We start from the raw sequence: 115,343 nt of genomic DNA, 5'->3' as shown, positions 1-115,343 counted from the left end.
GTTTACTAAAATAAGAAACCTACCATGGCATTATTTATTCTAGTTTCGAAGAACTAGAACAAGCAATTGAGGAATGGATTGATTATTATAATCATCAACGAATAAAGACAAAACTAGGGTGCAGTCCCGTTCAATTACGTGAACGGTTCGTCGCATAAAAATACCGACCAGATTTCTCCAGTCGGTATTCGATCTAACTTTCGGGTCTCACTACATTAGTAATAATTGCAACTACATTATTCATTTGATTTAAAACTGGCAAGATATTGATTTTGTATTTTCGCATTTAAAAAATGTCATCCTCAAGTAAACACGTTTCTTTAATCATAACGTCTTCAACTACTGTTTTATTTAGTAAATAATTCGCTTCATAAACACTTAAGCTAGTTGCTTTTGAAGGCATTGCTTCTTGAATCGTTCCCTCAGTGATTAAACCAACTAATCTCTTATCCTCCTAAGTACGCTTTTTGAATATCTGGACTATTTAATAATTCAGGTCCACTACCTTCAAGAACAATTTTCCCTGTTTCTAAAACATATCCTCGATCAGAAATCTCTAAAGCCATTTTGGCATTTTGTTCAATTAGTAAAATCGTTGTCCCTTGGTTCTTAATTTCTTCAATAATAGAAAAAATCTCTTTTATAAAAATTGGTGCAAGCCCCATAGACGGCTCATCTAATAAAAGTAATTTAGGGCGACTCATTAAAGCTCTTCCCATAGCAAGCATTTGTTGCTCACCACCAGAAAGTGTTGCTGCATCTTGATTTTTTCTTTCTTTTAAAATCGGAAATCTATCAAACACCGTTGTTAAAATCTCTTGACTCTCTTTTTTATCTTTATAAAGAAAAGCACCTAATTCTAAATTTTCCATAACAGTCATTCCTGTAAATACATGACGACCTTCTGGCACTTGAACTAATCTTGAAGCCACAATTTTGGGTGATGTTTCCTTTTCGATATTTTTACCTTCAAAAAGAATAGTTCCTTTACTCGGTCTAACCAGTCCAGAAATTGTTCTTAGAATAGTTGTTTTCCCAGCCCCATTGGCACCAATTAAAGAAACGATTTCTCCTTCTTTTACTTCAAAAGAAATCCCTTTTACCGCCTGAATCATTCCATAATGAACAAATATATTCTTAACTTTCAACATTACATTTCACCACCTAAATACGCTTCGATTACTCGTTTATTGGTCTTAATTTCCTCAGGTACTCCTTCAGCAATTAACTGACCATACTCTAACACATAAATCCTTTCGCAAACATCCATTACTAACGACATATCATGCTCAATTAAGAGAATAGTTAAATCAAATTCTTTTTGAATTATTTTAATTAATTCTGTTAACTCAGCAGTTTCTTGTGGGTTCATTCCAGCTGCTGGTTCATCTAAAAATAAAATTTTAGGATCAGTTGCTAAAGAACGAACGATTTCAAGACGTCTTTGTTCTCCGTAAGATAAATTTTTTGCTTTTGAAGTTTCTTTATCTAATAAATCAAAAATTGAAAGCAGTTCCCGTGCTCTTTCTTCCATTTCATTTTCAACTTTAAAATACTTAGGTAATCTTAAAATCCCTGTTAAAACACCTACTTTTTTTCGGCCTGTCATAGCAATCAAAACATTATCTAAAACTGTTAACTCTTTAAATAAACGAATATTTTGGAATGTTCGACTCAATCCTAGATTAGCAATTTTAAAAGGTTTAATGCCGTTTAATCTTTTAGTACTTTCTCCATCACCAAATAAAACATCTCCTTCACTCGGCTCATAAACACCTGTTAAAAGGTTAAATAAAGTTGTTTTTCCAGCACCATTTGGTCCAATTAAGCCAACTAATTCATTTTTATCTAAGTATAGATTCACATTAGAAACAGCTGCTAAACCTCCGAAGTTTTTAGTTAAATTATTTACTTTTAGAAGTGACATTACCTTGTCCTCCTTTATTAAATATTTTTTTAAAGGACAACTCAGTAGTACCAAGTAAGCCAGTTGGTTTGAAAATCATAATCACAACAAGAGCTAACGCATAAATAATCATTCGAATAGCACCAGCATCTTGTAAAAACATATTTAAAAACCCAAGAGCAAGAGCTGCAATAAATGTACCTGTAATACTACCAACTCCACCAAATACAACAATAATTAAAATATCAATTGATTTCATAAAATCAAAGTTTCCAGGAACTATAGTCTGAATGTAGCTAGCATAAAGACCACCTGCAATCGCAGCTGTCATAGCTCCAATTACAAAAGCTACTACTTTATATTTCGTTGTATTAACTCCCATAGACTCAGCAGCAATTTCGTTTTCTCTAACTGAAAGTGTGGCTCTACCTGCTGGACTATTAATAAAATTAGTAGTAATTAGTGTTGTAACACAGACAATCACGTAAACCATTGACCAAGTAACAAATGGTGTAATCCCAAACAGACCTGCTGGACCATTTGTAATATGATCTAAATTCATAATTAATGTTCTAATAATTTCTGCAACACCTAATGTCGCAATTGCTAAATAATCTCCTGATAAACGCAGTGTTGGTATCCCAACAATTAAAGCTACCAATCCTGATAATAAAGCTCCTACTAAAAGACCTGTTAAAAATCCAGTTAGTGTTGGTGTCTTCATGGAAAGAATGGCAGTAGCATAAGCACCAATTGCCATAAATCCAGCATGTCCTAAAGAAAACTGACCAGAAACACCAATAACTAAGTTTAAGCCAACTGCTAATATAATATTTATTCCAATCATCACTAAAGCATTTTCCATAACAGGTGACATCAAACCTGTAGAATAAGTTACTGCTAATATAATAAATCCAGTTGCCATTAGTCCTAGCCACGAAAGATTTGCTTTCATATTTTTCTTCATTTTAATCACCTACACTTTTTCTTTGAAATTTTTACCTAATAAGCCTGCTGGTCTAACTAATAAGACAATAATCAAAATAGCATACACCACAGCGTCTCGGTAAGCTGTAAAACCAAGAGCACTTACAAAGGTTTCAATAATTCCAATTGAAAAGCCACCTAACGTAGCTCCTGGAATAATTCCGATTCCTCCAAATACTGCAGCAATGAAAGCTTTAAGACCTGGAGAAACTCCCATCATTGGGTCAATACTATTATAGTAAAGAGCAATTAACACACCACCAGCTGCTGCTAATGATGAACCTATAGCAAATGTGAAAGAGATAGTGTGATTAACGTTAATTCCCGTTAACTGAGCCGCATCAGCATCCACACTAACTGCACGCATTGCTTTTCCCATTTTAGTGTACTTAACAATAACTTGAAGTAAAAACATTAAAACTAATGACGTTGTTAAAATCATTAATTGAATTTTACTAATTGTAAATAAACCAACATCATAATTTTTATTTTCAATAATTTGTGGAAATGGTCTTGTATCTGCTCCAATAAAATAAATCATTAATGATTGAATTAAAAATGAAACACCAATAGCCGTAATAAGTGCTGCTATTCTAGTTGATTTTCTAAGTGGTCTGTAGGCAAGAAATTCAATTAAAACGCCTAGAACAGAACAAATTGCCATTGATATTAATAAGGTTGGAATTAAACTAAGTTTCCATTGATTTGTCACATAATAGCCTACAAATGCTCCTACCATATAAATCTCACCATGCGCAAAGTTAATTAATTTAATAATGCCATAAACCATCGTATAGCCTAATGCTAATAAAGCATAGATACTTCCGAGAGATAGACCATTTATTAATTGTTGAAAAAAGTCCATTTGAGTTTACCTCCTCTTTAATAAAAAAGTAAGGAAGCTTTTAAATTGCCCCCTTACTTCTTAATCCTTTATGGATTTACAACATCAGCTGATGCTTCTTTACCTTCATTTAAACCGATAACGACAGCTGCTTTTTCAGGGTTATGATTTTTATCCATTGTCATTTTACCTGTCACACCATCAAAATCTTTTAAGCTTGCAAGTTGTTCTGTAATTTTTTCACTATCAGCTTCACCAGCTTTATCAATTGCTTCTGCTAACATATAAACTGAATCATAAGCTAAAGCGTTAAATGAGCTTGGAGCTTTATTATATTTAGTTTTAAAAGCGTCAATGAATTCTGTTACTTTTTTAGAACCAGGAGCTTGATCTGAGAAGTGTGCTGTGTAGTAAATATCATTCATATTATTTTTTCCAGCAATGTCACCTAATTTTTCATCAGAGAAACCATCAGCTCCTAAGATTGGTTGCTCAATTCCCATTTCACGAGCTTGTTTAATAATTAAACCTGCTTCTTCGTAGTAACCTGGTAGATAGATGAAATCAAAATCTTTATCTTTGATTTTAGTTAAAATAGCTTTGAAATCTTTGTCTTTTTGATTAAATTTCTCATCAGCTACAATCTCACCTGTAAATGTATCTTTAAATGATTTCGATAAACCTTTTGCATAATCACTTGAAACATCTCCAATCACAACTGCTTTTTTAGTATCTAAATTATTCATGGCATAATTAGCTAAAATAACTCCTTGGAAAGAATCTTGGAAACATGCTCTAAAAATAAATTCTTGAACAGCATCATTAACAACTGTAATCGCATCGTCTGTTCCAGAAGGTGTAATGACTGGCACCTTAGCTTTTGTTACATTAGGGATTTGAGCTTTAGAAGCTCCAGATGTTGCTGGTCCAATAATAGCTACTACATTTTCTTTTGTTGTAAGGTTAGCAGCTACAGATGCGGCCTCAGCAGTATCTGATTTATTATCTTTAATGATAAATTCGATTTTTTTACCATTGATGCCACCCTTAGCATTAATTTTCTCAGCAGCTAATTCAGCGCCTTCTTTTTCTTGGCTGCCATAAGCTGCAACTGCTCCGGACAACTCTAAGTTCAGCCCAATTTTTATCGTATCAGAATCTGATTTTTTCACTTCTTTTTCATTTGCTGCCCCGCCTCCTCCAGGCACTCCACATGCTGAAAGCAAAACAGCACTAGCAAATAGTGTTCCCATAAGTTTTTTCATAATAGCTCCTCCCTATTAATTAGATAAATTAAATATTTTTAATTTAGGTGTTTATAATCATAACCAAACTCTAATAAAATGTCAACAGAATATTCAGACTTTTTTGTATAAATACATAGAAAAAATCAGCTTAATTACTACCCCTAAAGGGACTACTAACATAACAAAAATCAAAAATACTACCCTATTACTACTCTAGTGCCTTAACACGACGTAATAAAAAGAAAACTTAAATAATCGTATGTATCTACGTTTTAACCGAAAACCACTTTTGATTAGAAACATTAAATTCAAATTATAATTACCCGATGTGCTAGTTAAATTTAGAATTGCCCCAAAGAATATCTTAGTGAGTTGGCTTCGAATCTCTGAACAAGTTCCAGCATAAAACTGTATGTTAATAACACAACCTCTAGTTTCGATTCAAAACCTGCAAGAGAACGATTTTTGACTTTTCCAAGCAAGGTATAAAAGCTCGAAAACATGGTTTCTATCCGTTTTCTAAGTCTTTTTAGAAGGTACTCGTTTACAACCTTTGGTTGTTTTGAATTGCTTTTTCTAGGTGTCCAAAAGTCAATGCCACGCTCAGAAAAATAGCGCTTTAACTCTTGACTCACGTAGCCTTTGTCAGATAAAACTTGTGGCGTAGGTGCTTGATCAACCAATTCCGGAGCCACATGAATATCGTGAATGGATGCAGATGAAACAACGTATCCAATCGGGAACCCTTTATGATTAACGGATACACTAAGCTTTAAACCGTAGTAAAACAGCTGTTTCGTAGCATTAAATCCAATATCTGCTGTCCCAGTAAATAATTTTGCACGTCGGTTTCTAATTGTTGCACATATAGGAATCGGCATACTATCAATCACGGGAAACGGACAGTTTTGGTGCAGTTCTTGGATATAACCACAACGAATCATTTTAATTACGTCTTTCAGATTTGCACAGATACGTGAGTATCTGGATCGTTCGGGGAATTGATCCTGAAAAAGAAAAAGTTTGATCGCTTTATATTGATTCGTTTGATCCGTAAAACCTAACATGCAAGCCCAGATAATCGCTGATATAATCACACAATCCGGTTGGATTTGCCGATCGATATTCCGTCTGTTTTTGACTGAATTAGGGACATATTGTTCATACAAAGATTGTGCTTTTTCAAGAACATTGGAAAAAGTATGTTGATATTCGAGTGGATTATTAGTATTCTGTAATTGGCTTTGCATGGAATTAACACTCATTTCTTTATTGGTTTTGAGTTAATTTTATGCAAAGTTTTATGTGTTTTCTAGATTTTTTCATTTTTAAATTTAACTAGCACATCGGGTAGAATATACTATCGAATATCCCAATACTACTCAGCTGTTTCTAAATTCCACTCTACAATACCGGTATATTTACCTTGTGGAACTTTTGAAAGATCCGGCACTGTCAATTGCGCATTGCCTAAGTCATAATCGTATACTCCGTCACGATCACCTTCTTGTTTTGTTTGCATTACTATGTCTTTTGATGTAGTAATTTTTACTGATTGAGTCCCAGCTACTTCTCCTGAAGTAGCCTTTAAATCTGTCGCAGTATTATACGTTCCATCGCTTTCATTTAATTTTACAGTTCCAGCAGTATTTACTGATTGAATGTATCCTCCTGGAACTTCTTGTCCTACCCATGTCAATTGAGCTGAAACAGTCCACGGAGTATTTCTTCCATTAGTATCTCTTACACCTAAATTAAAACTATCTTTTTTAGCAACTGGAATAGCTACCTCTCCTTGCGCGCCTAACGTTGTATAAGGAAGAGAAAAGTCTTTTGGAACATAAGCAATTTCTAAACTTGCTTGATGTGGTTCTTTTTTATTGTCTGTGGATGTTGAGACGTCTTTCTCAGCCCATTGGGCTGTATAAGTTACACGATTACTTATCAAATCAAACAGACTATTTACTGTACTTCCTTCCAGTAATGATCGTACCCACCCAGTGAAGTTGTGAGCCCCTCTTGTTGGCGTATTAGCTGAAAGAAACTTCTCAACTTGTTGAATATCCAATTGTTCAGGAGTTACACTAATTTTCTCAAAGTAACTCTTTTGTCTTGAGTTATCGTTAAATTTCCCACCATTTGAGATTAGTTTAGGAAATTCTACAAACTTACGCCCAGATTCTTTCACCAAATCACGGGTTAAAAAGGCATTATTTCCTGGTACATTTTGAACAATTAACATAAGTGGATTTGCGGCTTGACCTGTTCCTAGTATGTTTGTGGTTATCTGACTATCTAAGTTGGTGAAACCACGCATATCTGCCTGCCCCAATTTTGGCATATTGTTAAACATATAAGACATATTGATTCCTGTTTGTGTTGGGTGCCATGTACTTAGATCAATTTTTTCAATTGCACTACCTTCAAACATATTTGTTGCAGATGCTAAATTATCAATTCTCCATAAATTTATATCAACATATTTTAGATTGAGTGTGCCCCAAAACATACTATTCATATTAGCGACTTGCCAAGGTATACTTCCAGCTTGCCCAAAACGTACTTCACTTACTTTTGAACGACTAAACATTGACTGCATAGTGGTAATCTGATTAATATACCAAGGCCTTAAATCAGCTTGAGTGATGCCAGAACTCCAGAACATATAACTTGTATCTGTAACTTTTCCTACCGTCCATGTTTCTACTGGTACGCTTGGTAATAGTGAGGTACCTTGAAACATAGCTTTCATAGTAGTAACATTAGAAAAATCAGCATTTTCTAAACAGTTTGTAAGGAACTACATCCATTAAACATGTATGATGTATCAACGATATTGGAATAGTCATTTCTTTTACCTAGGTTAACTGTATTTAATTTGGAGTCATTTTGAAACATGACACTTGCATCATTTACCCAGTTCCAGTTTAAACCGTTGAGATTAACTCTTTCTAAATTATGAAAATCGGCAAATGCCCCTGTCATATCCCACCGGTTATCATTCCCTGCTTTAATTTTATAACCTTCGTTCGCTGAAAAATTAACACCTGTAACTTTATCTTTTAGTGTTTGACTTTTACCTCTTAAATAGCTCCAAAAATCATCAGATATTTGAACGTTAATAATATCTGATGGTTTTTCTTTATGATACCAATAAACTTTTGAAGGTACATCAATATACCCTGCAGACAATACAGAATCTTTAATCCCATATACTAAATATACAGTTCCCCAAGAACCGTCTCCAAGCTCGCAATTAAAATTATTTTCTAGCCAGAAATGGTCATGTGTAACGTCAGGATGATTATCAGTAACAGCTAATACTGATCTTACTGGTCCAAAGAGACCACTAACCACTAACAATCCAATAATTACTATCACTATTTTCATCTAAATAACTCCTCCAATTCTAATATACATATGTATTAAGTATATATAGAACAGCTCGAATATTTCTTATATATCTGGTTACTTAGTTTAAACAAAAAATAGAATTTAAACCGAAATCCCTTTGTATAGAGAGAAATGATTAATTTAATGACAATATACAATGATTGTATAGATTTAAAATAACCCTTTAATTCATTAAAACGGCTGGCTAAACTACTCCATTTTTTTAATGTATTTCTATTAAAAATAGTTTTATTTAACTTTGAAGGTAAGCGTCGAAAAAACAAGTCTGATTTTGAAAGTAATCATCAAAATCGGACTTGTTTTCTTTTGGAAAAATGACTATTGTCCCACTATCTCCCATTTCTTATTAAATATTATAAGAAATATTCTTGAAGCCATTTATTCAATACAATGTGTTTTAGCAATCTGCTTATACCAATGAGCACTCTTCTTAGGATAACGTTCTTGTGTTTCAAAATCCACATAGAAAAGACCATAGCGTTTTTCATAACCATTAGACCATGAAAATACGTCCATTAATGACCAAACAAAGTAACCTTTCACGTTAGCACCATCAGTTATGGCATCTGAAATAACTTCAAGATGTTTCTTAATATAATCAATGCGGGCATCATCATCGACTGTTCCATCTATAAATTCATCCTTATACCCTAAACCATTTTCAGTAATATAAATTTTCTTATAGTTTGGATAGTCCTTTTTCACTCGCATAATCTGATCGTAAAGTCCTTTGGGATAAATCATCCAATCCCAGTCTGTCCGAGGTACATCAACATCAAATTCACGGCGTCCAACACCTTTTATTTGGTATTTAGAACCTCCTTTTTCACCTTTTCCATTATGATCAATTTCGGTTTCACCATTAAAAGAACGTAGCCAGTCGCTCATGTAATAATTAATACCAAGGAAATCATTTAAATCTTTTGTAGCTTCAAGTACTTCAAAATCTTTATCACGCAAATCAAGTTCACCACCATTTATACTAAGAATATGATTTACGCCTTCCATTGTTTCTTTAGAGTATTTTCCAAGATAAGTTGCATCAAGAATAAATTTATTGTGAATAATATCTTCTAATTCTGATGCACGAACATCTTCTAAATTAAATAAATCATATGGATACTTGGTTTGTAAAGCATGAACTACACCAATCTCTCCTCTGTACCCACCATCTTTAAAAATTTTTACAGTACGAGCGTGTGAAACCATCATGTTATGATGAGATTGAAAAACTTTAACAAGATCATATTTAATACCGGGAGGAAATTTTCCAATAAGATATTGTCCATCACCAATGGGTCCTATTTCATTAAAGGTTGTCCAGTAGTTAACCTCTGAAAACTCTTTAAAACAAAATTCCGCATAGTTTACAAAATGATCAATATTATCACGATTAAGGAAGTCTCCATTTGAATGAAGTGCTTCTGGTGTATCAAAGTGATGCAAAGTTACAAAAGGTTCTACATGATGCCTCTCACATTCTTTAAAAAGATTATGATAAAATTCTACCCCTTTTGAATTGACTTCCCCATGTCCTGTTGGAAAAATACGAGACCAAGCAATTGAAATACGAATCCCATTTATTCCATATTTTTCTGCTAATTGTAAATCATTTGGATAACGATTGTAAAAATCACTTGCTGGTTCCGCAGTATACCAGTAATTATCTTCAAGATATTTGTCCCAAGCCACAGGCCCTTTACCGTCTGTATTCGTAGCTCCTTCTGCTTGGTAAGCTGCTGTTGCTCCACCAAAAATAAAATCTTTAGGTAATATTTTTGTCATAAGAAAACCTCTTTTAAATTATTTTATCGTAAATATAAAAACCAATTTCCACTATATTTTTCTTGTCAAACATCTTAATCTTCCAATTGTTGTTTCACAAAGTCCAAAGCTGCTTGCCCATCACGAGTTAATTTAATATACTGGGTACCTTCTGTTCTAGCAAGCTTAATACCAAGTTTATCTGTCTCTTCTTTCATATCTTCATAGTTTGAGGCCACTTGAGGAGCAAGAATAACCAACTGATATTGAGGCAAGATTTCACGATGAGAACCATAACTTCCTGCAACTGCAGTAATTGAATCACCATATTCTTTCGCAGCTTTTATCAAAGAATTAGCCAACAGGCCACTAGTCCCGCCACCTGCACAAAGAACTAAAATGTTCGTTTGTTTAGTTCTTTTAGATTCAATCGTACTAGTTTTTTCAAGTATCGCATCTGCTTTAGCTGTATTAAAGTTTGCTGTAACTTTATCTTTTAACTCATCAGAATAATTTCCTGAAAGTTCTTCTTCAAGAATTTGCTCATCATATACTTTCAAAAAAGGATAGTAAATCAAAATATCTACAACAATCAATACCAAAGCAAGAACAAATGCCCAAATCCCAAATCCAGTACCCATTACAATTCCAAGTGGACCCGGAGTTGTCCAAGGCAAGTTAACGCTAAAGCTATTCATACCTAGAACATCGACAAAAAATTTAAAAATCCAAATATTAGCAATTGGAGCAAAAATAAAGGGTATAAAGAATACTGGATTTAAAACAAGTGGTGCTCCAAATAAGATAGGCTCATTAACACCAAAAAAAGTTGGTATGACAGACGCACGTCCAATAGCTTTATTTCGTTTAGATTTCGTCATCCACATAAACATAAATGGAACAACTAGTGTGGCTCCTGTACCACCCATTGTAACAATAAACATTTGTGCCCCAGAGGTTAAAATTTTATCTGCGTGTTCACCAGCTTGAAGCAACTGAAAATTTGTTTCAACATTGGCATAAGTAATAGCTGCAATTGCCGGTTCTACTATAGATGGGCCATGAATTCCAACAAACCAAAATAAAGCAAACGCCCCAAATATAATAGTAATACCAAGATAACCATCTGCTGCTGTAAATAATGGAGCAAGAAGAGTTCCAATCACTTCAGAAAATCCTATTCCCATAGTATTTCGGGCAATAATATCAAGAATATAAAGAATTATAATAGTAAGTGTAAATGGAATAACATCTTTAAATACTTGAGAAATATTAGGTGGAACTTCTTCTGGCATACGGATAGTTACGTTATTTTTTACGCACAATTTATAAATATTAACCGTAATAAAAGCTGCAATGAATGCTGTCAAAAGTCCCTTCGTACCAAGGAAACCGCTTGCAAAACCTCCTTCAATATTATCAGAAGCTAGAAGAAGGAAGCCTGTGATAGAAGCCAACATGGTTGAAATAAAATTTATTTGGTTTGTACTTTCCAACTTACGATTGACAGAATCTGTCAAGGACTTCGCCGTAGTTCCTGCCACCAATAGAGCTATCACTCCCATAGTATAGTTATAAGGCTTCATCAGTAATGCAACAACACTTTCATTCCAAGTGAATCCAAAAATATTTGGTACATAAGCAATCAAAAGGAAGATACTTGAGAACAAAATAACGGGCATACTAGCAATAAAACCATCACGAATAGCTCGAAGATAAATGTTTCGAGAAATTTTTTCAAAGAAAGGTTTTCCTTTCTCAATTTGAGTAATTAGTCCATTCATTACTTAGCCCCTCTCTTATAAAGCTCAATCATATGTTTCATTAAATCTTGAAGTAAAACAGTCGTCATTAAATGATCTTGCCCGTGCATAAGTGTTACACTAAAAGCCAGGTCTTCACCAGCAGCCTCTTTTTGTAAAAGACTTGTTTGAGCTTTATGCGCATCATTTAAGTATCCGCTACCAGCTACAATTAATTCTTCTGCTTCATCATACTCTCCTTTTTGCGCTGCTTTTAGCGCTTCTAAAAACTTAGACCGAGCACTGCCAGCATAGGCTACAATTTCAAAACCTAAAAGGGTCGTTTCTTCTCTATTCATAATTCTTTCCTCCTTAAATTGTTATTTATAGTCGCCAACCAAAGGACTAGCCGTTTTTTCTAGAACTTTATTCAATTCATTAATATTACTAAACCCAGATGTACGTAGCCATTTACGAGCCTCTTCTTCTCCTTGTTCAATGAAAATCGGAACAACTCCAGCCCACGTTGCACGTCCACAAAGGACACCATTAAATTTTGAGCCTGATTCTGCTGCAAATATCAATGTATCTTGGAAAAGTTCCGTAGAGACGCCTGCACTCAAATAGATATATGGGATATTAGTTGCTTTCTCTTGATTATAAAAATGCTCAGCTGCCTCTTCCTTCGTATAAACAATTTCACCTGTGCTAAACCCTTCTACGAAGTTCATATTTACTGGTACTTCCACTTTAAGAACATCAATACCAAAACGTTCATCAGAGAAAACTTTCATCGCTTCATTTACTTTATAAGGTTTTACTTGGGCAAATTCCATACTAGAATTATCTGTAATTTTTTCATCATAAGATAATATTTCGAGAAAAAAAGGAATGTCTTCAGCTTTACATTCATTTCCAATACGTTCAATATAAACTTTTTTTTGAAGATTTATCTCCTCATCACTATCAACATCATAATAAAGTAAAAACTTAATAGCATCTGCCCCTTGCTCTTTAAGTCGTTTAACTGACCAATCGCTCAAACAATCTGGTAATCTACTTGTTGAGTTAACATCGTATCCTGTTTTTTCATATGCAAACAATAAACCAGCTTGTTTATCACGAGCTTTAGAAGCTGTAAGACCATATTCTGGGTCAAGAAGAATTGATGACGAATATTTAGTTAATTCTTCAGAAACAATTGTTTTCAGCTGTTCTATTTGTTCAATGGTAGGTTCTTCAACTTGATGTTGACTTATCATTTTCTTCAATGCTCCACGTTGATCAAAAGCTAAAGCTGAGATAATATCATTTGTATCACTTATTTTTTCCATATATAACTGTTTTTGTTTTGTTAATACCATTTTCACACCTCTATTACTTCAATTTTATTAAATAAGTCATCGTAATTTTCAAGATTAACATAACCAGTAAGTTTTTCTTGAGCATTTAACATCCCTAAGACACTTGCTTTCTTCAAAAGATCTTGATCGCTAACTTTTTGAACTATAGCGGATGTAATCCCTGCAACTGTTGAGTCACCTGAACCGACTGGATTGATAACTGTAATTTCTGGAATTAAAACTTTATAAAAAGTATTATAATGCTTAGCAAAAGCCCCTTTTGAACTAAGTGACACAATAACCCACTCAACACCTTCAAATAATTAGTTTTGAAGCATTTTTTTCATGTCATTAACATTATCTGTTACTTTAACTCCTAACAGTTGATATAACTCTTCAGCATTCGGTTTGATAGCTATTGGTTTTGCATTTCCTTTTAATACTTCAAACAGAGCTTTACTAGAACAATTCACAACAACTGAAACATTATGTTTTATGCAAATATCTAGTATATAAGAATAATAATTAGTATCAAGTCCTTTAGGAAGACTACCTGAGATAACAACCATTTCTAATTCTGGAACGATGGATTCAAAATAGGCTAAAAATCCTTCTGCCTCTTCCACTTTAATCATAGGACCTTGTTCTAAAATTTCTGTTTGTTTTTCATCATGCAAGATAGCTAGACAATTTCTGGTATCATCAGCAATTTTATAAAACCAATGTTTAATATTTTTTACTCAATTCGTTTTCGATATACTCACCCATTTTCCCACCTAAGATACCGCTTGCAACTATCTCATCACCCAGCTGAGATAAGACTCGAGTAACATTCACTCCTTTTCCACCTGGTGTTTTACTTATGCTACTTACACGATTAACAGCATCTAATGTAAATTGTTCTAATGAATAAGAAATATCTACTGATGGATTCATAGTTATAGTTAAAATCATAAATTCACCTCTTAATCATTATATTCACCACAATCCCATTTCTTTAAATATTCATCAAAGAAATGCGGGCTATTTTGCTCTTGGTTGATTGTCTCAACATGAGTAATTTTTTTGATTAATTCCTTATTTTCATCAGTTGGTTTATATTCTGCTTTTATAAATGCTTCTATGATATCATTCATAAGAAGTCCACCGGTGATTTTTCCGCCAAACCCTATAACATTAGCATTCAATTCTTCTTTAGCATAAAGAGCGGATGTCATATCACGTACAAGGGCTGATCGAATACCTGGAACCTTATTTACAGCATTGTTGATACCAACACCTGTTCCACAGATACAAATACCTAAATCGGCTTCTCCATTAATTACAGTTTCTCCGACTTTTTTACCAAAGATTGGGTAATGGGTACGAACATTATCATATGTTCCACAGTCAAGTACTTTATATCCCTGTAATTTAAGATAATCTACAACAGCATTTTTTTCGTTTGTTACAATATGATCACAACCTATAGCAATTTTCATTCTTATCACTCCTCATCATTAACACATTTTATTAAGCATATCAACACGAATTTGATGGCGACCACCATCATAGTTACTTTCTATAAAGCTTTTTACAATATTTTTAGCTATTCCTGGACCACTAATTTCTGATCCAATAGTAATCATTCTAGAATTATTGTGCTCTCGGGTCATATATGCAGAGCGTTCATCTGAGACTTCTGCAGCAATCATTCCCTTAATCTTTGTAGCAACCATAAAAGGCCCCACACCATAAGCATCAATAACAATACCTAGATTTTCCTCCTCTTTAGCAACTTCTGCAGCAACATTAAGTGTTACTTCAACAAAGTCATATTCTCCATTTTCACTAACATCAATAACATCGTAGCTATTAAGATAACTTTTAATAACATCTTTCATTTTTTCACCTGTTTTATCGGCACCAATAATAATTTTCATATTAATTTCCTCTCTTAATTTAATGAATCTTTACCATATTTAAATAGATAAAATATATTAATTTTTCTGAATCATTTAAAATAACGCTTTCATTTTTCTATCCTTAGAATATCACAAAAAAAACAAAAGTCAACACAAGATTGTTTTTATTTTTAAAAAACAAACCAAGAATGTTTGTTATAGTTGTTTTATAATCATTTTCAAACAATAAATATTAATATACTTTACATAAACACTCATAAAAGATTTAAGAATGACTGTATAATTTTCTATATTTCTCTATTTTAATAATAAATTATGAATTAGTATTCTAGCAAATATTATAGTGTTTTTTATTGTTTTTTGTTCGTTTATTGATTGTATACAAACATTTCTATATAATAAAGTATAAATAAAAATTCGTTTTAAAATTAAAGAGAGGAATTTGGCTATGATAAAAAAAGAGAGACATGAAAAAATTCTAGATATGCTTAAAGTTGATGGAATTATAACTATCAAAGATATTATGAAAGAGATGAATATATCTGATATGACTGCCCGACGCGATCTTAATACCTTATCTGAAGAAGGACTTCTTGTACGAGTACACGGTGGTGCTCAACGAATTTATAATGAGAAAGAACCTCATGAAAAAACTCATATTGAAAAAAAGGGACTTCAAACAAGAGAAAAAAAATATATAGCAAAAAAAGCAAATAGTCTTATTAAAGATGGAGAGACAATATTTATTGGGCCCGGTACAACATTAGAGCATTTTGCTATAGAAATTAAGTCACGAAATATTCGAGTTATTACAAACAGTCTTCCTGTTTTTCTTATCTTAGCTAAAAGTCGATCAATTGATCTTTTGCTTATAGGAGGAGAATATCGTAAAGTCACCGGTACTTTTTATGGCTCAATGGCGATAACTAATCTGAAAAATTTACGTTTTTCTAAAGCTTTTGTAAGTGCAAATGCCGTATCAAGTAATACGATTGCAACATATAGCGATGTTGAAGGTGAGATTCAAAAATTAGCATTAGATCACGCTGTTGAAAAAATTTTACTTGTTGATAGTTCGAAATTTAATCGCTATGATTTTTTTAATTTTTATGCTCTTGATCAGATTGATACCGTTATTACTGATAAACAAATTAATCCTCAACAACTGCAGGAGTTTAAACAATTTACTACTATTATTCAAGCAGATTAAAAATTTTACAAATATCATTTTTATTATTTTAAATTAAATTTTATTTATTATTTAAAATGAAAATTCATCCCTGCTTAATTTTGTATTAAGGAATAAAACTTTTAATATGGCCATTCAATTAATCAACCAGACTTATTATTACCTTCTCTAATTAGTCTCTATGTCAAGAACTCTAGAACAATTTTCTTCATAAAAAAATACTATTTTTAGCAAACAATTTCAATTTTTATTTCATTAATAAAAATCGCTTCATTATCAATAATCTGATTGGTAATGAGCTGTCGACGAAACAAAATAAATGCTTCGACTAAAATATGAGCCGCTGTATCATGGATTCTAAAGTCATTAATCGTTCAACAACCAACGCATACGATAACTATCATCTAACTGAAACTTAATTTTTCTACCTGAAAAGATACGTTGGGTATAATCATAGAGAATAATTTTTAATAGCATCTTCGGATGATAGACCGGTTGACCTAATTGTTTTTTCAATTCGTTAGAGAGTGTTTACGGCATCGCTTCAACTAACGACGCATTGCCCGCAAAAGCGCCATCTGTTTCTGGAATATATTGTTCCATATCTAATGGTAAAGTTGTTTGGTTGATGGTATATTTTTTAAACATAAAGCACTCATTTCCTTTCTGATTGGGTTTCGTCACTTCGATCTTACATGGATGAATGCTTTTTGTGTACCATAAAATCAAAAAAGTGGAGCAATTATCATTTTTTTCTGAATATTGTTCCACTCTTTTTGTATTAGCCTTTAAGGAATCGCTACCTGTTGCTCGCTTAAAAGGAGCTTTTTTTAAGAGACCGCTAACCGCTATCTTTCTATTCTTACCTAGTTTTTAATTACTAAATGGCTTACTAAATGGATCTTGATATTCTCTTTTGTTTATACTATCCCTTACTCGATCTTCTATTTCTTTTTCTCGTATATACTTAGCTACCATCTTTTAGTTTAGTCCTACTGTACTCATGTAATATCCTTTTACCCAAATGATCAATTTCCATAATTATATTTTAAATTTCCGTGACATTCATGAATGATTAACGCACTTCTTCTTTCAAGAAACCCATAAAACCTGATACACTCAACTTCGGTGGGATTTTTACCAATATATTGCCTAAACTGACCATAAATTACTTTTCTTCTATATTTTTAAGTAAACACAAAGTGGTACTTACAACTCCAACGATTATGTGTACTAAACCTTTATCATCGTTCGACATACAAAAACTCCTTTCGATATAATAGATAAAGGTTGTAGCCGTTATCTATTATATCGAAAGGAGTTTTTATCGCTAAAGCTAGCTCTTCCAAGCGCAGTACTCGTGTTTTTTTGTTGAAATCTCTTTAAAGATCTCAACTGACTAATCATATTTTACCGCGGTGAAGACCTTTTTTTAGAACCATTTATTCCCCACCCACATATCAGGGGGCTTTCTGTTTCAATCGCTTTGCGAGCTCAACTTAATCTAAATATAATAATAAATTAAAATGCATCGTTAGTGTTTATTTTGAGCGAATACGGTTAAAATTTTTTAGGATGGTATTTTTCTCTTCAATATTGGGCTTTGGTATACCCAAACCGATTAATTGATGATTTTCGGTGAAAGCATCGTTCGCCATATGCTATATGGAATGCAGATTTGTGAAGTGTTCAGTGATTACATGAAAGTTGGGTATGTTCCAAATTAGTTTGAACAAGCTGCTAGTATTTCTCAGATTTATCATGAATTTAGTATCAATTAATCAAAAAATATATTGCTGCAGTCAAGGAACGTCATCCCGAGTTAGAAGAAGTTGCTGGTGAACTGATTAACGGAACGCTGATACATTCACTAGAATTAAAAATAAATTTGTAAATAGAAGATTGTTTGGTCTGAAAATATTTTTCAAACATTGAAATTATCAGACACTTTGTCAATACATATTCTAATTCTTAATTAAATTGTTTGTGTAATAAAGTAAAATATATACTGTATTAATCAACACAATAAAAAATATTCGCATTGACCGAAATATTATATATAATTAAATTTAAATAAAAAATTATTATTTTTAGATCAAATTATATCCTTTTGTTAACACAGACAAACCGGCTTTATATATTTTAATACATAAAAATTATGATACCCACGTAGCGTAGACCTTTTTTAAAAGTTTTAAGAAACAATCTGGAGAACAAAAGGTTCTTAGTGATCGACAAAGCCATTTCTATTAATAGTGCTTTCGATAAATTTTATCAAAGTCTTCTAACGGCTTAAGCTACGGTTAAAGGGATGAAAGCCATTCGAGAAATCTATAAAAAAGCCGAAAAGAAGGAAATCTCTTCGGCTTTTAAGTCTGTACTGAAATCAAAATATTATTGGGAATTTCAGCTTAAAAAGACGATTAAATTTGAAAGAATTTGTTTATAACAGAAATTCACAGCATAACCATTGAAACTTTTTTCAAATAGATTTTGTAATTCTCTGTCATTCATATATTATCTACTTCCTCTTTCTTTAAAATTTTTAACTAAACTTTTTTCATGATAAATCAACCATTTTTTCCTTTCTATTCCACCACCATATCCGCCTAAACCACCATTCTTATTTATAATACGATGACAAGGTATCAATATAGAAATTTGATTTTTACCATTTGCACTAGCAACAGCTCTAGATGCTAATGGATTCCCTACTTTACTGGCTAATTCTTTATAAGATAGAGTCTTACCAGTTGGAGTTTTTATCAATTCGTTCCATACTTTTTTTTGAAAATCAGAACCTATCATATAAATAGGTGTATCAAATTGTGCTCTTTCACCTACAAAGTATTCATCTAATTCTTCCTTTAACTGTTTGATTATGTTAGTTTCAGATGGCACTATAGAGGCATTCATTTTTATTCGTAAATTCTTAATTTCATTCTCCAATCCGCGTCTATCAACAAACTCTAGTAAGTACAAATAATTAGAATCACTAATTGCTATCATAGAGCCTAACCTAGTCTCTAACCATGAGGAGTATAAAATATTAATTTTTCGGTTGTTAGAAGGAATATCGCCCATAATATTAGAAAAAGCATCCCTAAAACCATTTCCTGAACCAAACCCAATTTCTAATTGAGTGTCTATTATCGAATTTCCTTCTCGAATCCTTTTAAAGGCCAATCCTAGCCTTCTTGCTCTTGAATATTCGATAAAAGTCATGCCAAATTGTTTTTTAAATTGTCTTCTAGCTGTGTTAGGATGAATTGATAACTGTTCAAAGTCTTTATCTGTCCATTTTTTTTGTGGATTATTTTCTATTTCATAAACAAGTTTTTTTACATCATCTGATAAACTAGACGGAGAAATTAATGGTTTACATCTTTTACATGGTCTATAAGAAGCTAATAATGCTTCTTGTGCATTATTGAAAAATTCACAATTTTTTAATAATGGTTTTTTCGCTGGACAAGTAGGTCTACAAAATACCCCTGTTGTTTTTATACCTACAAAGAAAATACCTTCATAACTCGGATCTTTTTCAATTAACATGTCATAATAGTGATTTATTATTTCTGTACCATTAATCATATTTATCTCCTATCTTTAATTTAATTTGAAAATAATTTTAAGCATTAATAAAAAGGTTGCACTCGTTTTTATTACAATATTTTACTATTGATTTAATTTTCTAACTTTGCTTTTTAGTAGAAACAAATTCTAATCTCAATATTTATACCAAATACTTCTAACAATGCTAAGTTCCATATATTTTTTAAGTAGTTACCACCATGAAATTTTTCTATGTCAACTAATATAGGAATATTTGTCTTAGCAACTATATTTTTACTAATAATAGAAGAAGATCCAAAGGTAGCTGTTCTCCTGCCTTGTATACAAGTTAGTCTGCCATAGCATGATTAGAGGTTTCAATTACTTCATGATTAGTCGATTCGAGCAATTTTGTGGGTGAAACATCTCAGCAATTATATAAAATAAGATGATTCCATTTTCAATGCATATTTACGAATTTTTGATAGTGATTATTTAACATAAAAATCATCCTTTCTTGTATAATGTTTTTATTTTATATTATTATTATGACTATCATACCATTAAAATTAACACTAATCTTATAAACTTATTTTTAATAACAAACTTTCTTATTTAGAATAACTATCTACCATTTGTTAGTTAAAAAACACTATATAAGGAGTATATGGAACATAGAAACAAAAATGTGCACTAGGAATCCGAACAAAATTTACAAAAAGTAAAATGGCAAGAAAAAAGGCAGCCAAAATTTTGGCATGCCTCTACTTGATTATTGGGTTAGTTATCATACTCATCTTTGATAAAATTTTTCTTTCTTATATTTTTATCATCAATCATATATGATGGTGCTTCTTTTAATTCTACTAATTCCCTATCATTCACAATTGAACTAGAATAGGAAAATCAGTAATTTTTAAATTAACAATTATTAGATCAATTCAATTTCAATTGTTTATGATCTAGTAAATATACTTCATCGGCTAGTTTCTCAACAAAATATGAATCGTGAGAAGTAAATAAAATAGTTCCTGTATATGCCTCAATTAATTCTTCCAGTGCCTCAATCGTTGTCAAATCTATAAAATTGGTTGGTTCATCCAAAACTATGATATTAGAAGGTTTGATAAAGGCTAAGGCTAAAGAAAGCCTTGTTGATTCACCTCCGCTTAGAACGTTCACTGATTTGCCGATTTCTTCTTGAGTAAATCCCAAATTACTTAAAATACTTCGAACAACTGATTCTGAGTAAGAAGTTTTTTCTTTTAAGTAATTAATAACGTTTTCTGACTCATTATACTTATAATCCATCTGACGATACACTGAAAAGACGACTTTAGGTGAAAGAATAATTCCTTTACCATTTGATATTATATGATTTAAAAGCGTTGTTTTTCCAACACCATTATTTCCAATGATAGCAATCTTCTTATTCAACGAAAATTGAAAGTCACAATTTTCAAGTAAACATTTTTCACCTTTTTTTAAAGAAATCCCCTCTCCACGTATAGGAAACTTATTATGAATCTCCACTGATTTAACTTTCGGAAATAGAATTTGTTTTTTATTTTTACGTTGAATAGGTTCAGCTAACTTAGCTAAACGAGACTCCATTGCTTTTGCTGATTTATTAAGACTTTTTTGTACTGTGTCCTTTTGTTTCGAGGAAGACAAACGGTCAGGACGAACATTCTGTTTTTTCTTCTTGGATGATACTTTTTCAGATTTAGCTGCCTGCTCCTTTTTTTTGAAATAGCAACTTCTAACTTGTTTCTTTCCTTTATATATTTTTCATTTAATCGATCTTGCTCTAATTCTTCAATTTCTTTTTGCTGTTTGTACGCATCATAATTTCCAATGTACTCAGTAATTTGACCATCTTTCACCTCCCAAATTTTTGTTGCTAATTTATTGAGGAAGTAACGATCATGGCTAACAAAAATAAGTGTACCATAATAATATCTCAATTCTTCTATTAAATAATCAACTCCATTGCGGTCTAAATGAGTTGTTGGCTCATCCAGAAGCAAACCCATTTTGTATGTGAAGAGAACTTGGGCTAAACGAAACTTGGTTTCTTCCCCCCCACTCAATGTACTCGTTTCATTATTCGGTACGTTAAAACGACTGGCTAATTCCCAATCCACACTCTCTAAATCACTGGTATTGATTACACTTGAAATTTGTGAAAAGTAACTGAAGGATATTTCTCGTTGAATATCCCCTGTTTCCGGTGCTATTTCTCCTTGTATTATCTTTAATAAGGTCGACTTTCCTGTTCCATTATCTCCAATAATACCAATACGATTGTTTTCGTAAGCTGTTAATTCTTGTACATTTATTACTTCTTTTACATCGAAGTTTTTTCGAACATTTATAAGTTTAATTGATAAATTTTCCATGGTTCCCCTTCTCTCTTCCCAATAAAAGAGCATATAAAAAGGATAGTCTAGGACTATCCTCTGATTTCTAAACTCAGGAAAAATACACATCAATCCATTGAAATCGCTCTTTTCTAGACTTTTGATTTTATTTAATTAACTACTCAAAAGCACATCACGTAATTTCATAGATTTATTCTCCTTTTTGTTCACTCGGTTGTTCTACCACAAACTCTTATTTGACATTACATAGCTAGTTATTACATCTATATTCACATCATAATTGAAATTTTAGTAACTATATAAGTTGGCGGAAATATGAACAATATAGTTATTTATAGACCTCCATTGCATCGCTGACTGTGAGCGCCAGACAACGCTCCTTCAACTAATTGTGCAGAAAATCCTAACTTATTCAACCCTTCGCTATCTTTTGCTAACATCACAGTTCTTTCTTTGCCTTGTACATTGTATTTGTCCAAAACGCTTTCAGGACTATCCATAAAATCACCAACAATATCCATGTTTCCCTGTAAATCTGCAACCAATTTCATCAATTCTTTAGACATAACACTGCACCTCCATTATTTTTATAATTATATGTTAATATTTTCATTTAATTATTTCAATAGTCTGATTATTTTTTCATTTCTGATTTTTTCTTTTTTAAAGTTCACTTCATAATGAGAAAAATCCTCTAAAACACTTAATTGCATCTTCTCGTACTTTTTTATAAAATATTTCACTTGTAAAATTGGACATGTTGTATCTTTATCTCCATTAAGAAATCTTATTGGAATCAATTCCTTTGCTTTTAGACTTATTTCTGGAGAAAACTTCTTGTAATCAGAGAAATATTGTTCAATAAGTTTCCTCGAATCTGAAAACAAATACATATAAAATAAATTTGTAAACCCACTAACAGATACTATTCTTGTTATATTAAAATGAATATACTGAGAGAGACAGATTGCAATGTACTCTCCATAGCTTTCGCCGTATATTTTTATTTTAAATCCATGAGAGTCATAATAACTAATAACTGATTTTACAGCTTCAATATCAACAACCCCTCCTTGACCTATTAATTCATTCTCATATTTTTGATTATACCCCGTACTTCCAGGAAAGTTCACCAAACATATGTTACTGAAATTACTATAGAAATCAAAAAGTATATCCAAATATTCATGATTATAATGATATTTTGGTCCTCCATGCAAACATATAAGAATCGTGTTGTTTTCTCTATTAGTATGAGTTAAACAAGGAACTTTTTTTTCACCAATAATTTGATGTTTAAATAAAGGAAGAGGGAAAACGAACTGATTGTTTATCTTTGAATAATTTAATTCTCTTTCAGTAATACTGTAAAAAAGAAACATTGAACTGTTCAATGTTGTACTACATAAAATAATCAATGTTTTTTGATCAAGAAAATAAGCGTCTTTTATTATAAAATGAACTGGAATATTTAACTTTTCTTGATTGACGAATGCTATATTCCCTCCCTTTTCCTCCGCAACAGACAAAATTGAATCTTTATAGGTATCGTATAGTAAGGTATTGTAGTCAAGTGATTTTACGTTATCTAGAAAACCAATCGCATTGCAATTAGGTACATTAAAATTATTCACTTGATTCTTTTCTTTATAAATAAGCCTTCCTTTCTTTATACCTAATAGAACTAACATAGAAGAGCTTTCATATATTAAAGTTTCCTTTTCAAACGGATACAACGAATAATATAGAGAATACGTTCCTGTCTCACTTAGTGCAGTTATGATTATACAATTTCGATCATTGGTTAAAAAGATTCGTAAGATTCTCAAACAATCACCTTCTATCGTTCTGTTAGAACTAAACTCATCTTAGATACAGCAAATGATGAAATACTTATCATAATCAACGTAGTCAAAAATACCAACATAACACTAAAAAAACTATTCGTAGTTGTAGCAAATATTACAGATCTTATTGCACATAACTGATAAGTTAGCGGATTAAAATAACCAATAACTTTAATAAATGTTGGAACATTTGTGATTAAATAAAACGCAGGAGCTGTGAAACCTAATGGAGTAATAATAAATGAAATAATTGAATCTCTTCGTTGATAATCATTAATTTTCATAGTAATTAATGCTGCAATAGACGTCCAAAAATACAAAATAATTAGGACAACTATTATCCCTTCTAAGTAATTGATTAAACCTATTGCGCTTCCAAATAAAGTAGCAATTATATACAACACAATAGATTGAATACATATTCCAATAGTAGGATACATACTCATTCCTATAATATAATAAAACGGAGAGACACCACTTTGACGTTTCAAAGCCAATAACCCATATCTTTTATCTATAGTAATCCGATAGATTGTTTGCGTCATCTGTGAAATAATCAATATACCCAAAATACCAGTTAAAGCATAATCAGCATAAGAAATTGTCTTTCCCTCATATTCTATTTTAGTCACGAAATTATTGATTCCTAAAACAATAAAAATGTAGTACAAGATTGGTTGAACTAATTGTGAAATGATCAACCCTTTATTTCTTAAGAAAGCATTTAGCTCGTTTCTTATGATAATTTTTAATCCTTTTATCCCTAAATAATTCTGTTTCCTAAATTGATTTGGCATCAATTTTAAAGACCCCCTTCTCTATAATGAATGTACAAATCTCTTAATGACATTGTCTCTTTAACAATTTCTTCTATTCTAAAATATTCTTTTGTATCCATAAACAATTGTGTTAAATCACTGTTCTGATTTAAAATAAATCTATATTGATAGTCTTCTAATCCAGCTATAGAAATGCCTTTTCCTTTCAACTGATCAATAACCTCCTTATTAAGTAATCTATCAATAGTAATCTTGTAACTCTTTTTAGGAGCATTTTCGATTAAGAATTTTTTTAAATCTCCTTCATACAAAACTTTTCCTTTGTCAATTAATACTAGTTTATTACAAAATTCTTCTAATAAGTGTAAGTCATGCGAAGATATAAAAACTGATTTACCCTTAGCTGCTTCTCTCTTTAAAAATAACAATAAGCGATTTGAAGTTTCTGCATCTAATCCTGTTGTGGGTTCATCTAACAAATAGAAATCAGGTTGGTGGACAATGGCACGTGCGATTTGTACACGCTGTTGTTGTCCACCAGACAACGCATCTACAGGTTTGTCTTTTAACTCCAAGATATTTAATAAATCTAGTGCTTCTTCAGTCAATCTCTTCCCTGCTTTAGTGTCTATTCCAGCCAGTTGACTACCTAAATAAACATTATCCCAAACATTTGTATACCAATCCATTACTTGAGACTGTGGTGAAAAACCTATAGTTGCAAACAATCGTTTTTCTATAAAATCTTGATTAAAACTAACAGAACCATTCGTTGGATCCTGAATCCCCGCAATAATATTGAACAAGCTTGATTTACCTGCTCCATTATGTCCAACTAACGCTACTATTTCTTCTGTAGAAATAGAAAGATTGATATCTTTTATCGCGAATGCTTCTCCATACTTAAGGCTTACATCTTTTATTTCTAATATATTTTTTTTCATTACTAAACCTCTATTCTAATGTATAATTAAATAAATCTTACTTAAAGGAGAAAAACACAAAATGACTGAAAGAAACATTGACAAGAAAATTCAGAATATTTTAAAAAGTTTTATTGAGTCCTATAAGGATAGTCGCAATCTCACACCAAAAACCTCCCAATTATTTTATGATTTTATAATTTTATCATACCATAGTAAAAGAGAAAAACGTTATAGTATCTCCATGTTATCAGAATTATTATTACAGGAAGGGATTGAAGTGAAATTATTAATAAATGTATATGCTCATTCACTCTATGTATTGGCATTAAACGATAATAAGAAAATATATGGCAAAGGATTTCTAATATGAATTATTTAAATCGAGTAAAAAAGCAACATGAAACCTATTTGAATTTATTACGTAAATATGGATTACAGTCATCTGGTACAGATCATTGGATCTATAAATACTGCCCAAAAAAAAACATAAAAAAGCAAGGTTTCAAGATTCATTTAAGTGCAAATACTAATAATGCCGTAAATATAGCTGAAAAATTCTTTAAATATAATGAGATTAAAAAAATTGATTTCAAAATCGTTTCTACTTTAGCCAAGTTCGACATCCAAAATACTGGTGCATTGGGATATTCTCAAGTTGGAAAACTTATTACTATCTATCCAAACAACAATACTGAATTTCTTTGTATACTTAATGAGTTAGAATTAATTTTTAAATCAGACTTATCTCCTGAGATACCTTCAGATTTTAGATATATGTTAAGTTCTGTAGTTAATTACAGGTATGGAGAAATAGTTACAGATTCTAATTATATTGATCCTAGAGATAAAACTATTCCAAATGATATAAATGTACCTGTAGAGGATTACTATATCCCTAGGTTAAAAGAACTTCCTAAACACTTACTACTATTAAAAGTTATAAAAAAAACAGGTAAAGGGGGAATATATCAATGTCTTGACTTAAAAAGAAACGAATTAGTATTATTAAAACAAGGTATGAATCAAGGAGATTTAACGATTTATAATGTAGATACGATAAATCTTTTATCTTTAGAAAAGAGAAGTCTTTTAAAAATCAGTTCAGAAAACCATTTCCCAAAGTTTGTCGACGATTTTTATTTAGATAATTCTTATTTTTTGGTGATAAAATATTTAAACAAGATATCTCTATTCCAGTATATGAACAAAGAAATATTATCCTCTAAAGAAATAATGGTTGTTATTTTGAAGTTAATTGAAATAATAAAAATACTCCATGAAAAATATGATATTATTCATAGAGATATATCATTCGATAATGTTTTAATTGATGATAGAATGGAAATTTCTTTGATTGATTTTGAATTTTCCTACGATCTGAAGCAGTGGAATCCACCTTCCATTATCATGGGTACCCCTGGATTCTATAATACACAACAATTGGATATAAGTTATTATACAGACGTATATAGCATTATCAATCTTCTATATTTTATGGATAATTTTGATCTGTATTGTAAATATAAAAACAACCATAACCAATTGGTATTGCACAGAAACTCAACAAATAATAATTCTAGTTCTTTTAATTTCATATATGTACAAGCTAAATTATATTCTCATAGATATTCATTAGATATGCTTGAACATGATTTAAGCACTTTAAATATTTAAAGCATTGTGGATAAATAAAACTATTTTGCATAACTTAATTGTCCCCTAATAATTAATCATTCTGTACACATACACAAAAAAAGGAGCTTGGGACATAAGTCCTAACAAAAAATCCAGATACCAATTAATCAGATTGAATGGTATCTGGATCATTTTTTTGCATAAACATAAGAACACCTTTGCCAAAATAAAAGTGACTAAACAAATAAAATAGTGAGGTGTTCTTATGTTTAAAAATTATACCACAAATCAAGTCGTTCTTCCTCTAGATTTTAGTTTTAAGTTAGAAAAAAATGATATCGTGTTCGCCATAGATGCGTTAATTGAAAGTATTACTGAGGAGCAGTTTCTCCCTTTTTACCATCAAACAGGGCCTTCTTCTTATCATCCAAAAATGATGATGAAAATGATTTTGTGCGCCTACACGCAATTCGTGTTTTCTGATCGCAAGATTGAAGCATTGATGAAAGACAGTATTCGAACGATGTGGCTCACACAACAGTATCAACCTAGTTATCGAACCATTAATCGTTTTCGAGTGAACCCTTTAGTGAATGCACTCCTTCGGGAGTGTTTCGTCCATTTCCGTAGCCAATTGGTCAAGGAACAATTAATTGATGAAGAAGCTATTTTTATTGATGGCACAAAGATTGAAGCTAATGTCAATAAATTTACCTTCATTTGGAAAAAATCGATTGATAACTTTGATAAGAGTCTTACTGAAAAATCAATGTTTATTTATGATGAATTGGTAAAAAATGAAATTATTCCTGAAATTGAACAGGAGTCCAAAAAAATTATCTGTCTCTGAATTAGGGAAAATTGAAGAACAGCTTGTTCAAATCGTAGATAAATTTACAGAAAAAATTGGGCAGGAAAAAGAGGGACACACTAGAAAAACGTTTCGTACGAAGCGAAAAGTTCCCTAAAAAATTATTAAACTATTTCAGAATTTAAAAGAAAGAAAAGCTACTTATCAAAATCATAGAAAGAATTTAAGTCAACGAAACAGCTACTCTAGAACAGATTTAGATACCACTTTTATGCGTATGAAAGAGGACCATGTGAAAAATGGTCGGTTGAAAGCTGGCTATAATCTTCAAATTGCTACAAATAGTCAATATATTTTAGGTTACGATCTTTTCCCAAATCCAACGGATACACGGGCACTACGCCCTTTTTTAATGACTTTAAAAGAGCGTTTCTTTGAGTTACCAACCTATATTATTGCAGATGCGGGATATGGCAAGGAAGAAAATTATCAGGCTGTTTTAGAAGACCATGAACGGATCCCCCTCATTACGTATGCTATATATCATAGAGAACAAAAGAAAAAAATCAAATAAAACCCAATTCTTTCCAAAAATTGGTTATATCAGGAATTAGAAGATACGTTTCTTTGTCCTGTTGGTCGGAAAATGAACTTTCGAAATTATTCTATTCGTACAGATAAATATGGATTTAAACGATATTTAAAGTGCTATGAATGTGAAGATTACTCAAATTTACCTCTTCGAAACCAGTGTACAAAAGCGAAAAGTGACAAGAATCGTGAGATTCAAAAGAACATGAACTGGGAATATTTTAAAACAACGATTCAACAGTTATTTTCAAAAGAAGAAACGAATAGAATCTACCATCGACGAAAAATTGACGTTGAACCAGCTTTCGGACATCTGAAGGCTTGTTTAGGTTTTACTCGGTTCTCTGTCCGATTAAAACAACAGACACATAATGAAATTGGTTTTGCGTTAATGGCAGTTAACTTAAGGAAATATAGCCTGAACATGCCTATAACTAAGAAAGATTACTCCAATAATAATAAAAACAGAAGACCAAAAATCGTAAAAAAGATTTTTGGTCTTCTGTTTTATGGTTTTTGAAACTTATGTCCCAAGCTCCAGCCTATTCCTTTAGAAAAGGAGTTAAAATGAAAAAGGTTTTACTTTGTTAGGTTGTTTTTATAATAACCCCTTTTACATATTTTGTAAATATTTTCTCAATTTGTTGGACAAATACTTATGGACCCTGATGGATTCGAACTAGCGAGCCGGACGCTCTAACCCACTGAGCTAGGGATCCAATCACACACCACCACTCACTATTCTAGTTGATAGTGAGTGGTGGTGTGTATGCATCATTTTATGAAATAAATATATCATATTATTAACTAAACTCACACCAAAAATAGCCTTGCATGAACAAAGTTATTTTCTCGGGGTGAACACAAAACTATAGGTAATTATTGAGCCACCTTTATTTTAAATCTATGAATAAAATATGTAAAGTTACCTTCCATTCAACGGTTAATTTACCTACAATACATCAACTTATAACAATCAATTTTGGCTAGCGTGAGGCCAGTTCTAAATCAACAATTATTTCGTTTGTTAAGCGTTGAATACCTTTAATCCGCGCACTATCAATATGAACTTCATTTAAAGCTATGTACCAATAAATTCCCTTTTCAATGCGCTTTTTTGCTTCAAGCCGTATTAAACTTAGATAGTATTTTTTATTGTAATAATCCGGTATGTCATCCCTCCTATCTAAAAATTCTGTCCATGGCATATAGACTTTTAAAGACAGCGAATAGTTTATTTGGTATATTTTTATTGGGTAGTAATTCCCTTTATAACTTCAGTTCATATTTCGAAAGTGTATTTAAAACTAAATATTACTACCTAGCCGCTAGTAGAGTAGACAATGCTAGCGGTTTTTTTGTATGAAAACAGACCACTAGAATGAATAACCCTTTCTGGAAAAACTATTTTAAACAATACCTGTTCATTTTAATTAGTATCTGTTATACTCCCTTTAAGGTAGCAACTCCTTTTAATAATATTCAGTTACTTTGACACATAATTTTGCTACCTAACCGCTAGAACCCATATTCTAGCGGTCTTTTTTCATAAAAAAAGACCACTCAACAATTGAGTAATCTAATTTATAAAGCAACTTACACAACAAGCTCTGACTCGCTTCCTAGCTGATCAATTCTAGATGCCTACGTCTCTAAGGATGCTATTATTTTTCCTTACAAAGATTTTTATTCTAAATTTTATAAATACATTACGATATATTCAATTCTTGTATTTTCTATAAAATTAATCTGTAATACTTCAAAATGAACAGTTACTAATAGATACTTTAATTTTAATACCTATTAATATGTCTAACTATTCTATATAATAACTTATGTCGCATCACGGATTTAATATCTAGCTTATTCATTTAAATTTAATCCGATAACATACTTAACTCTACATCAAAGTATAATTTTACCACACGAATCACCATATATAGCTGTATAACTATTTAAGATGACTTCATTAACTTGTTCAGGTTTAGTAAAAACAACTATGACAGATGGATCTTTTCCTGCTTGTCTAATTTGATCAAAATCAACTTCGGCTAATAATGTTTCGGTAGTAACCTTCTCTCCTGTATTAACAAAAATTGAAAAAGGTTTACCCTGCAATTCAACTGTATCTATACCAATATGAATTAAATACTCAATATCTGCATCGCTTTTTATACTAATTGCATGCTTTGTTGGAAAAATAGCTTCAATTCGTCCAGTCAAAGGAGCACATATTTTGTTACCTTCGGGAACAACTGCAAATCCTTCTCCAAGTACTTTTTTTGAAAATATTGGATCATTTACTTCTGAAATAGGGATAATCCTTCCTGAACAAGGAGCAGTAATGGAAATTCCTTCTTGTTTTTTTTTTTTAAATAGATTAAACATAAGATATCTCCTAATTCTCAATTTCTAAAATTTGATTAATTTCTTGACTAAGTAAATCAGCTTTACCGCCAAAAACTGCCTGAATACCACCATTCACTTCAAAAACAGCAGTAGCACCTAGTTGTTTAATAGTTTCTTTGTCAACCATTCGGCCATTTACAACAGCTACACGTAAACGAGTAGCACAAGCTTCAACGGATTCAATATTGGTTTTACTACCAAGAGCTTTAATGATTATTTGAGCTTCATCATTTAATGATGTTTTTTTATTTAATTTATTTTCAGTAGTCGTTGGCAACTCTTCTCCCATTCCAGGAATAGCTACTTTAAATTTCTTAATGAAGAAAGTAAATACGCAGAAATAAACAATTGCCCAAGCAATTCCGAAAGGAATTAATTTCAGCCAATTTGTCTTATCGTTTCCTTGGAGTACACCAAATAATAAGAAATCAATTAATCCACCAGAAAATGAATTTCCTACTCGGATATTTAAAATATCAGCAAAATAAAAAGATAGACCATCTAAGAATGCATGAATTATATATAACCATGGGGCTACAAATAAAAACATATATTCAACTGGTTCAGTAATCCCTGTTAAAAATGAAGTCAAGCCACCACTAAAATAAAGTCCACCATTCTTTTTACGATTTTGTTTAGGTATAGCACGATACATAGCATAACAAGCGGCTGGTAAACCAAACATCATTGTCGCGAATCTACCTGCAAAGAAACGAGTACCATAAGTAAATAGTCCTGTATGGTTTGGATCAGCTAGTTGCGCAAAGAAAATATTTTGTGCACCAGAAACAGTAACTCCAGCTACACTTTCTGTACCTCCTAAAGACGTATACCAAAAAAGTGGATAAATAGTATGATGTAATCCTACTGCGCCAGTCAAACGAAGTAAAAATCCATACAAAAAAGTACCTAGACTTCCCATTTGTGCAATATGTTCTCCAACTACTGCTAATCCATTTTGAATTGGTGGCCAAATTAAATAAAAGAAAGAACCGATAATAATTGCCGCTAAACTAGAAATGATTGGAATAAAACGCGATCCGCCGAAAAAACCCAAAAATTGCGGTAGTTCAATTTTCCGATATCGATTGTGTAGAAATGCAACAGTTCCTCCAATTACAATAGATCCGACAACACCAGTATCAAGAGTTGCATCTTTAGCAGAAAATAACGCAAGAAATCCGCTTATCGTTGCTGTATACACTAAGTAAGATACTCCACCGGCTAGACCTGCTGTTCCTTTATCCCCATTTGCTAACCCTACAGCAATACCTATAGCAAAAATCAATGCTAAATTAGTAAAGACAGCATTTCCTGCATAACTCATAATACTTAATACTGTATGGATCCATGGCTGTTCTAAAATTGGATACGCATTCATTGCACTTTCATTTGTTAAAGCACCACCAAGGCCTAAAAGTAAACCTGCTACTGGTAAGATTGCAATCGGTAACATAAATGCGCGACCTAATTGTGAAAACTTCTTAAACATCTTTTTCCTCCTTATTCAATGCATCGACAAATCTTTTAGCAATTTCTTGTGGTCGTGTAATTGCACCACCAACGACAATTCCTGCAACACCCAGCTTTTTAATTTGTCTTGCTTGTTCAGGTGTATGAATTTTCCCTTCAGCAATAACACAAATATTTTCTTGTACTAATTGTTTAATTAATTTCATATCTGGGCCATTTTGTTTTTTGCTCTCCTTTGTATAGCCACTTAAGGTTGTACCAACAAAATCCACACCAGCTTGATAAGCATTCTTTCCTTCCTCAAAAGTAGAAATATCAGCCATTAATAGTTGTTGAGGATACTTTTTCTTTACTTTTTCTATAAAAGTATTAATAGATAAGCCGTCATGACGTTTACGTAAAGTACAATCCAAAGCAATTACCTCCACACCAATAGCAACTAATTCATCTACTTCTCTCATAGTTGCTGTAATAAATGGCTCTTCAGGAGGATAAGCTCTTTTTATTATGCCAATAATCGGTAAAGAAACTTTCTCTTTGATTTCCTTAATATCTCGAACAGAATTTGCACGTATACCAACAGCTCCAGCATTTTTAGCTGCTAATGCAAAATATGGCATTAAACCTCCTTCCTCTGTATAAAATGGTTCACCAGGTAGCGCCTGACACGAAACAATTAAACCGCCTGAAATTGCTTCTAAGAATTTTGCTTTGTTCAAACTCCACAAACCTCCACTTTTATATTTTTTAGGATTTTTACTCCAAAAAAAGTTTAGCATCCGCTTACATTTTTGTCAAGAAAAATGGAGATTTTTGGAGTTTTTTAATTTTTATAGTGTATAATAAACAAAAATTACATTCTAGAGGAGATTTTATGAATTACATTTATTTAATTAATGAACATTATCCCTTATTAACAAAATCGGAACGAAAAGTTGCTGATTTTATCCTTAGCTCTGGAGAATCTATTATTTACAGCACTATGAATGATATTAAAATAAAAGCGAATGTTGGCGATGCAACAATCATTCGCTTTTGTCAAAAACTTGGATTTTCTGGTTTTTCTGATCTAAAAATTGAAATTGCTAAAGAAGATTTTAGCAAAAAAAAAGAACAACCATCTAGTGGTAAATACCACGATGAAGTTGCTAAAAGTTTGATTGAAGTACTTCAGTCTACTTCTTGTTTAATTAATGAAGACAAATTAACAAAAGCAATTCAACTTATTAATCAAGCAAACAGCCTATATATTTTTGGTGTGGGATCTAGTGGAAATACTAGTCTTGATTTGGAAAGTATGTTTTTGAGGGTCGGAATACAAGCTAAAGCTGTATTAGATCCTCATTTTCAAGCTCAAGTTGCTTCTTTGTTAACAGATAAAGATTTAGTTATTATCTTTTCTTTATCTGGAAAAACAAAAGATACTTATGATTCATTAAAAATTGCAAAAAATAATGGAGCAAAAATACTTGCTATAACAAATTATATTCATTCACCAATAGGAAAATCTGCAGATTTAGTTTTACAAACAGCAATCGAAGAATTTTTAAATGGTGGTTCTTTAGCTGGAAAAATTTCACAACTTTATATTTGTGATTTGTTAGTACATGAGTATGAACAAAATAACAAGATTAATTCATTGGATTTAAGAGAAAAAGTCTTACGTTCTATAATTGATAAAAGGATTGAGTAAATAAAAAGCAATAGTTAGATACAAAAATCAGAGTTGCCTACTGCAGTTATTATCAAATCTTAAATATGTTTTTGTATAGGAGATATTGTTAAACCTAGCTAAGAAAAATGAGTTTTTATAATTCAACATGAAGAAAGTTTCAAATAAATGATTATTTAAATCAATAAAATAAACGTTCTTTTGGAAATAGCCAAAAGAATATGTTTTATATTATAGTAAGTAATTTATTAAAAATAGTGTGTAATTCATACATTTTTATTATATTTTTTATTATAAACTTAAAATATTCATTAAATCGAGCCTCTTCTACTAAAAAATGAGTATCCGACATCACGTATATCCCAAACAATCAAAAAAGTTGGTATTCCCTATATTCTATACTAGATTAAAAAAATTATTAGCCATACTCTTTTTAAACAAATGAACAGCTTACTATACCTTAAAAACACTGACTAAAACAATGTAGCATTACCTCATTACGGAAGCAATGCTTCTACATACCGATTATACATTATTTATAATACCATGATTGAATATAGAATTATTAGGAAAGCAACTATATTGTAGTGCGCCCCCAAAGTTAGACCAAAAAATCTAACTTTGGAGGCGTATTTAAATTGGCAAAATACGATTATGCATTCAAGAAAAAAGTAGTAGAAGCTTACCAAAATGGCGCAGGAGGTTATCGAATACTAGCGAATCAATTTGATATTGCTTCACTTTCGACTGTTCGTAAATGGGTTAAAACAGTCGAGAAATTTGGATTTAACGCACTTCATCGAAGAGTAAATTACCAACATTACTCTTCCAAATTCAAGCGGGATGTCATACACTATTATTTAACGAGTGGTGACTCTTATCTGACTGTCGCATTGAAATATGGTCTGCCAAACGATACCTTAGTCTTGGCTTGGCACCAGAAATTTCTAGAAACAGGCATAGAAGGGCTTTCACCAAAACAGAAAGGAAGACCTTCTATGTCAAAGAAAAAGAAACCCGTTCAGGTGAAAAAAACACGAACACGTGAACAAGAATTAGAACATGAAAATGAACTATTGCGAGCGGAACTAGCCTTCATAAAAAAGCTCCGCGCTTTAGGAATGAATATCCCGGAACGACTCAAGAACGAGATGCCCGAATCATCCACGAACTCCGAAAAAAATTCCGATTAACAATCTTACTGGAAGCAACCAAATTTCCTAAAGCGACGTATATGTATTGGCAAAAGCGATTTGAGCGAAAAAATCCCAATCAAAAATTAGAAGCCCTGATTAAGAAAATTTTTGACGAAAACAAAGGAAACTATGGCTATCGCCGTATTCAATTAGCTTTAAAAGAACAAGGATTGAACGTAAACCATAAAAAAATTCGTCGTCTTATGCGTAAACTTGGCCTAAAAGGGACAAAATTTATTCGTAAATCAAGAAAATATAATTCCTACAAAGGAACCGTTGGCTATGGCGAAAAAAACCGTCTACATCGTCGTTTCTACACTTCAGTACCCCATCAAAAGCTAACAACAGATACCTCTGAATTTAAGTATTATGAACGTGATCAAAGTGGAAAGATTCAAATAAAAAAACTCTATTTAGATCCTTTTCTTGATTTATTTAATGGTGAAATCTTGTCTTACCGTATTTCTAAACAGCCGAATGCCAAAGCAATTCTTGAGGCACAAAAAGAAGCCATTGATAAAACGCAAGATTGTCCATATCGGCGCACTTTTCATTCTGACCAAGGTTGGGGGTACCAAATGAAGCAGTACAAAAAGCAATTAACCAGTCACCAGATCTTTCAAAGTATGTCTCGAAAAGGCAATTGTTTTGATAATTCTCCTATGGAGAATTTCTTTGGTTTACTAAAACAAGAAACCTACCATGGCATTATTTATTCTAGTTTCGAAGAACTAGAACAAGCAATTGAGGAATGGATTGATTATTATAATCATCAACGAATAAAGACAAAACTAGGGTGCAGTCCCGTTCAATTCCGTAAACGGTTCGTCGCATAAAAATACCGACCAGATTTCTCCAGTCGGTATTCGGTCTAACTTTCGGGTCTCACTACATATCTTGATAATTTGAAAAGCTTTTTAATATCTTTTTAGAAGCTATGCTGAACTACTGGATCTATAATTTATGGGACTGAAGAATCAGAATTAATCCTTCAGTCCCCTGTTTGTTTTTGTACAATTCACAGTCCTTATTGACAAAAAGCCGAACTACTAGATTTTCGTTTTCAATGTATACAAAAAACATCAAAGTTAGTTGTACTAGCTTTTACGTCATTTTACTATTTATCTAACAATAGTTAGATCTACTATATTCGTTTATATCCAGAAGCTCTTTGAAAGATATAGAATTCGGTCGTCATTATTAACAATAGAAAAAACTTTCATGCTAATACTTACTTTTAAAATAAAATAACTGATTAATTTTCATTGTTTGTACTACATCTTTATCCAGATGTTTGACTTTCCTAATACTTTTAAAAAGAATATCAGTACCTTAGAAATTTATTGATACTGATTTAATCACTCCCCTATCAACAAGAAATGACAGGTTCTATTTCTTACTCGGTTTTGGTCAAAGTCCACAAAATAAATATATCCCACTGAGCCGATTTCCAACTTTTCTTCATGTAAAATAAAACTCTCGCTCGCACCAAAAAATGAAGAACGGATATGGGCATCTCCATTTAAAATTGTTGCTGGATCTGTAGGATAGTCAGGATCATCTAAACTCATGTTCGCTCCGTTTTCTAGTCGCCTTTCAGGCTCCCTCAAGGGCGACCATAGCGCCCTTGGCCAACACAGCCGTCGACGGAAGATATGTGTACGCCTTGCTGCAGGGGACGCGGCTACAATCTTCGCGCAGCCATGTTGCCACGTTATAAAAACACCAAAAAAAGAGGAATCCGCCTTTTTTTCGACTGACTCCTCTTTATATCTTGAAATTTCCTTCTAATTCTCTTATACTAGCTATGAAACTAAAATTAATTAGTCATTCACTAACTAAAGCCTTAGAAGTGGTTTCATTGATACCGGCAAGTATCAATCGAAATTTCAAAAAAAAGAAGGTCTGTTTCTTTTTTTTGGCTAGGCTTTTTTGTTATGCCTATATTTCAACATGCGCAAATATTTAATTACTGTTATTTTACTTCTTTTTCGTGAAACAAACAAGAAATAATTACATAAACCTTGAGGGCTTTCCACCCTCAAACTCCCTGGAGCCTCCTGCTTACCTAGTTATTCTCTTAATTCCTTATGTAGCGGAGTGCCTCAAGGCATAAATTCCTTCCCGTTGGTCAGTCAGACATTTATACTTGACCCTCTCCGTTTTTGCCCTTTCTCGTCCTGCGCCGATAGCTTGTACTAGATTAACTTCTTAATCTCAATCTATCGCCCTTTCTAGTTTAAGGGCAAAAATACCACTATTCCTAACCACCATAAAGTAAATGAATTCCATTCCAAGCTGATAACCAAACTGAATTACTTAACCACTGAGTATTATATCCCTTTTTAACTGGATATTTCATGTTAAATAAACGCCAATAATATCCTCCTGTACCATAACCACCTGTTCCACTATCGCTATAATATGGAGTAAATCTAAAAGTAAACGAAGACGTTGGCGTAATGCTTAAATACGGAATTCCATTTTCCACCCAATTAAACCCTACTGGAACTAAATAATCACACCTAAGCTCATTCTGAAATCCATTATGTCTCATTTCTTGATAAACATACTCTTTATAAGGCTTTGCAGCGCGTAATTGTGGTCTAATTTCATACAAAATTTCTCCTACAGGAGGTTCTGTTGTTAAATTTTCAACTGGCACAGGACTATTTTCTAAAGCCCCCAAACTTTTCGCGATATCGATTGCCTCAACATTAGCCTCCTTATTAACAATTTTTACTTCTGCTTGGCCATCAAACGCTTCAGCGCTGGCTTCCATAAAATTTATAGCATCAACACTTACCAAAAAAGCAACAAATCCTAAACATAACAGAAAAATCTTTTTCAAAACAACCCCTCCAATAAGTATTATTATGAATTAATAATAGCACATCAATAATAAAATGTGAGCCTTAACAATATTAATTTATCTTCACTGGATACAATTTAAAAGACCTTTTTTCTTTTTCTGGCATATTATCAGAAGGAACAAATAATAAATAATCTTTTTCCCATTTTACATTGTAATTATTTAATACTCTCACCCCATTAATAATTAACTCCTCATTATACTTACCTTCGTCGTCTATTTGATAAGCACCTTCTCCAATATTCTCTTTATTATTTTTATTGCGATAAATATCTAACGAACGTACTCCATCAGTAAATTTAGTGAATACATTACCTACATCGTTAACCCATAAATTACTCTCTAACAACTTTGAATCAATATAGATCGGTTTACTAAGCTTAATTATACTATAGAAATTTTTTTCTTTCTCTTTATATTTCAAAGTTTCCATAACAGCACTAGATAATGTAGCTTCTTTTTTATTTTTATCTACCAATTTCACCACAAAAAATAAACTAACAAACAACACTACTATAAACAAAAACAAAATTATTTTTTTTCTCAAAACCAGAATCTCCTTCTATACAAACCTCAAAAAAATCAACAAATAAGCTTAAACAGTACCATTCTATAAATTTAGGACATCATAAATAAACCTATCATACTTTTCGATTTTTTACATACTCATTTTCTAATTTTCGTAAATAGGCTCGATTTTCTAAAGCATAGAGTTCTGCTTCTAATCTAGGATAAAAAGGATCATTTTTTTTCACTAATAATAAATTTTCCCTACAGATTTCAATACGTACCAATAGAATATTGTTCTTTAACTAAGACAGAAGAATACCGTTTCTCTTCATCTTCTATCTTCACCGATTTCCGCAACGTTAATTGCGTATTTTTAATTCCAAACACTTCTTTAAACTGCCTATACGACATTTCTTGACGCGTTGGTTCCACACAATTAACACAATTAAATAACCGTGTTCCTCTAGGATAAAACCGTAAACGACCTCCTTTAATTACTGCCTTTTTTTGATTTGATTTTGTTACTTGAACACCTTTCGTATATGCTAACGCCTTATCTAAGCGCTCATAAGTCTCTTCTTCAAAATACTCTTCTTCAAATAAGACTTCTCCATTTTCATCAATGTTATACGGAACATCTAAATCTTCTAAAGGCAGATCTGCCATATACGCAGTCAAATATGCTCCTACATTATCTGCATTCTTCAAACGACGAACTGTTACAAATCCTTGACCCCACAAATCAAAGAGAGGCGCATTTACTTTACATTCTTGAATCTGTTCCCACGTCAATTCTCCTTTAGGTATGTCTTTATAATCAGAATAATCAAATTTATTTAAAGTCAGCGTAGGGCTAAACAAATCACTATCTCCGAGGCATTTGAGACAACTCAGAATAACTATAGAATTGAGATTTATCGGAGTAATCCGCTTTGTACAGCCCATTCAATCCAGCTTTTTGTCCAATAACTCCTAGTTCTATCATGAGATGCTCTTCTGTAGACGGGAAATGGATTCTTCCCTTCAAAGCCATACTACGAATATAATTAACTAGCCTATTAACTAGTGCTTCTGGATTTTCTACAGAATCTAATTTTTTATATACTTGTAATAATACATCAGTAATATCCAATAATTCAGATGTGTTATCTTTACGTTTATTTAAAAGATTGTATAGTTTATGAATATACTCTTTTGCTAATTCTCTGTTATCCATGCGATTGCTCTCCTACTTAATTCTTTTTATCTATATCATCTTTGAGCTCTACTCATCAGTCATAGTTTTTACAAGTTTTGATGAATCTTTTGTGGAAAATTGAGTATTAATTACTTGAAAACCAAGTAATACAAAAATAAGAACTGTCCTATAACTCTTTAGGTGGTTGATTTCCTCTATACTATCGGTAAAAAAACTGATAATTATCAATATATATAAAACAAATAATAAAAATTAAAAAGTTCGAATTATTAATATTTTAGCTATTCGTTTCAATATTTTTCTCCTATTCATTAAAATGTCTTTTATTTTACACTTGAACATGCCTATTTAAACTATACTATTATAAGTTAAATCCTCTTTATATACACTAAATTTGAAGAAACTAACTATTAACTCATAACAAATCACCCTTACTATGCCCCTAGTATACCCCAAAATACCCACGGAATAAGAAAGCTAACACCTAAAAAACATTGACGATTATTAACAGTAACCTTAATCCAATACTTTTTATATAGAGACTAGGAATGATTCCAACTAAACTAATTAGTATTACCCTTAAAAGGTCAAAAGATCCATGATATGGATTGTAGAAAAATAGATATTTCAACCAAATACAGATACTAGCTGTTATACAAAGTAAAATCATCAAAACAGACAATCGATTATTTAGTAAGTTGCTCATCTATTCTTCCCCCCTATTAATATGTCCACTGATTGGTTTACACACTTTAATTATAACAAACCATTTCTCAATTGGCATCTAAAATGTCATTAATCTCCTTAGATGATTGCTGTCCTCGTATCTTCCTCATTCAGTTTAACCAGATGAATCATTTCTAACAAAGATGAATGGCTCAAACTGACTTTCACTATACGTAGACGGTCGGAAACTCATTGGGTATCTAACGCTTGAATCAGTGCAGAACCCACACCCCATATAATTGCCTTTTTCCGCTCTTTTCAGTAGCGAAAGCAACTCGTAAAAGTCATCAGGCAGAAAGACGTTTTCTTTATTGATTCGTTTCATTTCGGCTTCTGACAGTGTAGTAGGGGGGTTCTTCTCATGACGTAGATATTTTGGGTACCAACAGAAGAATCACTTCTTTTCTTCTAGTCACTCTGCTTTCGCCATTAGAGAGGAACCCACATTACTCTCTTTTTGTACATCAAACTTTGAACCTCTAATATTTGTCCTTAGATACACACTTGGGGTACGTTTACCTCTTTGAGGGACTTCTTACCAAATCAGCTAGTTTTCTTTCGAAATCTGCTACCCTATTTTTTCACCTTCTGTGAGATGAAGATGAAAATCACTTCTGACACCAATAATTTTTTCATCTCCAGCAACATGATTATTCACCCCCCACCCACATCACTTTTTTCTTTAAATCAGCTTCTTTGCTAGGCAATGAAAAAAATAATTATGTAGCTATGGTTACTTGAGCCATCTGCTCCAACCACCACCAGTGATGCAGTCAGGCAACCTTGAAATGAATTTTAGCAATAACCACAGATACCGATTGGTACTCCCTTTTTTCTAGGCAACCATGCTTCTTGCTTCTCCCCGCTCTTCTTTCAGCTATCAAATACATATAAGTTTCTTCTATTGTAAATACCCTTTCCCACCCACTGATAGCTAAGCCACCTAAATTCAGCCTCTCAACCATCAGCTAAGCTGATTGACTCAAGATAAGCTGAAAGTAGCACAAAGCCAAGCTGATTTTAAGTAAGATACGGAATCTATTCCTTCAATTCTTGCTCAAATGCTTGACATCTTTTCTATTATCCATCTGACTATCAAGCCTGCATATAGATAACTATTCTAGCCAACTAAAGCCAGCAGTATCACAGGAAGAAAAGCATTAAATAAGTAACTTGATACTTCCCTCCTCCTAAAGCCCAACCCTCCAGTAAATATATAGGCAACATGAAATTTTATCTCTAGATTTTAACAGAAGAGACATAGGAGATCTAACCAGTATAACGAAAGGAGTTGACCAAAAAATAAACACCCAAAGGAGTCCAACTGGTAAATAAGGCAAGACCCAAAATCCCTATAACTAGATGAAATTGAGTCAAGCGACTTTAATGGCTCGTATATGACTTCTTAAATAACACCAGTTAGATACGGGTTTCACCACCCAAAACTTTTAAAATTCGTGGTATAGACTGGGTTGCCTAGAAGTAACTATCATTAAATAATATCTGTAGGGTAGCTACCTGACAAACAACAAACTGTTCCACACTTTTGGCGCCAAAAGTCACTAGGACAGAGAAAGAACAAACAAAAATAACTCTAGCCATTGGTACAACCGACTTTCTACCTACCAAGAGAGTCACCCCCTTGGTACACTTGGCTTTCAACTATTTTGAATAGTGATCAGTATGTTACTGGGGTCGTAGTACGAGGCTTGGCAGATTCGTTTCAGCCATTTTGTCGGCATTTCTCCCAATAGAGTAGAGGTACTGTAGAGCCAAAAAGGACGCAAGGCAGATTTTCCTCCGAGGAAAGAGAAAGAGATTCTCTCTTTCTTTAGGACACCAAGAAGCGCTCTAAGGACGTCAAGAGACGTTTCTCCATTGGCGGTGGCTGTCTCAGCCTTTGTCTGTGGGGTACCGAAAACCAAGACTCTAGTACTAGGCTGAACGCTGAACATTTCCTTGTCACTACTACTCCCACAAAAGATTGTGGCAACTATTAAGGAAGAAATCGAGTGGATCAAGGGATTCAGGCTCTTTAGGCATAGAGCTTGCTTGTACCATGAAGCTAGAGAAATAAACTAAGAAAGCAGGTATTAAAACAATGAATAATAAGAATAAATCACAAGCAGAGAGACACAGAAACTGGATATTTATTGTCTATCCAGTTTCAGCGCCCAAGAATTGGAGATATATTGTAACAGATATCGGGACTCCATGGGGTCATAGTCCTTTGCATGATAAAGATGAGAATCCATATGGTGGCGCTAAAAAGCCCCACTACCATTGTCTCATCAAATTCAATATCTTAAAGTCTTACAGACAAATCCTAAAGATAACTGGCAAACTCCATGCACCAAATCCGCAACCCTGTGAGTCTATTGTAGGCACAGTAAGGTATTGGCTCCATCTTGATAACCCTGAAAAGCATCAAGATGAGAAAGAAGATATTAAAGCTTTCAACGGCTTAGATATCAGAGAGATACTAAGACCAAGTTAGACAGAACAAACTGCCATGATGAGAGAAGCAAGAGCATTCATCAGAGAAAACAATATCAAAGAGTTGAAAGACTTTATGGACTATGCAGATAAAGAAAGACCCTAATGGAGCTACGTCATCAATAAATACCACTGCGGTATCAGAGACTATATCAACAGTAGTAGATATAGTTCTAAGTACCAGCAAAATGAAGAATCCTAAGGTCTACGCCTGATTCGTACCTTTATTAAAGAGAGTGGGATCTCAGAGATAAGTACTGTGTACGACTTCTTAGATGAAACTGCACCTCAATGGGGGTACTTAATGGATACGAACTACCTTGAAATTAATAGCTATTTAGAAAGTACGATACGTAGAAATAAGCACAAAATTAGAATGAATTCTTTTGATAGCACTAAACAAGCTAACATCATCCCTTTAGTTCCAAAAGGGATTGATTTGGAACTATGGGCATTAACAATAAAGGAATATCAAGAGTCTTGTCTCTGAGATTTCAGAAAATTATCCATTTTAAGTTTTTATCAGAGCTCTAACTCCTGATAAATATACTAACGATAAAACAAATGGAATTTCAGTAGATTAAGGCTAATTTAATGTAAGGAGGAAATTTACCTATCATGAAAAATAGGTATTTTCTCCTTTTAGCTTTTCAATCCTCTTTGATAAGTTGTTCTACTTCTCCCCACTATTTCATGCCATAGATAGTGGGGGTATTTTTGTAGATACTGAAATAATGAATTCAATCAATAAAACTATTAAACTTTCCAAGTATGGTAAATAAAATCAGATAAATCAAATCACTAGAAAACCAAAGATATTTTCCATAGCTCAAGATTAGATACTGAATCCACCCCACCCAGTGAGTAAGACTTTTAAATTTACCATGCGTAACAGATATACCAAATTTGAAAGGTATAAATCATAGCTGACAATTGTACAAATCTCAAAAGTAGGTTTCTTCATTTGGGTACGGGCAACAAAATAGTTTTCTAAGCTCATTAATCATATAGAGTAATAGCAGATTACTTCTTTTTAAATCCTAAATAATCTTTGAAACCAAGCATATATATGGCTAATACAAAAGAAATATTTTTCTGGTCTGATATTTCTAATAATTCTTCAAACACTAAATCTTTTGGTGCAACAACCTCTGTTGAACTAGACAACACTTTTTCAATTATATCAGGAAGAACCATACACAACTGATAAAATGCATCCTGCTCACCTGTTACCAATGAATAAAAATGATCCATACTTACACGTCTAATCAATTTGTGTTGCACTTTATGCTTATCGACAGTAGCAACCCATTTAATATTTTGAGACTTCTTTGCAATAGCCTCAACAAGATAACAAGCACATTCATCATCTTGTAAAACTTGATTTTGCATTTTAATATACGTCTTTGCAGCCGAGGAAGAATTCATAGTATTATGCTTATTCTTCATTTCAACAAAAACTGTATTAACCTTATTTCCATCTGGAATATCAATTCCATTTTCATTCGTATATATAACATCCCAGCCATTACTAGGAACAACACACCCTTCTATATACTGAAATATATTTTGATGAAAGTAACCAATATCATTATTACTAGATTTATCTCTTTGTCGTAAAATCTCATTCTTAATAATTTCTTCCCAAGACATTTGGTAAACATTTTTATCAAAAATTAGTTTTATAGGGTCAATAATATTGCTGTTAAACTTCTTTAAGTCAAATGGTTTTAACTTTTCACCGTACTTTTTTATAGTCTCTTTAACATGAAATGTTAATTGTTCTTCAGAAATAAATGTAAGATTCCACATAATTAACCTCCAATTAGTTTTCAAATTGATTTAGATAATTAATAACTGATTTACCTATATACGTAGCTAAATTCACTGGTACTGCATTTCCGATTTGCTTATAGATAGCTCCAACTCCACCGCTAAATTCCCAATCATCAGGGAAAGACTGAATTCGAGCATACTCCCTTGTAGTAAATGGACGAGTTTCATCAGGGTGACAGCGTTCTGTCTGCTTTTGACTAGGTGATGTGGTCAAAGTTAAACTAGGTTCTAACCAGCTTAATCTACGAGCCATCCCTCTTTTGCCTCCACCAGAATACCAACTTGCTCCCATGTATTTTTTAGCTATATCTTCAGGTAAATTTATCCATGAACCACCAGGGGGTACTAATTCCATTACGGCTTTTTTACTTTCAGAATATTCCATCCCTAAGCTTCTTGGAACATCACTCAACACATCTTTTAATACTGGCTTATAAGACTGCTTTTCTGGAAAGACATAGGGGTACTTTTCTTTAGAGACTAGGTCATTTCTAATGCCTATAATTACAATTCTTTCTCTCTTTTGAGCTACATCATAATTCCAAGCATTTAAAACATTCCAATATACGGTATATCCTTCTTTTTGAAACACCTTTAGCATAGTATCTAACGTTTTACCTTTATCATGATTAACTAAACCTTTCACATTTTCAGCAATAAAAACTTTAGGTTTTAAATCAGATAAAATTCTACTATAAGGATAAAACAAAGTCCCTCGAGTATCTCCAAATCCTTCTCTTTGACCAGCATAGCTAAAGGATTGACACGGATAACCACCACTCAAAACATCTATTTCATCAGACTGGATATAATTTTTAATGCCAATATTAGATATTTCTTCAATATCACCTTCAAATACTTTCCAAGAAGGCCTATTTCTTCTTAGTGTTTCAGTGGCATGCTTATCAATTTCTATAAGTCCTTTTGATTTAAAACCAGCTTTCTCTAACCCTAGAGCTAGACCACCTGCACCTGCAAAGGTTTCTAAAATACTATAATCTCTGTTTGGTACAACATCTTTCACATCACCGTATTTTTCTAATCGAAAATCATATCTATTAAATTCACTTTCTTCATTTTCTTCAGTAAGTAAATTAGTCACAGATGTATTTAACACTTCTGCTAACTTTGCCACTCTAGTTTTAACAGGATTATAACTAGATGAAAACATGGATGAAAGTTGACTTTTGCTAATTCCAACTTCGTTAGCTAATTCTTCCTGAGTACTTATATTTAAATCTTGCATTTTTAACAAGATTTTATGCTTATCTAATCTCATTTCCAGACCTCCATCAATCGCAGTACAGTTCATTATATATTAAACTCCACTATCTGTAAACAACCAAATCATTATCCTAATATTCAAAATTGAATGTAACCATATCTTAATAAGAAAGTTTATTTATCTCTAATATCTCCGATTCCCCACCTATCAAGGATATGATTATTTGAAAAACTTACTCATTCTTTTCCTGGTCGGGGTATTTTTCTTTGGTGTCATTACAGGTGCACCAGTAGGCAGTGTTTTATTCTATGACATTTTACTATAAGTCATGGTAATCGGCATTAAAAACATGCTCTTTAAGAATATGGTCAAGAAAGATGCACAATACGATCGCAAATACAGCAAGCACTACAGAAAATACAGAAATAGATTCGACAGATAAACATTTAATCGATAGAACAAAAAATATTATAGTACTTTCCTCACACTCAGGAGTCCTTATCTTAAAAGGACGAATAGTGGTGTGAATCCGCATGGTACAGCCTTTCCTTGGCTATTCGACCATCAAAAACAACCCAAATTTTATCCTCAGCGTCCGAAAATACGTTGCCCTACACTTGACCTACCCCACACAGGAAAATCCCGCAAAACGCAATTTTCGTCCTTTTTGTAGTGCCACCTATCAATCCTTAGATAACCAGTAGTACAAAGAGAAACGAATGAAAACTAATACGAAAGCATTAAGAATGGCTATATAGAGCTATTCCTAGTGCTTTTTAATTTGAATGATATCTATATGAACTCCCTGTACTTGTTTCTATCTAACATGGGAGTATCTTGCCTAGTAGAATACTTAGAGAAGTTAAATGTAAATGCCTATTAGCACTTACCGTAATAATTCAACTTTTTTCTGGTACCGTTCTTTTTCTAGCTTCGTTTGCCTCATGAACGGGGGTTCCTTTCTTTTAATTTCTATAAAACTATCATATATGATTTAGTTAAAAAACCGCCAAACAAACAAGCGTTCGTCTGGCGGTTCTTGTTTTCGATTTTTTTGAGCTGGTTTGTTTGAGAAGTCATTCCAATCTTTTTTGTTAATGAGTAGGAATTGCACTACTCATAGAGAAATGCTTTTCTAGAATTCTACTATTGTTCCTTTCGTTTATGATAGAAAACGCTATTCTTTGTTTGCATTTGCTTTTTTCATTTAGTAATTAATCCTGCTAATGTAATGGTTGTTTTAATATTTTTCATTATGGTAAAGCAACAATGATTGTTTATATTGTTTAAACTGTTTTCTCTTCATCGCTAAGGCACCTCCGCAATATCCCACGAAATCGTAGCACTATATTTACCTGGCTTTAGTGGGGCATTCTCTGGGATTGCTATTGCTAATCCATGTCCCAAAAGCTCTTCGTCAAAACTATCAGTATGTCTACCTGTAAATAAATAAGTTGTCAGCGGCTCACCCTCTAAATCAGCATAAATAATAGGAGATATACTATAATCTATCGTATCTATTATTTTAGGGACTTTTTTAACCATAAAATTATATAACTCATCTTCATTGTCAGAATTCACTGCTTCGTTAAAACCAGGTTCCTGCTTTATGACGTCCCTATAATAATATACGTCAGTATAAGAAAGATATGGAGCTAAGTTTTCATTCTTATCAGCGATCTTTGCAGTGATGTTATACGTGGCTTCAACAGGATATCTATGTTCTAGATTCAAATCATTTCCTCTAACATACCTAGTATCGATAATCTTTGCGTTAAAATCTGGCGATTTGATGAGCTTAGCTTTCCCATCAATGGTGATATCATCAAAATGAGCGATATCTGATACCTGTAGTTGAACGGAACCAGGAACTACGTTTACATTCACCGGGTATTCATACGTTAAGTCCTTACCAGTCGACGATTTTTGTGTCACTAGTAGTTTACCTGTTTTAGCACCTTCGGTGCTAGTATCTGGATATTCCGACCATCTGACACTTAAGCCAGGATATCTATCAATATCAATAAACTCTTTCACATGTGTATCTAAATAAGTATGTGAAGCGTTTTTAAAGATAGATTGATTATTTTTCGATGTTAACTGATTTAGAGTTAACAGTTTATAGCCATCTGCCGTCATTTCAAAGAAAGTATTGTTATTTATTAAAGAAGGAGTAACTAGATTTTTAACAGCTACAGATTTATTATTAGTAATTAAATGAAACGTATTAGTCCACGCTATTACCTCAGCATGATAGACCTTAATAATATTAGTATCACTTTTATTAAATGTGTGTACGCCAAGAGCATTAACCGCATAGCCAGCTGTTTTAATTCCATTTATACTTACATATTCAGAAGGATTATTAGTCAATGAAAGATTTCCAGAACCAGAATAATATCCTATAGAATAATATGGAGTTGCATAACTAGGGTGAATTATTGTATTACTATGTGCGCCCGCTAACAATGCTTTTATATAAAATTTATCTGGGTCAGAATTCCAATCAGATACTAAACTAAAATTATGATGATTATAACTAGCTTTAAAATCTAAAGCATTACCCAATTGCACAGTTACTGGCACATCCACATTAGTAACAACCTTAGTATCAATAAACGGGGCTTCGTAAGGTAATACACCATCAACTAAAGGCTTACTACAAGAATAGCGCATGTTTATTCCAACAGATACATTCAATGTTTTAGCACCTACGGTGCTTGTTAAGGCACTATAATCAAATAACTTATTAACTGTTGATGAATATTCAAATAGCTTACTTATCTCTATTGCGGGTGGTTTCTCAACATCTGTTGGATAAGATACACTGCCTCTTCCTACTGGGTGGTTATCCTTATCAACTCTATCAACATAAAAGTTACTTGTATCCCAATCTAACTTGATACTCGTTATTTCTTTATTAAAGCTATTAGGAATACTTTGTCCTAAATTAAAGGTTAACGGTTTTATCTCTATCTTTGGTGTGTTTTGATTAGATTTCAATACAATTGTTACAGTTTGATTATCTTCCCAAGAAGGTAAATATGCAAGGTATCGATAAGCTTTATCTTTATCATCATAGGGCATGTATATAAGCTTTGCTCTGATGGCATTCGGCACTTTGTCTATTAGATTGTCAGTCAGGTCTGCTCCTTCAATAGCATACATATATGGATCTTTAACATCCCCCATGACATTATAAGGTTTACCAAAGGTTGTTTTTAACGTGGTTTCCTTAATAGGCCTCATATCATCAAATTCATTACTAACATAGTTTACATGAACAGTTACTGGTTTTTCTAAAATATCTTTTACTGTAATTGTTGCCGTCTTTGTAATTCCTTCAAAACTATAAGTAATTGGATAGGTTCCTGGACGCTAGCTTAATTTAAAAGAGTCTACTTTTACTTGCGAAAAATTTAAAGGACGACCCGAACTATCATATGCAGATACAAAGCTATCTTTTGGTTCCCAACTGTATAAACTATCACTTGTATTTAGAGAGCTTCCTACTGCAACACCTTTACTATCCGAATACAAAGTTAAATCCTTTGTAAAAATGTTGGCTGTGTTTCCATCTCCAAGCTCCCAAGTACCTATCAACTGTTCAATAAAATTATTATATGCACTTAAAAGTATGTTTGTAGTAATAGGATCCCTGTATTCAGATGTGCTCAACCAAACCTTATTTGGTGGTATATTCAAATCTAGATTTGGACGTAAGCGTGTATTAGGACCAAGCGTTATTTTAGTTAGGGCAGTTTTCCCTCCCACAAAGTCTGTTGCTGTTTTCCTAGTAAAATCAAAAGGTGATAAGTCTAAGCTAGTTATCTTCGTGTTCCAAAACATATAGTCAAAGTTTCTAACCCTTTTTGTATCAAATGAAGAGACGTTTACTTCTTGTAACTCAGTATCACCCGCAAACATGCTATCCATATAGACAACATTAGACGTATTAAAACTAGATAAATTCAGCTTTTTAAAGCCTGAATAAGAAAACATTTCCTGCATGGTTTCAACATAAGAAGTATTTAAATAATTGGTTCCTTCAAATACTTCAGCGTCACTAAATCCTGCAAATATTCTATTTGAATCTACGGGTAAAATCAGTGGCCCTTCAATTTTAATTTTGTTTATCCCTTGTCTATCTCTAAAAGGCCAATCACGCTCCCAAGGAGCATGGGTTCGGGTTGGATCGTTATTAAAATCTCCTGCACCGATGTGAAGAGTTATTATTCTGTCTGGATGAGTTATTGATATCCAAATATGGGACGAACCTATATATGCTTCATATAGCGTTACTTCTTCTGAACCTTCATTAGGTGCCTCAGGGCTATCGCCTGCTTCCAGATTAGAAAGCTGAGGTAATTCTTCATCATCTTCCTCTGATTCGGTTTCTTTAGCAGGTTCTTCCTTTGGTTCAGCTTCAGCTTTCGAATCCACTTTTGGTTCTTCGGCCTTGGGTGCCTCAGTAGGTGATTCAACCTTTGTTGGTTCTTTTACTGGTGGTTCTGCTGGTTTTGGTAGATTGTCTTGCAAACCAGGAAATGAAGTTTCCTTTTCCCCATTTGGTGGTGTAGGTGATTCACCACCAGTTGTTTCCCCAATCTTTGGTTCTATTGGTACTGTTTCTGCATAGGCTCCGACGGAGCTAATAAGATTTCCTCCTAGCAACAGAGTAACCATCAAGCCAGAAAACAGTCTTTTACTATACTTTTTCATCATTCCAATGGTCATAACTCCCTTCCAACAATAAGTTCTACATAGAGAACCTACTTCCTATTCTTAAAACGATTTGTATTCTTAATTAATAACAGAGAAGAGCATCAAATTATTTTAAAATAGTTCCACTGTAAGTAGGCCTCTACATAGTCAAGAACATTATACTAAATACAAATAACAATAAATTCCATATTTCTTCGCCTTGTTCAACTAAATAAAGGACTTTATCTTAATATCAGCTTTTCAATTGATATTAATAAAAGAAAGTAGGTGTCCAAAACAATTTATAATTGTTAATTTGACGAAGCAATCATCTTATGTCTATATGCATAGTTCTACTATCTTGTCTACACAAAAAAGTACTGCTTCGGTTTCGCAGTACTTTTGGCGTATTAATTAAACGATAGGGTTGATTATTTAAAAAATCTCTAAACTGTAGGACTAGTAACCAAATCCCAAGTAATTTGTGCTGTATAAGTTCCTGCTTTAGTATCGGCTGGAATATAAAATTCGAACCCTGGATTAAACCTAGTAATTGGTTCAGCATTAGCAATATAGTCATCAGATATAACAACAACCTTTTTATGCCAATTTATACTTGTGTATGCTGGTAAAACACCTGCAACTGTATTGTTAGATAATAGTTTAGGTGACACAGCAACTTGCATATCAGTTGTGTCTTGAAAATTTGCTACAGCGTTTAATGCCCAACCTTCTGTAGAACTACCACGATAATCTTTTACTTCGATAACTGACGGTGTAACTTCTCCAACTCTACCATTTGATCCATTTATAGTATGCGAACTCATTTCTACATTTTCAGGAACACTAACAGTTAATGTTCCTGCTTTCATATTTACTGTAGCTGTCGTCTCTTGTCCAGTAGCTAAAACTGAAGGACTATAAGAAAACATACCGATGAGTACGATTCCCGTCGCAACAAAAATATTCTTTTTATTCATTTACATTACTCCTTCTATTAACCTCTAGAGAATTTCTAGAGAAATTTTGATACTTATCTTATTCTATAGGGGAGTAAATGAAAACACTATACAAACAATGTTATATATTGTTTATTTGTCAATCTTTCTATTTTCCTTTCGCCTGTTTCCTGTGAGCTTCATTTTTAATAAGATAGTTAGGAATAGTGATAAAACATTAAAATTCTTTGAATAGACATATTTATCTTTTGTCTGTTTTATTATTTCCATCTTAATGAATCAGTGTTTTTAATGCTTATATTTTGTTGTATTCAGACTCTTCTTAGTAGTATTTTAGTAGTATTTTTTGTTTCATTTTCTTAAATACCTTTGCTTATTAAGTTTTTAAGCTAATTAATCTGTTTTTTTATAAAAAAGATCCTACTACGATAATAATAGATTCAGCCACTAAAGTACTTCCAAATACCGTAATAAATGTTTGTTTAAATCCAGTTTTATGATTAAGTCCAGTCAAACTTAAGAAGGTCAACAAAACACCACTTTGAGGAACAATAGTTAAAATATTAGAAGCCACTGCTGCCACTCGATGAATCATTTCTGGATTAAGTCCCGCATCAAGATAATATTGAGCAAAGTTTGGCATCACAATCCCTAAAGCACCTGATGAAGAACCTGTAATGGCCGACATTGCTGACGTTAATACAGTCAAACTAATCAACGGGCTCCCCGGAATATTTAAAATCAAGTCTGAAAAGATACCGAATCCTGGAGCAATCATAACGACTGCACCAAAGGCAACAGCAGATGCAGTAGCAAAAATTGGTCCTATTGAGCCGCTTGCACCAACACTTAATGTAGAGATTTTATTATCTATATACCCATAAAACAAGATAAATGCCGTAACAATTCCTGTCAGTAAAGCGATATAAATAATATTTTTTTTCATAAACTCATTCCCGACCATACTCCCAACAATCGCTACAACAATCAGCAATGCCAGAGGAGCAACACTAGCAATAAACGAAGGCGTTTTCTTGCTGACTACGTCTTCCTCATGTCCATTTGTGTAAGTTGCGTAGGTTTCACCTTTTGCCAAGCTCTTTTTTAAACAATACTTCATGTAAATTAAGCCAAATACAATACAGCCGATACTACCTAAAATACTTGGTATCAGCGCTGCTGTTAATGATGTGTTTAAGTATTGAATGGGAATGACGTTTTGAATTGCTGGCGTTCCAGGTAAGATAGTCATTGTAAAAGTTGCAATTCCTAACCATAATGGAACCTGAATCAAATTCCAAGATAAATCCATTTTTTTAAATAATGATCGAGCTAATGGGAGAACTGCAAACATTACTACAAATAGACTAATCCCGCCATATGTCAAAATTGCACTAATCAAAAATATGGCTACCAATACACGATAAGGATTATCATATCCTACTTTGTTTAAAATAAATTCTGCTATAGAGACAGTTGCACCACTTGTTTCCATTAGTTTGGCTAAAATAGATCCTAGTAGAAAAATAGCAAAGTAATTCATAATATAGGTAGATAGTGCACCCATGTAATTGTTTGCCTCTTTTCCCAATAAGGAATCGACAATAGACATATTATTCAATAACACTACTAAAATCGTTGCCATTGGTGCGGCAACAATAATATTAATTTCTCTTATTGAAAAATAAATGATAGCAGCTACACCTAGTAACACACCAATTGGGGCGATAATTTCCATAAATAGACTCCTTTATTTAGAAGAAGAGACAAGAGCTTAGGCCTCGTCTCATTTCTCCATTTATTCTTACAAGTAAGTTATTGTGCTGTATATCCACCATCTAACAAAACTGGTTGTCCAGTAATTCCTTTGGCTTGTTCACTTGCTAAGAATGAGACATAATCAGCAATCTCCTGCACATCAATTAAACGTTTTTGAGGAACAAGTGGATAAAGAACTTCCTCTAAAACTTTTTCTAACGGAATATTTCTTGTTTTTGACAAATCATCAAACTGTCCACGAACTAATGGTGTGTCAACATAACCTGGACAAATGGCGTTCACTGTCACACCTGTATCCGCTGCTTCTAACGCAGCAACTTTTGTTAAGCCAATCAGTCCGTGTTTTGCAGAATTGTATGCTGATTTACCCGCAAATCCGATCACACCATTGATAGAAGCCATATTGATAATACGACCGAATCCTTGTTTTTTCATTATTGGAAATGCGCGTTTGATAGCAATAAATGGTGCAACCAGCATGATTTTCAACATAAATTCATATTTTTCTGTTGGAAAGTCTTCAATCATCGCCACGTGTTGCAAGCCTGCATTATTTACTAAAATGTCTAAGCGCCCATGTTTTTCAACTGTTGAATCAATTGCTTGATTAATCGCTTCTTCACTTGTTACATCACATACCATGCTATCTGCTGCATAACCTTCTGCTGTGTATTCTTTAACGACTTCGTTCAATTTTTCTTGCTTAATATCTGAAAAGACAACGCTCTTTCCTTCTTTTAAAAAAGTTTCTCCAATTTGTTTTCCAATTCCACTTGCTGCACCTGTTACAAATACAACTTGTTTAGTCATAATATTTTCCTCTTTTCACTTTTTATTTTTTTACTAATTGTACTTCTGTCGCTTCCTGAACTTCTTCAAATGTGTAATCTGGATGGATTTCCTCTACAACAATTCCTTCAGGTGTTACATCAAACACACCCATTTCTGTAACAATTTTATCTACAACCTGTGTAGCAGTCAGCGGCAGAGAGCATTCTTTTAAAATCTTCCACTTACCTTTATTTGTATGTTCCATCGCAACAATTACCTTCTTAGCACCGACAAGTAAATCCATGGCACCTCCCATTCCAGGAACCATTTTCCCAGGAATCAGATAATTAGCTATATTGCCCTTTTCATCTACTTGAAGAGCCCCCAAAACAGTGACATCTACGTGCCCTCCACGAATAATTCCAAATGAGGTAGCACTGTCAAAAAATGCACCTCCCGGAGCGATTCCCACTACCTGACCTCCTGCATTTACAATCGTGGGATCAGGGATTTCTCCCGCCTTATCCAGACCAATAAATCCATTTTCTGATTGCAGTGTAATCGATATCCCTTCAGGCAGGTAATTTACCACTTTTGTAGGTAAGCCAATCCCTAAATTTACTAATGAATCATTGGGTAGCTCTAACGCAACACGTCTAGCAATTCGCTCCTGAATTTCATCTTTAGTTAGTTCCTTCATTTTTCCCACTCCCTCCATCAACAAGATAATCTACAAATATATTCGGTGTTTGGACGGCAATCGGATCAATTTCTCCTATTGGTACAATTTTTCGTGCTTCAACAATAGTTGTTTGTGCATTAGCAGCCATCAATTGATTGAAATTATTTTCTGATCCTCGATAGGTCAAATTACCCAGCTCATCTGCTACATCCGCTAAAATAAGTGCAACATCTGCTTTAAATGGTTTTTCTAATAAATACATCTGACCATCTACCTCAATTTTCTGCTTACCTACCTCAATTAATGTTCCAATACCCGTTGGTGTTAAAAATCCACCCAATCCAAATGCTCCTGCACGAATTTGTTCAGCGAGTGTCCCTTGAGGAACTAAGTCAATGATTGTTTCTTTCGCGTTCATCTGGCGTCCAGCCTCTTTATTTAACCCAATATGAGAGGCAATAATTTTAGAAAACTGGTGTGTTTCAATCATTTTACCTACCCCTTTACTCGGTAAGCCTGCATCATTACAGATAAGAGTTAAATCTTTTATCCCTTTTTTTACCAGGGCATCTATTAATAAGTCAGGCGTGCCATTCGTCATGAAGCCGCCCACCATTACCGTGTCTCCGTCTTTTACTAAATCAACGGCTTGTTGAATTCCAATCACTTTTCCCATAATTTTTCCTACCTATCTTTCTACCAGTACGGAAGTTCCTTGCCCGCCACCAATACAAAGTGTAGCAAGTCCTCGAGTTACTGATCGTTTTTCCATCTCATGTAATAGAGTTACCAAGATTCTTGCGCCACTCGCACCAATTGGATGACCGATGGCAATTGCTCCCCCATTTACATTGACGATTTCTGGATCTAATCCTAATTCTTGAACCACGCTCAATGCTTGTGATGCAAAGGCTTCATTCGCCTCTACTAGCTCTAAATCAGAAATTTTCCAACCAGCTTTTTCTAATGCTTTATTTGTTGCTGGAATGGGGCCTGTCCCCATAATTTCAGGAGCTACTCCTGCACTTGCATATCCTTTGATTGTTGCTAGTATAGGTAACCCTAATTCTTCTGCTTTGCTTCTCGTCATCAAGATAACGGCGGCGGCTCCATCATTTAACCCAGAGGCATTTCCTGCTGTAACCGTTCCTGTTCCATCTCTTAGAAAAGCAGGTCGTAGAGACTTAAGCTTTTCAAAAGTTGTCCCTGGTTTTATATATTCATCCTCTGTAACAAGAATCGGTTCGCCTTTTCTCTGTGGCACTGAAACGGGGACAATTTCTTCTTTAAAACGACCACTTTGACTTGCCTGTGAAGCACGCTTTTGACTAGTTAATGCAAACTGATCTTGCTGTTCACGAGTAATATCATATTTTTTTGAAATATTTTCTGCAGTTATGCCCATATGATAACGATGAAATGCATCTGTTAATCCATCATTTACTAGCGTGTCAATAATTCCTCCATCACCTAATCGACCACCCCAACGATAATCTTTTAAAACATAACCCGCTTGACTCATATTTTCTGTTCCACCTGCAACAATAATTTCTGCATCTTCACAGAGAATACTTTGCACAGCTAATTCAATTGCTTTTAAACCTGATCCACAAACCATATCCACAGTAAAAGATGGTTTCGTATCAGGAATACCGGCGTGTATAGCTACTTGTCTAGCTACATTTTGGCCTAGACCGGCATGAAGAACATTCCCAAAAATAACTTCATCTACTAAAGATGGATCGAATCCATTTTCTTTGATTAGTCCTTTTACTACTGTCTTTCCTAATTCAACAGCTGAAACTGATTTAAATATTCCGTCAAATGATCCAACAGGGGTTCGTAATGCACCAGTAATTACTACTTCTTTGCTCATTTTACAAGACTCCTTCATACTTTTTAAGTAAGCGCTTCCTTCTTGTTCATAGAATAACAACTTATACTTGAAATGAAAAATATATATTTCTTTAGTATGTATAATTTTTTTTTATACCATGAATCCATTGACTTTATCTTAGTAAATGTTTAGTCTTTATTTTAGAAAACTAATTGGGGGTGTTAATTTTGGATATTAAGCATTTACGTTATTTCATTGCAGTTGTTGAAAATGACTTTAACCTCAGTCGTACTGCGGAAAATTTATATATTTCTCAGCCTACATTAAGTATGATGATTAATGATTTTGAATCTAGACAAGGTATAAAACTATTTAATCGAGAACAAAGCAAACTCGTTGGATTGACTCTTACGGGGAATTACTATTATCAAGATGCCTTAGAAGTTATAAAAAAATATAATGATATGCAAGAAAATCTACATCGCCATGAACAAAATATAAAAGGGAACATCACTATTGGAATTCCCCCTTTAGTTTTATCTGTTGTATTTTCAACAATTATGCCAAAATTAATTTTAAATAATCCTGATATTCAATTTACCATCAAGGAATCGGGTGCCTATCAATTACGTCAGGATCTTTTATTAGAAACAGTCGACATTGCTGTCTTACTACACCCAGAAGGTATTTCAAAAAAAATAATTGATTCCTATCAAATACAATCTTCAGAATTAGCTGTCTTTATGTCTACTAACCATCGTTTAGCAAACCATACCTTGCTAGATTGGATGGATTTACATAATGAAAAAATGGCAATTTTTGATGATACCTTTATGATTCATCATTTAGTAAAAGCTAAGTTTGAACAAAATAATATCCACCAAAATATTATCCTTCAATCTGGCTCATGGGATTTTTTACTTAACTCTGCGCGAATTAATCATGAATTGATTTCCATCCTTCCTGTTCCAATTGCTGAACAATATTCATTTGAAGATATTGTAGCCATTCCAATTAAACAAGCCATTCCTTGGAAAGTAATGTTAAGTCGCTTAAAAAAAAGTAATTATAACCGCGTTGAGGAATATATTCTCGATGTACTCTTGGAAGAATTCGATACAAAGTCATAAAAAGCAATGTCCCTTATCAATGTTGGTTTCGGGACATTGCTTTTCTCGTAATATTTACTTTTTGATAACTTACTTTAATCTTCCTGACTATTTATAAAGAGAAAAATTTCTTGTAGTTCAAGTCGAGGAATGTTTTGTATGTGTCTAAGTTTTACCCGAGCAATATTTTCGATCAAAATATTAAATTTAGATTAGAATCACAAACTTCTAGATTTGATTATTTTAAAGTCTTGCCATTCCAGCTTATTCTTAACTAAGTGTCTAGTTTTTCTTGAAAATTCCAAAAAAGTCCACTCTATAAAAAATTTAACATTTTTGAGTCACTAAAAAATTTGATAGTTTCTTTATTTTATTCAAAGATTTATGTCACAGCCTTTTCTGTTTATTTTCTTTGTCCGTATGTTTGGAATTTTTCTAACATAACATCTACTTCGTCATCTGATAATAACATTGGCTCTCCAACACAGCGACATTTATAATAAACTTCGGCCATTCTTTCTGTCTCTTCAGCAATCATAAAAGCTTGAGCAATATTTTGAGATCCTGTTAACAAACCATGATTAGCTAAGAAACAAGCATATCTATTTTCCATTGCTATAAAAGTTTCATCTGCTAATTCTTTCGTTCCAAAAGTGGCATATTTAGCACAACGAATATTATTACCGCCCCCTACTGCGATAAAATAGTTTGATGCTGGTAAATCCCATCCCATTGTAGCCATAATTGTACTATATATAGAATGAGTATGAACGACTGCACTAATATCATCTCTTTTTTGATAATAAATCAAATGCATATCTAATTCACTAGAAGGTTTTCTATCACCATCTGCAATGTTACCTTCCAAATCTACTAAAACAACATCTTCTGGTTTAGTATCAAAGTAATCAATTCCACTAGGACTAATCGCCATTAAACCTTCTTCTTTATTAAAAATACTAATATTTCCACCTGTTCCAGTTGTTAAACCACTTGTTATTAATTTTTTCCCATACTCTACTACTAATTCGCGTTCCTTTAACATTTTCATGATTGTTTCGCTTCTTTCTTTTACTTATTTTTTATCCAAAGAATGTTAAGATGATAAACCCTAAAATCGCAATTACAACAGCTGGCATATCTAAGTGACTTTTCACATTTGTATTAGTTGTTCTAACAAAGAAATCTCCCATAATAACTGCTAAAACACCAAAGAGAGCTGCCATATAAATATTTCCAAAAGTAATTGCTGCATAACCTGCTACCATTGTTACATGGTGACTTACTGGAAAACCTTTTACCGTTGTGAATAAGAATATTAAAGATACAGCACTGATTGCCCAGCCAAAGTTAGCTAGACCTGTTGTAATAACAACAAAACCTACTACTAAACTAAGACCCAATGCCCAAACAGAGTCAAATAATATCGTATCTAGGAAACCATCTGACCATTTTTTTCCATCTTCGTATTTAGCAACAAGTCCATCTCCAGCAATTAAGAAACGAGTAACTAATCCGTATAGAACTACTGTAATCGCGATTGAATCAATTCCTAATCCAAATTGGCTTAAGAAATGATTGGTCACAAAACCTAATACACCAAAAATACCACCAACTAATAAACTTCCTACATCTTTTGTTACAAATAGCGGCGTATTTACATCAAATCCTGCCATTTTATTTTTACGTCCAGCATATGCTGTCGCTGCTACTGCTCCAACAAAGGCAACTTGAGGACCAAAGAAAGATCCAAAAGCAATTTGTGAAAGTACCATTTGATTGTCCACTGTTAAAGCCAAAGCAAATCCTAATAAAGCAACAATCCCTGTAAAAATAAATGAAATAGTACCACTGATTAAAGCACCAAATATTCCGCCACCAAATGCAGCTAAAATTGTAATTAATGTCATTTTATTTTCTCCTTTTGATTAACGGAACTCATAAAGTAATGGTTCACCAGCAGTAAATCTTTCTAATTCTTGAATAATCATTAATGTATGATTTGATAAAACATCATAAGTTGCTCCTGCAATGTGCGGTGTCATCACAATATTATCTAACTCAGTAATATAAGGATGTTCTATCCAAACTGGTTCTTTTTCAAACACATCAACAGCTGCTCCTGCAATTGTTTTATTCCTTAACACTTCAATTAAATCACTTTCATTCATAATTGCTGCACGAGCACAGTTAATAAAGAATGCAGAATCCTTCATTTTTTCAAATGCTTCCTTATCAAACATGCCTCTTGTTTCGTCTGTAACTTTTAAATGAACACTTACAAAATCGGATTCTTTTAATAATGTATCCATATCAACTTTACTTTGACCAACTTCATCAATATCAATATTAGCTACAAATGGATCAAAAATAAGTAATTCCATCCCGAAAGCACGAGCTAGCTTAGCAACTTTTCGGCCAATACTTCCAAATCCAACAATTCCTAGTTTTTTACCTTTTAATTCGAATCCTTTAAAAACTACATATGGACTATTATCATCAAATCCCCAAACAACATCTTCACGTAAACCGTCTTTTGTAGCTTCTTTCCCACTTGTTTCAGAAGTAAATTTACCATCTTTTAACGCTTTATAAGCCATTGGAATTTTTCTAGAAATTGATAACATTAAAGCAATTGTATGTTCAGCTGTTGAATCAGAATTTCTACCTGGTGTATAAATTACTTTGATGCCTTTCTTTTTAGCATATGTCGTATCAATATTAACTGGTGTAGCTCTTGTACAAGCAATTAATTTTAAATTTGGCGCTGCATCAATAACATTTTTTGTGATATCATCATAACTTGTAATAATAATGTCTTTATCTTTTACTAAATCAACTAATTCCTGTTCAGTTAATTTAGCAATACCTTTTGCCCATCCTTGAATATCAATTTCTCCAAATGATTCTAATCTTTCTAAATATGATGGATCATATTCAGCTGTAAATAATATTTTCATTATGTTTACTCTCCTCGATTTAATTTTTCTAAGATTTTAGTTCTCTCAGCCCATAAATCCGTGTAGCCATTACGCAATGTTTTATACAATCCATAAAACTCATTATAAATAACAGCGTTTTCATTAATTGGATGATAAATTTCATTGGCATGTGTCATTGAGCGTGTTGCATCTTCAAAAGTTTCATATAATCCTAGAGTAACTGCCATCCCCATTACAGAACCCTTAGCAGCAAACTCAGTTCCTTCTAAAACAACAATCGTTAATCCTGTAATATCGGCTATGATTTGTTTCCATGCTTTACTTGCAGCACCACCACCTGCTAAATAGATAACACTATTTTCATTTACATTGGCATATTCTAAACAGTCTCTAATTGAAAATCCAATTCCTTCATAAACTGATTTAATCATTGAGAAGCGATCAGTTCTGTTGTTTAAACCAAAGAAACTAGAACGTGCATTTGAATCATAAAAGGGGGATCTTTCTCCTGCAGTACTTAGGTACGGGTGATAGATAACTCCTGTAGGTACTGGTGGTAAAGTAATTAAATTTTCATCAACTTCTTGATAAGATAAATCCTTTGCAACAGTTTGGAATAACCAATCAATATTAGTTGTTCCTGACATAGTTGGTTTCAAATCAACATACATATTATCTAAAATATGTTTTTCAAAACGTGAATTCTCTTTTCCAGCTTCAATGACATCAGTCACGATATTAGTTGCACAAGTTGTTCCTAAAATAGTACAAATATCTCCTGGATGTATTGCCCCAACACCCATTGTTGTTGCAATAACATCTAACGCGCCATATGAAACAGGTGTTTCTTCTGGTAAATTAAGTACATTAGCCACTTCAGGTGTTAAATTTCCAGCAATTTCATATGATTTATTAACTGAACTGATTAGATGTTTATACTCAGACAATCCAACTTTATCAAATAAGCTTTCTTCAAATTTTAAAGTATCAATATTTAATAATGATGTTCCTGCATCCGATGATTCAAGAGCGATTTCACCTGTTAATTTATAACGAATCCAATCTTTAGCAAACATAATCTTATCAGCTTTTTCTAAAATTTCTGGACGATTTTCTTTACTCCACATTAATAATGTTAATGCTGTTCCTGTTAATGGCGGTGTTCCTGTATGAGAATAAATAGTATTATAAAGGTCTTTATTATCTACAATTTTATCTACCAAGCCCTTAGCGCGACCATCACTCCATAATAAGGATTGTGATATAGGTTTTCCTTCTTTATCAACTAACCAACATCCCTCTCCTTGACCAGTTAACCCAATTCCTAAAATTTTGTTAACTTTTGCAAATTCTAACACTTCTTTCAAACAACTTAATACCTTGTCCCATAAAACATTCATATCTTGTTCAACTTTACTATCACCTAGGTGGAGGGGGGCATTTTTTCTCATTGCCACTTTCTTTTCGTGACCTTCTTTATCAAAAAGAACTGCCTTTACATTTGAAGTCCCCACATCAATTCCAATTAAAAATCCCATTGTCCATCCTCCTAATTGTTTTCAATTAATAATTTAGCAGTTCGATGATCAATAAACAGCGAACTGATTAATCCAGAATTAATAGCTGAACGAATACTTACTTCTTTTCTAAAGTCAACCGTTACGCAAATACGATGTTCGATTTTCTTTAGTTTTTCTAAATCAATTCCCATAATTCGCTCATATAGTTTTTTGTTCGGGTGATTTCCTTCTCTGTCATAATATCTGGAACAAATATCACCTACATAGCCTTCACTTCTAAGTTCTGCGAATTCTTCTTTAGTAAAGTAACCAGCCTTAACTCCCATTTCATTTTCTGACATTGTTCCGACACTAAAGAGAGCCACATCAAGCTTTTCATACATTTTAGTTACTTCTCTTACAGATGAATCTTGATATAAAACTGAAGCAATTTCAGGACTATCTACAATTGATGGTACTGGTAAAGTAAACCATTCGGCATTGAGAACATTCCCAAAATTTCTTACAATATCAAAACTTTTTGTATCTGTTTTAATATTTGAAACACCACCATGTAACTGATAAACACTCACATTTTCTAACTCTTTTTTTATTCTTAACCTTTCAGATAGTTGAAACATTGTTTTTCCCCAAGAAACTCCAATATTATGATTGTGTTCTACAATATTTAATAAGTAGTCTCCTAAGCCTAAAACTAAATCATCAAAAACAAGATTTAAATTATTTGAACTTTCAGGTGCAACAAATACATAATCTAAATTATATTTTTTCATTAACTGATTAGACAACTCTTTATCAGATATTGTTGGAAAATCAAATTTAAATTTCACGTACTGTTCTGCTTTTACCTCATCTAAGAGTCGTGACACCATTGATGTAGACATGCTATGTTTTTTGGCAATTTGATTCTGACGTAAATTATTAATGTAGTAGTCTATTGCTACTTCTTTCATAAAATGAATTTTTTCTAGGTCCATTACCTCTCTCCCCCTCTGCAATTAGTTACAAGAAGTAGAAATAAATCATTAATTTTACAACTAAATTATATGAACCTCAACAATTTTTGTAAACGCTTTATTTTTAATCAGCAATTAATTTCACGTTTCTATTGATTATTTTTTCACATATTGTTTAATAATCTATTTATTTTATTTATTTACTTCTATAGAGTAAATATCCACCCGCATAGCGGGTGGCTTTTTAATAGCCCTAGAAGGGCTCGCTACCTGCTGCTCCCTTTAAGGGAGCTTTTTTTAGAGACCGCCAACCGCTACCTTTCTATTCTTATCTAGCTGTTACTTCCTAAATGGATCTTTATACTCTCTTTTGTTTATACTATCCCTTACTCGATCTTCTGCTTCTTGTTCTCGTATATACTTTGCTATCGTTTTTTGGTTCAGTCCTACAGTGCTCACATAATAGCCTTTTGACCAAAAGGATCGATTTCCATAATTGTATTTTAAATTCGCATGACGTTCATGAATGATTACTGCACTTCTTCCTTTTAAGAAACCCATAAAACCTGATACACTCAACTTCGGTGGAATTCTTACCAACATATGGATATGGTCGGGCATTGCATGCGCTTCAATGATTTCGACTTCTTTCATCTCACACAATTTTCTTAGTATTTTCCCTATATCTCGCCTCAATTGACCATAGATTACTTTTCTTCTATATTTTGGTGTAAACACAAGATGATACTTACAATTCCAACGAGTATGTGCTAAACTTTTATCGTCGTTCGACATTCAAAAACTCCTTTCGATTTGATAACGGTTGGTAGCCTTTATCTATTATATCGAAAGGAGTTTTTATCGCTAAAGCTCTGACCTCCACGCGCAGTACGCGTGGTTTTTTTGTCGAAATCTCTTTAGAGATTTCAACTGACTAAAGTCATTAACAAAAAATCTGAGTCAGAATGAGGTTCATTCTGACCCAGATTTGATTTACTTATGGGCCTAGATGCCCAGTTTCGGACGAACTTTGTCCGAAACAAATAAACTACCCGCTATGCGGGTAGAGACAAGTGGTTTTACCAACAAAAATACCATTCCTTTACAACAAGAGTGTTCAGGCTCAAAAAGAAAGGAATGGTATTTTTGGCAAACAAAGCAAATAGCTTAGCGCATACAAAATGGATGTGTAAGTATCACATTGTTTTCACTCCAAAGTTTAGACGAAAAGTTATCTACAATCAAGTGAGAAAAGACTTGATAGAAATCTTTCAGCGGTTGTGTAAATACAAAAAAATAGAAATCATAGAAGGACATATGATGCCCGATCATGTGCATCTGTTGGTAAGCATCCCACCCAAAATCAGCGTATCAAGTTTCATGGGTTATTTGAAAGGAAAAAGTGCCTTGATGATCTTCGAGAAACATGCAAATTTGAGATATAAATATGGAAATCGAAAATTTTGGGCAGAAGGTTATTATGTAAGTACGGTGGGATTGAATGAAAAAACAATCGCAAAGTATATTCGAGAGCAGGAGCAACACGACCAAGCAGTTGATAAATTAAGCGTAAGAGAATATGAAGATCCGTTCTCAGATAGAAAGTATCGAAAAAAATAAACCAGTTTAACTGGTCGTGAAAGTGACAAAGAGCCTGAGTTTTTAGATATTTTATGTACCTCAAAAAATAATTAAAATATAAAAGAAATTCAACTATATTATATAGTTTGAGAGTAATTTTAAACGATTTTCAAAAAAAGTATAATTTCTAAATCAGTAGACATACTTATATAACAGTACTTTACTGTTCAAATTTTATGCCGGGTGGAGGATTCGAACCCCCAAAAGACATTTCATGTCTAACTTAGCTGTAATCTAAGCGCGTATCCCAGTTCCGCCAACCCGGTACATAAATTATACAACACAAATATTTATATTGTCAAACTATAATTCATATTTAACCTTATTATTATTTTCATACATTTCAAAACCATAGTTAATTAAACTTAGTAGTAATTCTTTATAGCTAATACCTATTTCTTTGAACAGTAAGGGAAACATGCTACTGTTCGTAAATCCTGGCACTGTATTAACTTCACTTACCGTAATCATCTCATTTTGATCAACAAAAAAGTCTATCCTTGCCATACCTTGACATTCTAACATACCATAAATATTTTTTGACAAGTCCTGTATCTCTTTTTTTAAGTTTTTAGATATTGAAGCTGGAATATTTAAGATGGCGCCATGTTCATCTACATATTTTTTTGTATAATCATAAAACCCTTCTTCCTCTGTTTCAATACTTCCAACTTCACTTACAATTACTTTTTCATTACCAATTACACCACATTCTATCTCTATACCTTTTATTTCTTCTTCCAGAACAATTTTTTTATCAAAGGTAAATGCTACATCTAGCGCTTCCAAAAATTCTTTCTTTGTGGCTACTCGTGATATTCCTACGGATGACCCTAAGCTTGCAGGCTTCACATAAAAAGGACACCCTAAAATTTCAATAATTTCCTCATAAGTGTAGGACTCTTTTGTTTTCATAACTAACCAATCAGCAACATTTATTCCTTCATAATCTAGAATACGTTTAGTAATATCTTTATCCATGCAAAGTGCCGATGCTAATGTAGAGCAGCCGACAAAAGGTTTATTTAAACTTCTAAACAGGCCTTGTAGTCCGCCATCCTCCCCTAAATTTCCATGTATTAGTGACATGAATATATCCACGTCATATTCAGCAACACAGCTCATTCTGTACATTCCAATATCCTTATAATTCCAATTTGATTTAGTAAAAAAAGTACTGTCTATCATCCATATTTTTCCTTCAAGGTCTAACTCAAACAGCTCAATATCTATCTCTCCAGATAAAACCTTATAAATATTATAACAAGTGTTAAAAGATACTTCTCTCTCTGTTGACTGACCTCCAAAAAAAATTCCCAATTTCATCTCAATAGCCTCCTAAACATAGAACTGTCTTTTAAATAAATATATACCACCATTAACTAAGCATAAAATTGTTGCATAAACAATATCTTTGAGTAAATCACTTTGTTTAAATTTCCGTTTCAGATTCACCTCTATATAAGAATGTGGTTCAATTTCATACCTCTCATTTTCTACTTGTTTCACTGTTTTCATACCTCTAACACAAAGGGAAGCAGTAACGCAAATTTTAAAGTTAGAATTATTAAACATATTAACATCTACTTCAACCATATCATCTATCAGAGAAGATTGAACAACCTTTAGATCAAGCGTTTTATCTGCTTGATCATCTATAATAGAACAAGAGGGACATATTTTAATATATCTACTATATGAATCGAAGTAGTCTATACTTAATATTTCACTAACTTCATAATCATTACAAACTGGACATACATATTTTTTTTGCACTTCACTTCGCTGATTATATCCGAAGTGTAAATCATACAACCTATATTTATCTTTTGCAATATTCTTTTCCCAATAATCCATAATATTATCAGTTAATAATTCATTGCTTTTTTGTATATTACTAATCTTGTTAACAATATCTTTATTATGTGCTGTATTACTTCCTAATAGGTAAAAATTTTTTTCGAGATTATAATATAGCTCTTGATTTTTCACTAGTATTTTTTTGAATTCATTTGTATTCGGTAATAGTTTACTTATGCTTTGATTAGCCTTTATATTTTTTTTGAACCGACTGATATCATAAATTGTTTGATTATAATTGAAATCTATCAATTCTATCTTATCAATCAAATTCCCAGTACTCTTTCTCGTTACAACTATTTCTTCCCCTATGTTAGTATCGAAATAAAAGTATTTAGTTTTACTTGTCATTAGTTTTGATTCTTTTTTTATCTTTTTAACGCAGTAATTATTATCTAATCTCTTTTCTATATGATTAGGATCCCCATAATATGCATAAACTGGTGATAAGTTATGTGAGATACAATATAAATTACTGTATAGAGCTGTCATACCTATAGAAAAACCAGATTCAAAAATAGCTTGAGATATTTCCAATTCTTCCTCATCTGATAATTTAGTAGCAAAAGGAGCAATATATCCAACAATATTGCTTCTTAATATATCTCTTGATAAAATATTTCTTCCTTTTCGTTCAAATTTTTTTGGAGACGTATTACCTAAAACACAACCATTTATCATTAAAAATTCAGTGTTTAAATTATCAGGTTGCAATGTAGACTCATCTTTATTTTCTGCTGTTAGTACTAACCTGCTACCTATAGAAAGCTGGTCTATTCTGCCACCTCCAAAAATTCCTGTAAAAATTTTTTGTTTAGAAAAAAAGTGTTTATTTACTATGGGACTATAAACAGAAGATATAGTTAGATTTCCCATTTGAATATCAGTGTACTTTGGGGTTAAAACCATTCTTTTATTAACAATCTCTAAATTTTTCGAATATTTTATAGATTTATACATCTGATATGCAATATCTTTTTCATTCCCAACTATCAGGCCAACTGAAATGTTTTTTTCACATGACCAACCTACAACTTTAGTCAAATTTTGATAGTCTAAAGAATTAAAAGAATCAACAATAATAATAGATTCATAGTCTATAGTTATTCCATTAAAAAGTTCTTCTAAATCTTTAACAACAACTCTGTCATAATTAAAATATTTACAATAGCTTTTTGTTAAAAGATCAATATCACCATTAAATAATTGTATAATCAGTGTATGATTTACTTCATGTTTCTCTATGCAAAAACCTGATTCCATTTCTAAATAAATATCTTCTATATTGAAATCTTCAAATTTTTTAATATTCATTTTTTCACCTGCTTATACTTCCCAAAATTAATAATAAATATCGATAGTACTAATGCTAATGCCCCTGTTCCTAATATAATCAAACTAAAAGAAGAGCTATAATTCGCTGAGACAGAAGAGCTGATAATCCCACCAAGAGGCGCTAATGTCATTGAAATAACAAAAGCACTAGATAAAATTTTACCGAGATTTTGTTCATCGCTTTGCTGCTGCTGTAAAGTCGTTATAGATACTGAAGCTACTGTAATCATAAAACTCATACATGCATACGAAATTGCAAAAATAATCCAGTTATTAAATATCGCGCTTGTTATTACAAATACTGGAATTATTAACATAGATATGGTTAATGTTTTCATCACTGATTTATCTTTTAAAATTGTAGATAAACATACAGCTCCTAATAGACTACCTAAACCAGAAATAGAATAAACTATGCCTATTAACTGATCATTCAACATCAATTCTGATTTTAAGTAATAAATTATAGACGAATTAAAGCCTATCATACATATATTTATTACAATAGTAAATAGCAACGCAATTCTTAAATAGTAATTTTTAAAGTTGATTATAAATCCATTGAATATTGTACTAAGCTTTTCATTTTCTTCATTTATTTCAATTTCTGGAATTTTTGAAATTATTAAAATGATCAATAATACTAAAAACGTTAAGCCGTTTAACACAAACATAAAGTCAATAGAAATTTTTGTCATTAACATACCTGCTATACCTGGCGATAGCAATTTAGAAAAGGTTCTTACTGTTTGAAATTGAGAATTAAACTTTTGTAAATCATTTTTTGAAAATAAAGTAGGCAAAACCACTGAAAAACTAGTTTGAAAAAATATAGCAAATGCAGGTAATGAAAATGCTATTATATAATATAACAACAAATCACCATCATACTTATGAACAAATGGTATAGATAGGCACAATACCATTTGAATCAAAATTGCTATACACATACTAAGCTTTCGGTTATACCTATCAAGAATATACCCCATTATAAACCCTAAAAAAAGTTGTGGTAACATTTCTATAATGACCATACTGCTCAATGCAGCAGAGGACTGTGTAATATTATATATTAGTATAGGAAATGCTATTTTTTGAAATCTATCACCAATGTTTGAAATAAATTCTCCAAACGTTATTAAATAAAACGTTCTTTTAGAGCTGTCCATAGTTCACCCCACATCTCCTTAATGACTGTTTTATATCGAAACATATTAAATCATACAAATCTAATCCAGCTTCTCGACCAGAGAACGGTATAATACTATACTCTGAAATCCCATACATAACGCCTAATTCAATAACATAAGGAATATTATTCTTCACTCGAAAATCAATGTATCCCATACCACCAATTTCAAAAAAATCAGCAATTTTCTCACTTATTTTTTTTATTTCACTTATTAAAAAGTCATTCTGTTTATTTAATAGAGTGAAAAGAGGGGAGCCGCTGGTGTATCTACAATAAAAATTTTCATCTTTATTGATTTTCGCTTTACCCACAGAAATCAATTCAACTTTTTGATTGTTCCTAATGATTCCGCTAATATAGTCATCTCCATCTACATAGTCCTGTACTAAAAAGTAATCATCAATAAATTTATTCTCTAAAATAGCTTCTTCATAGTCATATTCATTATATATTTTTTTTATTCCAACACTTGAACCTCCATTAAATCTAGGCTTAAGTATCACAGGATACTGCAAACCTGATTCCTTCATTTTTAAAGCAAATTCTTTCCTACATGAATTTGAAGATATGGAAAAAAATTTAGGAATATTAATTCCAAGTAAAGTACATATTTTATTGAAAAAATACTTATCTTTGGACATTGCACTTACTGTACCTATTGATCCAGAATATGGTACTCCTTTTTCTTGAACGATTGCCTGGAATGCCCCATTCTCTCCTATACCGCCATATGAAATAATATAAATAAAATCATACTCAGTAATAATATCCGTATTCTTCAATACATTTGCTATTTCCTCAGTAGAAACCTCCATATTATGTCTTTTTAGCTCGTTTTCAATACGTAGAGCCGCACTGTCAGCTATATCTTTTTCTTGTTCTGATCCGCCTTTAGCAATAAGTATTTTCATAGTTAAACTCCTAAAAATATTTTTAATTCATTATTTAAAATCTTTGATTTATAATCTAACATTTCTATTCTGTATGATTCTTTTGTTGGAATAACTAAAGCTATTTCATCTCCAACATTTTTTTTATCAGTTTTCATTATTTCTAATAAGTTCTCAACTGAATTCTTATTCTTTATAATATTAAATGTCGTGGGTAAATGGTATATCTTTAAAACATCTAATAATGAATTGAGTTGAGAGTATTCTAAGTTATAGATATGATATCCATACATTGCTTCAAAAGACATCCCAATTGCAACTGCTTCCCCATGTAGAAGGGATTTGTGTTGTGTAACTGTCTCGAGGCAATGACCCAATGTATGGCCAAAATTTAAGCTTAATCGCTCTTTTTTCTCATATTCATCATTTACTACAATTTCTTTTTTTAATACTATTGCCTGATAAATAACTCTTTTAAGCAATGAATCATTTGTACGTCTTAATAGATCATCTGAATATAATTGTAAAATTTCAAATAATTTGTGATCATGTAAATAGGCTATTTTTATAATTTCGCTGTATCCGCAGTATAGTTCTCGATCAGGAAGTGTATTAAGAAATTTTGTGTTAACTAGAGTTACTTCAGGTGGGTAAATTGTCCCTATCATATTGGTCAATTCTTCAAAGTGAATAGCGACCTTTCCACCTATAGAACTATCTACTTGACTTAGCAATGTTGTAGGTATTTGGATAAATCTCATTCCTCTATTAAAAGTAGCTGCGATATATCCTGCTAAATCGCCAATAACTCCTCCTCCAAAAGCTAAAGTAATGTCATTTCTTTTAAAATTTTTGTTTATTAGTTTAGAATACGCTTTAGATACATTACTCATACTCTTGCTATTTCCACCAGCTTCAACAATATACACTTCAACACAAAATGTTGAACTTAATTTCTCAATAAAACTTTTATACAGTGAATATACATTGGTATCTGTCACTAAGAATATTTTTGTATCCTCATTAATATTCTTTTTTAAATACTCATTAGGAGTATCACAAAAAATCACTTTATAAGTTTTTAAATTTGATTCTATTTTTATCTCGTCAAGCATACTTGTATCCCCCATTCAAGCTAATATCTTCACCATTGAGATAACTAGATTTTTCAGATACCAAGAAATCTACCATATTACTAACATCCTCAACATTCCCCAATCTACTTTGACAGTTTATATTTTTATACAGTTCATTTTCTGCTTGTTCATAAGTTATGTCTTTTTCCAAAGCAAATTGATTAACTGCAGTTTTTGTCATATCTGTTTCTATAGATCCTGGTGATATGATATTTATTCTAACTCTGTGTTTTAAATAGAGCTGACTCATTATTTTAAGATAGTGAGATACTGCAGCTTTTGTCATAGAATAGAAGGGGAAATTGGGTCTTAATATTTTTCCTGCTATACTAGATATATAAATTAATTGACCCTCAGATAAATTATTAGCATGCATTTTTAAATGTGCTTGAGATAGCACTATTTGAGCTGTTAAATTAATCTTAATAATTTCCTCCAAATAGCTATCTTCTTCTAAAAACTGCTCTGGCCTTCCTATTCCTGCATTTAAAACAAGTACGTCAATATTACCAACTTTATTATATAGTCTCTCATAACTATCAAAAAGTGTTTCGGGTTTAGAAAAATCAGAAATAAAGATTTGACTATCGCTTGGAAGAAAATCCAACGAATTTTTACTTTTAGCATGGTAAATTACTGTATATCCTTTTTTTTCTAAACTTTGAGCAATAGATTTTCCTATTCCTCGAGAACTACCTGTTACAAGTGCTATTTTATTTTTCGTATTTTTCTCCATATTGATCTACCACTCTTTCTATTCTTTCAAGCAAGTCAGTAATAAATTGATCATCTGAAGTTAGTGGTGGCATTAGAACTACTACATTTTGGTATGCTGAACGACTAATAATATGTTCTTTTTCTAGCAACTGATAAAAATAGTCCAATTCACAGCCTTCTTGACTCTGCTCAACTAATTGGATTCCGATCATTAATCCCTTACCACGAATGCTTTTAATACTCCTTGGATACTTCTCTTTTAACATTGATAATTTTTTAAATATTTTGTTTGACTGTATATTGACATTTTCTAAAATATTTTCATTTTCAAAAATATCTAGCACTGCTTGAGCAGCTGCTATACCTACTACAGATCCAGCATTAGTATACCCATGTAAAAATTTTTTATCACCTTTAAATGGCTCTGTAACTTTACTTGTAAAGACTGTAACACCTAACGGTGCATACCCTGCAGTAATTCCCTTAGCCAGAACAAGTATGTCAGGGATTACCCCTAGTTCCTGATATGCAAACAAAGATCCCGTTCTGCCGAATCCTGTCACAACTTCATCAAAAATAAGTAAAATATTATTTTGAATTGTAAAGTCTCTTAATTTTTGTAAAAATTCTGCAGAAAAAACGTATATCCCTCCCGAACCTATAATTGGTTCTACAATAATTGCTGCTATCTGCTCTACATCACTACTAATAATTTGCTCTATAATTGAAGCATCTGACATTTGGTCGGGTAAATCTAAAGTAAAGTAGTTCTCTTCATCCAAAACACAACCTTCTCTATTAGGACGTTCTCCCATCACATTCATTGTGCCTAATGAAACACCGTGGTAACTGTAATTAAAATGTCCTATCTTTTTTTTCTGTTTCAACCCTTTAAGATACCAATAATTTTGTGCAGCTTTCAAGGCGGTTTCTACACTATCAGAGCCACCAGTTCCAAAGAATACTCTATCGAACTCTGGCAATTTACTTATTAATCTATTTGAATAATCTATTAAATCTGGATAGGTCCGGCCAAATAAAGCAGTCGCAGGCAAATAATTCAAAGCAGAAGTAATTCTATTTATAATATCTATCCTAGAATATCCTAGAGAAACATTCCAAATTCCAGATATTGCATCTACATATTTATTTCCATTATTTGCATAGACATAAGAACCTTCTGCTTTATTAATAACAAAAGGATTTTCATCAAAATTATTAATATTAGTAAAGTTTAACCATAAGTTTTCAGTATTCATACGTATCCCTCCATAAGTCGTTTGAAAATTTTTCAAATTCTATATTGTCTATTTGTTGCTCTTTATCTGATAAAGCAGTTTCTGGATTTGGATGAGTTTCTATCATTATACCGTCAGCGTTCACCGCTCTAGCTACTCTTGCAGCAGGTAAAAGCAAGTCTTTTCTACCTGTAGAATGCGAAACATCTACTATTATAGGTAGTCCAGTTTTTTCTTTCATAATAGGGACACACATTATATCCAGAGTATTTCTTGTTTCAACATCAAAAGAACGTATACCTCTTTCACAGAGAATGATGTTTTTCTTTCCTTGTTCACGAAGATACATTGCAGCTCCTACGAACTCTTCTATTGTGGACATTAACCCTCTTTTTAAAATAACTGTTTTTTCTATCTTTGATACTTCCTTCAACAACTCAAAATTCTGCATATTTCTAGAACCAATTTGAATAATATCAATGTAATCATATCCACATACTAGTTGTTCTTTTGACATAATTTCACATACTGATATCAATTCTAACTTATCTGCTACTTCTTTCATGTACTCTAGTCCTTGTACTCCTAAACCTTGAAAGCTACTGGGAGCAGTTCTTGGTTTAAAAGCACCTCCACGAAAATACTTATAACCTAAATTTTTAATATTACTTGCACTTGAAAAAAGCTGCTCCATCGATTCAATAGAACAAGGTCCGGCAATTAAATTATCCTTAGAGCACCCCACATTAGAAAAAAAATCTTTAAATATTTGTGCTTGCTTATCCATAGTATGATTTTCCTTTCAAATTTCTTTTCTAAAAGGCTTACTGTAAATGTTTAATTTATTTTTGAAAATACAGTAAACTTTAATTGAGTTTATTAACGAAACTTTTGATAATTCATATTCGTATTGATGAAATGCTTCCATTTTATCATTTGGCTGTATCATTATAGGAGACTCCATTTCTTCGTCATATAATAAACTAATAGCTATTAAGCCAGGTTCAGAAATATTTTCCAATTTCACTTTAACTAACAACTTTTCTTCTTTGAGACACTCTTCACTAAGAATTGTTACTTTTATTATGTTTGGATCAGTTATATCAGTAATTTGTCCACAATTTGCACAATATTCTTGTTTTCTATTCATTTGTCCTAAATGTCTTTTTACATGCTTCTCTAAAATATTATAGCCACAATAGGGACATTCTGATCCATTATTAACATCTACTAGTTTAAAGATATCTACATATGTCTCACTTAATGGAGAGAGAGCATTCTGTTTACTTTTAACTATGTTGTCTAAAAAAGAAAAAAGCAAACTCATTTCTTTCTCTTTAATTTTATTTATTTTGGTAATTATCTTTTTAGCCTCATCAGAAAAAAAACTGGCATTATTTAATGATTTTTCTAAACTAGAATACTGATTTCTTAAATCATTTAGCGCATTTTTTTCTTTATTGTTTATGCTACCTTTCAGCTCAATTATTTCTTCCACCATTTGATAATTATCAATATCAAAAAACTTTTGTTTATTCACAAAGTATATTTTTTGGGGAAGAACTTTTGTTTCTGAGAAAAAAAGAATTCGTTCGGATAGACTATCCAACACCCAGGTAATACGAACATTGCTTACAAATAAACATTTACTTAACTTTTCAAATTCTCTATGGCCTTCGATATAGCCAAATCTACTTTCCGCAATTTCTTCTTCGTTTGCTTCAATATAGTCTTCGCGTATTTCAAATTTCAGAAACACGTCTTCTCTTAAGCTACTATTTAACGGGTTTCCTATAGCAACATATCTTGGTAAATCTGTAGAGCGTTCTTTTATGTTATTATTTATTATCCGAGTTAATTGAGATAAACTATAGCCAAATTTTTTCAGCACTATATACCACATACATTCTGGGAAATAGTTATCCTTCAGCCCTCTATATAAAATTGATTCTAGAATATTGGACTCTACTATGTCATGATAAAGAGCATTGTTTGTAAAAGTTAACCCAAAACAAGATCCTAAAAAAAACGATTGTATATTATGAATATTCAAAAAAATTAAAAATGAATCTGAATTATACGTTTCCGTCAATCCTTTAGATATTAATTTCTCTTTGCCAAAATAAAGAATTTCACCATTCCCATGTAATATCATAGAGAGACTCGATATTTCTTTAAAATTTTTCAATTTTGTAAGCGGATTGTTTTTTCTATTAATTATCGAAAAAACCTCACTATTATAATCTTGGACTTTTGGATCAATCATATTTAAATATACATCTTTAGATCCTTTTAGTTCTTTCTTACTACCACATTTACTAAGTAAAATCAACAACTCATCTCTGTTGTGTCCTAGAAGATAACTTATATTTAGGTCACTATTACGCGATATAAAATTTTCTAAATTAACATCTATGGACGTGTCTGAAAGCACTAAATAGTATTTTTTATTATCACATACATAATCATTTAAATCATAAACTATCTCTACTTCATATTCTTGATTGTCATCAAAGAATGAAGATATTTCGTTAAAATCAGCCTCTTTACAGTAAACAAGTACATTGACACGCTTTTCTTTCCCATCAAAATTTAATCCAAAATCCATATACACATCCCCATTCCAATATAAATTGTTTTTCTTTAACCAAAATTTCATTTTCTTGATAAATAATATACTCTTCTAAGTTTATATTGTCTAGCCTTATTCACAAAATATTATTGTTCTTTTTTATGTACTATAGTTAATTTTTCTGAAAAAAAGCCTTTAGTCACAGCTAAACCCTATATTGTTTAAAATTGTTTAAAATTTTTTATAGAATTTTTATGAACTCTATACTATTTACTCTTCTACTATGCGTATTCCTAAAAAATTATTCAATTGTATACAAATCCTGAAGAAAGATAATAATGAAAGTGAGACATAAGTCTTAAAATATTCAGCTGTATAATTTAGACATCGGTAAACAAAGAATGTATTTCTAAGTTACGCGATTACTAATAATAATCTTACACCTATAAGAATTTATAAACCCTAACCTCGCAATGAAAATATTTACTGACCTGTAATCGCTAGATATCTTCTTAGCACCAACAGTTAATGGGCTTTTCTATAAATATATTCCACTACTTATTTGGTCTTCTTCAGACTTTTAGTTAACTTTATCCAAATACACTTTTAATTTATCAAACGAAACAACCAAAAAGAAAGTAGTAAATTGATTGTCTAATCATTTAGTCAGCGAAGAGATGGGTGCACAGATAACTGGTCAAGCAACAAATACTTTTAAACAAGTAGTAAAACTTGGCCATATAATTGCTTTTTACGAAACTGAAAAGAATATTCCAACTATTACGAGAAGAACTTGAAGAATACGCTAATAAAAAAACATATAATATAAAAATAACGACTTACTTTTAATGAAGTAAGTCGTTATTTTGCATGCCTTATAACTATTTAAATTCTACGTGTAATTCTTTTCCTACACCAGTGTTGTGAAATTTTTTAGTCACGGATTTGAAGGTGTGGGCATAAATCCACCTTGAAGTATAGGAATTGAATTAAACCAAGTGCCATCATCTTTCTTTATCATTCTTAATTGTAAATGACTATAAGTAAAGTTCCCTATAAGCTACCTTTTTTACAGAGAATCGTAATGGTTTATTGCGTGAGCACTTTCCAAAAGGAACAACATTTATTAAGATCTCTCAAGAAGACTTAGATTTGGCTACTCAGGCTATTAATAAACGGCCACGTAAAATTCATTGTTGGAAAACGGCTGAATATACATTAAAAAAAGAACTAATAAAATTAAAGCCTATTTGATGATTAGTTATATAATGTCGCATTTGATGTTATAATTCAGTCTTTTTACACTACTTTGAATAATTAGTTTTTATGTAATACTAAGCTAAGTATAAATAAAATCTAGTATTTGTTTTATAGATAATAGATGTTCTTTATAAAAACATTTGCCACTTTAAAATAACAATTTATAGCATAATTAGATTTATAAAGAGTGAGAGAGTTAGGTAACAGAATTTTAAAATGGATAGTATTATTATAGCAAAAATAGGTTATATACATGTGAGTAATATAGATCAAAATTTAGATAGATAATTAGAATTGTTTTCTGTTGGTACTAGTTAAACTGTTTAAATGAAATAATTGCCGAACAAATCATTACATGATATAAAAGAATTGTAGGAAGCACAAATCACTTCTTTACAAATCTATCTCTTTAGCTAGTTGGCGTAAAACAGCTAGCTATTTTTATTTTCCGGATAAAAAACGTCATTAGTTGATTAACTCTTTACTCTTACACTACCAGCCTTCCTAGTAACCAGAATGAAAAGCATTGATGTTTTCAACCTGGTGTGAGGTATCTTTCCCTCTAACCAGTCCTAACTTTGAGACTCCTTCATGGATAGCTACAGGTAACCACAGTGCAAGTTCATAGTCATTGGTAAGTACTTACTTTTCAAATACCGAACTAAGGGCCGTTAAGTAGACTTCAATATAATCTTGTTTTAATTGCCGTTTCCGTTCCAACAAATTATTAACACTATCAACAGCGCTCGTCCTTTCTAATCAAAAGGAAGAACGCTGTCTTTGGCGAACAAATATGCGGGGCATACCATTCTCCCTAAGATTTCTAGTAAGACCGAGATACCTCGAAGCTTGTTTAATCATAGAAAAAAACGTCAAGGCTAGTAGCATACTAGCCTTGACGTTCATCGTATTTTCTGTAGATTATACCTGTTAGATAGAAATAACATGATGGTTGCTTGTCAAAAGGACTTATAGAAATAGAGCACAATATCGGTGTTATTGTAACAAGAAGCACCCATTGCCAAGAATTGATTCTCAAACCAGGATTCTGATCTATCAGGTAAATACCCATTTTTTAGATACGGTCGCTGTTCAGGACCATAACCAGAATGAACCCCACACTAATGATGATCACAAACAAAAATGTTTTGGCTTATTCTTCTGCAGCTTGGAGCAGCTTACCGCCTATTACTTGCTGCTGAAAGTTTTTAGGGACATTTAGATTTGTGATCTCCGGGTAGCCATTGTTCTTAAAGCGATCGGCATTTACTTAAGGGGTCAATATCGTATAGCCAGCAATATGTCCTGAGTCTTCCTTAACAAAGACCTGTCACAGTCTGCTATTTTTTGTAGAATAACTATTAATCAAAATTTTTTATGGAGGTGTTATTCACCCATTAACATAAGATAGCAGGTTCGATTCCTGACGCGGTTTTGATCAAAATCCACGAAATAGATATACCCTACTGAGCCAATTTCAAGCTTTCCTTCATGTAAAATAAAACTTTCACTCGTCCCGAAAAATGAAGAACGGATATGGGCGTCGCCATTTAAAATCGTTGCTGGATCTGTCGGGTAGTTAGGATCATCTAAGCTCATTAGAAATTCCAAATGTTTCGGTCCAGGGTATCGATAATTTGTATTTTCTGAGAGTTCTCTGGGCACTATTTTATCTAAAATGCAATTTAAATCAACTTGTAAAAACTCATCCCCATTAAAATCAGTATCATGCACGAATTCTTCGAAAATTACGGAACAAGTTGTGTGTGGAGATTGGACTAAACAAAGACCATTTTTGATTTGACTTCTCTCTACAAAATCCTTCACTTCTTGTGTAATATTATGATAAGATACCCGATTGCCATTTGATGTCAGTGTCAGTTGTTCTTTTGCGAATTTCATCTTTTAATCCCCTCATCTCTTAGTTCAGCAACTGTTGCAATCATTTCCGTCAAAACGTTCTGCGGATCTGGCGCACAGACAATACCACTTGTGCCGCCTGTTCCGTTAGCTCCTGATCGCAGTGCTTTTGTCACATCGTCTGCAGTTGAAATACCAGCTGCTTGTAAAATTTTAATTTCCTTATTGATGGTACGAATGGCTTGATTGGTTTCTTCCATATAAGAAGCATCGCTCGTTTGACCGGTACCAATCAATTCAGTTGGTTCACAAACCATAATATCAGGCTGCAGAGTAGCCACTGCTTTAGCTTCTTGTAGTGAATTCGCACAAGCAATCGTGATGAGCCCCAACTCATCTGCCCGATTAATCGCTTTTGCGAGTTCATCCAATGTCATTGGGTGTTCTGCGTGATTGAGAAATGTTGCTGCTACACCGACATTCACTACAGATTCAGGTAATACGTAGCCCATTCCCCGTCCTACGGTCATGCCATCGATGTGTTGAACCGTAATGAATAAATGATTCGTAGATTGTTTGATCGTTGCGGCATCTGCGTGCTGTACCGTGAACAAGATATCAATATCATATTTTTCCGCTAATTGATCGGCTACTTTTGCCAGCGCCAATGATTCTTTTCCGTATAAATAGGCTTTGGTATTGACTACAAAAAAGGGTTCTCTTAACTGTTTTTTCCTCATGCTTATCCTCCTAACAAGTTTTTGTATGAAAAACGTGATAGTAATGTGCTAGCGTATCTGCCATCCCCTGATTTGCCGCTTTCTTTAGTTCAAAATAGTTAGAAGGCTGCTGTTCTTGAATCTTTGTCATCGCTGCTGTAACGAAGTCTGTAAAGATGTTGATTTTTCGGATTCCGCCTCGTGCACACTTTTCAAGGTTTTCATCACCAGAAGAAGAACCTCCATGTAAAACCAACGGGATAGTAATAGCTTGGTGTATCTCGTTTAATACGTCAAAGTTGATCTTAGGCGTCCCTCGGTAATGCCCATGAGCTGTGCCAATTGAAATAGCTAGTGAATCAACATTCGTTTGTTCAACAAATCTTACTGCTTCATGGAAGTTGGTATAAAACGAATCAGAAAGCCCCGTTGCTTCCAAACTGCCGCCAGAGCCGACATGCCCAATTTCTGCCTCTACGACCACCCCATATTGATGGGCATAATCGGCGATTGCTTTGGAGCGGCGGATATTCTCTTCAAGTGGGTCTTCTGACGCATCGATCATAACAGAAGTGAAGCCTAAACGAATCGCTTCTTTGATGACTTTCTCATCTTGACCATGATCCAAATGCAACGCTACGGGGAAAGCACTTTTTTCAGCCAAATACTTTCCAATCAGGGCTGCTTCTTCCAAACTCAGCATATCCATATGTGATTGGGCAAAAGCCAAGATCAATGGACACCCTAACTTAGCAGCCGTTTCAACATAGGTGCGGGTACTGTCTAGATCAAAAAAGTTGGCTGCGGGAATGGCATAGTTTAATTCCTCTGCATGGTCAAACATTTCTTTTGTGGTAACAAGCATTTTGCAAGACTCCTTTATTCTCTGATTTTCTTTTCTATTTCTGCATACATTTCTTCGGTACCAATCCCTGTCAATAAAGGCAATCCCATGATAACTTTGTCTTTGATGGAATCAGGAACTACCGTGGTACTAACGACAATATCGTAATCATCGATCTTGTTCATTTCATCCGCAACTTTTGATTGATACAATTTGACTTCATTGATTAGTCCTTTTTCTGTTAGCCATTCTTTGACTTTATTGGTTACGATTGTTGATGTAGCCACTCCAGTTCCGCACATGATCAATAATTTTTTCATTGTTCTTCCTTGTATTATTAACCTATACGGCGAATAATACATTTTCCTTTCCTAAATTTGTTATTTTTAGTCGTATAATGATTTCAACGCTGTGGACTAGTATGTTCCCTATGGCAGATTTTTTCTGACTAGTACCTTTGGAGGCTATAGCCACAGCTAGTTGTTTATTTGTTAATTAGTTAGATAGCGCAAAGACGCTTTATATAGAACAAGGATACATTTAACAGCGAGTGCGTGGAATCAAAGCAGCGTAAATATTTTGAAAGTGGTATTTGTATGATTTACATTGGAATTGATGTTGCACGTAAAAAGCATGATATTTGTATTCTTGATCAATTTTCTACTGTTTTACTTGATGGATTGACCATCACAAATGACAAGGCTGGGTTTGAGGCGTTTATTGAAAATGTCACTCGTATTCAAAAAGAAACAACTGATGATAAGGTTACCTTTGCCCTTGAAGCCACAGACCATTATAGTAATAATATTTTACTGTTCCTTGATTCTTTAGGATTTCCAGTAAGAGTCTTTAATCCCCTTGCCATAAATCTATTTCGTAAATCTTTGTCTTTAAGAAAAACAAAAACAGATAAAACAGACTCTAAAGCTATCGCTCTTATGCTTTTGACAAACCATGAAGAAAAAAATTTTTCTAGAATAGAATTGATGGACGATCTAAAACAATGTACTAGGCACCGTCAAAGATTAGGATATAAACTTAGCCAAGAAAAAGTTCAATTCTCACGAATAACAGAAATAATGTTTCCCGAACTTGCGTCTTCTGTGTGGTCTGTCAACCAAAAATCTGTCTACGAACTTTTAAAAGCTTACCCCTCTATTAAAAAGATTGCCAAAGCACATTTATCTACCCTAACGACTATTCTTAAAACATCCTCCAGAGCTAAATATGGACAAGTAAAAGCAGCTGAGATTCGGGAATTAGCGAAGAACTCAATCGGTACTGCTTCAATAGGGTATTCAATCGAACTGATATCTATCATTGAGACAATTGAACATTTCTCTAAACAAATTCAGATAATTGATAAAGAAATTAAAGAGATTATGTTATAATTTTCTTCTCCAATTCTTTCTATACCTGGCATTTCTTTTCTATTAGGAAGTGTGATTCTTTCAGAAATCAAAAATATTAACTACTTCACTTCTCCCTCTAAACTACTAGCCTTCGCAGGACTTGATACTTCTATCTATGAATCAGGACAATTCTCTGGCAATGGTCGCATGGTTAAACGAGGTTCCAAATATTTGCGCTGAGCTTTACTTCAAGCCGCTCAGCATGTGTCTATGCGTTGTTCGGTATTTCATGTATATCTCCAGAAAAAACTTAATGAAGGAAAACATTATTTTATAGCTTTAAGCCACGTAGCGAAAAAACTAATCCGAGTCATCTTTCAATTATTAAAAACGAATAACCACTTTGACCTAGATAAATCTCTGTAAAAAAATCACATAGTAAGCTTGGCTTATTTGACATGCCCTTATAAACATATTTTCAAAAATAATACTGTTATTTAAAAAATGATTTAATCACTTGACTTCATATAGTTAGTCTCCTATTTGACACTTTATTTTTTAGGTAATACTTTGTTAACATAGATCAGACCAATGACAACGATCGCACCAATGATCGCTAATCCGCCCCAGCTCAACACTTTGGTCAAGCCAACATAAAGCCATGTGGTCCATAGTCCGCCTTCGGCTAGAGCTGTGATCGTTGAATTTCCTTGTAAGTCAAAATTTGCAGACTTAGCAGCAGTTGTTACTAATGGGGCAACCCAGGAAGTTATATACAAGATGCTGGTCATATAAATTGACCCTGCGATAACCGTCCGGATAATATTTCCGCCAAATACTGCTGCCATCAAACAGACAAGAAACGGAATCGTTGCTAAATCTCCAAAAGGCAATGTCGTATTTCCTGGTAAAACAACCGCTAATAGTATCGTGATTGGTACAAGTAACAATGACGAAGACAATACCGCTGGATGACCGACAGAAAGCGCCGCATCCATCCCAATGTAAAGCTCTCTTCCAGGGAAACGTTTCTTCACAAAGTCATTGGCAGACTCAGAAATTGGCGTAAGCCCTTCCATTAATAGAGCAACCATTTTTGGCATAATGACCATCACTGCACCAGTTTTGACTGCTAATTGACCAGTGCCTGCCACATCATAGCCAGCGAGAATTCCGATGATCAACCCAATCAGAAAGCCCATAACTGTTGAGTCCCCAAAGACACCAAAACGTTTTTGGATCGATTCAGGATCAGCTTTCCAATCTCGCAATCCAGGAATACGATCAAATAACCAGTTCATCGGCAAAGCAAATACAAATCCTGGAGCAGCGGTCCCATGGGGGAAGGTGATATTCGGGAAGCCATAGAATTTATTAATGATTGGACCTAAAATATCTCCCATCAAAAGAATCATCATCAGATAGATGACGGTTGCAGTAATACCCATGGCAAAGTTACCAGTCAAGGCATATACCAACGAAGAAATGAATGCCGCATGCCAAATATTCCAAATATCGACATTCAATGTTTTCGTCAGACCAAAAATAATCAAAACAACATTTAACACAACACCGATCGGAATCGCTAGACTTCCTAAAATCGTCCCATAGGAAATCGCAGCTGCTGCCGGCCATCCTACATCAATCGTCGTCAGATTCAAGCCAAATCGCTCAACCATCTGTTGGGCTGCTGGTCCTAAGCTATTGCTTAATAGATCGATCACTAGATTCAAACCAACAAAGCCGACACCGACTGTTAAAGCAGATGTGAATGCCTTGCCTGGTTTCGTTCCCAGAATAAGACCAAAGATAAATATCAAAATTGGGAGTACAACGATTGACCCTAAATCAACAAACCACTGTAACGCATTTAACATGATATTCCCTCCTTATTGCAATCCATTTTGTTGAAGAATTCTAAAATAGTCATCAACTTGATAGATAGCCATTAGATTCTCCAAAACACCATTATTTTGAAACATTTCAATTAAATTTTGCAACATTTGCAGTTGTTCATGCGGTTCTTTCAAAGCCAACATGAAAATCAACGAAACTGGAATCTCTTTGTCCCTCGTCCCCATCTCAATAAATGTCAACGGGGTCTCTAAGGAAAGAAAACCAATTTGTGATTTATTTACATACTGACTGTCAGTATGAGGAATCGACACACCGATCCCATTGATCATCAATCCGGTTGGAAAGACTATTTCTCTTTTCACAACATTCTCGAAGTACTCTTCCGTCACACATTCATTCTGCAAAAATTCATCAGCAAGCATCTGAAATGCTACCTCTTTAGAATTTACCTGTTTATTTAATAAAGCAATTTTCCGGTCAAAAAACATCCTGTGTCCCTCCTCTTACAAGTTTACGATAAAGCTCTTCTCGATTTTTGCTGCTAACCACCCATCGTATTTCTTCAGGAGAGTTGAATAAATCGTAAATAGACGCAATCAATTCTTTTGCTTCTGACATATTTTTTTCGGCGATTGCCAAAAGAACGACTAATTGAACTTCCGTGTCTCCCCATTTAATGGCTTTAGGTAGCGTAACAAATGTTAGCTTGGTTGTTTTGACAGTCTGCGGATCGGCATGTGGGATAGCTACCCCCGTTTTTAACCCAGTACTGCCTAATTCCTCCCGTGCATAAAGTGACTGCTTAAAATCAGTTGTGACCAAATGATGTTTCAAATAACTCTCTGCAAGAAAGTCGAGCACTTCTTCTTTTGAACCAAAAGGCTGTTTGATATATAAGAAGGCTGGGTCTAGATACTTTTGCAATAATTTCGATGACTGATATTTGGCGGAATGGAACTTTTTTTCATTTTCATCAATATTCGAAAGATTGGCAGATATCATAGCAATTTCTTCAGTGGTGGGTAGTGGTGAGACATAGAGCACTGGCGGTATCACCTCTTCTATAGGCACAGTCGAGATAATCAGATCGACCATCTCCAGTGATGTACTTGCCAGCTTATCCTCACTTATGATCTCCAAAACAGTCGCTGCAGAGATCATACGTTTGATACGGTTAAAAATCAACTCAGAAGTTGCTAATCCAGAACTGCAAACAATCAGTACATGCTTTGTGACTTTGACTTTTTCAAATGCCAGTTGGAAATGAATGGTCAAAAATGAGACTTCATCTTCAGTTAAAAACAAAGCAAAATTCTTTTCTAAATCGCCAACAGCATATTTAATTAATGTAAACATGGTGGAATATTGTTTCTTGATCAGTTTCAACAATGGGTTTTTGACCAACATCCCGTTTTGCAAACGATGGATCATTGGAACGATATGAGAAAGTAACGCTTGTAACAGCAAGCGGTCTTGCGTTAAATCTATATCCAGTAAATGAGACATCTTTTTGATCATATCTTCCGTTGCTACAATGACATTGTCTGTTCTTTTTTCTGTAATCTGCATGTAAGGCTCAATGCCGTGGGCTAAAAGCAACGAACAAAGATAGTGAATGTCGGTATCTGTTAGTGAAACAGCAAGTTCTCTTTCGATTCTTTCTGAAAAAGAAATGCCCACCATATAAAGTTTCATTTGCTTTATTTTTTCAAAAATAAGCTCTTCTTGCTGTTCCAGATGACTCCCTAAACAAATACGAGAAAGAAAAATTTCTAAAGAAACTGTCAATGATTCCACAAAATAACTATTTAGATGTCGCCTGAGAGTCAATGAGATCTCCGAAATCAATGCCATTGTCAGCTCAACAATTCTTGGCTCAAATAATGACTGGATCGCTGAGTGATCCAGTCTTGCTGAATCGATGTATTTCTCAAGAAAAGATTTAAAAGTCGATTGTTGCACAGATTCGGATTCATTAAATTTCAACCCATTATACGTCATTCCTACCGAAACATTTTTCTTGCGGCAAAACGCAATGATCTCATCAACATCTTTTTTGATCGATTGGTAGCTCACATAAAAGTAATCCGCAAATGCTTGATAATGCATCGGCTTTTTTGAAAAGAAGTAATTCACAAAAATAAATAGTTTGCGATAGTCTGGAGCGTATTCGTCCATCTTTTTCTCATGAGTAACGATCCGCTTAGCAGCCTTTTCACGAGCCTGTTGACCCCCTTCTAGCTTGACACCTTTTCTGGGCAAACGGGAGATCGTTAGTCCATCCGAACTAATTTTTTCTTCAAGAATCGCCAAGTCTGTGTAAACTGTTTTCAAAGAGACATAGAGTTTTTCTTGAAAAAAAGCTGCTGATTTGAAATCCTTTTGTGCCAACAATAACTGGAGCAATATTTTTTCTCTTCTGCTTAATTCCACTTTACCACCTCCAGGAAGCGCTTCCTTGATTATATATTAGGGAATATTCCTCTAAGAATAAATAACATATTGTTACCACATTAATCTGGTAATTCTCTTGAATATTGACCGTTTCATTACCAAATAACTTTTCAATTACTTCACCGCAACATTAGATGCAGCCAAATGGGGAGTCTAATTAGCCAAAGGAATCGGACAAGAAATAATTTACTTAGTTGGATCTACTGGTGTGACTTTTGTATTTAAATGCCATTTTTATCAAATACCTATCACAAGACTGTCATTTTTCTTTTTAAATGGCAATAATTTTATTTTCTAGATGGCAAAAAATCTATGTAATTTCGTGTAGTGATAAAAAATATTTTTCGCTTTATTTGCAAAAAGATCAATCCCAATAAACAAGGATTGATCCTTTTTTTCTAGTTAATATATTTCTTTAAAATAACCTCATCGCCGTTTGTTTCACCAGTTAAAGTAAAGCCAAATTTCTTATATAAGCGTAATGCATTGTCGTTATCTGATTTTGTAGATAAAGTAATGACTGGAATGGATTTGCTTCTAAAATGTTCAACAATGATTTCCAATGCTTTTGTTCCGTATCCCTTATTTTGATACGACTTATCAATGGTAAATTGCCATAGCCAATATCGATCTTCTTCATTGGGAATCGTTTGATCAAACACAAGAGCAGCGTAGCCAATGACTTCATTATTCAAACAAATGAAATAAGGTTCTGCATATTCAGTCACAAAAGCGGATTGAATTGCCTCTGGGATTGATAAAACTAAATTTGAATGTATCTGTTCACTGGTAACAACTACATTATTTCCTAAGAAAGAATTCTTTTCATTCACTGGAAGTAAATGAATCCAGTCCTCAGGTTCATTTGTAAGTTTTTTTTGAAGTTCAATTTCAACAGAATTTGTTTCTATTTGATTTACGTTATAGATATTTATTATCTTATCGAAACCCGTGGATTTCCAAAATTTTAAACCTACGTAGTTATTGGTCGATACAACAAGCTCTGCTTTTTTTAGTTGTTTTTCAGCATAAAGATTCTCCAATTCTCTTATAGCAAGTTTACCAAATCCACAGTTTCTATATCTCTTACTTATATAGAAATGAAGAATATACATGCTTGATGGATAGTCTTCAAATACCCATAAATACCCAATTATCGTATTTAAATAAAAAATACTCAAACAATGACAAACATCATTCGAAAGTTCAGGGATTATGCTTTCGATATTTTCTAGAGGGGGTATGGGATCACGACCTTCCACATTGTTGAAATGTGGCTTTGCATCTTCAAAGATGCCATTGAGAGCATTTTTTTCAACGGCTGTTGAAGGTTTTAATGTTATTAAGCTCATAAATTTTTTCTCCTTATTAAATAATATGAAATTATTTAACAAAAAAAGTTGGTCTACCCATATAGTTATCCTCCATGTTCTTCTTTTAATTAATTCTACAACACTTTCGCTTTTTTTGAAACCCCTTTCTATATTGAGGGTTAGTGTACAGAAAATCACCCGTTTCTGTACACAGTGTTTTTTTATCTAGTTTTTAAATTTTTAACTTCTTTTTGTGTCCATAAACTCATATCAAATTCTATGTTCAATTATACTAGTTGTTTAAAGTTATGTTACAATAGATTTTGTAAAGGAGTGATTTTTTTGAAAATAGGATACGCCCGGGTCTCTACTGGTTTACAAAATTTGGATTTACAAGAAGATAGCTTAAATAAATTCGGCTGCGAAAAAATTTTTTCAGATCATATGAGTGGTGCAAAAAGTAATCGGCCAGGATTAGAAACAGCCATTGATTTTGTTCGATCTGGAGATACACTTGTCGTTTGGCGTTTAGATCGTCTAGGCAGAAATATGGAAGACTTGATTTCAATCGTCAATCGCTTGAATGAACGAGGTGTTAGTTTTCATAGTCTTCAAGAAAATATAACAATGGATAAATCAAGTTCTACGGGACAGCTTATGTTCCATTTGTTTGCAGCATTTGCGGAATTTGAACGAAATCTAATTTTAGAAAGATCTGCGGCAGGACGAGCGGCAGCTCGAGCAAGAGGACGATTTGGAGGCCGTCCTGAAAAATTAAAAGCACAAGACTTAGAATTACTAAAGACTCTAGTTGATAGTGGAACACCGATTAAAACCATTGCCGAACGTTGGAATGTTTCTCGAACAACGATTTATCGCTATTTAGATAAAATGGAGGAAAAAAATGGAAAGACAAATGCTCACTAGTTTTTCAGACCCTCAAAGAACAGATGCGATGAAAAAATATAAAATTATTGAGCCTTATCTTAATAAACAAGAAACGATAAAAGAAATATCTATTAAAAATAAAATACCTATTCGTACCCTCTATCGTTGGGTACAAAAATATGAACATGATGGTTTAGTGGGTTTAATTAGAAAGACACGAACTGATTTTGAGCAAATTAAGGTTTCAGAGGAAGTTTGCAAAAAAATAGAAGAATTTGTATTGAGGTACAAAAAAATAAGTACAAAGACATTGTCTCGAAAAATTACTTCCTATTGTAAAGAGAACAAACTGGATATACCGAGTTATTCTCAAATTTATAAATTAAGGAAACGGATTCCCAAAAATCTTATTCAGTTAGCTCATGAGGGAGAGAAAACATATAAAGAGAAATATGATTTAATTGCTATAAGGGAAACAACACGACCAAATGAAATTTGGCAAGCAGATCATACCTTATTAGATATCAATTTACTTGATGAAAAAGGAAATATCAATCGCCCCTGGTTAACTATTATATTAGATGATTACAGTCGAACAGTAGCTGGTTATTATTTGAGTTTTTCTGCCCCTTCAGCAATCAATACCGCTTTAACCTTACATTAAGCTATTTGGACAAAAAAGGATTCTTCATGGCCAATATGTGGCATTCCTGAAAATTTTTATACTGATCACGGAAGTGATTTTACTTCAAATTTTATGGAACAAGTTGCTGTTGATTTGAGAATAAATCTCATTTTTTCTTCTATAGGAATTCCAAGAGGTCGTGGAAAAATTGAGCGTTTTTTCCAGACGATTAACCAAGTATTTTTAGAAGGATTACCAGGATATGTTGAAAATAACTGCAACGAAAAATTATTAACGATTCAAGAATTTAAAGAGAAACTACATTCTTTTCTTATCAATGAATATAATCAAACGAATCATTCTTCTATTAAAGCAAGTCCGATAAAAAAATGGAGCGAGCAATCATTTTTACCGAATATGCCTAATAGTTTAGAAGAGCTAGATTTATTGTTGTTAGAAATACCAAAAACTCGAAAAGTTCACTCTGATGGGATTCATTTCCAAGGTTTACGATATACCAACCCTAATTTATCTGCGTTTGTTGGAGAACCTGTTTTAATTCGTTATACACCAAATGATTTAGCAGAAATTAGAGTATTTTATAAGAATCAATTTCTTTGTAATGCCATTTCTCCAGATATTTCAAATTATGAAATCAATATGGATGATCTAATTTTTGCTAGAAATAAACGAAAAAAATTACTAAAACAAAAAATACTAGTACCAAGTTCTGTAGAATTACTAATTGAAGAGAAAAAATATGAAGAAATAACTCCCCCACCTAAGAAATCAATTTTAAAGAGGTACTATAATGAATAAAACCTTTATTGAAACAAAAGAATATAAACGATTTGCTGAATTTTGTGACGCATGTATTAAATATAAGTATATTGGAATTTGTTACGGTGCTCCTGGCGTAGGCAAGACGTTATCTTCAAGGTATTACTGTAATTGGGATAATATAGAAAAACAAATTGCCTATCGCCGTGCTGATGATATTGGAAAAGATGCGACAGACGAAATATTAAGTGTAAATAAAATATTCTATACCTCTCCAGCTGAAAAAATGACTCGTATTAGTTCAGATATCCATACATTAGCAACTAGGATTGATATGGTTAAAACAATGCATTTAGTTTTTAAATACAATCAAAAGGAAATTTATGCTTCACATTCTTATGAAGGAATTGATTTAATTATTGTCAATGAAATCGATCGATTAAAACTTCAACATTTAGAACAGCTAAGAGATATTTATGATAGAAATGATTTAGCAATGGTTCTTATCGGTATGCCTGGAATTGAAAAAAGATTATCTCGTTATCCTCAACTGTACTCGCGTATAGGTTTCGCACATGAATTTGATAACCTTAGTAAAGACGAAACGCATCATATCTTGGAATACAAATGGGCAGATTTAGGAATTGATATAAAGCTAGAAGATTTTTCTGATTATGAAGCTATCACAACTATCATTAAAATCACAAAAGGGAATTTTCGACTTATTCATCGTTTGTTTGCACAGATTGATCGTATTTTAAGAATTAATCAAATGGATAAAATTACTGTAGAAGTTGTCGAAGCAGCAAGAGATAGTTTAGTGATAGGCATATAAAAAGCTATCAAAAGTTGGTAGCTTTTGTCATTTATTGCTCGAAATTTTTGCCATTTAAATAGAAAAGTGACAATCGGTTTTTCGGGTTCGTTTTCCGACCATTTATAAAAATCATGTATTTGTATGTGCCTAATATCATAGAAATCTATTTGCTGATCTCCAATAAGTACGTCATCGAATTCAGCTGAATTTCTAGGACCTTATTCTGTTTGATTGAGCGACTTAGCAAGTGTTCTATTTGAGCCTGTGACTGCTGAGGTAAACGTTCAATTTCTCTTGTATGATAATCATTCGTCTCTTTAATTGCTGCTTGTAATTCCCCTAAAGGGAAAGCAGTTGGCCACTTCAAATCAAAAGGGCGGTCTACATAATCGTTATAAGGTGTATATTCCTTTTTAGTTTTCTTCATTTGTTAACCTCCAAGACCGACGTTACCACCTGCATGATCACCAACTAAGCCCGAACGATTCACAGCTGTTGCTCTATCCAAAAGAGAAGAAGCATGTATCAATGCTTTAAAGCCAAATTTTTGACGTATTTTATCAATCAAATAATCCAACTGATTATCTACAATTTGTTCTTCAGGAACAGAAAAGAGATCTAACTGAAGGGTAGTATCCCAAACCAGCTTTCCAAAGGAAACGCCTAAATTACGAATGTCTATTCCAGGAACATAGTTTTCTCGAAAAAGCTTTAAAACATGTTCGGTTAACACTTTTGTGTTGTTGCTACGAGCGATTTTAAGCTGTTTTCGCCAACCAGACCTACCCAGTCCATCAACTTGTCCTTTAGAATAACCAACAAAAATTGAAACACACTCAGTTTGACAGTTTGCATTCCTCAATCTGGTTGCTACCTGGTCTGAAAGTTCCTTCAGCACTAATTCAATTTGATCTCTTCTTGCGTAATCTCTAGGTAATACTTGACTATTTCCAAAAGACTTTTCTTTAGCAACTTGTCTTTTTTCTCCTAAAAAACTTCGATCAATACCCCAAGAATGAGCGTACAGCTGGAAACCCATGACACCAAAACGTTGTTTTAAAATGTACGGATCTGCATGTGCTAAATCATAAATCGACTCAATTCCTGACATCTTTAAACGAGCTGCCATACGCTTGTCAATCCCGCAAAATTTAGTGATAGGGGAAATCGCCCAAACTTTTTCTTCTACGTTTTCGTATCGCCATTCTGCAACAAAACCTGGTGTATTTTTTGCTTCGTTATCTAGGGCCAGCTTGGCTAACAATGGGTTATCTCCAATGCCAATCGTGACGTATAGCCCCATATGGTTATAAATGACACGTTGAATAATTTTGGCCAATCGATAAGCAGTATCACAATTAAAATACTTCAAAGAAGCAGTAATATCAATGAAGCTTTCATCCACACTAAAAACAGAATGGTCTTCATCAGCCACAAACCGTTTGAGCAGATTATTAATTTCACTATTTCTCTTCATGTACAAATTCATTCTTGGTGGAACAATACTCAAATCTGGGTGATCAGGCACCTCATCTTTACGAGTCACATTAGAAATTCCCAGGACTTTTTTTGACATTGGCGAAGCAGCAAGCACAAGTCCACCTGTATTATCCGCACCACTCATTACTATAAGCATTGTTTTGAAGGGATCTAAGTCACGTTCTACACATTCTACGCTCGAGTAAAAGGATTTTACATCGATACATAGAACATCTCTCCGGGGTTCTTTGGAATAATCAAATTTCATGCAAAAAACCGTCCTTTCGAGTTACATTATACGAACTAACGTTCTGTTTTGCAACAACAAAATTTCATTTTTCCGAATTATTTTGAATTTAAAGTAGCTCAGAAATCTACAGTCATTTTTTTTTTAGTTTGTTTTTAACGCGCAAGTAAATATCAACCAGCCAGTAAATAATTGTAATTAATACTATTACTTTTAGAAAGTTTACCATGAATACTAGATTGAATGCGTATTTTAACCACAAAAGCCATAATATAATCGCGATAACTACTTTTCCAAAGGTATTCAATTTCCTAACCAATAACCAATGTAAAAAATCTTCTCCTTTATTTTTAGTAGCTCTATATTCTTCTAGAATATTTTTTTTCATGTTTAAACCCCTTTTTTTCTCATCTTATATTAACATATATATAATTACATGTTAATATAAATATAATGAAAAAGAAAGGAGGTAGTTTTCTTATGAAAAAATTAGCACTAGGTTCATTACTTTTAGTTGCTATAGGTGTTATTGGGACATCTTTTGCTTTAACTACTGAAGTAAAACAAGAGGCAGGATATGGACATCCTCTTATTGATCACAAAATTTAGTCTTAAAAAGGACATAGCCTTGAATAGTTTTAAAGGTTATGTCCTTTTTCATTTTTATCTCTTATTACTATTTTCGGGCCGTCGTATAGATTCCCCCAACCTAAGAACTTTTCATTTGGTTGAGCTGACTAAACGAAAGGGAAACCAAACTAAAACATCGAAGGCCAGTTAAGCAAAGCGAAACCAGTTATTCGTCTTTTCGAGTTTGGCCACGTTCCTGGTATAAAAAATTATTCGTGTTTAAATAGAAATATTTTTATTATTTCCGCCTGCGAACGTTAAAACATCTTTTTTGCATAACTACCAATCAATATTTTTGAAAATCGCTTAGAATTTCTCTCTCAAAACTAAATTCTAGTTTCTTATTTTACTTTTGGTACTAATTCATTTACTTTTGAAATATTTAAGGCAATTATTAACTCACTGATTGTTTGTACACCTACTTTTGTATCATCAAATAGTCCTTCATTGTACATTCCGTCTAGTAATACTGGGTCTATTTGTACATTTCTTTTCAATTCATCAAGTGTCATTCCTTGTTTATCCATGATTTCCTTTAATTTGATTTCCATTTTATTATCCTTCTTTCTTTTTTATCCCTTATTACTATTTTCAAGTAGAACATACTCTCCACGTTCTTTATGGTAACAACGACCACAGTCAGCACATTCAAAAAATTCATGCTTGCCTCGTACTTTATTGGCCAGTTGGCCACAATCACACTCTATTTTATTTACTACATTGTCTCGGTTCCACATACCAATTTCAATACCAAAATGATCATATTTTTTTCGAGCTATCATTTGTTATTCTCCTTATAACTATATTCTCTAATCATTTCCTTGAATTCTTGTTTTGTTTTAGGGTTCGTTCGTATGACTTCTTCAGCTAATTCTAAAAATACCTGCTCAACTTTTTCTGTCATGCTCTCAAAAATTATCAATGGGTTCTCTTCTTCCTTTACTCGATTCTTATATCTTTGGAAGTTTGCTGAATAGAGTCGCCCATTTGACATTATCTCAATCCCATAACCTGTTACTAAAGGATTTTTCAACAACTGAATAATTTTCTCTCTATTTTCCATAATAACTACTCCTGTATTATTTCTCACTAAGTAACTGTTCTTCCTTTGCTTGTTTCTTGATTCGTTTGAGAGTAGACAAAGAAATACCTGTTTTCCTTTCCACTTCTCGCATGCTGTTTGTTTCCATTAACTCTAGTGCATGTTTGTATTTATCATTTAGAATTCTTTTCGGACGTCCTTCTCGATAATTTTTATTATTCGCTCGATGCCACTGTTTTCCTTCTTGCGTTCTCGTCACGATTAAATCTCTTTCAAATTGCGCAAAGCTACCCAGCATATTCATCATTAATGTTTGCATAGAATCACTTTTATTTGGTTCAAAGGTTAGGGCATTATCTAAGAAGGTGATAGTCACTCCGGAACTATTTAAAGAAGAGATAATCGAATTTAAATCAACGATACTTCTAGCCAGCCGATCAATTTTCGTCACTAAAACTTTATCGCCAGTTTTTACAATCGAAAGCAGCTCTTCTAATTCTTTTCTTCCTTCTTTTTTAGTCCCTGTGTATTTTTCACTGAAGATTTTTTCTGCTCCAGCTTGTTCTAGTTTTTGAATCTGGGTTTTGTAATCTTGATTGCTGGTACTGACTCGTGAATACCCATAAATGGCCAATTTTCCCTCACCTTTTCTGAACATAAGTTTTTGACACTTGATAATTCCAAGTATAGCACGAAAAAACAAAGAGGTCAAAAACTTAAAAGTTTTTGACCCACAATTTTATTATTTATAAATAAATTTAAATCTATTCTAAAATTCCTATTTTCAGACAAATACCGTTAATTAAAATGTAGCTTCAACTCAATCAGAGTTAATCCAACTTTTTATTTCTTTAAATAGTTTCTTGCTATTAGAAAATTGTGTAATATCTTGATTATTTCTATCTAACATCGATAAATCTACATAATAATCTGGCGGGACAGGTTGATTGTTAAACAACCTTTGTCCCTTTATGGGCTTTATCGTCTCATAATAACCAACAGTATATACTAACCACCAATAATTATCGGAATTTTGATTGGTTAAAAAACGTCCTAAGTTAACTGAAGTATACCCCGCAGAAGGCATACCAAAAACTTTTACATTTGGATTGTTCTTTAACGCTAAAAGTAAACTTTCAGCAGCACTTGCTGTGTTATTGTTTATTACAATTGCAACTTTTTTTCCTAGTTTCTTTTTTTGTAATGATAATTTATAAAGATTCAGTTCGTTAATCGTTCCTGGAATACCACCAAACAATTTACCATTTTTTAAGTAAACAGGATACTTTTCCTTTTTATTATTAATATTGCTAAAGAGCATACCATCGGGAATTAAAGAACTCGCACCAATAATCATAGGTTCTTTCAGTCCGCCATAATTATTTGATAAATTTAAAACAATGTTGCCAGAAATATTTTCGATTAAATCTGTCAACTTTGATGCATATTTAATTGAGAAGTTATCATCATTGTTATAGACACCTGGAATATTAATAATTGTAAGATCCTCATACTTTGAAATACTTGGTAATTTAAGAGTTTCCATATCTTCCATATCTTTATCACTACTTATTTGTTTTACAGAACTATGTTTGTTAGCACCATATACTAATGTATTTAAATTATCCACATTAGTTACTTTTTTACCGTATCTTGTTAATTCTAAAATATTTCTCCAATCATCTTTATTAGTAATTACTCCATATTGAGATATCGTATGAAGTACTTCATAGCTTCTAGAATCAATCGATTTTAGAGGTAAAAAGAAAAAAATAAGAGCAACAAAAATAATGACACATGTGCTAATAATATAAAAAAGTAAATATTTTTTGATACTCATCCTGTTCATCGTCCTTAACAAGTAATATACTGCAATATTTCACTATACATGGCTGTTCTAACTAATTTTATTTTCATCAATGCACTTCTTTCTTTATATCTATAAATTGATTCACTAGCTTCTGGTATTCTTTTAGTTGTTCCTTTAAGCAAATCGTAAATATTACCCCCATGAAACTACCAAAAAACGACGAGCCTATTAATGAACCAAAAATAATAAATTCTTTTCCTACAAAAACTTGATGAAAGTTTGTTAGCATAACAAACATGAATAAAGTATTAAATATAAAAAGGTTAAGGAATAGCTGAACACTAGAGAAATCTTGTTTTTCATCAAGAGCAATTGGTTTAAAAAAACGATACATAACATAATATTCACTGATCAATATTCCCATTAATAATATACCTTTCACTATTATCAGCCAAGAAAAATCGCTAAAAATAAGATCAAAAAAACCAAGTACTGGTATAAACACAAATAGCCATCGAAATTGATAAACATACTGGTAAAAATTATGTGTCTTTAAAAAATCCATCTGTTTTTGAAACTTTTCTTTATCCGTTATATCCATATCAGCATCTCCCTTTTTTAACGATTACTATTGCTTATTCTATCGACTTTTTGCCTATTATTCACTTTAAATGAATCCTCTTTTTATTAGTATTGTTAATATAGAAGAAGCATACCGTAAAACAGCGCTTTCATAAAAGGCGAACATAATAAGAAATAATAGTTAGTTTTATTAAATCATAAATACAGTTAGAATAAATCATACAAAAGTCCTAAATCAAGTTTTATTTTATGTTTCTAACTTTGATTGTTTTAGTTAAAAATGACACAACCAGCTTGTATCTTATTCCATACATTGTCTTATTATTAAAATATATAGTTTAAAACTTAAAAAGTTTTTGAACTTATAAATATTTATCTATCTTTATGATTTATATTTGATTTTTTATATCCCTTCTTACCATTATACTTCTTATCTATAATAAAAATATGATAGTACCACAGATACTATTAATGCTATTAAAACTAATACTAATGTCAATATATCATTGGATAAAATTATCTTTCTTCTTCCTCTGTAGTACGGATTTATTCGTATGGTATTGAAATCTGTAAAGGCAAAGTCAACTGACGGAACCAAAAAAACTAAAAGCACAAAGTAAATAGCTCCAGAAATAGCAAAAAATGGTATATTCCATATTAATGAACCACAAACTCCTAATAACAATGGTAAGAATACAAAATTTAAATTTTTTATTATTTTTTTCTTGTTCATTAAATTTGTCCCTCCCTTAAATAATTCCTTATGCAAAATATTACAAATATACTCTTAAAATAAATTGTACTTCAATACAAATTTACAACCAAGCATATCTAATAGTAATAAACATGTACAGGCTAACAGTAATCTGTTTACTTCACTTATTTTCATCATTATTTATAAAATCTTTAGCTGTTAACTTGGCACTATATGAACCTATTGGTTCTATATTATAAAATGTGAAAATTTTAACCCTTATATTGTTCAATAATTTTTCTTCTTCTTTTTTAAACATATTTGATAAAATAAGCATAAGCCAAGAAACAAACGTAGCACCCCCATATGTTCCAGCATCCACTATAAATTTAGCATCCTCAGATACATCCGACTGTTTTATGTCTTTAGCTAACGCATTCATCGGTCCCTTTACAATAAACTGAACTGCATTAGCATTCAGCGCTTGTTGAACTTCTTTAGCATTTGTAGCTACGTATAGCTTTTTTTCATTTTTAATATCTAATAATTTCCTCAAAGTTTGTTCTGGTAGAATTCCAACAGCCTGTGCAAGAGACTCAACTATTTTTATACTGTAAGTTTCTGGATTTCTATTGTTGGCTTTTGATAAAACTTGTTCTGATATCCCTGTTTTTTTAGATACTTCATATCTTGTCTTACCGTAATCTTTTAAAAAAATATCAATATACATAATATCGCTCCTTTTTTTTACTCAATTCTATTTTAGTAAATAAAGACAAAAGAGACCATTAAAATTGTTATTTCAGTCCTAAAAAGTGACTAGAAAACTATACTTATTTGAATGATTCTGTCTTATTTTAATTACTGTCTTTTGGAACAAAAATGAAGTATGCTCAACTTGAATGACCTACTAAATTCCTAACAGTAATCACCATAAGAAAAGAACCAACAAGGTATACCCTGTTGGTTCTTTTCTATCAGTAACTTATGGTAGTTATTTTGATATTTTATTTTTAGCAAAGTTTTCTAATTTTTTCTTTATACTATCAGCATTTTTTGTTTGTAAATCTATATATGATACAGGAAATCCAGTGTTCTTTATTTTTTCATCAAGATATGCCATATCTATCTCATTGTACATAATAATATCTGCATCAGGCATATCATTTTTAGCTATATCATAACTAATAACGGATAAATTCCATTCTGGTAGTAATTCTTTTTTTAGTTTATCTTGAAATTTTTTTGAGCTAATCCACATCATACCAGAACCACTGCTTCTAATCACAACTCCATCAGTATTTACTGTATAAATCCATACTACACTTTTCATATTTATTCACTCCTTAAACTATAATAAAATCTACACAATATCAAACTTTATAAAAATATATAAATAATCCTGTATTATAATTTCTATATTTTGTTTATTTACATTTTTCAGCATCTAATAATTGTCAATATAGAGATACATTTTATTTCGTAACATGTTTCTCTATAAATTCACTTTGTATTTTCGTAGAAATCATTCTCTTAGGTAAAATAAAAATTTTGTTTTTTGCAACTGTCATTAAATAAAATTCTTCATTCTCAAAAACATTTTCTATGTCATCCCAAATATATGATTTTTTATCTGCTTCATTATTTGCTTGCCAGTATACAATTCCCAAGTCATTAATATTAACTTTTCTTGGTTCTAAAGTTTTCGAGTCTGTATTTTTGTTAATAATCTTAGCACTTGGATAAGTATATGCACTGTATAGAAAAAAAATACCCAATAACAGATATATAATAATTATTAATATATATCCAAAACCTTGCGTAAATAATTTATTAAGTAGTTCTCTAACTACATAGTCAGGAAGTGATTGTTTGAAAGAAAGATATTGTTTAAATATCGATATAAACATATACGCAGAAGTAACCAGTAAAACTAGTCCAGCAAAATAAGTAATTCTTATTTTACGCTTACCGGGTTTAGTGAATTTTCTAGTATATAGCTTAATTGCTTTTAAATATTCATCTTCTTTTAAATTATAGTCAAAAGTCATACATAACCTCCTTTGAAATACGGGTATAAGATTATATAGTGCACAAATTTTACAAAAAATACCAATTCTAATACACAGTAGAATTAAGAAATAATAATATATTAAAACCTGCCAATATCACAGATAATATGTGTATTGAAAACCAAGCAATTTTTTGCTTACTATTTAGTAAAAATACATTTTTATGTGTTTCTACGTACAGTTTTCCTTGATCTGTATGTAAAAATTTTATTCTTAAAATTGCTACAAGTAAGTTGATTAATAAAATAATTAGAGCTGTAACCAAAGTCAAAAAAGCATATGATATAGCGTTCGATTGATTTGTAAAGTATCCATATTCATAAAAAGATCCTAAAAACATCCCTAAAAAAATAACCATTACCAAATGCAAAACAAAATATATATTTATTAAAAAGCTGTAGTATACAAAACTCTTCTTTTGTAACTCTATTAGATTTATTTTTTGTTCTTTTAATTCTCTCTTCGGAATATTACTCTTTCTAACAAATGATTGATTTAAAAAAAATTTAAATATATACAGTAAAAAAAATGGAAAAATTAAAAGAATAAAGTATTTCGTCAAATCCATTTCCCCTATAATACTATTCATAATTTCCCTCCTTTAAATTTATTTTCATTATACTCATTTAAATTTTCTTTTACAAATTATAAAAGCAACTCTTTCACAAGAGTTGCTCTTTTTCAACGAGAAATAACTTAAGCTAATGCAGCAAAAAATGCTGTTATCGCTCCTGCTAATTCTGCTGCTCCCGAAGCTATTCCAATAATAATAACCACTGCTAGCGCACCAATTAGAACGCCTTTTAGAATAACTTCTACATTTAATTGTGGAACATGACCATTTTTAATATCTCTATATGCTTTATCATAATCGGGTTGAGGTATTTTAATATCAGTTGGTAACAGAGGCTTAGGATATAGTTCAATTTCAAGTTGTAAAGTTCCTTTGTTTTCAGAATCTCCGATTTCCTTTTTAATTACCAATTTCGTTCCAATTAAATTATTTATAGCTCAAAAACCAGTTTCAATATACCCATTTTTAATAACTGGCGCTAGCTTATTAAGCATTTCATCAACTTGATTTTCATTATAATTCTTTAGTAAATCTTTATACGAATTCAAAGACTCTTTTATCGGATTTACGTATACTTTTGTATCAATTTTACCGTTTTTAATACTAATAGACATTCCTGAATCATCTACTTTATTTGTCCAAGAGGCGCTTGATTTAAAATAAACATCAAGAGTTGGTGAACTAATAATTTGTGTAGGAGTATCAAGTTTAATACCTACATCTTTGATTGTAAAATTTTTCCCTAAAGCATTCAGTAATTTAATTGTTTCTAACTGGATTAAATTACCGATTGTTGTAGAAAATGCCTTGGTCCCATGGTCTCTTCCAGATACGGCCACTTTATCAATAAGAAACCCTAATTCACTATGTTCATAGAATTGATCAAATGCCCACTCTTTTGGCATTGGAAAACCTAGATTTCCACTAAATCCTGTAGACATATCAGATACAAAACAATGTTCAACAAATCCAGCATCAATTGCTTGTTGGCAGACATTTCGTGTACCATAAATTCCAGTTTTGTACATGCCATTTGCATCTAAAGATTCTTTTACTTTCTTGATATACGGTAAGACCGTTCCTGGAATGTTACCATCTAAAATATCAACATCAACGGCAAAGTAAATAGTCGCTCCATAAGGAAATCCTAGTTTAAATGCTGCGTTTTGTGCTAACGATCCATCTATTAACCCATTCCAGATATGATTCTTTATTACTCACAAAGGAAAAGTACTCCCTTAAAAAGGAGCTTCATCGATATAATTTGTTTTTTACAAACAGATTGTTTACTTATTTACAACAAATACATACAATAGAAACTAGAAAAGAAAATATGTATTTATTATGAATACACATTACACTTGAAAATACTAAGTTACTACTTTATCGGATTGATTTACTTGTAATTTTTGATAAATTATTTTTTCTAGATTCTATCAGCAAAGATAACAAATTATATTATTTATTGAAGATTGCCAGCAAATCAAAAGATACTGCTTTTCGTGCACATGAAGAAGAAAAGTTAACCATTTTAATTAATAAAATATATCCTATAAAAGAAAGGGTGACTTTCCTAAAGCAATGAATAACTAGGTATTAAAAAGAAATCATTGAATTGAAACGTATTTGCTAAATAAAAAGAAGTTTATTACGAAATGACAATAAGTAGAAAAGTGGTGACTAATAAAGAATGACAAAAAATCAGGTAAAAAAATATGTATCTAGAGTAATCGTCTACATACTCCCTTTTATTACTATCATCGTTGCGGTTATTTCATATTCCAATTCTTCAAAAGCTGTAAAAATGTCCGAACGAGAAAATGCTCCTAGTTTTAGAATTATACAAAATTTATGGACAAAAAATCCTTACTATGAACTAGTTAACGAAGCCTCTTCTAAACTAGACAGGATTCCTTCTCCATCTTATTTAATGTTTATTCCTAGTAAAGTATATTTTGATTTTGGAGAAGAACGTAACAGTATAGTTATTCTAACCCCTATATCCTATGATTCAGTTGTAGAACAGATTGTCCAAAGTGAAACAAAATCTAGTATTGTAAAATCAACACTTACACCAAATTTCTTTGCTAAAAAAGGAATTCTAGAAGTTATCTATGGGGAAAAATTAAAATTAGATACAGAAAATTTCTCCATGTATGTTGATACGATGCCTTTTTTAGTCATTATTAGTCAAATTGATTATGAATATAACAAGAAATATAAAACAGAAATATTACTGTCTACTCCCATTTTAAATGAAAAAATTACTAAGAACGATTATCGAAATATTCAAGAATATTTATACGATAATGCTGCATTGCTTGAGGTTGCTCCAAATGAAAAAGAGTCAATTTATCAAACTGTCCATCAAAATGTAGAAGGTTTAGTAACTAAAATTAATGATTCTACTGTTCCTCAAGATGAAAAAGATAAGATATTTAAAATATTTGGTGGAAAAGAAGATGGGTATGGCTTTGTTCTCAAAAAGCTAAATCAAGTTATCACACCTAATGATCCAATGGAAGACTATATCTCAGAACAACAAGATTCTTCTAATAACTAAAATTTCAAAACATCACAAGGATTTCTATGGTGTCCCTTCTTAGCAATCCTTGTGATGTTTAATTTAAGAGCAGTTACAAAATTCAACGAAGGCGAAAAGTGACTTCCCTCCATACGAATCGTTACTAAAAATACTGTACCTTGTTACCATGGATATCACAAATATGGACCATAAAGGTTCAAAATTTGGGCCAAATTCTGTCACAATTCGTCATATTTTATAAGATAGACTCTCTGATCACATATTAAAGTACAGAAAGACAAAACTAAGAGATCGTAATTCTCTAGTTTCCAATCCCTCTTTCGTCCTATTAATTTACATGTAAATTTAATACTCTAAAATATCCCAAAATAGAGATTAGTAAATATAAATTTTGAGTATACCCATAATTTACAAATGGATCGTCCTAAATATACAAAGAAATAGTCAAAAATTAAAAAGTTTTTGACTATCTCAAGTATCGAATATTAAATGAAGATTTACTGTTGTGATTTCAGACTTAATTATTCTTTTCACGTAGAAAAAAAAGAACAATCTCATTTTTACTTTTTGTGGTTAGAGTATCTGTAGGTAATACTGTTAAAACGAAAAACAACAAACCAATTAAGTAGCTTAGAAATGTAATTATTGCACTTCCAGATTGTACAGATTGTATATACCCAGAGTCATTAAGCATTGAGCCTACTGAGATATTTTGGATAGTTTGTTCTATATTCGTATAGTTAGCAGCCATCGATAGAATCCAAAGAACTAAAAAGCCTCGTCCTCTTAACCCTGAATCTCGGTATCTGCGAATAGCTAATGTAAAACTAGGAATCAATAATGCAAGGAAAACTATCAACGTAATAATTAGGTATACGAATATACTTGTCCCCGAATCAGACTGTGAACCCAAAAAAACAATGAGTGGTAAAAAGAATATGCTCCCAAATAGTATTAATATACTTAAAACAAGTACTACCCACCAATACCCTGCTCTAGTTGTGCGGCCCTTAAAATCAAAATAACCTTTAAAGAAATCTCCTATGGCTCTCACAAATGTTACTTCTCCTTGAATTTGATGTATTTTTTTCATTTTCTCTCTCCTTAAACTCATTCAAATTTTAACTTACCCAATTATTTGTAAACGATCATGGCACTGTAATACCAAAATGTTGGACGATACTGAATATTAATAATTTCATGTTCTGCATTGAGTAACTCATTTACAGCATCATTTATCTTCCAGTCTAATTTTGTTTCACTAATCCAAGAACTAACGGTTTTTGAGTACATTTTAATTCTCCAATCCTTCTTAAGTCTATTCTGTTATTTATACCTTCTTTGTAAAAGTTAAAGAGCGTAATCTCTTTTACTGAATAAATCTTGGTGGGAGTCCTTCCCACCCATCAAGAAAACCAAGAACTGAGTGTCTAATTGGCGGACACACTAAGAAAGCAAGAAATAAAATTCCCAACAGAATTAATCCTCTTTCTAATTTTGTATATTTATTTTTCATCAGTATTTCCCTTCCTCGTATCTAAAAGTTTATTAGTTACACGTGGTGCTAGTTGTCTTCAGGTAATCCTTTACTTGTTCATTAAAGCAAGAAACGCAGAGGCCGCTCATCATTAACCCAAAGAATATTGAACCCATTAATGAACCCAAAATATTAAAATTACTGTTTGTAAAATCTTGACGAAAGTTTGTTAGCACAACAAACATAAATAAACCATTACACAATAAAAGGCCAAGAAATAGCTGGAATCTTGAAGTGATTTGCCCTTTACCCATAGCAAATGGTTTGAAAAAATGATACATCAAATAATACTCACTAATCAGTATACTGATTAATGAGACAATTTTTATTCCTATCCACCAAGAAATTCCATCAAAAACAAGATCTAAAAGACCAAGTAATGGGATAAATAAAAACGACCAACAATACTGATAAATATATTGTTGAAAATTATGTGTTTTTAGAAAGTCCATCTGTTTTTGAAACTTTTCTTTGTCCGTTATATCCACTTAACAACCTCCCCTTCTTGCGAAGATAGAATTATTTACTCTCACAGGTTTATTTTAACAGAAATCAGATAAAGTAACAGCTAATTTCTATGTGATCCAGTGACCCTTATAGTTGATACGTTGATTTTAAGAAGGGGTTTGAGAAAAAAAGAACCCCTAGTTTAAGGGATTCTTCATTTTTGACTTTTTTTGACATTTGGTGTTTCAAAAAACTTACATCAAATCAGAAACGTTTCAAATTGTATTATGCCATACACAAACAAGGAAAATCAAGGTATGTCAAAAAGTATACTTTTTGAAACTGATGAAAAAATCAGAGGAACAAACAATTATTTTGCCTGTTCCTCTGATTTTTATTCATTTCACTTATAAATAAGATTAATTTTCGCTAAGCATTCTTCGATTACTTCTTCAGGGGCTTCCTCAACGAAATCAAAACCTCTTGAAACAATATCAATACTTCTATGATGTTCGAGCAATATTTCGCCTGTTATTTTCATATTTTTAGTAAGAGGTACATGCAGAGGAAACGATTTTCTTTTACTTGTGATAGGCGCAACAGATACCATATTTTTTAGATATGGGAGGCGCTTTCCTAGAATAATACATGGGCGCTTTCCCTGCTGTTCGTGTCCTTTAGTTGGATTTAAATTAATATACACAACATCGCCTTGCTTTAATTCATTTACACTTTTTTTCATAATAACTCTTCTCCTACAGGACTGCCCCAATCATACTCTGTTTCATTTAAATCTCCACCTTTATAATCTGAAAATAATTCTTCTAGCGTATTAGGAAATGTCGTTTTGGGTGTAAGGATAATTTGACCTTGTCTAATAACCATTTCAAATTTGGCTGTTTGGCCCTTTATACCTAGCTCTGCTAATTCTTCTTTAGATAATCGAATTCCCTTAGAATTACCCCACTTTTTTAGCTCAATTTCTTTAACTAACATATGATCACCTCTTCTCGTCCATTATACCACGAAAGGATATACAAGTATATACATTCGTGGTGTTTTTTTCTTTTTTCAACATTCCAACAGTACTTTCATTATCCTATTATGAAACGTTAGACTTGCATGTTTTTAACTTTAACGACATTATTATCGGAAAGAAGATTGTGAACTTTTCAGGTAGCAGAAGCCCTGATAGTAGTGCTTCTGTTTTTTTCGTATAAAATTTGAACTGACCATCCATAAATATATTTTTAAGCAGTTAAAATCCTTAAAAAAAACAGACCTCAAGGCCTGCTTTTAAAGAAACTATTTATCCAATTTTTCTTTAACATCTTCAACAACATCTTCAACTTTGTCTTTCGCATCAGAAGCCACTTCTTTAACTTTACCGATAGCTTGATCTAAGAAACCTTCTGCTTTTTGTTGATCATCGCCAGTCACATTTCCTGCCACTTCTTTTGCTTTTCCTTTGATTTTATCTGTCGTTCCTTTATCTGTCATAATGAATTCCTCCTGATATTTTATTTTTGTTAGTTGTTTGTATCTGAAGACTCTAATTCTTTACTAGCACCTTCAATGGCTTTACTAGCTTTTGTTTTTCCTTCTTCTACTTTTTCTTTGCCTTTTTCAACTGCTTCACTGGCTTTTGTCTTTCCGGTTTCTACAGCATCACTAGCCTTATCTTTCGCTTCATCAAGCGCGCTGCTTCCTTTTTCCTTTGCCTGTTCTACTTTAGAAGAAGTATCTGTAGAATTCTCTGTTTTCTTTTCTTTACTTCCGCCACACGCAGCTAATGAGAATACAGCTACTCCGGCAGCAATTGCCAATACAATCTTTTTCAACTTTCTTCGACCTCCGTATATCAATTTTTTTATGGTACACATTAATTATAAAACAAATAAATCAAGAAATATAACAGTCTAAAGTCTTATTTTTTAACTGACGCATGTCAATGCCCAAAACCAACATTTGTATGTGATTCTTGTCCGTATAATTTATAACGTGAGTATACAAATTCATTTATACATCTATAAAAAGGTATTTAAATTCAAAATTACACACGATAAAGTTAATTCATGGTTCCCTCTTCTTCCAATAATTCTTGTTCGTTAGGTCTTGATGTTGCAGTTTCCCATAATTGCTTAGCTACAGGAATGTTCCCTAGTTCTGTCATATTTGAAGGCAAAATCACGGTATTGGTTTTACTGTTAACAATTTCTTTAAATGCTTCAATACCAAGATAAGATAATACTGTCTCATCTAGTTGGCTATTTTTGATTGCTTCGTTCAATACAAGAATACGATTTCGTTCAGCATCAGTAATCTTATTAATACGATCTGCTTCAGCTTCTGCATCGATTCGAACACGTTTCGCTCTAGCTTCTGCGTCTATCTGTGTTTGTTTTGCGCGAGCTTCCGCATCGATTGTCATTTGAGAAGCTTTTGCTTCAGCTGTTAAAACCGCTGAAGATTTTTCCCCTTCAGCACGTGTAATCATTGATTCTTTATCCCTTGATGCAGTGATTAACTTATTCATCGATTCTACAATTTGATTAGATACTTGAATTTCTCCGATATTGATACGATCAATCGCCAAACCGTAACCCGCTGTGATATCTTTTATGGACGCAAATAAGGACGCGTTAATTTCCTCTGTCCCATTTAATACTTCATTTAGTTCCATTTTTCCTATAATCCCACGTAAATTAGATTGTGCATCTTGTATCATAGAAACGACCGAATTTTCATTATCATATACAAACGCACGGACATCCGTTACATGGTACTTAATTGCTTCATCAATTTCTACCATTACATTATCTTTGGTAATCGCTCGTTGTGGGTCAATTTCTAAAGGAATTTGTTTTAAAGAAATACTTTCTTTGACTGTATAGAGTATAGGTATTAAAAAGTGTAATCCTGGATCAATCGTTTTCACATATTTACCAAAACTTTCAATCACTTTTACTTCACCTTGCCGGACAATCACAACTGAGCTTACCAACAAGCCAATAAGAATGACACCGAGTACTAAAACAATAATGATTATAGCTAACATAACAAAAACCCTCTTCCATTTTCAAATAATATATTATTAACTCTCGTATGCAGTACTCCATGTTGAACATTTACGACTTCTAACATAACCCCTTCTTCAGGAATTCCCTCTATCACTCGATATTCTGTATATGTTCCAAAAATACGTATTACTCCGTAAAATTGATTTGTTGGTGCCCGAAAGTATGATCCAATTACTTTATTCTCTAAATATTCAGCCATAGTCCTCTCTTTCCGTCACTAGTGTACTTTTATTATAACAAACTCGAACTAACATTCCTTCTTCTAAGACCATATTCTGAAAATTATTTACACAATTTTTTGTAAGACAGACTAATCTGTTGCTTCTTTCAAACTTTCTATTTCTAATTCATTGCTAAATAACTCTTTTACTTTTGTTATTGCTGATTTAGCAAAGTGTCTTTGATTTGTTGCCAATAAGTTTTCTTCCCAATAATAAGGGATAACTCACCAGTAAGACCATAACGACTGGTAAAATTATTGGATGGATTTAGAATTCCTTTTATAGTATAAAATGTTCCTTGGTCAGTGGTTGTGCTGTTTTCTGAAATTTCTTTTAGCGTACCATTGATTGTTTTAGTGGCAACACCTTTTTTATCTAGCTTAAAGTGAATGTCCATTCCTGGTTTAACTCTCATACTTTCACTAGTAGGTAAGAGAGCGGTAAAGCTAAGTTCTGAGTTTTTATGTTCCGGATAAACTTCTGCAAGCGTCGTTCCTTTAGGAACTTCCAGCTGGTTTTCTACTTCTGCGTTTAAATGAATCGTTCCCGTAATCGGTGCTTTCAATGTACTTTGTGTGAGCTGCTCATTGATTGTTTTCAATGCTATGTCATTTTTCTTTTGGGTTCCAGTTAGTTCTATTACTTTCTCTTTAGCTGTCGCTAAAGCTAACTCTTTACTTTGTTTTCCTTTCTCTTTTTGGCTATTTATCTCATTTTCAGTCGTACTAGGTACTACTAATTTTGCCTGTTCTACCTGCAATTGTTCAATTTCCTTTTTTTTCTGAGTGATCAACTCGTCAATTGTAGCCAATATTGTTGCTTTTACCTGCTTCTTCTGTTCTTCTGGTGTGTCAGTTAACTGAACTTTCCACAGCTGATATTTAGAAGTGATTTCAGGTGAAAATCCCTCTAGGGATTGTTCATCAATCCACGCCGTTCGTACTTGTTCTAATTCTCGTTGTTCTTTTTGACGCATAGTAAGCTGTTTCTCTAGTTGTTCTTTGGCTTTATCGTATGTTTCTTGTTCCTTTTGTGTGGCTACTTCACTTTGTTTTAAAGCGTAGAGCGTCGCTTCTTTTTCAGCAAGAAAGCTCTTTACTTGATTACTGTAACCAAAGTCATCCTCTGTTTCAAACAAGTTCTGTTCACTCATCAAACTATCAATAAACATTTGTGCAGCACTCTTTTGTTGTTCAATAGTAGTATTTTCTTGTTCTATTTGTGTTTTTTCATTTTGTAAGGAGGTTGTATCAAAGGTTACCAATATTTCACCCTTTTTTACTGTTTGGTTTTCTTTTAGATTATTTGCTTTTATCTTTGCTTCTATTGGTACTTGTAGTTTTTCTACCTTTTGTGCTGTCAGTTGAGCAGGCGTTCGAATCACAATTTCTTTTTTTGCAAAAACTAAAAAGAAACCACCTAAACAAAGGAAAAGAATCACTGGATATAAAACCCAGCGATAAAAGGTATGGTGTTGTTGGCTATAAATACTTGATTGATCCAACCAATCTTTTTGTTCCATAGATACTCTAGTCCTTTCCTAAATATCCCATAACCGCTGATATATCCCTTGGTTGTAGCGTAGTTCAGCATGGGTCCCTTGTTCGACTAGTTGTCCTTCATGAAGAACTAGAATTTGCTCACAATTTTTAGCGATTGATAAATGATGGGCAATAAAAAGTACAGTTTTATCTTCTAACGTTAATAAATAGTCAAGAATGGCATGCTCTAATAATGTATCTAAACCACTTGTTGCTTCATCTAAAATTAAAATATCAGTATTCTTCAAAAGAGCCCTTGCAATCGCTAATCTTTGTCTTTGCCCTCCAGAAAGATTAGTGCCTCCTTCCTCTAAAATCGTATCATAACGTAAAGGCTGTTGCTCAATAAATGTGCTTAACTGAACCGCTTCACAAACTTCGATAATTCGCTCAAAACTAGGGATTTCTTGTAAGCCAAAAGTTAAATTTTCAACAATCGTTCCACTGAAGAAAAAGGATTCTTGAGGAACATAGGTAACATGTTTTCGCAATTGCTGAAACGGAATATCTAAATGATTCATCTTCCCATAACGAATAACTCCCTCTGAAGGAGCATAAAAATTGACCAGCAATTTGGCCAAAGTTGATTTCCCCGAACCACTGACTCCTACCAAAGCAATTTTGCTTTTAGGTGGTATCGTGCAAGAAATATTGTTTAACGTTGGTGCTTTCATGTTATAAGAAAAGGATACATTCTCTAAAGCAATTCCTTCTCGGAATATTTGATTGGAAATTTCACCGAATGAAGAATCATTTGTTTTCTCTGGCTCAATTGCAAATATTTCGTTTAAGCGCTTATTAGCTACTTGCGCTGTCTGCATTTTAACTTGTAAATTGATAATATTCTGTAAAGGATCCGTGAAGAAAACCAATAATGCATTGTAAGTAATAAGCTGACCAAGGCTAATTTTTCCTTTCATCACGTAAAAAGAACCTAACCACAGAATAAGTGCACTGCTAATTAATTGAATAGTCTGTTTAATTCCTTGTTGTACGTTGTCTAAGGTAACCGTCCGAAAGGATTTTTTCATTAATTTGATAAATTCTCTATCTACTCGATCATATACTTTTTCTTCCCCACTATAAGCTTTAATTGTTTCAATACCCTTTAAGCTTTCAATAATACTTGAATTTAGGGTAGCACCGGCAGCCATTTCTTCTTGATTGGCTTTCTCATAGCTCTTGACGAAAGTCAGAATAGCAACTACATAAAAGGGTAATGAAGTCAAAGTGAGTAAGAATAACGTTCCATTTTGAATCGCCAAGGTAATTCCTACCAATAGCACCATACCTATATCTAAAAAAACAGATAAAGTAGCACTGGCAAGTGCATCGATAATTTTATTTGCATCTAAAAAGCGAGAGATAATTTCTCCTGATTTCCGGGTTGCGAAAAAGTTCATTGGTAACGTGAGTACATGTTTGAAGTATTGAAGCATCACGGCCATACTCATACGCTGACCTAATACAACTAAGAGATAACTCCGACTATATTCGAATACTACACGAAACAAATAGACTACAATAAGTCCAATTGAAACAATGTTTAACGTGGACTTTGCTTGATTAGGAATAAAGTAATCTAACAGTCCTTGAAAATAATAAGAACTACCAATACCAAAAAGAGTAATAAAGAGAGAAGCTAAAACGATATGGAATACCAATCCTTTTTGACGCCAAATAATGGGCAAAAAAGAACTTAATCCTGCCACTTTTTCTCGAGTAGGCGAATACGATTCTTTTGGTGTTGGTAAAAGTAATATACCTGTCCACTCTTTAGAAAACTCTTTAATTGTTTTTTTGATTTTTCCTTTCGTTGGATCAGGATCGGCAATCAATAATGTTTCTCCTTTTATTTCATATATAACAACATAATGCATGTATTTATTATCGATTAGCACGTGCGCTATCAGAGGCAGTGGCAAATCTTTTTCTTTCCACACTTCGCTACCTGATTGAATAGCAGACACATCAAATCCAATTCTTTCAAATGTTTTTTTTAAACCAAAAGCAGAAGTCCCTTCTAAGTCTGTCCCTGATAATTCACGTAATTTATGAATTGGAATTTCTGATTTATAGTGTTTTAAGATCATAGCGACACAAGCAACACCACAGTCTTTTTCATCCTGTTGATAGATAATTTTTTTCATATAATCTCCTATTGTGGCTCTGAAAATTATTATTTATTTTTATAAAATAATGAAACTAAACGTCGTCTTTGTAATAGAATTCATTAGCATCACAATAATATATTTTGTAAAAAGTTGGATAACCTGTATTGGAATAGCCAACTATATGTAATTTCAAAATTGGAGATCCCTTAGAGATACCTAAGCATTTTGAAATCCATTCATCAGCTAGTGAACTTTCTATTTCTTGATTAGTATAGTTACTTTTTAAATCAATAGCTTTAACTTTCTTTATAGAATAAATATCACAAAATCCTATTAATTCATCATTTACAGAGCATTTACCATTCATATAGTAAACACTTTTATTATTACTTAATTCAAAAATATTTTTTAAAAAAAATGATACATTCTGTAACTCATTCTCTATCATTATCTGAAAATTTATGTCTGAGCTTAATATATATTTACAAATATTTCTTTTTTTACTATTTATTTCTTTTTTTACTTTTATATAAGCTCCTTTTCCCGGTACTTTTATTAAAATATTTTTATCTACTAAGTACTCAATAGCTTTTCTTACTGTTAATCGACTACAATCAAATTCCATTGCTAATTCATACTCAGAAGGAATCTTTTGCGAAGAAACATATTGTTTGTTTATTATCTTTTTTTCAATTTCAGTAGCTATAAAATCAAATTTTTTTTTATTATTTTTAAAACTCATAGTTTTCAACCAACATTCTTTTTATAGTTTATTGTTTATTAAAATTAATTCATCTAAAATCAAATCTCGTGCTAAGTCATCAGTTATATTTTTTGAATAGTTTGCAGCCTCCTCATACCTACCTAGTTTTATTAAATATTTTACCCCCAAAGCCTCTAAAATTTGTTCATCTTTTTGAGACGAAAATTTCACTTGTTCAGAGTCTAAAGTATTCACATCAAAAATAAACGATTTAAAAATTTCTTCAATAAAGTCATTAATTTTGTTTAATTTATTTGAATATTCGTATGCAATTAAATTAACATTATAAGGTGATTTTATTCTACAAAAAGAAATTAAATTTTTTGCCTCAACAAATCTGTTCTGATTTATATAATAAACAATTAATTTTTCCATTATTTGAAAAACATACTCGTGTTTTTGTAAATTTACATCATTAATTGGTAAAGTCAAATCTTTTTTTATATGTGTAATTAAAATTTCCTCAAAATTCAAGTCTGGATATGCTTCCATTATTAATTCATTAGTAGATAACACTATCCATCTTGGATTACTGTAGTCATTTTTTAACATTTTTAATAACAAATTGCCATATCTACATTTTTTATTAAATTTTTTGTCTTCTTCAAGAGTTGTACCATAATTAGTAAATTTAATTGTTGATACTAAATTTAACATGATATCGTTTTTAGATATTAATTCTTCATGTATAGCATTAATAAATACCACTGAATTTGTTTTTTTAAATATTCTATCAGGAAGTACATATCTATTGGAGTTAGGGTAATGTGCTTCTATTTTTAGTTTTATATCTTTTTTTTGCCCATAAATTAAATCTAAAAATAACAATACTTTTTTTAATTCATCTGGATTTTCTATCGTTGATACGACTTCATCTGCATCTACTACAAATATCCAGTTATGTGACGAATAGGATACTAATTTATTACGCATAAAAGCAAAATCTTCCTTCCAGGCATCTTCTTTTATACAAATTTTTTCATCTTCAAAAGATTTTACAATTTCAAGTGTTCTATCAGTAGAGCCAGTATCCATAACAATTAGTTCATCTACAATTGGCAAAACACTACTAATGCAATTATGTATATACTGTTCTTGATTTTTCACCATGATTACGCCTGAAATTTCTAAATTTGTAGTATTTAATTTCATTTCTAAATGTTCTAAATAAGCATTTATTGACAGATTGTTAGGAATATCTATAGTTAAATTATCTGAATTTTGAATGTATTTTTTAACTATGTGATAGATTTTTATGAAAGAATCGCATCTGGAGATTTGTTGGGTATCTTCTATAATATTTTTTATAAGAACTTTCAAAAAATAGCCTCCTTAAAATATAATCATAATAAAGAACAGAGCTAGGCTCTGTTCTTTATTTAGTTCTAATGGCGACCTCCATAGTATGTTTCAAAAGAATCGCTAATTTGAGTTAAAGCTGTACCAAATTTGTTCCATTTGTCTGCATTTTTAGGGTTAATAATACTTCCACCTACAGTCGCTTTCAACTCTTTTTCTGATAACGCTTTCTTTTCTAGCTCCTTGAACATATATACACCTCCTCATGCTAAGATATTAAAATTATCTATCATCTTCTTATTGATGTCAATCAATATTGGTCTTATTTTTGTATGCCTCTGTTATAAAGTTTTTATCAGCACAAAAAGAATTTATGATAGAGTATCTATCTTTTATTTGTACTCCCTTTGAATTGATATATTTAAACAATGCACAAAATACTTTTCTCTCTAAGGAGTTTGGGTAAAACGCAACATCTAAGTTAAGGGCTATTCTATTTTGATTTTTCTGAATAATTATAAAAGTAAACTCTTCCCTTGCAAAATATAAATATCTAGGACGAAATATTACTGATGTGTTGAAGCCTTTAAATCCATCAGTGTCAAAATTAATTTTTCCAAACTTAATTTCTTTAAACGGTACAAAAGCCTCTTTCCGCTTCCCGATGGCACCCTTTATTATTTCTACAAACGGAAAGAATGTATATTTATTTTGATAAGGACTATAGATAATACCTTGATCCGTAATTACAAAATATGAATAATACCTTCTAAAATCATAAAAACCAGAGCCGTAAATCATGAAAAGTAATAATATGGCAAATACAATACTAAATAAATTGAAAAATATTAAAGAAAAGACAAATATTATACCGGGAGCAACGAAAAGACAAAGTAATGGAAAAACTGATTGTGGTTTCCCGAAACAAAAAGGTATTGAAATATTTTTAATCGTAATATTTTTTTGATTATCATTCATTTTAATTCCTCCTTTTTTATCTATTATATTTTGCTGTTTAATATTTATGAAAAATTATTATATTTCATCTGACAAATATCGTTCTTGTATTAATTAATATATATTGTAATTGCCCCTACAGGAGAAAAAAACAAAGAAATTCCTATTGATCTTTTTTTAGTTTTCAATCAAATCTTTAAAATTATTAGGTGTATAAATAATAATTTTACTATCACTATTGCCAATTTTTTTAAATAAATCAACAGAGAAAAACTGCTTGATTGACTCTAAATCTTGTCCATCGTAACATGAAAAATCTATTGTCGTATCTTTTTCATTTTATAATCCCATTATTTATTTGTTACCACTAAATAAAAATGCACTCATATTTTTAAGTTAATTAAAGCAAGTCTATGTGTATCTGTCAATAATAATTAATAAAAAATATTTTTTTATTAAAGTAAAATATATAAGCAACTAAATTAGAATCCTTTGTTAATTTATCATTAATACCAATAGCCTCCTTTTATTGATTTTTAACATTAGTTTTTTGTTCCCTATGCTTGATGTTCTTTTACTTCAGAGCGCCCTTAATTTTTTCAGTACATGCAGACATAAA

The 115,343-nt window shown here is 32.3% G+C and carries 107 protein-coding genes, 1 tRNA gene and 11 pseudogenes (1 of these 119 cut by a window edge); 21 read left to right on the top strand and 98 right to left on the bottom strand.

Annotated features, from left to right (window positions below; translation table 11 throughout):
• Together IGI80_RS06495 and IGI80_RS06490 are read left to right on the top strand one after the other, a co-directional pair.
• Positions 1-14 (top strand): annotated as a pseudogene (locus IGI80_RS06495) (DDE-type integrase/transposase/recombinase) (its annotated part extends 340 nt beyond the left edge of the window); the annotation flags it as partial.
• A gap of 12 nt (positions 15-26) precedes the next feature.
• A pseudogene (locus IGI80_RS06490) lies at positions 27-158 on the top strand (IS3 family transposase); the annotation flags it as partial.
• A gap of 56 nt (positions 159-214) precedes the next feature.
• On the opposite strand, the pseudogene IGI80_RS06485 reads toward IGI80_RS06490, so the two are convergent.
• The 16 genes and pseudogenes from IGI80_RS06485 to lacA form a co-directional block, all read right to left on the bottom strand.
• Positions 215-454, bottom strand: a pseudogene (locus tag IGI80_RS06485) (hypothetical protein); the annotation flags it as partial.
• A complete protein-coding gene (locus tag IGI80_RS06480) occupies positions 447-1,151 on the bottom strand; it encodes an ABC transporter ATP-binding protein (RefSeq protein WP_438722982.1) in 705 nt (234 codons plus the stop codon). The gene IGI80_RS06480 and the pseudogene IGI80_RS06485, both read right to left, overlap by 8 nt.
• Positions 1,151-1,927, bottom strand: coding sequence for an ABC transporter ATP-binding protein (locus IGI80_RS06475; protein WP_438722981.1), 777 nt, complete (start codon positions 1,925-1,927; stop codon positions 1,151-1,153). The genes IGI80_RS06480 and IGI80_RS06475 overlap by 1 nt, the downstream gene beginning before the upstream one ends.
• Positions 1,905-2,873, bottom strand: coding sequence for a branched-chain amino acid ABC transporter permease (locus IGI80_RS06470; protein ID WP_438722979.1), 969 nt, complete (start codon positions 2,871-2,873; stop codon positions 1,905-1,907). The genes IGI80_RS06475 and IGI80_RS06470 overlap by 23 nt, the downstream gene beginning before the upstream one ends.
• A 9-nt stretch (positions 2,874-2,882) precedes the next feature.
• Positions 2,883-3,758: a branched-chain amino acid ABC transporter permease gene (locus IGI80_RS06465; protein WP_438722977.1), complete on the bottom strand. Its 876-nt coding sequence runs from the start codon at positions 3,756-3,758 to the stop codon at positions 2,883-2,885.
• Between the two features lie 68 nt (positions 3,759-3,826).
• Positions 3,827-5,002, bottom strand: coding sequence for an ABC transporter substrate-binding protein (locus IGI80_RS06460; protein ID WP_438722976.1), 1,176 nt, complete (start codon positions 5,000-5,002; stop codon positions 3,827-3,829).
• Positions 5,003-5,325: 323 nt separating this feature from the next.
• The gene (locus tag IGI80_RS06455; protein ID WP_438722975.1) at positions 5,326-6,234 is read right to left on the bottom strand and encodes an IS982 family transposase; all 909 of its coding nucleotides are present in this window, start codon (positions 6,232-6,234) and stop codon (positions 5,326-5,328) included.
• Positions 6,235-6,362: 128 nt separating this feature from the next.
• Complete coding sequence (locus tag IGI80_RS06450) at positions 6,363-7,736, bottom strand: BspA family leucine-rich repeat surface protein (protein WP_438722973.1); 1,374 nt, start codon at positions 7,734-7,736, stop codon at positions 6,363-6,365.
• A 29-nt stretch (positions 7,737-7,765) separates the two neighbouring features.
• A complete protein-coding gene (locus tag IGI80_RS06445) occupies positions 7,766-8,374 on the bottom strand; it encodes a hypothetical protein (protein ID WP_438722972.1) in 609 nt (202 codons plus the stop codon).
• A 402-nt stretch (positions 8,375-8,776) separates the two neighbouring features.
• Positions 8,777-10,183, bottom strand: coding sequence for a 6-phospho-beta-galactosidase (gene lacG / locus IGI80_RS06440; RefSeq protein WP_438722971.1), 1,407 nt, complete (start codon positions 10,181-10,183; stop codon positions 8,777-8,779).
• Between the two features lie 74 nt (positions 10,184-10,257).
• On the bottom strand, positions 10,258-11,946 hold the full coding sequence (locus IGI80_RS06435) for a lactose-specific PTS transporter subunit EIIC (RefSeq protein ID WP_438722969.1): 1,689 nt from the start codon (positions 11,944-11,946) through the stop codon (positions 10,258-10,260).
• On the bottom strand, positions 11,946-12,263 hold the full coding sequence (locus tag IGI80_RS06430) for a PTS lactose/cellobiose transporter subunit IIA (protein ID WP_438722967.1): 318 nt from the start codon (positions 12,261-12,263) through the stop codon (positions 11,946-11,948). Before IGI80_RS06430 ends, IGI80_RS06435 begins: the two co-directional genes overlap by 1 nt.
• 21 nt (positions 12,264-12,284) lie before the next feature.
• Positions 12,285-13,268 (bottom strand): tagatose-bisphosphate aldolase, encoded by a 984-nt coding sequence (gene lacD / locus IGI80_RS06425; protein WP_438722966.1) that lies wholly within the window; start codon positions 13,266-13,268, stop codon positions 12,285-12,287.
• A gap of 2 nt (positions 13,269-13,270) precedes the next feature.
• Positions 13,271-14,201, bottom strand: a pseudogene (lacC, locus tag IGI80_RS06420) (tagatose-6-phosphate kinase).
• A gap of 11 nt (positions 14,202-14,212) precedes the next feature.
• Positions 14,213-14,728 (bottom strand): galactose-6-phosphate isomerase subunit LacB, encoded by a 516-nt coding sequence (gene lacB, locus IGI80_RS06415; RefSeq protein WP_438722965.1) that lies wholly within the window; start codon positions 14,726-14,728, stop codon positions 14,213-14,215.
• Positions 14,729-14,746: 18 nt separating this feature from the next.
• Positions 14,747-15,169 carry a galactose-6-phosphate isomerase subunit LacA gene (gene lacA, locus IGI80_RS06410; RefSeq protein WP_438722963.1) on the bottom strand — a complete coding sequence of 141 codons (423 nt, stop codon included), beginning with the start codon at positions 15,167-15,169 and terminating at the stop codon, positions 14,747-14,749.
• A 430-nt stretch (positions 15,170-15,599) separates the two neighbouring features.
• Between lacA and IGI80_RS06405 the strand changes: the two genes are divergently transcribed.
• Positions 15,600-16,361, top strand: coding sequence for a DeoR/GlpR family DNA-binding transcription regulator (locus tag IGI80_RS06405; protein ID WP_438722962.1), 762 nt, complete (start codon positions 15,600-15,602; stop codon positions 16,359-16,361).
• A gap of 218 nt (positions 16,362-16,579) precedes the next feature.
• Here IGI80_RS06405 and IGI80_RS06400 read toward each other — a convergent pair.
• The 8 genes and pseudogenes from IGI80_RS06400 to IGI80_RS06365 form a co-directional block, all read right to left on the bottom strand.
• Positions 16,580-16,988 (bottom strand): annotated as a pseudogene (locus IGI80_RS06400) (transposase); the annotation flags it as partial.
• A gap of 225 nt (positions 16,989-17,213) precedes the next feature.
• Positions 17,214-17,598 (bottom strand): annotated as a pseudogene (locus tag IGI80_RS06395) (transposase).
• A gap of 1,259 nt (positions 17,599-18,857) precedes the next feature.
• A complete protein-coding gene (locus IGI80_RS06390; protein WP_438722960.1) occupies positions 18,858-19,934 on the bottom strand; it encodes a bifunctional transcriptional activator/DNA repair enzyme AdaA in 1,077 nt (358 codons plus the stop codon).
• 897 nt (positions 19,935-20,831) lie between these two features.
• Positions 20,832-22,297, bottom strand: a pseudogene (gene abc-f / locus IGI80_RS06385) (ribosomal protection-like ABC-F family protein).
• Positions 22,298-22,611: 314 nt separating this feature from the next.
• Positions 22,612-22,845, bottom strand: coding sequence for a hypothetical protein (locus tag IGI80_RS06380; RefSeq protein ID WP_438722959.1), 234 nt, complete (start codon positions 22,843-22,845; stop codon positions 22,612-22,614).
• A 51-nt stretch (positions 22,846-22,896) separates the two neighbouring features.
• Complete coding sequence (locus tag IGI80_RS06375; protein ID WP_438722958.1) at positions 22,897-24,015, bottom strand: alpha/beta hydrolase family protein; 1,119 nt, start codon at positions 24,013-24,015, stop codon at positions 22,897-22,899.
• 104 nt (positions 24,016-24,119) lie between these two features.
• Positions 24,120-24,923, bottom strand: a complete 804-nt coding sequence (locus IGI80_RS06370; protein WP_438723417.1) for an ABC transporter permease — start codon at positions 24,921-24,923, stop codon at positions 24,120-24,122.
• Between the two features lie 5 nt (positions 24,924-24,928).
• Positions 24,929-25,849: an ABC transporter ATP-binding protein gene (locus IGI80_RS06365; protein ID WP_438722957.1), complete on the bottom strand. Its 921-nt coding sequence runs from the start codon at positions 25,847-25,849 to the stop codon at positions 24,929-24,931.
• A 61-nt stretch (positions 25,850-25,910) separates the two neighbouring features.
• Between IGI80_RS06365 and IGI80_RS06360 the strand changes: the two genes are divergently transcribed.
• From IGI80_RS06360 to IGI80_RS06350, 3 genes and pseudogenes are all read left to right on the top strand, one after another.
• The gene (locus tag IGI80_RS06360) at positions 25,911-26,201 is read left to right on the top strand and encodes a hypothetical protein (RefSeq protein WP_438722956.1); all 291 of its coding nucleotides are present in this window, start codon (positions 25,911-25,913) and stop codon (positions 26,199-26,201) included.
• Positions 26,198-27,505 carry a protein kinase domain-containing protein gene (locus IGI80_RS06355; RefSeq protein WP_438722954.1) on the top strand — a complete coding sequence of 436 codons (1,308 nt, stop codon included), beginning with the start codon at positions 26,198-26,200 and terminating at the stop codon, positions 27,503-27,505. The genes IGI80_RS06360 and IGI80_RS06355 overlap by 4 nt, the downstream gene beginning before the upstream one ends.
• A gap of 226 nt (positions 27,506-27,731) precedes the next feature.
• Positions 27,732-29,388: pseudogene (locus IGI80_RS06350) on the top strand (IS1182 family transposase).
• A gap of 466 nt (positions 29,389-29,854) precedes the next feature.
• Here IGI80_RS06350 and IGI80_RS06345 read toward each other — a convergent pair.
• The 4 genes from IGI80_RS06345 to IGI80_RS06330 form a co-directional block, all read right to left on the bottom strand.
• Complete coding sequence (locus IGI80_RS06345; protein WP_438722952.1) at positions 29,855-30,076, bottom strand: hypothetical protein; 222 nt, start codon at positions 30,074-30,076, stop codon at positions 29,855-29,857.
• Positions 30,077-30,773: 697 nt separating this feature from the next.
• Positions 30,774-31,256: a PTS sugar transporter subunit IIA gene (locus tag IGI80_RS06340; protein WP_438722950.1), complete on the bottom strand. Its 483-nt coding sequence runs from the start codon at positions 31,254-31,256 to the stop codon at positions 30,774-30,776.
• Between the two features lie 10 nt (positions 31,257-31,266).
• A complete protein-coding gene (locus IGI80_RS06335; protein WP_438722949.1) occupies positions 31,267-32,769 on the bottom strand; it encodes a PTS transporter subunit EIIC in 1,503 nt (500 codons plus the stop codon).
• The gene (locus IGI80_RS06330) at positions 32,762-33,469 is read right to left on the bottom strand and encodes an N-acetylmannosamine-6-phosphate 2-epimerase (protein WP_438722948.1); all 708 of its coding nucleotides are present in this window, start codon (positions 33,467-33,469) and stop codon (positions 32,762-32,764) included. Before IGI80_RS06330 ends, IGI80_RS06335 begins: the two co-directional genes overlap by 8 nt.
• 155 nt (positions 33,470-33,624) lie before the next feature.
• Here IGI80_RS06330 and IGI80_RS06325 point away from each other — a divergent pair, with 155 nt between their 5' ends.
• Positions 33,625-34,443, top strand: coding sequence for a MurR/RpiR family transcriptional regulator (locus IGI80_RS06325; protein WP_438722947.1), 819 nt, complete (start codon positions 33,625-33,627; stop codon positions 34,441-34,443).
• Between the two features lie 617 nt (positions 34,444-35,060).
• Positions 35,061-36,454, top strand: a protein-coding gene (locus tag IGI80_RS06320) for an IS3 family transposase (RefSeq protein ID WP_438722946.1) whose coding sequence is annotated in 2 segments (ribosomal slippage) — positions 35,061-35,601 and positions 35,601-36,454 — 1,395 coding nt in all. Because the reading frame shifts where the segments join, the coding sequence is not laid out codon by codon here.
• Between the two features lie 522 nt (positions 36,455-36,976).
• On the opposite strand, the pseudogene IGI80_RS06315 reads toward IGI80_RS06320, so the two are convergent.
• The 5 genes and pseudogenes from IGI80_RS06315 to IGI80_RS06295 form a co-directional block, all read right to left on the bottom strand.
• Positions 36,977-37,189: pseudogene (locus IGI80_RS06315) on the bottom strand (YjbQ family protein); the annotation flags it as partial.
• Between the two features lie 692 nt (positions 37,190-37,881).
• Entirely contained in the window at positions 37,882-38,469 is a 588-nt protein-coding gene (locus IGI80_RS06310) for a hypothetical protein (protein WP_438722945.1), read from the bottom strand.
• Between the two features lie 73 nt (positions 38,470-38,542).
• Positions 38,543-39,037, bottom strand: coding sequence for a hypothetical protein (locus IGI80_RS06305; RefSeq protein ID WP_438722944.1), 495 nt, complete (start codon positions 39,035-39,037; stop codon positions 38,543-38,545).
• Positions 39,038-39,270: 233 nt separating this feature from the next.
• Positions 39,271-39,861 carry a hypothetical protein gene (locus IGI80_RS06300; protein WP_438722943.1) on the bottom strand — a complete coding sequence of 197 codons (591 nt, stop codon included), beginning with the start codon at positions 39,859-39,861 and terminating at the stop codon, positions 39,271-39,273.
• Between the two features lie 4 nt (positions 39,862-39,865).
• Positions 39,866-40,216: a bacteriocin immunity protein gene (locus tag IGI80_RS06295; protein ID WP_438722941.1), complete on the bottom strand. Its 351-nt coding sequence runs from the start codon at positions 40,214-40,216 to the stop codon at positions 39,866-39,868.
• A 2,809-nt stretch (positions 40,217-43,025) separates the two neighbouring features.
• Between IGI80_RS06295 and IGI80_RS06290 the strand changes: the two genes are divergently transcribed.
• The 3 genes from IGI80_RS06290 (at position 43,026) to IGI80_RS06280 (ending at position 43,910) form a co-directional block, all read left to right on the top strand.
• Entirely contained in the window at positions 43,026-43,421 is a 396-nt protein-coding gene (locus IGI80_RS06290) for a Rep family protein (protein ID WP_438722940.1), read from the top strand.
• Positions 43,422-43,436: 15 nt separating this feature from the next.
• A complete protein-coding gene (locus IGI80_RS06285; protein ID WP_438722939.1) occupies positions 43,437-43,526 on the top strand; it encodes a hypothetical protein in 90 nt (29 codons plus the stop codon).
• Between the two features lie 198 nt (positions 43,527-43,724).
• Positions 43,725-43,910 carry a hypothetical protein gene (locus IGI80_RS06280; RefSeq protein ID WP_438722938.1) on the top strand — a complete coding sequence of 62 codons (186 nt, stop codon included), beginning with the start codon at positions 43,725-43,727 and terminating at the stop codon, positions 43,908-43,910.
• Positions 43,911-44,443: 533 nt separating this feature from the next.
• On the opposite strand, the gene IGI80_RS06275 is transcribed toward IGI80_RS06280, so the two are convergent.
• The 10 genes from IGI80_RS06275 to IGI80_RS06230 form a co-directional block, all read right to left on the bottom strand.
• A complete protein-coding gene (locus IGI80_RS06275) occupies positions 44,444-45,232 on the bottom strand; it encodes an Eco47II family restriction endonuclease (protein ID WP_438722936.1) in 789 nt (262 codons plus the stop codon).
• A 13-nt stretch (positions 45,233-45,245) separates the two neighbouring features.
• Positions 45,246-46,535 (bottom strand): DNA (cytosine-5-)-methyltransferase, encoded by a 1,290-nt coding sequence (gene dcm, locus IGI80_RS06270; protein ID WP_438722934.1) that lies wholly within the window; start codon positions 46,533-46,535, stop codon positions 45,246-45,248.
• A gap of 1,254 nt (positions 46,536-47,789) precedes the next feature.
• Positions 47,790-49,673, bottom strand: a complete 1,884-nt coding sequence (locus IGI80_RS06265) for a hypothetical protein (protein WP_438722933.1) — start codon at positions 49,671-49,673, stop codon at positions 47,790-47,792.
• 186 nt (positions 49,674-49,859) lie between these two features.
• The gene (locus tag IGI80_RS06260; RefSeq protein ID WP_438722931.1) at positions 49,860-51,218 is read right to left on the bottom strand and encodes a BspA family leucine-rich repeat surface protein; all 1,359 of its coding nucleotides are present in this window, start codon (positions 51,216-51,218) and stop codon (positions 49,860-49,862) included.
• A gap of 413 nt (positions 51,219-51,631) precedes the next feature.
• A complete protein-coding gene (locus tag IGI80_RS06255) occupies positions 51,632-52,165 on the bottom strand; it encodes a hypothetical protein (RefSeq protein ID WP_438722930.1) in 534 nt (177 codons plus the stop codon).
• A 385-nt stretch (positions 52,166-52,550) separates the two neighbouring features.
• Positions 52,551-53,882, bottom strand: a complete 1,332-nt coding sequence (locus IGI80_RS06250; RefSeq protein ID WP_438722928.1) for a GntP family permease — start codon at positions 53,880-53,882, stop codon at positions 52,551-52,553.
• A 77-nt stretch (positions 53,883-53,959) separates the two neighbouring features.
• Positions 53,960-54,733, bottom strand: a complete 774-nt coding sequence (locus IGI80_RS06245; RefSeq protein WP_438722926.1) for a 3-hydroxybutyrate dehydrogenase — start codon at positions 54,731-54,733, stop codon at positions 53,960-53,962.
• Positions 54,734-54,755: 22 nt separating this feature from the next.
• The gene (locus IGI80_RS06240) at positions 54,756-55,394 is read right to left on the bottom strand and encodes a 3-oxoacid CoA-transferase subunit B (RefSeq protein WP_438722924.1); all 639 of its coding nucleotides are present in this window, start codon (positions 55,392-55,394) and stop codon (positions 54,756-54,758) included.
• A complete protein-coding gene (locus IGI80_RS06235; protein WP_332115584.1) occupies positions 55,378-56,052 on the bottom strand; it encodes a CoA transferase subunit A in 675 nt (224 codons plus the stop codon). The genes IGI80_RS06240 and IGI80_RS06235 overlap by 17 nt, the downstream gene beginning before the upstream one ends.
• Positions 56,053-56,064: 12 nt before the next feature.
• Positions 56,065-57,252: an acetyl-CoA C-acetyltransferase gene (locus IGI80_RS06230; protein ID WP_438722922.1), complete on the bottom strand. Its 1,188-nt coding sequence runs from the start codon at positions 57,250-57,252 to the stop codon at positions 56,065-56,067.
• A gap of 188 nt (positions 57,253-57,440) precedes the next feature.
• Between IGI80_RS06230 and IGI80_RS06225 the strand changes: the two genes are divergently transcribed.
• Positions 57,441-58,343 carry a LysR family transcriptional regulator gene (locus IGI80_RS06225; protein WP_438722920.1) on the top strand — a complete coding sequence of 301 codons (903 nt, stop codon included), beginning with the start codon at positions 57,441-57,443 and terminating at the stop codon, positions 58,341-58,343.
• 382 nt (positions 58,344-58,725) lie between these two features.
• Here the strand turns inward: IGI80_RS06225 and IGI80_RS06220 are convergent, their stop codons facing one another.
• The 6 genes from IGI80_RS06220 to tnpA (IGI80_RS06195) form a co-directional block, all read right to left on the bottom strand.
• Positions 58,726-59,373, bottom strand: coding sequence for an L-fuculose-phosphate aldolase (locus IGI80_RS06220; RefSeq protein WP_438722919.1), 648 nt, complete (start codon positions 59,371-59,373; stop codon positions 58,726-58,728).
• 31 nt (positions 59,374-59,404) lie between these two features.
• A complete protein-coding gene (locus IGI80_RS06215) occupies positions 59,405-60,232 on the bottom strand; it encodes a hypothetical protein (RefSeq protein WP_438722918.1) in 828 nt (275 codons plus the stop codon).
• Between the two features lie 18 nt (positions 60,233-60,250).
• Entirely contained in the window at positions 60,251-61,282 is a 1,032-nt protein-coding gene (locus tag IGI80_RS06210; protein WP_438722917.1) for a 2-hydroxyacid dehydrogenase, read from the bottom strand.
• 5 nt (positions 61,283-61,287) lie between these two features.
• Positions 61,288-62,802: an FGGY-family carbohydrate kinase gene (locus IGI80_RS06205; RefSeq protein WP_438722916.1), complete on the bottom strand. Its 1,515-nt coding sequence runs from the start codon at positions 62,800-62,802 to the stop codon at positions 61,288-61,290.
• An 11-nt stretch (positions 62,803-62,813) separates the two neighbouring features.
• Positions 62,814-63,761 (bottom strand): sugar-binding transcriptional regulator, encoded by a 948-nt coding sequence (locus IGI80_RS06200; RefSeq protein WP_438722914.1) that lies wholly within the window; start codon positions 63,759-63,761, stop codon positions 62,814-62,816.
• A 318-nt stretch (positions 63,762-64,079) separates the two neighbouring features.
• The gene (gene tnpA, locus IGI80_RS06195) at positions 64,080-64,535 is read right to left on the bottom strand and encodes an IS200/IS605 family transposase (RefSeq protein ID WP_002411089.1); all 456 of its coding nucleotides are present in this window, start codon (positions 64,533-64,535) and stop codon (positions 64,080-64,082) included.
• Positions 64,536-64,877: 342 nt separating this feature from the next.
• On the opposite strand from tnpA (IGI80_RS06195), the gene tnpA (IGI80_RS06190) reads away from it, so the two are divergent.
• A complete protein-coding gene (tnpA, locus tag IGI80_RS06190) occupies positions 64,878-65,360 on the top strand; it encodes an IS200/IS605 family transposase (protein ID WP_174520530.1) in 483 nt (160 codons plus the stop codon).
• Positions 65,361-65,558: 198 nt separating this feature from the next.
• On the opposite strand, the gene IGI80_RS06185 is transcribed toward tnpA (IGI80_RS06190), so the two are convergent.
• The 10 genes from IGI80_RS06185 to IGI80_RS06140 form a co-directional block, all read right to left on the bottom strand.
• Positions 65,559-65,646, bottom strand: a tRNA-Val gene (locus IGI80_RS06185).
• A 38-nt stretch (positions 65,647-65,684) separates the two neighbouring features.
• Positions 65,685-66,707, bottom strand: coding sequence for a D-alanine--D-alanine ligase family protein (locus IGI80_RS06180; protein ID WP_438722912.1), 1,023 nt, complete (start codon positions 66,705-66,707; stop codon positions 65,685-65,687).
• 12 nt (positions 66,708-66,719) lie between these two features.
• Positions 66,720-68,555: a hypothetical protein gene (locus tag IGI80_RS06175; RefSeq protein WP_438722911.1), complete on the bottom strand. Its 1,836-nt coding sequence runs from the start codon at positions 68,553-68,555 to the stop codon at positions 66,720-66,722.
• A complete protein-coding gene (locus IGI80_RS06170) occupies positions 68,552-69,745 on the bottom strand; it encodes an MFS transporter (protein ID WP_438722909.1) in 1,194 nt (397 codons plus the stop codon). The genes IGI80_RS06175 and IGI80_RS06170 overlap by 4 nt, the downstream gene beginning before the upstream one ends.
• Positions 69,732-70,679, bottom strand: coding sequence for an ATP-grasp domain-containing protein (locus IGI80_RS06165; protein ID WP_438722907.1), 948 nt, complete (start codon positions 70,677-70,679; stop codon positions 69,732-69,734). The genes IGI80_RS06170 and IGI80_RS06165 overlap by 14 nt, the downstream gene beginning before the upstream one ends.
• A gap of 2 nt (positions 70,680-70,681) precedes the next feature.
• Positions 70,682-71,773, bottom strand: a complete 1,092-nt coding sequence (gene aroB / locus IGI80_RS06160) for a 3-dehydroquinate synthase (protein WP_181039535.1) — start codon at positions 71,771-71,773, stop codon at positions 70,682-70,684.
• A complete protein-coding gene (locus tag IGI80_RS06155) occupies positions 71,766-72,530 on the bottom strand; it encodes an SDR family NAD(P)-dependent oxidoreductase (RefSeq protein WP_438722905.1) in 765 nt (254 codons plus the stop codon). The genes aroB and IGI80_RS06155 overlap by 8 nt, the downstream gene beginning before the upstream one ends.
• On the bottom strand, positions 72,508-73,770 hold the full coding sequence (locus IGI80_RS06150) for an aminotransferase family protein (RefSeq protein WP_438722904.1): 1,263 nt from the start codon (positions 73,768-73,770) through the stop codon (positions 72,508-72,510). The genes IGI80_RS06155 and IGI80_RS06150 overlap by 23 nt, the downstream gene beginning before the upstream one ends.
• Positions 73,760-74,536 (bottom strand): bifunctional 3-deoxy-7-phosphoheptulonate synthase/chorismate mutase, encoded by a 777-nt coding sequence (locus IGI80_RS06145; RefSeq protein ID WP_438722902.1) that lies wholly within the window; start codon positions 74,534-74,536, stop codon positions 73,760-73,762. The genes IGI80_RS06150 and IGI80_RS06145 overlap by 11 nt, the downstream gene beginning before the upstream one ends.
• Positions 74,537-74,551: 15 nt before the next feature.
• On the bottom strand, positions 74,552-76,408 hold the full coding sequence (locus IGI80_RS06140; RefSeq protein ID WP_438722900.1) for a hypothetical protein: 1,857 nt from the start codon (positions 76,406-76,408) through the stop codon (positions 74,552-74,554).
• Between the two features lie 563 nt (positions 76,409-76,971).
• Between IGI80_RS06140 and IGI80_RS06135 the strand changes: the two genes are divergently transcribed.
• Positions 76,972-77,118: a hypothetical protein gene (locus IGI80_RS06135; RefSeq protein WP_438722899.1), complete on the top strand. Its 147-nt coding sequence runs from the start codon at positions 76,972-76,974 to the stop codon at positions 77,116-77,118.
• A gap of 1,849 nt (positions 77,119-78,967) precedes the next feature.
• Here IGI80_RS06135 and IGI80_RS06130 read toward each other — a convergent pair.
• The 4 genes from IGI80_RS06130 to IGI80_RS06115 are packed head-to-tail and all read right to left on the bottom strand — an operon-like array spanning position 78,968 to position 81,324.
• Positions 78,968-79,483 carry a YjbQ family protein gene (locus tag IGI80_RS06130; RefSeq protein WP_438722897.1) on the bottom strand — a complete coding sequence of 172 codons (516 nt, stop codon included), beginning with the start codon at positions 79,481-79,483 and terminating at the stop codon, positions 78,968-78,970.
• Positions 79,480-80,181 (bottom strand): triose-phosphate isomerase, encoded by a 702-nt coding sequence (locus IGI80_RS06125; protein ID WP_438722895.1) that lies wholly within the window; start codon positions 80,179-80,181, stop codon positions 79,480-79,482. Before IGI80_RS06125 ends, IGI80_RS06130 begins: the two co-directional genes overlap by 4 nt.
• Positions 80,182-80,191: 10 nt before the next feature.
• Positions 80,192-81,025, bottom strand: coding sequence for a class II fructose-bisphosphate aldolase (locus IGI80_RS06120; protein ID WP_438722894.1), 834 nt, complete (start codon positions 81,023-81,025; stop codon positions 80,192-80,194).
• 14 nt (positions 81,026-81,039) lie between these two features.
• Positions 81,040-81,324 (bottom strand): PTS sugar transporter subunit IIB, encoded by a 285-nt coding sequence (locus IGI80_RS06115; RefSeq protein ID WP_438722892.1) that lies wholly within the window; start codon positions 81,322-81,324, stop codon positions 81,040-81,042.
• Between the two features lie 276 nt (positions 81,325-81,600).
• On the opposite strand from IGI80_RS06115, the gene IGI80_RS06110 reads away from it, so the two are divergent.
• Together IGI80_RS06110 and IGI80_RS06105 are read left to right on the top strand one after the other, a co-directional pair.
• Entirely contained in the window at positions 81,601-82,395 is a 795-nt protein-coding gene (locus tag IGI80_RS06110; RefSeq protein WP_438722890.1) for an IS110 family transposase, read from the top strand.
• A gap of 12 nt (positions 82,396-82,407) precedes the next feature.
• Positions 82,408-82,596, top strand: a complete 189-nt coding sequence (locus tag IGI80_RS06105; RefSeq protein ID WP_438723415.1) for an IS110 family transposase — start codon at positions 82,408-82,410, stop codon at positions 82,594-82,596.
• A 311-nt stretch (positions 82,597-82,907) separates the two neighbouring features.
• On the opposite strand, the gene IGI80_RS06100 is transcribed toward IGI80_RS06105, so the two are convergent.
• The 4 genes from IGI80_RS06100 to IGI80_RS06085 form a co-directional block, all read right to left on the bottom strand.
• On the bottom strand, positions 82,908-84,233 hold the full coding sequence (locus IGI80_RS06100; protein ID WP_438722889.1) for a PTS galactitol transporter subunit IIC: 1,326 nt from the start codon (positions 84,231-84,233) through the stop codon (positions 82,908-82,910).
• Positions 84,234-84,245: 12 nt separating this feature from the next.
• The gene (locus IGI80_RS06095; protein ID WP_438722887.1) at positions 84,246-84,701 is read right to left on the bottom strand and encodes a PTS sugar transporter subunit IIA; all 456 of its coding nucleotides are present in this window, start codon (positions 84,699-84,701) and stop codon (positions 84,246-84,248) included.
• Positions 84,691-86,646 (bottom strand): BglG family transcription antiterminator, encoded by a 1,956-nt coding sequence (locus IGI80_RS06090; RefSeq protein ID WP_438722886.1) that lies wholly within the window; start codon positions 86,644-86,646, stop codon positions 84,691-84,693. Before IGI80_RS06090 ends, IGI80_RS06095 begins: the two co-directional genes overlap by 11 nt.
• A 419-nt stretch (positions 86,647-87,065) precedes the next feature.
• Positions 87,066-88,019, bottom strand: a complete 954-nt coding sequence (locus IGI80_RS06085; protein ID WP_438722884.1) for a GNAT family N-acetyltransferase — start codon at positions 88,017-88,019, stop codon at positions 87,066-87,068.
• Positions 88,020-88,322: 303 nt separating this feature from the next.
• Between IGI80_RS06085 and IGI80_RS06080 the strand changes: the two genes are divergently transcribed.
• The 3 genes and pseudogenes from IGI80_RS06080 (at position 88,323) to IGI80_RS06070 (ending at position 91,108) form a co-directional block, all read left to right on the top strand.
• Positions 88,323-88,907 (top strand): recombinase family protein, encoded by a 585-nt coding sequence (locus IGI80_RS06080; RefSeq protein WP_010783490.1) that lies wholly within the window; start codon positions 88,323-88,325, stop codon positions 88,905-88,907.
• A pseudogene (locus IGI80_RS06075) lies at positions 88,885-90,312 on the top strand (Mu transposase C-terminal domain-containing protein). Before IGI80_RS06080 ends, IGI80_RS06075 begins: the two are co-directional and overlap by 23 nt.
• Positions 90,305-91,108 carry an AAA family ATPase gene (locus tag IGI80_RS06070; RefSeq protein WP_438722882.1) on the top strand — a complete coding sequence of 268 codons (804 nt, stop codon included), beginning with the start codon at positions 90,305-90,307 and terminating at the stop codon, positions 91,106-91,108. Before IGI80_RS06075 ends, IGI80_RS06070 begins: the two are co-directional and overlap by 8 nt.
• Here IGI80_RS06070 and IGI80_RS06065 read toward each other — a convergent pair.
• The 3 genes and pseudogenes from IGI80_RS06065 to IGI80_RS06055 all read right to left on the bottom strand — a co-directional run bounded on the left by IGI80_RS06065 (position 91,042) and on the right by IGI80_RS06055 (position 93,204).
• A pseudogene (locus IGI80_RS06065) lies at positions 91,042-91,517 on the bottom strand (hypothetical protein). The gene IGI80_RS06070 and the pseudogene IGI80_RS06065 sit on opposite strands and share 67 nt — an antisense overlap.
• A 3-nt stretch (positions 91,518-91,520) precedes the next feature.
• Entirely contained in the window at positions 91,521-92,837 is a 1,317-nt protein-coding gene (locus IGI80_RS06060; protein ID WP_438722880.1) for a Y-family DNA polymerase, read from the bottom strand.
• 112 nt (positions 92,838-92,949) lie between these two features.
• The gene (locus tag IGI80_RS06055) at positions 92,950-93,204 is read right to left on the bottom strand and encodes a hypothetical protein (protein ID WP_174082581.1); all 255 of its coding nucleotides are present in this window, start codon (positions 93,202-93,204) and stop codon (positions 92,950-92,952) included.
• Between the two features lie 92 nt (positions 93,205-93,296).
• On the opposite strand from IGI80_RS06055, the gene IGI80_RS06050 reads away from it, so the two are divergent.
• Positions 93,297-93,425 carry a hypothetical protein gene (locus IGI80_RS06050; protein WP_033623977.1) on the top strand — a complete coding sequence of 43 codons (129 nt, stop codon included), beginning with the start codon at positions 93,297-93,299 and terminating at the stop codon, positions 93,423-93,425.
• A 362-nt stretch (positions 93,426-93,787) separates the two neighbouring features.
• Here the strand turns inward: IGI80_RS06050 and IGI80_RS06045 are convergent, their stop codons facing one another.
• The 13 genes from IGI80_RS06045 to IGI80_RS05985 form a co-directional block, all read right to left on the bottom strand.
• Positions 93,788-93,997: a hypothetical protein gene (locus tag IGI80_RS06045; RefSeq protein WP_438722878.1), complete on the bottom strand. Its 210-nt coding sequence runs from the start codon at positions 93,995-93,997 to the stop codon at positions 93,788-93,790.
• Positions 93,998-94,018: 21 nt separating this feature from the next.
• Entirely contained in the window at positions 94,019-94,228 is a 210-nt protein-coding gene (locus IGI80_RS06040) for a hypothetical protein (RefSeq protein WP_438722876.1), read from the bottom strand.
• A complete protein-coding gene (locus IGI80_RS06035) occupies positions 94,225-94,509 on the bottom strand; it encodes a hypothetical protein (protein WP_438722874.1) in 285 nt (94 codons plus the stop codon). The genes IGI80_RS06040 and IGI80_RS06035 overlap by 4 nt, the downstream gene beginning before the upstream one ends.
• Before the next feature lie 16 nt (positions 94,510-94,525).
• On the bottom strand, positions 94,526-95,146 hold the full coding sequence (locus IGI80_RS06030) for a recombinase family protein (protein ID WP_438722873.1): 621 nt from the start codon (positions 95,144-95,146) through the stop codon (positions 94,526-94,528).
• 162 nt (positions 95,147-95,308) lie between these two features.
• A complete protein-coding gene (locus IGI80_RS06025; protein WP_438722872.1) occupies positions 95,309-96,328 on the bottom strand; it encodes a S41 family peptidase in 1,020 nt (339 codons plus the stop codon).
• Positions 96,329-96,404: 76 nt separating this feature from the next.
• Complete coding sequence (locus IGI80_RS06020; protein ID WP_438722870.1) at positions 96,405-96,899, bottom strand: hypothetical protein; 495 nt, start codon at positions 96,897-96,899, stop codon at positions 96,405-96,407.
• A 411-nt stretch (positions 96,900-97,310) separates the two neighbouring features.
• On the bottom strand, positions 97,311-97,613 hold the full coding sequence (locus IGI80_RS06015) for a hypothetical protein (protein WP_438722869.1): 303 nt from the start codon (positions 97,611-97,613) through the stop codon (positions 97,311-97,313).
• Between the two features lie 142 nt (positions 97,614-97,755).
• On the bottom strand, positions 97,756-98,304 hold the full coding sequence (locus IGI80_RS06010; RefSeq protein WP_438722868.1) for a helix-turn-helix domain-containing protein: 549 nt from the start codon (positions 98,302-98,304) through the stop codon (positions 97,756-97,758).
• A gap of 264 nt (positions 98,305-98,568) precedes the next feature.
• Positions 98,569-98,907 carry a hypothetical protein gene (locus tag IGI80_RS06005; RefSeq protein ID WP_438722866.1) on the bottom strand — a complete coding sequence of 113 codons (339 nt, stop codon included), beginning with the start codon at positions 98,905-98,907 and terminating at the stop codon, positions 98,569-98,571.
• Between the two features lie 142 nt (positions 98,908-99,049).
• Complete coding sequence (locus IGI80_RS06000; RefSeq protein ID WP_438722865.1) at positions 99,050-99,625, bottom strand: YcxB family protein; 576 nt, start codon at positions 99,623-99,625, stop codon at positions 99,050-99,052.
• Positions 99,626-99,692: 67 nt separating this feature from the next.
• A complete protein-coding gene (locus IGI80_RS05995; protein ID WP_002360864.1) occupies positions 99,693-100,235 on the bottom strand; it encodes a hypothetical protein in 543 nt (180 codons plus the stop codon).
• Positions 100,236-100,342: 107 nt separating this feature from the next.
• Positions 100,343-100,630, bottom strand: coding sequence for a hypothetical protein (locus IGI80_RS05990; protein ID WP_438722863.1), 288 nt, complete (start codon positions 100,628-100,630; stop codon positions 100,343-100,345).
• Positions 100,631-100,657: 27 nt separating this feature from the next.
• Positions 100,658-101,407 (bottom strand): glycoside hydrolase domain-containing protein, encoded by a 750-nt coding sequence (locus IGI80_RS05985; protein WP_438723413.1) that lies wholly within the window; start codon positions 101,405-101,407, stop codon positions 100,658-100,660.
• A 503-nt stretch (positions 101,408-101,910) separates the two neighbouring features.
• On the opposite strand from IGI80_RS05985, the gene IGI80_RS05980 reads away from it, so the two are divergent.
• Positions 101,911-102,783, top strand: coding sequence for a hypothetical protein (locus IGI80_RS05980; protein WP_438722862.1), 873 nt, complete (start codon positions 101,911-101,913; stop codon positions 102,781-102,783).
• A gap of 499 nt (positions 102,784-103,282) precedes the next feature.
• On the opposite strand, the gene IGI80_RS05975 is transcribed toward IGI80_RS05980, so the two are convergent.
• The 15 genes from IGI80_RS05975 to IGI80_RS05905 form a co-directional block, all read right to left on the bottom strand.
• Positions 103,283-103,858, bottom strand: a complete 576-nt coding sequence (locus IGI80_RS05975; RefSeq protein ID WP_438722861.1) for a DUF805 domain-containing protein — start codon at positions 103,856-103,858, stop codon at positions 103,283-103,285.
• A gap of 41 nt (positions 103,859-103,899) precedes the next feature.
• Positions 103,900-104,058, bottom strand: a complete 159-nt coding sequence (locus IGI80_RS05970) for a hypothetical protein (RefSeq protein WP_252671203.1) — start codon at positions 104,056-104,058, stop codon at positions 103,900-103,902.
• A 255-nt stretch (positions 104,059-104,313) separates the two neighbouring features.
• Positions 104,314-104,790: a hypothetical protein gene (locus tag IGI80_RS05965; RefSeq protein WP_438722859.1), complete on the bottom strand. Its 477-nt coding sequence runs from the start codon at positions 104,788-104,790 to the stop codon at positions 104,314-104,316.
• Positions 104,791-105,152: 362 nt separating this feature from the next.
• A complete protein-coding gene (locus IGI80_RS05960) occupies positions 105,153-105,491 on the bottom strand; it encodes a type II toxin-antitoxin system PemK/MazF family toxin (RefSeq protein WP_049098551.1) in 339 nt (112 codons plus the stop codon).
• Complete coding sequence (locus IGI80_RS05955) at positions 105,488-105,745, bottom strand: AbrB/MazE/SpoVT family DNA-binding domain-containing protein (RefSeq protein ID WP_010824092.1); 258 nt, start codon at positions 105,743-105,745, stop codon at positions 105,488-105,490. The genes IGI80_RS05960 and IGI80_RS05955 overlap by 4 nt, the downstream gene beginning before the upstream one ends.
• Before the next feature lie 309 nt (positions 105,746-106,054).
• The gene (locus tag IGI80_RS05950; RefSeq protein WP_010714351.1) at positions 106,055-106,249 is read right to left on the bottom strand and encodes a CsbD family protein; all 195 of its coding nucleotides are present in this window, start codon (positions 106,247-106,249) and stop codon (positions 106,055-106,057) included.
• Between the two features lie 29 nt (positions 106,250-106,278).
• Positions 106,279-106,590 (bottom strand): hypothetical protein, encoded by a 312-nt coding sequence (locus IGI80_RS05945; RefSeq protein ID WP_438722856.1) that lies wholly within the window; start codon positions 106,588-106,590, stop codon positions 106,279-106,281.
• 227 nt (positions 106,591-106,817) lie between these two features.
• Positions 106,818-107,807: an SPFH domain-containing protein gene (locus IGI80_RS05940; protein WP_049098547.1), complete on the bottom strand. Its 990-nt coding sequence runs from the start codon at positions 107,805-107,807 to the stop codon at positions 106,818-106,820.
• Positions 107,801-108,028 carry a hypothetical protein gene (locus IGI80_RS05935; protein WP_049098546.1) on the bottom strand — a complete coding sequence of 76 codons (228 nt, stop codon included), beginning with the start codon at positions 108,026-108,028 and terminating at the stop codon, positions 107,801-107,803. The genes IGI80_RS05940 and IGI80_RS05935 overlap by 7 nt, the downstream gene beginning before the upstream one ends.
• A 176-nt stretch (positions 108,029-108,204) precedes the next feature.
• Positions 108,205-109,572: a bacteriocin secretion accessory protein gene (locus IGI80_RS05930; RefSeq protein WP_438722853.1), complete on the bottom strand. Its 1,368-nt coding sequence runs from the start codon at positions 109,570-109,572 to the stop codon at positions 108,205-108,207.
• Between the two features lie 18 nt (positions 109,573-109,590).
• Positions 109,591-111,741 carry a peptide cleavage/export ABC transporter gene (locus IGI80_RS05925; RefSeq protein ID WP_438722852.1) on the bottom strand — a complete coding sequence of 717 codons (2,151 nt, stop codon included), beginning with the start codon at positions 111,739-111,741 and terminating at the stop codon, positions 109,591-109,593.
• A 55-nt stretch (positions 111,742-111,796) separates the two neighbouring features.
• A complete protein-coding gene (locus tag IGI80_RS05920; protein WP_438722850.1) occupies positions 111,797-112,447 on the bottom strand; it encodes a GntR family transcriptional regulator in 651 nt (216 codons plus the stop codon).
• Between the two features lie 21 nt (positions 112,448-112,468).
• Positions 112,469-113,788 (bottom strand): glycosyltransferase, encoded by a 1,320-nt coding sequence (locus IGI80_RS05915; protein ID WP_438722849.1) that lies wholly within the window; start codon positions 113,786-113,788, stop codon positions 112,469-112,471.
• 65 nt (positions 113,789-113,853) lie between these two features.
• Entirely contained in the window at positions 113,854-114,018 is a 165-nt protein-coding gene (locus IGI80_RS05910; RefSeq protein WP_164980746.1) for a hypothetical protein, read from the bottom strand.
• Between the two features lie 55 nt (positions 114,019-114,073).
• A complete protein-coding gene (locus tag IGI80_RS05905) occupies positions 114,074-114,745 on the bottom strand; it encodes a hypothetical protein (protein ID WP_438722848.1) in 672 nt (223 codons plus the stop codon).
• Between the last annotated feature and the right edge of the window lie 598 nt (positions 114,746-115,343).

The sequence above is a fragment of the Enterococcus sp. DIV1420a genome, assembly GCF_051712165.1.
Taxonomy (GTDB): domain Bacteria; phylum Bacillota; class Bacilli; order Lactobacillales; family Enterococcaceae; genus Enterococcus; species Enterococcus faecalis.
The sequence above is the reverse complement of the archived record's forward strand: the minus strand, read 5'-3'. Positions and strand labels throughout refer to the sequence as shown.

Coding starts and splice junctions, on each gene's coding strand:
- IGI80_RS06025 (WP_438722872.1), bottom strand. CDS start 96,328: ATGAGTATCAAAAAATATTTACTTTTTTATATTATTAGCACATGTGTC.
- IGI80_RS05940 (WP_049098547.1), bottom strand. CDS start 107,807: ATGTTAGCTATAATCATTATTGTTTTAGTACTCGGTGTCATTCTTATT.
- IGI80_RS06180 (WP_438722912.1), bottom strand. CDS start 66,707: ATGAAATTGGGAATTTTTTTTGGAGGTCAGTCAACAGAGAGAGAAGTA.
- IGI80_RS05980 (WP_438722862.1), top strand. CDS start 101,911: ATGACAAAAAATCAGGTAAAAAAATATGTATCTAGAGTAATCGTCTAC.
- IGI80_RS05920 (WP_438722850.1), bottom strand. CDS start 112,447: ATGAGTTTTAAAAATAATAAAAAAAAATTTGATTTTATAGCTACTGAA.
- IGI80_RS06045 (WP_438722878.1), bottom strand. CDS start 93,997: ATGGAAATCAAATTAAAGGAAATCATGGATAAACAAGGAATGACACTT.
- IGI80_RS06150 (WP_438722904.1), bottom strand. CDS start 73,770: ATGAATACTGAAAACTTATGGTTAAACTTTACTAATATTAATAATTTT.
- IGI80_RS06130 (WP_438722897.1), bottom strand. CDS start 79,483: ATGAAATTCGCAAAAGAACAACTGACACTGACATCAAATGGCAATCGG.
- IGI80_RS06085 (WP_438722884.1), bottom strand. CDS start 88,019: ATGAGCTTAATAACATTAAAACCTTCAACAGCCGTTGAAAAAAATGCT.
- IGI80_RS05910 (WP_164980746.1), bottom strand. CDS start 114,018: ATGTTCAAGGAGCTAGAAAAGAAAGCGTTATCAGAAAAAGAGTTGAAA.
- tnpA (WP_002411089.1), bottom strand. CDS start 64,535: ATGTCGAACGACGATAAAAGTTTAGCACATACTCGTTGGAATTGTAAG.
- IGI80_RS06020 (WP_438722870.1), bottom strand. CDS start 96,899: ATGGATATAACGGATAAAGAAAAGTTTCAAAAACAGATGGATTTTTTA.
- IGI80_RS06115 (WP_438722892.1), bottom strand. CDS start 81,324: ATGAAAAAATTATTGATCATGTGCGGAACTGGAGTGGCTACATCAACA.
- IGI80_RS06055 (WP_174082581.1), bottom strand. CDS start 93,204: ATGAAAAAAAATATTCTAGAAGAATATAGAGCTACTAAAAATAAAGGA.
- IGI80_RS06100 (WP_438722889.1), bottom strand. CDS start 84,233: ATGTTAAATGCGTTACAGTGGTTTGTTGATTTAGGGTCAATCGTTGTA.
- IGI80_RS06445 (WP_438722972.1), bottom strand. CDS start 8,374: ATGAAAATAGTGATAGTAATTATTGGATTGTTAGTGGTTAGTGGTCTC.
- IGI80_RS06290 (WP_438722940.1), top strand. CDS start 43,026: ATGAATAATAAGAATAAATCACAAGCAGAGAGACACAGAAACTGGATA.
- IGI80_RS06250 (WP_438722928.1), bottom strand. CDS start 53,882: ATGGAAATTATCGCCCCAATTGGTGTGTTACTAGGTGTAGCTGCTATC.
- IGI80_RS06220 (WP_438722919.1), bottom strand. CDS start 59,373: ATGAAAATGTTAAAGGAACGCGAATTAGTAGTAGAGTATGGGAAAAAA.
- IGI80_RS06465 (WP_438722977.1), bottom strand. CDS start 3,758: ATGGACTTTTTTCAACAATTAATAAATGGTCTATCTCTCGGAAGTATC.
- IGI80_RS06285 (WP_438722939.1), top strand. CDS start 43,437: ATGATGAGAGAAGCAAGAGCATTCATCAGAGAAAACAATATCAAAGAG.
- IGI80_RS06125 (WP_438722895.1), bottom strand. CDS start 80,181: ATGAGGAAAAAACAGTTAAGAGAACCCTTTTTTGTAGTCAATACCAAA.
- IGI80_RS06265 (WP_438722933.1), bottom strand. CDS start 49,673: ATGGGGGATGTTAAAGATCCATATATGTATGCTATTGAAGGAGCAGAC.
- IGI80_RS06355 (WP_438722954.1), top strand. CDS start 26,198: ATGAATTATTTAAATCGAGTAAAAAAGCAACATGAAACCTATTTGAAT.
- IGI80_RS06035 (WP_438722874.1), bottom strand. CDS start 94,509: ATGGAAAATAGAGAGAAAATTATTCAGTTGTTGAAAAATCCTTTAGTA.
- IGI80_RS06380 (WP_438722959.1), bottom strand. CDS start 22,845: ATGTCTAAAGAATTGATGAAATTGGTTGCAGATTTACAGGGAAACATG.
- IGI80_RS06345 (WP_438722952.1), bottom strand. CDS start 30,076: ATGCCATGGACAGAATTTTTAGATAGGAGGGATGACATACCGGATTAT.
- IGI80_RS06095 (WP_438722887.1), bottom strand. CDS start 84,701: ATGTTTTTTGACCGGAAAATTGCTTTATTAAATAAACAGGTAAATTCT.
- IGI80_RS06010 (WP_438722868.1), bottom strand. CDS start 98,304: ATGTATATTGATATTTTTTTAAAAGATTACGGTAAGACAAGATATGAA.
- IGI80_RS06050 (WP_033623977.1), top strand. CDS start 93,297: ATGAAAAAATTAGCACTAGGTTCATTACTTTTAGTTGCTATAGGTGTT.
- IGI80_RS06070 (WP_438722882.1), top strand. CDS start 90,305: ATGAATAAAACCTTTATTGAAACAAAAGAATATAAACGATTTGCTGAA.
- IGI80_RS06295 (WP_438722941.1), bottom strand. CDS start 40,216: ATGGATAACAGAGAATTAGCAAAAGAGTATATTCATAAACTATACAAT.
- lacG (WP_438722971.1), bottom strand. CDS start 10,183: ATGACAAAAATATTACCTAAAGATTTTATTTTTGGTGGAGCAACAGCA.
- IGI80_RS06405 (WP_438722962.1), top strand. CDS start 15,600: ATGATAAAAAAAGAGAGACATGAAAAAATTCTAGATATGCTTAAAGTT.
- IGI80_RS05930 (WP_438722853.1), bottom strand. CDS start 109,572: ATGGAACAAAAAGATTGGTTGGATCAATCAAGTATTTATAGCCAACAA.
- IGI80_RS05975 (WP_438722861.1), bottom strand. CDS start 103,858: ATGAAAAAAATACATCAAATTCAAGGAGAAGTAACATTTGTGAGAGCC.
- IGI80_RS06280 (WP_438722938.1), top strand. CDS start 43,725: ATGGATACGAACTACCTTGAAATTAATAGCTATTTAGAAAGTACGATA.
- IGI80_RS06470 (WP_438722979.1), bottom strand. CDS start 2,873: ATGAAGAAAAATATGAAAGCAAATCTTTCGTGGCTAGGACTAATGGCA.
- IGI80_RS06365 (WP_438722957.1), bottom strand. CDS start 25,849: ATGAAAAAAAATATATTAGAAATAAAAGATGTAAGCCTTAAGTATGGA.
- IGI80_RS06230 (WP_438722922.1), bottom strand. CDS start 57,252: ATGAGCAAAGAAGTAGTAATTACTGGTGCATTACGAACCCCTGTTGGA.
- IGI80_RS06110 (WP_438722890.1), top strand. CDS start 81,601: ATGATTTACATTGGAATTGATGTTGCACGTAAAAAGCATGATATTTGT.
- IGI80_RS06435 (WP_438722969.1), bottom strand. CDS start 11,946: ATGAATGGACTAATTACTCAAATTGAGAAAGGAAAACCTTTCTTTGAA.
- tnpA (WP_174520530.1), top strand. CDS start 64,878: ATGGTATTTTTGGCAAACAAAGCAAATAGCTTAGCGCATACAAAATGG.
- IGI80_RS06165 (WP_438722907.1), bottom strand. CDS start 70,679: ATGAAAATACTTATTGCTAAAGGCGGATCAGAACAAGAAAAAGATATA.
- IGI80_RS05950 (WP_010714351.1), bottom strand. CDS start 106,249: ATGACAGATAAAGGAACGACAGATAAAATCAAAGGAAAAGCAAAAGAA.
- IGI80_RS06460 (WP_438722976.1), bottom strand. CDS start 5,002: ATGAAAAAACTTATGGGAACACTATTTGCTAGTGCTGTTTTGCTTTCA.
- IGI80_RS06325 (WP_438722947.1), top strand. CDS start 33,625: ATGAATTACATTTATTTAATTAATGAACATTATCCCTTATTAACAAAA.
- IGI80_RS06480 (WP_438722982.1), bottom strand. CDS start 1,151: ATGTTGAAAGTTAAGAATATATTTGTTCATTATGGAATGATTCAGGCG.
- dcm (WP_438722934.1), bottom strand. CDS start 46,535: ATGAGATTAGATAAGCATAAAATCTTGTTAAAAATGCAAGATTTAAAT.
- IGI80_RS06245 (WP_438722926.1), bottom strand. CDS start 54,733: ATGACTAAACAAGTTGTATTTGTAACAGGTGCAGCAAGTGGAATTGGA.
- IGI80_RS05935 (WP_049098546.1), bottom strand. CDS start 108,028: ATGGCTGAATATTTAGAGAATAAAGTAATTGGATCATACTTTCGGGCA.
- IGI80_RS06215 (WP_438722918.1), bottom strand. CDS start 60,232: ATGACATTAATTACAATTTTAGCTGCATTTGGTGGCGGAATATTTGGT.
- IGI80_RS06240 (WP_438722924.1), bottom strand. CDS start 55,394: ATGAAGGAACTAACTAAAGATGAAATTCAGGAGCGAATTGCTAGACGT.
- IGI80_RS06260 (WP_438722931.1), bottom strand. CDS start 51,218: ATGACCATTGGAATGATGAAAAAGTATAGTAAAAGACTGTTTTCTGGC.
- IGI80_RS06145 (WP_438722902.1), bottom strand. CDS start 74,536: ATGGATAAGCAAGCACAAATATTTAAAGATTTTTTTTCTAATGTGGGG.
- IGI80_RS06200 (WP_438722914.1), bottom strand. CDS start 63,761: ATGGACCTAGAAAAAATTCATTTTATGAAAGAAGTAGCAATAGACTAC.
- IGI80_RS06475 (WP_438722981.1), bottom strand. CDS start 1,927: ATGTCACTTCTAAAAGTAAATAATTTAACTAAAAACTTCGGAGGTTTA.
- IGI80_RS06335 (WP_438722949.1), bottom strand. CDS start 32,769: ATGTTTAAGAAGTTTTCACAATTAGGTCGCGCATTTATGTTACCGATT.
- IGI80_RS06275 (WP_438722936.1), bottom strand. CDS start 45,232: ATGTGGAATCTTACATTTATTTCTGAAGAACAATTAACATTTCATGTT.
- aroB (WP_181039535.1), bottom strand. CDS start 71,773: ATGCTTGACGAGATAAAAATAGAATCAAATTTAAAAACTTATAAAGTG.
- IGI80_RS06155 (WP_438722905.1), bottom strand. CDS start 72,530: ATGGAGAAAAATACGAAAAATAAAATAGCACTTGTAACAGGTAGTTCT.
- lacB (WP_438722965.1), bottom strand. CDS start 14,728: ATGAAAATTGCTATAGGTTGTGATCATATTGTAACAAACGAAAAAAAT.
- IGI80_RS06060 (WP_438722880.1), bottom strand. CDS start 92,837: ATGAAATTTGATTATTCCAAAGAACCCCGGAGAGATGTTCTATGTATC.
- IGI80_RS05995 (WP_002360864.1), bottom strand. CDS start 100,235: ATGAATAGTATTATAGGGGAAATGGATTTGACGAAATACTTTATTCTT.
- IGI80_RS06235 (WP_332115584.1), bottom strand. CDS start 56,052: ATGGGAAAAGTGATTGGAATTCAACAAGCCGTTGATTTAGTAAAAGAC.
- IGI80_RS06205 (WP_438722916.1), bottom strand. CDS start 62,802: ATGGGATTTTTAATTGGAATTGATGTGGGGACTTCAAATGTAAAGGCA.
- IGI80_RS06210 (WP_438722917.1), bottom strand. CDS start 61,282: ATGAAAATATTATTTACAGCTGAATATGATCCATCATATTTAGAAAGA.
- IGI80_RS06430 (WP_438722967.1), bottom strand. CDS start 12,263: ATGAATAGAGAAGAAACGACCCTTTTAGGTTTTGAAATTGTAGCCTAT.
- IGI80_RS06360 (WP_438722956.1), top strand. CDS start 25,911: ATGACTGAAAGAAACATTGACAAGAAAATTCAGAATATTTTAAAAAGT.
- IGI80_RS06390 (WP_438722960.1), bottom strand. CDS start 19,934: ATGATTAATGGTACAGAAATAATAAATCACTATTATGACATGTTAATT.
- IGI80_RS06455 (WP_438722975.1), bottom strand. CDS start 6,234: ATGCAAAGCCAATTACAGAATACTAATAATCCACTCGAATATCAACAT.
- IGI80_RS06340 (WP_438722950.1), bottom strand. CDS start 31,256: ATGTTTAATCTATTTAAAAAAAAAAAACAAGAAGGAATTTCCATTACT.
- IGI80_RS06175 (WP_438722911.1), bottom strand. CDS start 68,555: ATGAATATTAAAAAATTTGAAGATTTCAATATAGAAGATATTTATTTA.
- lacA (WP_438722963.1), bottom strand. CDS start 15,169: ATGAAAATTATTATTGGTGCCGATAAAACAGGTGAAAAAATGAAAGAT.
- IGI80_RS06170 (WP_438722909.1), bottom strand. CDS start 69,745: ATGGACAGCTCTAAAAGAACGTTTTATTTAATAACGTTTGGAGAATTT.
- IGI80_RS05970 (WP_252671203.1), bottom strand. CDS start 104,058: ATGTACTCAAAAACCGTTAGTTCTTGGATTAGTGAAACAAAATTAGAC.
- IGI80_RS05955 (WP_010824092.1), bottom strand. CDS start 105,745: ATGTTAGTTAAAGAAATTGAGCTAAAAAAGTGGGGTAATTCTAAGGGA.
- IGI80_RS06255 (WP_438722930.1), bottom strand. CDS start 52,165: ATGAATAAAAAGAATATTTTTGTTGCGACGGGAATCGTACTCATCGGT.
- IGI80_RS06450 (WP_438722973.1), bottom strand. CDS start 7,736: ATGAAAGCTATGTTTCAAGGTACCTCACTATTACCAAGCGTACCAGTA.
- IGI80_RS05925 (WP_438722852.1), bottom strand. CDS start 111,741: ATGAAAAAAATTATCTATCAACAGGATGAAAAAGACTGTGGTGTTGCT.
- IGI80_RS06040 (WP_438722876.1), bottom strand. CDS start 94,228: ATGATAGCTCGAAAAAAATATGATCATTTTGGTATTGAAATTGGTATG.
- IGI80_RS06015 (WP_438722869.1), bottom strand. CDS start 97,613: ATGAACAAGAAAAAAATAATAAAAAATTTAAATTTTGTATTCTTACCA.
- IGI80_RS06120 (WP_438722894.1), bottom strand. CDS start 81,025: ATGCTTGTTACCACAAAAGAAATGTTTGACCATGCAGAGGAATTAAAC.
- IGI80_RS05905 (WP_438722848.1), bottom strand. CDS start 114,745: ATGAATGATAATCAAAAAAATATTACGATTAAAAATATTTCAATACCT.
- IGI80_RS05960 (WP_049098551.1), bottom strand. CDS start 105,491: ATGAAAAAAAGTGTAAATGAATTAAAGCAAGGCGATGTTGTGTATATT.
- IGI80_RS06140 (WP_438722900.1), bottom strand. CDS start 76,408: ATGAAATTTTGGTTAAAGAAAAACAATTTATATTGGAATGGGGATGTG.
- IGI80_RS06370 (WP_438723417.1), bottom strand. CDS start 24,923: ATGCCAAATCAATTTAGGAAACAGAATTATTTAGGGATAAAAGGATTA.
- IGI80_RS06000 (WP_438722865.1), bottom strand. CDS start 99,625: ATGACTTTTGACTATAATTTAAAAGAAGATGAATATTTAAAAGCAATT.
- IGI80_RS06030 (WP_438722873.1), bottom strand. CDS start 95,146: ATGTTCAGAAAAGGTGAGGGAAAATTGGCCATTTATGGGTATTCACGA.
- lacD (WP_438722966.1), bottom strand. CDS start 13,268: ATGGTATTAACAAAACAAAAACAGTTATATATGGAAAAAATAAGTGAT.
- IGI80_RS06005 (WP_438722866.1), bottom strand. CDS start 98,907: ATGAAAAGTGTAGTATGGATTTATACAGTAAATACTGATGGAGTTGTG.